General features: G+C 61.2%; 82 protein-coding genes and 1 tRNA gene. 59 read left to right on the forward strand and 24 right to left on the reverse strand.

The genetic code is table 11. The features are described from left to right. Positions 1-168: 168 nt before the first annotated feature. From ACM6I7_RS06425 to ACM6I7_RS06445, 5 genes are all read right to left on the reverse strand, one after another. Complete coding sequence (locus ACM6I7_RS06425) at positions 169-636, reverse strand: SRPBCC family protein (RefSeq protein ID WP_333991847.1); 468 nt, start codon at positions 634-636, stop codon at positions 169-171. Between the two features lie 24 nt (positions 637-660). Then, positions 661-4,053, reverse strand: coding sequence for an amino acid adenylation domain-containing protein (locus ACM6I7_RS06430; protein ID WP_414888184.1), 3,393 nt, complete (start codon positions 4,051-4,053; stop codon positions 661-663). Between the two features lie 13 nt (positions 4,054-4,066). Next, positions 4,067-4,996: a diiron oxygenase gene (locus ACM6I7_RS06435; protein WP_414888185.1), complete on the reverse strand. Its 930-nt coding sequence runs from the start codon at positions 4,994-4,996 to the stop codon at positions 4,067-4,069. Continuing rightward, entirely contained in the window at positions 4,993-5,769 is a 777-nt protein-coding gene (locus ACM6I7_RS06440; RefSeq protein ID WP_346650815.1) for a DUF3050 domain-containing protein, read from the reverse strand. The genes ACM6I7_RS06435 and ACM6I7_RS06440 overlap by 4 nt, the downstream gene beginning before the upstream one ends. 768 nt (positions 5,770-6,537) lie before the next feature. Then, complete coding sequence (locus ACM6I7_RS06445) at positions 6,538-7,248, reverse strand: GntR family transcriptional regulator (RefSeq protein ID WP_027611110.1); 711 nt, start codon at positions 7,246-7,248, stop codon at positions 6,538-6,540. A 196-nt stretch (positions 7,249-7,444) separates the two neighbouring features. Between ACM6I7_RS06445 and lapG the strand changes: the two genes are divergently transcribed. Both lapG and lapD read left to right on the forward strand, forming a co-directional pair. Next, positions 7,445-8,137: a cysteine protease LapG gene (lapG, locus tag ACM6I7_RS06450; protein ID WP_007962016.1), complete on the forward strand. Its 693-nt coding sequence runs from the start codon at positions 7,445-7,447 to the stop codon at positions 8,135-8,137. Between the two features lie 14 nt (positions 8,138-8,151). Further along, a complete protein-coding gene (lapD, locus tag ACM6I7_RS06455; RefSeq protein WP_414888186.1) occupies positions 8,152-10,098 on the forward strand; it encodes a cyclic di-GMP receptor LapD in 1,947 nt (648 codons plus the stop codon). 127 nt (positions 10,099-10,225) lie between these two features. Here the strand turns inward: lapD and ACM6I7_RS06460 are convergent, their stop codons facing one another. Together ACM6I7_RS06460 and ACM6I7_RS06465 are read right to left on the reverse strand one after the other, a co-directional pair. Next, positions 10,226-10,564: a hypothetical protein gene (locus ACM6I7_RS06460; RefSeq protein ID WP_027611112.1), complete on the reverse strand. Its 339-nt coding sequence runs from the start codon at positions 10,562-10,564 to the stop codon at positions 10,226-10,228. 147 nt (positions 10,565-10,711) lie between these two features. Next, positions 10,712-26,947, reverse strand: a complete 16,236-nt coding sequence (locus ACM6I7_RS06465) for a LapA family giant adhesin (RefSeq protein WP_414888187.1) — start codon at positions 26,945-26,947, stop codon at positions 10,712-10,714. Between the two features lie 357 nt (positions 26,948-27,304). Here ACM6I7_RS06465 and ACM6I7_RS06470 point away from each other — a divergent pair, with 357 nt between their 5' ends. The 12 genes from ACM6I7_RS06470 to ACM6I7_RS06525 all read left to right on the forward strand — a co-directional run bounded on the left by ACM6I7_RS06470 (position 27,305) and on the right by ACM6I7_RS06525 (position 43,527). Continuing rightward, complete coding sequence (locus ACM6I7_RS06470) at positions 27,305-28,657, forward strand: TolC family outer membrane protein (RefSeq protein WP_007961502.1); 1,353 nt, start codon at positions 27,305-27,307, stop codon at positions 28,655-28,657. Between the two features lie 42 nt (positions 28,658-28,699). After that, on the forward strand, positions 28,700-30,856 hold the full coding sequence (locus ACM6I7_RS06475) for a type I secretion system permease/ATPase (RefSeq protein ID WP_027611114.1): 2,157 nt from the start codon (positions 28,700-28,702) through the stop codon (positions 30,854-30,856). Continuing rightward, complete coding sequence (locus ACM6I7_RS06480; RefSeq protein ID WP_096796933.1) at positions 30,846-32,213, forward strand: HlyD family type I secretion periplasmic adaptor subunit; 1,368 nt, start codon at positions 30,846-30,848, stop codon at positions 32,211-32,213. Before ACM6I7_RS06475 ends, ACM6I7_RS06480 begins: the two co-directional genes overlap by 11 nt. A 373-nt stretch (positions 32,214-32,586) precedes the next feature. After that, positions 32,587-33,483 carry a TauD/TfdA dioxygenase family protein gene (locus ACM6I7_RS06485; RefSeq protein WP_097086774.1) on the forward strand — a complete coding sequence of 299 codons (897 nt, stop codon included), beginning with the start codon at positions 32,587-32,589 and terminating at the stop codon, positions 33,481-33,483. 18 nt (positions 33,484-33,501) lie between these two features. Next, the gene (locus ACM6I7_RS06490; protein ID WP_103367796.1) at positions 33,502-34,527 is read left to right on the forward strand and encodes an ABC transporter substrate-binding protein; all 1,026 of its coding nucleotides are present in this window, start codon (positions 33,502-33,504) and stop codon (positions 34,525-34,527) included. A gap of 5 nt (positions 34,528-34,532) precedes the next feature. Continuing rightward, positions 34,533-35,393, forward strand: a complete 861-nt coding sequence (locus tag ACM6I7_RS06495; RefSeq protein WP_047601068.1) for an ABC transporter ATP-binding protein — start codon at positions 34,533-34,535, stop codon at positions 35,391-35,393. A gap of 21 nt (positions 35,394-35,414) precedes the next feature. Further along, a complete protein-coding gene (locus ACM6I7_RS06500; RefSeq protein ID WP_095137828.1) occupies positions 35,415-36,281 on the forward strand; it encodes an ABC transporter permease in 867 nt (288 codons plus the stop codon). A 176-nt stretch (positions 36,282-36,457) separates the two neighbouring features. Continuing rightward, on the forward strand, positions 36,458-37,375 hold the full coding sequence (locus ACM6I7_RS06505) for a LysR family transcriptional regulator (RefSeq protein WP_027611120.1): 918 nt from the start codon (positions 36,458-36,460) through the stop codon (positions 37,373-37,375). 218 nt (positions 37,376-37,593) lie between these two features. Then, entirely contained in the window at positions 37,594-39,132 is a 1,539-nt protein-coding gene (locus tag ACM6I7_RS06510; protein ID WP_183784465.1) for an MFS transporter, read from the forward strand. Between the two features lie 26 nt (positions 39,133-39,158). Beyond that, positions 39,159-40,226: an HlyD family secretion protein gene (locus ACM6I7_RS06515; protein ID WP_414888188.1), complete on the forward strand. Its 1,068-nt coding sequence runs from the start codon at positions 39,159-39,161 to the stop codon at positions 40,224-40,226. Next, complete coding sequence (locus ACM6I7_RS06520; protein WP_414888189.1) at positions 40,223-41,770, forward strand: efflux transporter outer membrane subunit; 1,548 nt, start codon at positions 40,223-40,225, stop codon at positions 41,768-41,770. The genes ACM6I7_RS06515 and ACM6I7_RS06520 overlap by 4 nt, the downstream gene beginning before the upstream one ends. Before the next feature lie 161 nt (positions 41,771-41,931). Beyond that, a complete protein-coding gene (locus ACM6I7_RS06525) occupies positions 41,932-43,527 on the forward strand; it encodes a glycosyltransferase family 39 protein (protein WP_414888190.1) in 1,596 nt (531 codons plus the stop codon). 8 nt (positions 43,528-43,535) lie between these two features. Here ACM6I7_RS06525 and ACM6I7_RS06530 read toward each other — a convergent pair whose 3' ends face one another. Then, a complete protein-coding gene (locus ACM6I7_RS06530; RefSeq protein ID WP_003220464.1) occupies positions 43,536-44,294 on the reverse strand; it encodes a slipin family protein in 759 nt (252 codons plus the stop codon). A gap of 2 nt (positions 44,295-44,296) precedes the next feature. Beyond that, on the reverse strand, positions 44,297-44,848 hold the full coding sequence (locus tag ACM6I7_RS06535; RefSeq protein ID WP_103367792.1) for an NfeD family protein: 552 nt from the start codon (positions 44,846-44,848) through the stop codon (positions 44,297-44,299). A 153-nt stretch (positions 44,849-45,001) separates the two neighbouring features. On the opposite strand from ACM6I7_RS06535, the gene ACM6I7_RS06540 reads away from it, so the two are divergent. The 14 genes from ACM6I7_RS06540 to pgaD all read left to right on the forward strand — a co-directional run bounded on the left by ACM6I7_RS06540 (position 45,002) and on the right by pgaD (position 60,463). Then, a complete protein-coding gene (locus ACM6I7_RS06540; protein WP_047290739.1) occupies positions 45,002-45,463 on the forward strand; it encodes an aminoacyl-tRNA deacylase in 462 nt (153 codons plus the stop codon). A 127-nt stretch (positions 45,464-45,590) separates the two neighbouring features. Then, on the forward strand, positions 45,591-45,836 hold the full coding sequence (locus tag ACM6I7_RS06545; protein WP_414888191.1) for a DUF2789 domain-containing protein: 246 nt from the start codon (positions 45,591-45,593) through the stop codon (positions 45,834-45,836). Positions 45,837-45,923: 87 nt separating this feature from the next. Beyond that, the gene (locus ACM6I7_RS06550; protein ID WP_041070983.1) at positions 45,924-46,169 is read left to right on the forward strand and encodes a hypothetical protein; all 246 of its coding nucleotides are present in this window, start codon (positions 45,924-45,926) and stop codon (positions 46,167-46,169) included. Between the two features lie 122 nt (positions 46,170-46,291). Further along, entirely contained in the window at positions 46,292-46,720 is a 429-nt protein-coding gene (locus tag ACM6I7_RS06555; protein ID WP_007961473.1) for a MarR family winged helix-turn-helix transcriptional regulator, read from the forward strand. Then, on the forward strand, positions 46,717-48,780 hold the full coding sequence (locus ACM6I7_RS06560) for an FUSC family protein (RefSeq protein WP_414888192.1): 2,064 nt from the start codon (positions 46,717-46,719) through the stop codon (positions 48,778-48,780). The genes ACM6I7_RS06555 and ACM6I7_RS06560 overlap by 4 nt, the downstream gene beginning before the upstream one ends. Next, positions 48,777-48,986 carry a DUF1656 domain-containing protein gene (locus ACM6I7_RS06565; RefSeq protein ID WP_027611129.1) on the forward strand — a complete coding sequence of 70 codons (210 nt, stop codon included), beginning with the start codon at positions 48,777-48,779 and terminating at the stop codon, positions 48,984-48,986. The genes ACM6I7_RS06560 and ACM6I7_RS06565 overlap by 4 nt, the downstream gene beginning before the upstream one ends. Then, positions 48,983-49,870 (forward strand): efflux RND transporter periplasmic adaptor subunit, encoded by an 888-nt coding sequence (locus tag ACM6I7_RS06570; protein ID WP_414888193.1) that lies wholly within the window; start codon positions 48,983-48,985, stop codon positions 49,868-49,870. Before ACM6I7_RS06565 ends, ACM6I7_RS06570 begins: the two co-directional genes overlap by 4 nt. After that, positions 49,867-51,309, forward strand: a complete 1,443-nt coding sequence (locus tag ACM6I7_RS06575) for an efflux transporter outer membrane subunit (protein WP_103367789.1) — start codon at positions 49,867-49,869, stop codon at positions 51,307-51,309. The genes ACM6I7_RS06570 and ACM6I7_RS06575 overlap by 4 nt, the downstream gene beginning before the upstream one ends. A 93-nt stretch (positions 51,310-51,402) precedes the next feature. Further along, the gene (locus ACM6I7_RS06580; protein WP_025113416.1) at positions 51,403-52,038 is read left to right on the forward strand and encodes a hypothetical protein; all 636 of its coding nucleotides are present in this window, start codon (positions 51,403-51,405) and stop codon (positions 52,036-52,038) included. 291 nt (positions 52,039-52,329) lie between these two features. Further along, positions 52,330-53,835, forward strand: coding sequence for a YdgA family protein (locus ACM6I7_RS06585; protein ID WP_414888194.1), 1,506 nt, complete (start codon positions 52,330-52,332; stop codon positions 53,833-53,835). Between the two features lie 247 nt (positions 53,836-54,082). Continuing rightward, complete coding sequence (pgaA, locus tag ACM6I7_RS06590; RefSeq protein WP_414888195.1) at positions 54,083-56,566, forward strand: poly-beta-1,6 N-acetyl-D-glucosamine export porin PgaA; 2,484 nt, start codon at positions 54,083-54,085, stop codon at positions 56,564-56,566. 12 nt (positions 56,567-56,578) lie between these two features. Continuing rightward, the gene (gene pgaB, locus ACM6I7_RS06595; protein ID WP_414888196.1) at positions 56,579-58,576 is read left to right on the forward strand and encodes a poly-beta-1,6-N-acetyl-D-glucosamine N-deacetylase PgaB; all 1,998 of its coding nucleotides are present in this window, start codon (positions 56,579-56,581) and stop codon (positions 58,574-58,576) included. A 1-nt stretch (position 58,577) separates the two neighbouring features. Then, on the forward strand, positions 58,578-59,933 hold the full coding sequence (pgaC, locus tag ACM6I7_RS06600) for a poly-beta-1,6-N-acetyl-D-glucosamine synthase (RefSeq protein WP_007961454.1): 1,356 nt from the start codon (positions 58,578-58,580) through the stop codon (positions 59,931-59,933). Continuing rightward, complete coding sequence (gene pgaD, locus ACM6I7_RS06605; RefSeq protein WP_414888197.1) at positions 59,930-60,463, forward strand: poly-beta-1,6-N-acetyl-D-glucosamine biosynthesis protein PgaD; 534 nt, start codon at positions 59,930-59,932, stop codon at positions 60,461-60,463. Before pgaC ends, pgaD begins: the two co-directional genes overlap by 4 nt. Positions 60,464-60,483: 20 nt before the next feature. Here pgaD and ACM6I7_RS06610 read toward each other — a convergent pair whose 3' ends face one another. Beyond that, complete coding sequence (locus tag ACM6I7_RS06610) at positions 60,484-62,007, reverse strand: FAD-dependent oxidoreductase (RefSeq protein WP_027611136.1); 1,524 nt, start codon at positions 62,005-62,007, stop codon at positions 60,484-60,486. 139 nt (positions 62,008-62,146) lie between these two features. On the opposite strand from ACM6I7_RS06610, the gene ACM6I7_RS06615 reads away from it, so the two are divergent. The 5 genes from ACM6I7_RS06615 to ACM6I7_RS06635 all read left to right on the forward strand — a co-directional run bounded on the left by ACM6I7_RS06615 (position 62,147) and on the right by ACM6I7_RS06635 (position 65,946). Further along, positions 62,147-62,707, forward strand: coding sequence for a YbhB/YbcL family Raf kinase inhibitor-like protein (locus tag ACM6I7_RS06615; protein WP_115988485.1), 561 nt, complete (start codon positions 62,147-62,149; stop codon positions 62,705-62,707). 88 nt (positions 62,708-62,795) lie between these two features. Then, positions 62,796-64,481: a vWA domain-containing protein gene (locus ACM6I7_RS06620; protein ID WP_414888198.1), complete on the forward strand. Its 1,686-nt coding sequence runs from the start codon at positions 62,796-62,798 to the stop codon at positions 64,479-64,481. A gap of 29 nt (positions 64,482-64,510) precedes the next feature. Further along, positions 64,511-65,092: an RNA polymerase sigma factor gene (locus tag ACM6I7_RS06625; RefSeq protein WP_223849608.1), complete on the forward strand. Its 582-nt coding sequence runs from the start codon at positions 64,511-64,513 to the stop codon at positions 65,090-65,092. Further along, complete coding sequence (locus ACM6I7_RS06630) at positions 65,089-65,658, forward strand: hypothetical protein (protein ID WP_150369363.1); 570 nt, start codon at positions 65,089-65,091, stop codon at positions 65,656-65,658. Before ACM6I7_RS06625 ends, ACM6I7_RS06630 begins: the two co-directional genes overlap by 4 nt. Before the next feature lie 57 nt (positions 65,659-65,715). After that, the gene (locus ACM6I7_RS06635) at positions 65,716-65,946 is read left to right on the forward strand and encodes a hypothetical protein (protein ID WP_414888209.1); all 231 of its coding nucleotides are present in this window, start codon (positions 65,716-65,718) and stop codon (positions 65,944-65,946) included. A 246-nt stretch (positions 65,947-66,192) separates the two neighbouring features. Here the strand turns inward: ACM6I7_RS06635 and ACM6I7_RS06640 are convergent, their stop codons facing one another. After that, positions 66,193-67,194, reverse strand: coding sequence for a restriction endonuclease (locus ACM6I7_RS06640; protein WP_150369365.1), 1,002 nt, complete (start codon positions 67,192-67,194; stop codon positions 66,193-66,195). Positions 67,195-67,466: 272 nt separating this feature from the next. After that, positions 67,467-67,543: transfer RNA gene (locus ACM6I7_RS06645), tRNA-Arg, on the reverse strand. A 443-nt stretch (positions 67,544-67,986) separates the two neighbouring features. On the opposite strand from ACM6I7_RS06645, the gene gabD reads away from it, so the two are divergent. The 3 genes from gabD (at position 67,987) to ACM6I7_RS06660 (ending at position 72,245) form a co-directional block, all read left to right on the forward strand. Further along, complete coding sequence (gabD, locus tag ACM6I7_RS06650) at positions 67,987-69,429, forward strand: NADP-dependent succinate-semialdehyde dehydrogenase (protein WP_007963502.1); 1,443 nt, start codon at positions 67,987-67,989, stop codon at positions 69,427-69,429. 186 nt (positions 69,430-69,615) lie between these two features. Continuing rightward, positions 69,616-70,893: a 4-aminobutyrate--2-oxoglutarate transaminase gene (gabT, locus tag ACM6I7_RS06655; RefSeq protein WP_003220503.1), complete on the forward strand. Its 1,278-nt coding sequence runs from the start codon at positions 69,616-69,618 to the stop codon at positions 70,891-70,893. A gap of 140 nt (positions 70,894-71,033) precedes the next feature. Next, complete coding sequence (locus ACM6I7_RS06660) at positions 71,034-72,245, forward strand: HDOD domain-containing protein (protein ID WP_414888199.1); 1,212 nt, start codon at positions 71,034-71,036, stop codon at positions 72,243-72,245. A gap of 139 nt (positions 72,246-72,384) precedes the next feature. On the opposite strand, the gene ACM6I7_RS06665 is transcribed toward ACM6I7_RS06660, so the two are convergent. Beyond that, positions 72,385-73,374, reverse strand: a complete 990-nt coding sequence (locus ACM6I7_RS06665; RefSeq protein WP_346650798.1) for a sensor domain-containing diguanylate cyclase — start codon at positions 73,372-73,374, stop codon at positions 72,385-72,387. 247 nt (positions 73,375-73,621) lie between these two features. Further along, a complete protein-coding gene (gene desA / locus ACM6I7_RS06670) occupies positions 73,622-74,806 on the reverse strand; it encodes a delta-9 fatty acid desaturase DesA (protein WP_027611144.1) in 1,185 nt (394 codons plus the stop codon). Positions 74,807-74,953: 147 nt separating this feature from the next. Here desA and dibA point away from each other — a divergent pair, with 147 nt between their 5' ends. The 6 genes from dibA to ACM6I7_RS06700 all read left to right on the forward strand — a co-directional run bounded on the left by dibA (position 74,954) and on the right by ACM6I7_RS06700 (position 81,368). Next, positions 74,954-76,873 (forward strand): phosphodiesterase DibA, encoded by a 1,920-nt coding sequence (dibA, locus tag ACM6I7_RS06675; protein WP_285373184.1) that lies wholly within the window; start codon positions 74,954-74,956, stop codon positions 76,871-76,873. 308 nt (positions 76,874-77,181) lie between these two features. Further along, positions 77,182-77,364, forward strand: coding sequence for a sulfur starvation response protein OscA (gene oscA / locus ACM6I7_RS06680; RefSeq protein ID WP_003220508.1), 183 nt, complete (start codon positions 77,182-77,184; stop codon positions 77,362-77,364). Positions 77,365-77,501: 137 nt separating this feature from the next. Further along, the gene (locus ACM6I7_RS06685) at positions 77,502-78,515 is read left to right on the forward strand and encodes a sulfate ABC transporter substrate-binding protein (RefSeq protein ID WP_027611146.1); all 1,014 of its coding nucleotides are present in this window, start codon (positions 77,502-77,504) and stop codon (positions 78,513-78,515) included. Positions 78,516-78,670: 155 nt separating this feature from the next. Then, positions 78,671-79,489, forward strand: a complete 819-nt coding sequence (gene cysT, locus ACM6I7_RS06690) for a sulfate ABC transporter permease subunit CysT (protein WP_027611147.1) — start codon at positions 78,671-78,673, stop codon at positions 79,487-79,489. A 13-nt stretch (positions 79,490-79,502) separates the two neighbouring features. Then, the gene (gene cysW, locus ACM6I7_RS06695; protein WP_003220512.1) at positions 79,503-80,375 is read left to right on the forward strand and encodes a sulfate ABC transporter permease subunit CysW; all 873 of its coding nucleotides are present in this window, start codon (positions 79,503-79,505) and stop codon (positions 80,373-80,375) included. A gap of 3 nt (positions 80,376-80,378) precedes the next feature. Continuing rightward, positions 80,379-81,368: a sulfate/molybdate ABC transporter ATP-binding protein gene (locus ACM6I7_RS06700; RefSeq protein WP_115988479.1), complete on the forward strand. Its 990-nt coding sequence runs from the start codon at positions 80,379-80,381 to the stop codon at positions 81,366-81,368. 80 nt (positions 81,369-81,448) lie between these two features. Here the strand turns inward: ACM6I7_RS06700 and ACM6I7_RS06705 are convergent, their stop codons facing one another. Then, complete coding sequence (locus tag ACM6I7_RS06705) at positions 81,449-81,973, reverse strand: DUF962 domain-containing protein (RefSeq protein WP_098966608.1); 525 nt, start codon at positions 81,971-81,973, stop codon at positions 81,449-81,451. Positions 81,974-82,055: 82 nt separating this feature from the next. On the opposite strand from ACM6I7_RS06705, the gene ACM6I7_RS06710 reads away from it, so the two are divergent. Beyond that, positions 82,056-82,733: a Crp/Fnr family transcriptional regulator gene (locus ACM6I7_RS06710; RefSeq protein ID WP_003220518.1), complete on the forward strand. Its 678-nt coding sequence runs from the start codon at positions 82,056-82,058 to the stop codon at positions 82,731-82,733. A gap of 32 nt (positions 82,734-82,765) precedes the next feature. Here ACM6I7_RS06710 and uraH read toward each other — a convergent pair whose 3' ends face one another. Both uraH and ACM6I7_RS06720 read right to left on the reverse strand, forming a co-directional pair. Further along, positions 82,766-83,176, reverse strand: a complete 411-nt coding sequence (gene uraH / locus ACM6I7_RS06715; protein WP_095137858.1) for a hydroxyisourate hydrolase — start codon at positions 83,174-83,176, stop codon at positions 82,766-82,768. An 11-nt stretch (positions 83,177-83,187) separates the two neighbouring features. Then, entirely contained in the window at positions 83,188-83,673 is a 486-nt protein-coding gene (locus tag ACM6I7_RS06720) for a GlcG/HbpS family heme-binding protein (protein ID WP_095137859.1), read from the reverse strand. A gap of 136 nt (positions 83,674-83,809) precedes the next feature. On the opposite strand from ACM6I7_RS06720, the gene ACM6I7_RS06725 reads away from it, so the two are divergent. Both ACM6I7_RS06725 and ACM6I7_RS06730 read left to right on the forward strand, forming a co-directional pair. After that, entirely contained in the window at positions 83,810-84,490 is a 681-nt protein-coding gene (locus tag ACM6I7_RS06725) for a heavy metal response regulator transcription factor (RefSeq protein WP_414888200.1), read from the forward strand. Then, positions 84,480-85,865, forward strand: coding sequence for a heavy metal sensor histidine kinase (locus tag ACM6I7_RS06730; RefSeq protein ID WP_414888201.1), 1,386 nt, complete (start codon positions 84,480-84,482; stop codon positions 85,863-85,865). Before ACM6I7_RS06725 ends, ACM6I7_RS06730 begins: the two co-directional genes overlap by 11 nt. A 108-nt stretch (positions 85,866-85,973) precedes the next feature. On the opposite strand, the gene ACM6I7_RS06735 is transcribed toward ACM6I7_RS06730, so the two are convergent. Further along, entirely contained in the window at positions 85,974-86,978 is a 1,005-nt protein-coding gene (locus ACM6I7_RS06735; RefSeq protein WP_027611155.1) for an AraC family transcriptional regulator, read from the reverse strand. A gap of 100 nt (positions 86,979-87,078) precedes the next feature. Here ACM6I7_RS06735 and ACM6I7_RS06740 point away from each other — a divergent pair, with 100 nt between their 5' ends. Next, the gene (locus tag ACM6I7_RS06740; RefSeq protein ID WP_097086830.1) at positions 87,079-88,152 is read left to right on the forward strand and encodes a fatty acid desaturase; all 1,074 of its coding nucleotides are present in this window, start codon (positions 87,079-87,081) and stop codon (positions 88,150-88,152) included. 104 nt (positions 88,153-88,256) lie between these two features. Here the strand turns inward: ACM6I7_RS06740 and ACM6I7_RS06745 are convergent, their stop codons facing one another. Genes ACM6I7_RS06745 through ACM6I7_RS06755 form a run of 3 tightly spaced genes read right to left on the reverse strand, consistent with a single transcriptional unit; the run spans position 88,257 to position 92,291 of the window. Further along, positions 88,257-89,867, reverse strand: coding sequence for an arylsulfatase (locus ACM6I7_RS06745; RefSeq protein ID WP_115988473.1), 1,611 nt, complete (start codon positions 89,865-89,867; stop codon positions 88,257-88,259). A 13-nt stretch (positions 89,868-89,880) separates the two neighbouring features. Continuing rightward, entirely contained in the window at positions 89,881-90,696 is an 816-nt protein-coding gene (locus ACM6I7_RS06750) for an ABC transporter ATP-binding protein (protein ID WP_115988472.1), read from the reverse strand. Beyond that, a complete protein-coding gene (locus tag ACM6I7_RS06755) occupies positions 90,693-92,291 on the reverse strand; it encodes an ABC transporter permease (protein ID WP_330206702.1) in 1,599 nt (532 codons plus the stop codon). Before ACM6I7_RS06755 ends, ACM6I7_RS06750 begins: the two co-directional genes overlap by 4 nt. 408 nt (positions 92,292-92,699) lie before the next feature. Here ACM6I7_RS06755 and ACM6I7_RS06760 point away from each other — a divergent pair, with 408 nt between their 5' ends. After that, positions 92,700-93,713, forward strand: coding sequence for an ABC transporter substrate-binding protein (locus tag ACM6I7_RS06760; RefSeq protein ID WP_414888202.1), 1,014 nt, complete (start codon positions 92,700-92,702; stop codon positions 93,711-93,713). 122 nt (positions 93,714-93,835) lie between these two features. Here ACM6I7_RS06760 and ACM6I7_RS06765 read toward each other — a convergent pair whose 3' ends face one another. Next, positions 93,836-94,756, reverse strand: coding sequence for a LysR family transcriptional regulator (locus ACM6I7_RS06765; RefSeq protein ID WP_096797773.1), 921 nt, complete (start codon positions 94,754-94,756; stop codon positions 93,836-93,838). A 181-nt stretch (positions 94,757-94,937) separates the two neighbouring features. Between ACM6I7_RS06765 and ACM6I7_RS06770 the strand changes: the two genes are divergently transcribed. Next, a complete protein-coding gene (locus tag ACM6I7_RS06770) occupies positions 94,938-95,858 on the forward strand; it encodes a TauD/TfdA dioxygenase family protein (protein ID WP_027611162.1) in 921 nt (306 codons plus the stop codon). 110 nt (positions 95,859-95,968) lie between these two features. Here the strand turns inward: ACM6I7_RS06770 and ACM6I7_RS06775 are convergent, their stop codons facing one another. Beyond that, positions 95,969-97,585, reverse strand: a complete 1,617-nt coding sequence (locus ACM6I7_RS06775; protein WP_414888203.1) for an alkaline phosphatase family protein — start codon at positions 97,583-97,585, stop codon at positions 95,969-95,971. A gap of 215 nt (positions 97,586-97,800) precedes the next feature. Then, positions 97,801-98,745, reverse strand: a complete 945-nt coding sequence (locus ACM6I7_RS06780; RefSeq protein WP_414888204.1) for a LysR family transcriptional regulator — start codon at positions 98,743-98,745, stop codon at positions 97,801-97,803. A 165-nt stretch (positions 98,746-98,910) separates the two neighbouring features. On the opposite strand from ACM6I7_RS06780, the gene ACM6I7_RS06785 reads away from it, so the two are divergent. The 11 genes from ACM6I7_RS06785 to ACM6I7_RS06835 all read left to right on the forward strand — a co-directional run bounded on the left by ACM6I7_RS06785 (position 98,911) and on the right by ACM6I7_RS06835 (position 109,120). After that, the gene (locus ACM6I7_RS06785) at positions 98,911-101,271 is read left to right on the forward strand and encodes a TonB-dependent receptor (protein WP_336838003.1); all 2,361 of its coding nucleotides are present in this window, start codon (positions 98,911-98,913) and stop codon (positions 101,269-101,271) included. A 23-nt stretch (positions 101,272-101,294) separates the two neighbouring features. After that, complete coding sequence (locus tag ACM6I7_RS06790; protein WP_414888205.1) at positions 101,295-102,638, forward strand: aryl-sulfate sulfotransferase; 1,344 nt, start codon at positions 101,295-101,297, stop codon at positions 102,636-102,638. Between the two features lie 189 nt (positions 102,639-102,827). Continuing rightward, positions 102,828-103,154, forward strand: coding sequence for a hypothetical protein (locus tag ACM6I7_RS06795; protein ID WP_414888206.1), 327 nt, complete (start codon positions 102,828-102,830; stop codon positions 103,152-103,154). A 162-nt stretch (positions 103,155-103,316) separates the two neighbouring features. Further along, complete coding sequence (locus ACM6I7_RS06800) at positions 103,317-103,640, forward strand: hypothetical protein (protein ID WP_007963450.1); 324 nt, start codon at positions 103,317-103,319, stop codon at positions 103,638-103,640. A gap of 55 nt (positions 103,641-103,695) precedes the next feature. After that, positions 103,696-104,031 (forward strand): hypothetical protein, encoded by a 336-nt coding sequence (locus ACM6I7_RS06805; RefSeq protein WP_414888207.1) that lies wholly within the window; start codon positions 103,696-103,698, stop codon positions 104,029-104,031. 274 nt (positions 104,032-104,305) lie between these two features. Further along, positions 104,306-105,121, forward strand: a complete 816-nt coding sequence (locus tag ACM6I7_RS06810) for an energy transducer TonB (RefSeq protein ID WP_096797441.1) — start codon at positions 104,306-104,308, stop codon at positions 105,119-105,121. Positions 105,122-105,165: 44 nt separating this feature from the next. Continuing rightward, complete coding sequence (locus tag ACM6I7_RS06815; protein ID WP_414888208.1) at positions 105,166-105,891, forward strand: MotA/TolQ/ExbB proton channel family protein; 726 nt, start codon at positions 105,166-105,168, stop codon at positions 105,889-105,891. Between the two features lies 1 nt (position 105,892). Continuing rightward, positions 105,893-106,294, forward strand: a complete 402-nt coding sequence (locus ACM6I7_RS06820) for an ExbD/TolR family protein (protein ID WP_003220570.1) — start codon at positions 105,893-105,895, stop codon at positions 106,292-106,294. Between the two features lie 290 nt (positions 106,295-106,584). Beyond that, positions 106,585-107,166, forward strand: a complete 582-nt coding sequence (locus tag ACM6I7_RS06825; protein WP_003220572.1) for an alpha/beta hydrolase — start codon at positions 106,585-106,587, stop codon at positions 107,164-107,166. Between the two features lie 56 nt (positions 107,167-107,222). Further along, positions 107,223-108,155 (forward strand): sigma 54-interacting transcriptional regulator, encoded by a 933-nt coding sequence (locus ACM6I7_RS06830; RefSeq protein WP_096797445.1) that lies wholly within the window; start codon positions 107,223-107,225, stop codon positions 108,153-108,155. A 167-nt stretch (positions 108,156-108,322) separates the two neighbouring features. Beyond that, positions 108,323-109,120, forward strand: coding sequence for a MetQ/NlpA family ABC transporter substrate-binding protein (locus ACM6I7_RS06835; protein WP_027611172.1), 798 nt, complete (start codon positions 108,323-108,325; stop codon positions 109,118-109,120). The last annotated feature ends 246 nt before the right edge of the window (positions 109,121-109,366 follow it).

Genomic DNA, 109,366 nt, shown 5'->3' on the forward strand with positions numbered 1-109,366 from the left:
GGGGCCAGAGTAGAAAGGTGGATGGCAGCTTTGCTCCCACTCGTGCTTCAAGCACCGCGGACTCACAGCTTGCCATCCACCCCTCTCACCCCAGAGTTTATCCCCTTACTCAGACACAAGCGGGCTTGCTCGCGAAGGCGGTAGTTCAGTCACCGCCAAACTGAAGCCTTAGACAAACAGCTTCAACACATTCCCCATCGCATCATCGGCAAACCCCTGCACGAAATCCTTGAACCCCGGCAGCGCTTCCTCCCCACCTGAAGCCGGCTCGGCAATGATCGTCCAGGTCGCCCGCGACTTCCCCGCTCCCAATGATTCCACGTTCATCGCTGCCCACAAATTCGCCACACCCAAGGTGTTGTAGATCGTGGTCCAGGTCATGGCCCGTGCCTGCTCATCGCGTGAGTTGAGTTGCTCGACCACCACGTTGCCGTCCTTGAAGAACTTCTTGCGCAGCGACGACACGCCGTCGCCGGTCATGTCGATGTGCGACAGCGCCGGGATGAAGCGGTCGAAGCCAGCGAAATTGCCGACCACCGCCCAGACCTGCGCCGCGTCCGCCGGCACTTCCACCGACGACACAACGTGGCAGCCGTGCGGGTTTTTGATCAGGGTGTCGGGTTGCAGATTGCTCATGGTGTTGCTCCTTTTTTGGATGAATCAGATGAAGTTAATTTCTTTCAGGTAATCGCAGCCGCGACGCAGCAGCGCCGGGGATTTTTCCGGGTAGTGCGCGCCCATCTGTTGCACGCCGGCTTCAGCGTTGGCGTGGCCGATCAGGGAGATGTCGCCGATGTCCTCCTCGAAGCCGTTGAGGTAGAAACCGAGCACGCCGAACAGCGCGTTGTCGGCGTCGACCCGGCCCAGTTGCTGCTGCCAGTCGGCGACGCTGACCAGCGAGAACTCGCTGCCGGTTTCGCGGAACGAAGCGACGTAGGCATCCCAACTCAGCGGTTCGGGGTTGTGCAGGTTGAACACCGCACGCTCGGTCAAATAACGGCTGGCGTGGAAGGCGATGAAGCGGGCGAGAAAGTCCACCGGCATCAGGTCGAAATTCAGCGCGAAGGCCGGTACCTGACCGAGCTGGATCGAGCCCTTGAGCATCAGCATCAAACGGTTTTTGTGCGGCTGGCAGACGCCGCTCAGGCTGTTGAAACTGATGTTGCCGGGGCGATACAGGTTGACCCACACCCCACGCTCGCGCGCCCGTTCAAGGATGCGTTCGCCGACCCACTTCGACAGGTTGTAGCCGTTGCGGATGTAGATTGGCGGGGTCGGTGCGGCGGGCAATTCGAGCACTCGGCCTTCGCCGTCGACGGTGCTGGAAGCGGACAGCGTCGAGACAAAGTTGAAGACCTTTTTGCTGCGCCCTTCACACAGGCGCAGCAGCTCGAAAATCGGCTCGACGTTATCCGCGGCCAGCGACTCGTAATCGAGCACGTGATTGACGTTGGCGGCGTTGTGCACCAGCGCGCCGAACTCGCGATCCAGGCGCTGATAATCGTCGTCGGCCAGGCCAAGTTGCGGGCGGGTGAGGTCCGCGGAGTAGATCCGCACCCGGCTCAAATCGAGATGCTCGAGACGGTTCTCACGCAGCGCCTGAGCAAAACGCTGCGCCGCCGTTTGCCCGCCACCGTCGCGCACCAGACACGCCACTTCGCTGGCGCCCCAACCGAGCAGCGCTTCGACGATGTGCACGCCGACAAAGCTGTTGGCGCCGGTGACGATCACCTTGTGCACATCGCCCAGGCGACTGATCGGCAGCGGTTCGATGTTCAGCGGGCGCTCGGCGTCGGCCATGGCCTGGGCGCTGAGCACTGCGCTGTCATCGGTACCGCGCACCAGCGTTGCAAGTTTGATGATGGTCGGCAATTCGATGAAGCGGTTGATCGAGATGCTGCGCCCGAACTCCTCACGCAAGCGCAGTAACATCCGCGACAGCAGAATCGAATGCCCACCGAGATTGAAGAAGCTTTCGTCGGTGGAAATATCGCTGCTCGGCAGCTCCAGCAGTTCCGCCCAGATCTCCAGCAGCAACGCTTCGTCAGCGTTGGCCGGCAGGCATTTCGGACCGCTGTCCTGCACGCTCACCGGCAGCTCCAGCAATGCCTTGCGATCGACCTTGCCGTTGCTGGCGAACGGCATCCGTGCCAGTTCAGTCCATGCCACCGGTTGCATGTAGTCCGGCAGAAACTGCTGGGCATGCGCCTTCAACAGATCGCGGGCAGCGTCCGACTGCGGCTGCGCAAGGAACGCCAGAATCCGCCGCTGACTGTCGATCACCACCGCCACCTGGCGGTACAACTGGCTCTCGCGCAGGCAGCGTTCGATCTCTTCCGGCTCGACCCGGAAACCGCGAATCTTCACCTGATTGTCGCGCCGTCCGCACAGCTCGATACCGTGTTCGCCCCACTTGGCCATGTCGCCACTGCGATAGGCCCGCAAGGTTTCGCCGTGCGGCAGTTGCAGGGTCAGATAGCGCTCGGCGGTCTGCTGCGGATTGTTCAAGTAACCGAGGCAAACGCCGGGGCCGACGATGAACAATTCGCCGACGGTGTTCTCCGGCACCGGTTGCAACTCGTCATCGAGAATCAGCACCTGACTGTTGGCAATCGGTGCGCCAAGAGTGCGGTTGCTGTCACCCGGTTTGAGCTGGCGAGCGGTAATCAGCACCGTGGCCTCGGTGGGGCCGTAGAGGTTGTGCAGCTTGCCCTGGCGGGTCAATTGCTCGATGACGAATGGCTCGCAGACGTCGCCGCCGGTCATCACTTCCACGCCTTGCAGTTGCTCCAGCGGCAGGATGCTCAGCAGCGCTGGCGGCAGAAACGCGTGGGTCAGTTGCCGGCGGCGGATCAGCGCCACCAGTTGCAGTGGATCGCGGCGCTGGGTGTCGTCGGGCACCACCAGTTCGGCGCCCTGCAGCAGTGTCGGAAAGATATCGATCAGCGACGAGTCGAAGCTCAGCGAAGAGAACTGCAGAACTCGGCTTTCGGCGCGCAACTGCACGTAATCGGCGTACCACGCGGTGAAGTGCGCGAGGTTCGCCTGGCTCAGCAGCACGCCCTTTGGATGGCCGGTGGTGCCGGAGGTGTAGAGCGCCATGCACGGTGCTTCAAGCGTCGGCCGTTGACGCATCAACGGCAGGTCGAGATCGGCGTCGGCACTGTCGATATGACTGACATCCAATCCGGGCATCGACTCACCGAGCGGATGCTCGCCGTCGTGCAGCAACAACACCGCGCCGGCGTTTTGCAGGATGTATTGCTGGCGCTGCAACGGATGGCTCGGCTCAAGCGGCAGATACACTGCGCCACTGCCGAGCACCGCCAGAATCGAGGCGAACAGCGCCGGGCTTTTCGGCTGGCAGATACCCACGATCCACGGCTGCGGATGCTGCTCTAGCAGTGGCTGCAGACGTTGCTGGATCGCACGGCTGTGCGCGTGCAACTGGCGGTAGCTGAGCGAGTGCTCGGCCAGGTGCAGCGCCGGTCGCTCGGCGTGTTCGATCAGGCTGCGTTGCAGGCGTTCGATCAACGGCGTCTGCGCCTGTTGCAACAATGCCGGATGCGTCGTGGCGTTGAGGCGATGGACGTAAGCCAGACTGTCGAGAAACGACAGGTCCTCCACCTGTTCGAAGTACGGCGCGGTAACTGGCAATGCCTGCTGAAAATACTCGGCATCGCGGGAGAAACGGCTGACCAGCAGCGCGACTTCGTCGACCACCTGCGTCAGCACTCGCTGGCGCAGTGCTTGACCATTGCCGGACGGCTCATCGCCAATCGGCACACGGCTGATCATTGACGAGCCGAGGAAGCACAGCAGGTCGAGCGTCGGTAAACCGCCAAGGCGCTGCGCAGCGATACCGAGGCGCAGATGCAAGTGCGGGATGGCGCAGAAATCACCGGCGCCGATGAAGCCATCGTCGATGATCAGGTCTACCGGCGATTGCGCCGCGCCGCTGCGCCGCAAGGAGTGACCGTGTTGTTCGAGTTCCTGCGCCAGGTCGGTCATGGCCTGGCTGGCGCCAATCAATAAAATGTCGAGACGTCTCATGTCGGCCTCCTCATCAAACCAGATAGTCACGCAGGGCGTGCTGCACGCACGGCGTGTCGAGCAGCGAGCTGTTGTGGAAAAAGCGCACGATGTTGCCCACCAGCGGATGGTGGCGATTGATCGGGAAGGCCAGCCCGGCCATTTCGTCCTTGAGCGAGTGGCGGATCGCATCACTGACCGGCAAGGCGTCGATCAGGCGCAGATCGAAGGACTTCTGGATGTCGTTGGTCAGGTAATGGCCGATGAACACCGGCAGGATCTGCGCGATGGTTTCCCGGTCCGCGTCATTGGCGGTGTGCCAATAGATGCGCACCATGCGCGCCCAGAAACTGGAGTGCCGGCCCTCGTCGAGCAGGTGATCGGCCATCAGCCCTTTGATCGACGGCTTGACCGTGTCGTCCCGGGCGAATGCGGCGACGTCACCAGTCACGGTGTTCTCGGCGATGGCCACGCAGATCAGTTCCACCGCGCTGCGCAGGTGCTCGGGCGCCAGTGCCACAGCGGCAGGAATTGCCCGGCTCAGTTCGATTTCAGCGGGCAGTTCGATCGGTTCGATGCCGGTCATGGCCACGGTCTGCTGCATGAAGTCCATCGCCACCAGTGCGTGGTAATCCTCGTCCACCACCACCGTCATGGCGTCGTAGCGACAGGCGAACGGGAAGGGTACGGCGAAGTGATTCTTGGCGATGGCGCGGGCGGTCTGGTCGACGATTTCGGTTTCGAAAATCACCACGTCGTTGATGAATTTGTACAGCGTCTGCACCAGGGCGAAATCACGCTGCTGCGGGCATTCGCGCAGGAAGGTTTCGCTGAGCACCAGGGGCTGGCGGCTCAGCGGATAGATCAGGCGCTCATCGTCTTCCAGAACACGCCGTGGCCGGGTGCGGATAGTGGCGCGGGTTTCCCAGGCGTCGGCGAAGGATTGGTAGTCGGCGGCGTTCATCGGGCCACCTCCGCCAAGGGCTCGCGCATGCTCAGACGCAGGCCGTCCCACAGGGCGATGCGGCTATCCACCGCCGCGATGGCGCTGGCGTAGACTTCGGCCTCACGCTGCGGATCACCGTCGACCAGGCGCTCCAGCAGTTGCTCTGCCGCCGGGCCGTGATCTTCGGAGTCGACCTCGATGTGGCGCTCCAGGTAATAGCGAAAGGTGGGTGCCTGTTCGATGCCGATCCCCCAGTCATCGAGGATGCGCTGGAACATCGTCGGGATCACGCTCTCACGGCCATGCAGGAACGCGGCAGCGACGCTGTGGCCTGGCGCATGCAGCGCTGTGTTCAGCGTCTCGCGCACAAATTTCGCCGCTGCCGGATCAACCTCAACGCTTTGCAGGGCGACGTCGTAACTCACGCCTTCCTGTTGCAGCGCGACAAACCGTTCGACCGCCGTGGTGCTCGCACCGACTTCGCGCATCGCGTCCAGGTACAGTTCGAAATGGCTGTAATGGCCGTGGGCGGGACGATCATCCGACTCTTCGCCAAGCACGATCTCGTTGATCAGCCGCGCAGCATGCGGATCGCGTGGCGGTAACCATGGCAGCCGTGTACAGGTCAGTTCCTGTTGCAGGCGCTTGGTCAACGACATGAAATCCCACACGGCGAAGACGTGGGATTCCATGAACCGGCGCAGTACCGATAACGAATCGATCTCGGTAAAGATCGGGTGAACGCTCAATTGCGCTTTTTTCAGGGCGAGTTGTTCTTTAGTTGGCATCATGGCGAACCTCGGTGTTATTGGAATAGAGGGATTGCTCGTTCAGTGCATCAACACGGACTTGATAAGTTTGAAATGTTTTCTATTCGCGAACGCGGGCCTCATTCGGATTAATGAAAGTTTGCAAAGTGCATGAAAGGCTCTCGGCCAGGCGTTGGTGAATATTTACCAAGGCTATTGGCTGACTGCAGAGCTGCGCCGTGTTTGCGGGGGTAACCCTGCTCGGCGAGGAAAAGCTAATACATCGTCAAATAACTTAACAAGTTTATTTTGAATTATTTTTAGTTGTATGTTTTTCAAGTATGAGTCGGCCCGGTAAAACTTTTTGTTTAAGTTTTACTTGGGCGTAGTTGCTCCTTTCGGCAAATAATGGCCAAAATTGAAGACAAGAGTGAATGCCTCACTCAAAGCAACTTCAAGAAGCGGAAATTGAATGTGATGTATAGGAATGAAAGTGGGCCGGAAACGGCGCCGTAACTTCCCTTTTTCCCGTGGCAAGGCTCCTTCCGTAGGTTCCTGGTGCGGGGACTGCGCCGGCGGTGCGGCGCGTCGCCCGTTCTTCATGGGGTGGCCGTTAAAGAGTGCGGGTAAATTGGCGGGACGGCTATGACCGATTCGTCCGCGCCGAGCCGCAATGGCGGGCTTGCGAGCGCTGGGAGGTTAGAGCGAACACGCGGATCCGCCACCAGGTTTGCGGAGGATCGGGGAGAGGATTTGTAAGCGGGTTATTCGCCGGTCAGGCGCGAAGGCCTGAGACCGGCGTGAAGGGTGTCAGCGCACGGCCTTGCGGTTTTGTCCGGCGGGACTGGCGAGGAACCGGGTGATCACGTCGACGCCACGGTTGAGGTGATGTGTGAGCAACTTCACCGACAGCTCGACATCGCGCTCGATCACGGCCTGGAGCATGGCGCGGTGATCTTCCTGGGAGAGTTTGCCCAGGCCCATGGCTTCGAGATTGAAACGCAGGAAGCGCTCCTCCTCGTTGAGGCCGTCTTCGACCAGCCGCAGCAGACGCTTATTCGGTGCCTTGCTGTACAGGGCCATGTGGAACAGACGGTTGAGCCGACCGATTTCGCTGTAGTCGTGCTGGGTTTCGAGTTCTTCGATATAGCCGGCGGCAAGCGCGTGATCGGCGCTGGTCAGCAACGGGATCGACTGGCGCATGGCTTCGGATTCGAGAAGGATCCGCAACTCGTAGGTTTCGGTGGCGTCGCCCTGGATCAGCGGCGCTACAACGGCGCCCTTGTGGGTGGTGACGCTCAGCAGTTCCTGCGCTTCGAGCTGGCGCAGAGCCTCGCGCACCGGCATGCGGCTGACCCCGAACAGGTCGGCCAGATCCTGCTGGCGCAGGGCGGTGCCGCACGGCAAGCGACCGTCAAGGATCGCCGAGCGCAGGGTTTCTTCGATGATCGAGCGGGCAAGGTGTGCGGGAATCGGCCCATCGACTTTGATGCTGTGCAGCGGTTTGGGCTTCTGTGTCACAACTACTCACCCTGAATGACGACGGAATTTGGATCCAAAGACACTAGTGATTGCTCTACAGGTTGTCAAACCATGTAAAGGATTGCTGTCCTCTGTGAAGTTTAGCGCGATGGCGATGATCTCATGGTGCCATTGTTTTTTGCCGGGCTAAGCTTCACCATCAAACGCTTTCCTTCCTGCCCCCTGGAAACCTGCTGTGGCGGTACGTTTCGCGATCCCCCGGACTCTGCGCTGGCTAGGCTGCGCACTGTTGCTGGCCGGCGTCATGCTGGGCGGCCTGCATGCCGATTGGGATTTTTCCGCGATCAGCCGCAAGGCTACGGCGCTCTACGGCCCGTTGGGTGCCGGGCAGCAGCGGATCGATGCCTGGCAAAACCTGCTGGCCACGCAGAAACAGGTCAGCGAGATGGAAAAGCTGAAAGTGGTGAACCTGTTTTTCAACAAACAGGTGCGTTATGTAGAAGATATCGATCTGTGGGGGCAGGTCGATTATTGGGAGACGCCCATCGAAGCGTTGTGGAAAGGCGCCGGCGATTGCGAAGACTACGCGATCGCCAAGTATTTCAGCCTGCGCCATCTCGGGGTCTCCAGTGACAAGCTGCGCATCACCTACGTCAAGGCACTGCGCCAGAATCGCGCACACATGGTGCTGACTTACTACGCCACCCCCGATGCCATGCCGCTGGTGCTCGACAGCCTGATCGATCCGATTCAGCCTGCGTCCCAGCGAACCGATTTGCTGCCGGTCTACTCTTTCAATGCTGAAGGTCTGTACCTGCCGGGAGCCAAGGGCAACAAGAAGGTCGGTGACACCAAACGCCTGTCGCGCTGGCAGGATGTGCTGAAGAAAATGCAGGCCGAAGGTTTCCCGGTCGAAACGACTAACTAGGAGCACGCGCTCAGATGTCTTTGTTCAAACAGCTGTTGATCGCTATCTGTCTGTTCCTGGTGGTCGCCTTCACCGGCAGCTTCATGGTCAGTCTGGAGAGCTCGCGCACCCAGTACGTCAACCAGCTGCGCTCACATGCCCAGGACGCCGCCACGGCGCTGGCGTTGTCGCTGACGCCGAATATCGACGACCCGGCGATGGTCGAGCTGCTGGTCAGCTCGATTTTCGACAGCGGCTATTACGCGAGCATCCGCGTGGTCGATCTCAAGACCGACCAGACCATTGTCGAGCGCAGCGGGATTCCGGCAGTCAGCAATGTGCCTGACTGGTTCGTCAAACTGATCGGCCTGGAGCCGGCCGGTGGCGACGCGCTGGTCAGCCGTGGCTGGGAGCAGGCGGCGCGGGTCGAGGTGGTCAGCCACCCGATGTTTGCCGTGGCCAAACTGTGGCAGAGCGCGTTGGGCAGCCTCGGCTGGCTGCTGCTGTGTGGCGCGGTCAGTGCAGTGCTCGGCGCGCTGCTGCTGCGCCGGCAATTGCGCCCGCTGGATTACATGGTCAAACAGTCCCACGCCATCGCCCGCCGCGAATTCCTCAGCCTGCCGGAGTTGCCGCGTACCCCTGAACTGCGGCGCGTGGTGCAGGCGATGAACCAGATGGTGGAGAAGCTCAAGGCGTTGTTCCAGGAGCAGGCCGAGCGCAGCGAAAAACTGCGTGCCGAGTCTTATCAGGACAACCTCACGGGGCTGGCCAACCGGCGCTATTTCGAGATGCAGCTGCACAATCGGGTGAGCAACCCCGAGCAGGCCAGTTCCGGTTACCTGCTGTTGTTGCGGGTCAAGGATCTGGCCGGGCTCAATCAGCGTCTGGGCGGTCAGCGCACCGATGAATTGTTGAAAGCCGTCGGCGAGCAACTGTCCCGCGAATGCGCCAAATACCCGGAAACCCAAAACCTCGTCACCCGGATTCGCGGCGGTGAATTCGCCGTGCTGGCACCGGGACTGGTGCGCGAAGAAGCGCTGCAACTGGCGCAGAATCTCGACAGCGCATTGAGCAGCCTGCATGCCACTGGCGCAACCGATGTGCCGGCCGTGGCCTCCATCGGCCTCGCTCCGTTTGCTCACGGCGATTCACCGCAAGCGGTACTGACCCTGGGCGATCAGGCGCTGGCGCAGGCCGAGGGACAGGGCGAGCAGAACTGGGCGTGCATCGATCAGAGCCTGGTGGCGGACGTCGGTGACGATCACCATGCCTGGCATCGCTTGCTCAATCAGGCACTGAATCAGCAGCGTTTCGAGCTGTACTTCCAACCGGTGGTGGCCGCTCAGGACACGCAATTGGTGCTGCATTACAAAGTGCTTTCGCGCTTGCTGGATGAACAGGGCCAGACCATCCCGGCCGGGCGTTTCCTGCCGTGGCTCGAGCGTTTTGGCTGGACCGCGCGACTGGACCGTCTGATGCTCGAACGCGTGCTGGAGCAGATGAAAGGGCACGAAGATTCGCTGGCGCTGAACCTGTCTTCGGCAACCCTGGCCGATCCACAAGCGCTGAACAAAGTGTTCGAGATTCTGCGCGCACACTCCGACCTCGGCGAGCGCCTGACGCTGGAGATCGGCGAGGAGCAATTGCCGGAGCAAGCGGTGCTGGAGCAGTTGACCCGGCGCCTGCGTGAACTCGGTTTCTCTCTGAGTCTGCAGCGCTTTGGTGGACGCTTCAGCATGATCGGCAACCTGGCGCGGCTGGGGCTGGCGTACCTGAAGATCGATGGCAGTTACATTCGCGCGATCGATCAGGAGAGCGACAAGCGCCTGTTCATCGAGGCGATCCAGCGTGCGGCGCACAGCATCGACCTGCCATTGATTGCCGAGCGGGTGGAGACCGAGGGTGAGTTGTCGGTGATTCGCGAGATGGGCTTGTATGGGGTGCAGGGACAGTTGTTTGGTGAGCCCAAACCCTGGAGCTAAACTTTTAGTGCAGCGGTGTCAGTGATGCTGTCTTCGCGAGCAGGCTCGCTCCCACATTGGAATGCATTTCAAATGTGGGAGCGAGCCTGCTCGCGAAGGGGCCAGATCATTCAACGAATATGCGGGATCAGATAAGCCCACCTTCATCATCATCGATCAACTGGCTCAACCCGCCCAACGCCTCACGCGCCTGGGTGCGGTCCATCAACTTGGCCTGCGCCGCCGGCGGCAGGTCGGTGACGCGGATCACGCCTTTCTGGGTCAACACCTGAATCAGGTCGTCGAGTACCCGAATCATTTCCAGGTCGCTCTGCTTGAGCTGTTTCAGGCTGGTTTCCACCACTTCATTGGCGAACCAGGCCTGGATTTCATGGCTGTCGGCCGGCAGCGTTTCCGTGGCCTCGGCGTAGGCCGCGGCTTCCACGCGAATCAACAGACCTTGCGCATCGCGTTGCACGTAAAACATTGAGCATCCCTCAGAAAGATCCAGCGTCATGCTGTCAGCAGCATAGGCCAACTGCGCGCGAGTATGCGGGGTGGCGACGAAATCGTCACCGCCGAGTTAGCCGCAAACGTGACGGCCGCCCCAAGGGGCGGCCGTTTTGTTCACGCATCAGCTGTTGTTGTGGTCGACCTTGATGGTCGGATCGCTGCCGGCAATCAGGTTGTGAATGTTGGCGCTCGACCAGTTGTTACCTTCCAGTTTGATCGTCACGTCCGGCGTGGCGGCTGCCGCGTCGCCGGAGTTGAACTTGCCCGCCGAGCTGACTTGCAGCGACGACGTGCCATCAACCGTGGTGATCTTCAGGAAGTTGTCGATGGTGCTGCCGGTTTCACCCTGCAACAGATCGCGCAGGTCGATGCGGTCACCTTCGTTGGCGTTGAAGTCCTTGATCACGTCATTGCCGGTGTCGCCTGCTTTCCAGACGAAGGTGTCGGCACCGGAACCACCGATCAGGATATCGTTGCCCTGGCCACCGATCAGCGTGTCGTTGCCGGTGCCGCCGAGCAGGATGTCATTGCCCTTGCCGCCGTCGAGCAGGTCGTTGCCGCCCGAGCCGAACAGGATGTCATTGCCTGCGCCACCCAGCAGCGTGTCGTTGCCGTCATGTGCGCCGGACACATCGAACGCCTGATAGTGCTCGGTGATGTACTGGTGCACGTTGCTGGTGGTGACCTTGCTGACGTCGACCCCGGTCTGCTGCGCCACGAACGCCTGCATCGCCTGATAACCCTCGCCGGCAATGCCGTTGAAGCTCACCAGGTCGCCGAACAGGATGTCGTTGCCGTCGCCACCGCTGACGGTGTCGTTGCCCGGCATCGTCGCTTCGGTGTGGCCGATGATCGAGTTGGCCAGATCCTTCGGATCGATGTTGGTCTGCGGCGAGTGATCCGAGTCATACGGTTTCAGGTCGTTGAGGCTGACACCGCTGTTGATACCGATGGCTTCGACATTCGAAAGGCCGCTGAGCAAGGCGAAGCTGCTGGTCGAGTTGTCTGTGGTGGCCGAGCTGGTGCTGCTGCCGCTGCCCGCCAGGCTCGACAGCTCATAGGTACCATCACCCTGAGCGTGAACCGTGCCCAGGTTGGTGGTGGTCCAGCCACGGCCAGTGTAGGTCTGCAACTGGGCATAACCGCTGGCGGTGATGCTCAGGTAATGCGTGTTGTCGATGTACGTGCTGAAGGTATCGCCCAGCTTGTAGTTGCTGGTTGTCACCACACTGTCGAACTTCACGTTGCCGTACAGCGTCGGGTTGGTCTGCTCGCCGCTCTGGTAGTAGGTCGGCTGGCCGTCGGTGATGAAGTAGGTGAGGTTCTTCGCCCCGGTGTTGGCCAGCGCTTCCGTGCTCTGGAAGAAGTTGGCCGTGGTCTTGAACACGTCCTCGTAGTTGGTGCCGCCGCCGGACGCCATCGAGTCGAGCACGGCTTTGAGCTTGGTCAGCGCGTTCGGGTCGTTGAGGTTCACCGACACCGACTTGTTGACCTGGGTATCGAAGTCCGCCAGGAAGATGTTCACCGTGCCCGAGTTGCTGCCGCCCAGGCTCTGCTTGAGGGTGTTGAACACCGATGTCAGCGAGTCCTTGGCCGCGTTGATCGACGAGGTGCTCATGCTGCCCGAGCTGTCGACCATGAACGCGATGTTGTAGTTGGTGCCCGGCACCACGGTCAGACCACCGATGTCGGCGACCATGATGTCGTTGCCATCGGTACCGTTGAAGGTGTCGTCGCCAGAGGTACCAACCACCGCGTTGTACACCGCGGGCACCACGGTGACCGGAATCGTAGCGGTGCTGCTGGCCGAACCGCCGACCATTTCAGTGGAGGTCGAGGTCACGGTCAGGTTGAACTGGCCGTTGTAGTAGGTCGGCGGGGTTACGGTCAGGCTGCCCAGGTTCCAGCCGGTGACGTTGGCTTCGCCGTTGCTCGCGGTGACTGTGAAGGTGTGACCGTTGCCGTCGGAGAGAACCGAGCCGACCGGCGCGCCGCTGATCTTCACGCTCAGGGTTTCCGAGCCGTCGGTGTCGGTCAGCGCGGTGTTGATCGCCGACAGTTTCACCGTGGTGCCTTCGGCGCCGGTGTTGAGCTTGTAGCCGTCGTAATAGCCTTCGCCGTTTGTGCCGTGCAGATCGGAGACAGTCACACCGGAATTCACCAGATCCTGCACCCCGGTGTAGATCGGCACGCCGGCGCTGCTCAGGTCGATTGGCGTGCTGCCGTTGACCGACAGGTTCACGTCATAGCTGCCCGGGCCGCTCTGGTTGTGGTGGTAGATGTCCAGGGTGTAGTAGCCGCTGGTGGTCGGGGTGAACGAACCGCTGATCGCACCGCCCGCGCCCCAGGTACCCGACGCCACGCTCTTGCCGCCAATGGTGATCAGCAGGCTGTCGTCAGCCACGCCGCTGAAGCTGTAGGTCTTGCCGGCTTCCAGATAGATCAGGCCCGAGGTCTTCGACGCGGTACCGGCGGTTACGCTGCCGTCGGACTGCACGTTATTCACGTTGGTGCTGGAGTTCGGGGTGCCGGCGCCGTCGATCACGTTTTTCAACGTGGTCGAGTCAGCGCCGTTGCCGCTGGTGCCCAGGCCCGACAGGCCGGTCCAGACTTCCTTGACCAGCCCGGTGGACTTCACGCTGTTGTCGGCCACGCTCACGGTCGGCGCATCCGCCACTGGCGTGATGTCGATCTTCACGGTGCCGGTGTTGCCCAGCAGTTGGCCGTCGGTTGGCTGGAACTTGATCTGTGCGTAGTCGGCCTGGTTGTTGCCCATACCGGTGCCGCCGTAACCGTTGACCCCCGACTCGTTGGCATCCGGCATGAAGCGCAATTTGCCAGCGTCGATGTCAGCCTTGCTGAAGGTCTGGTTGTTGGCGACGTCTTTCCAGGTCGAACCGTCCAGATACTGCAGTTTGCCTTCGCCCGGCAGCTGGGTGATTTTGATGCCCAGGCTGCTGGCCGGACTGTCGACGTCGGTCACGCCGAAGGTCGACCAGCCGAGGATCAGCGGGGTGTCTTCGGTGCCGGTGACGTTGACCGGAGCCGCAACTGGCGCATCGTTGACCGCCACCACGTTGACCGTGGTGGTCGCGGTGTTGGAGTAGTTGCCGCCATCGGTCACGGTCACGGTGATGATCCGCGGCACGGTGCTCGGGTCTTCACTGCTGTTGGTGAAGGTGATGTTTTTGATGGCCTGCATGTAGTCGGCGAGCGTCGCGTTACCCGACAAGGTCAGGGTCACGGTGCCATTGGTGCTGTTGGCATTGATCGTGATGCCGTTGACGCTGTTGCCGAGGTTCAGCGCGTCGCCGTCCTGACGGTTGGTCAGCACGATGGTCGCGCCGGTCAGCATCGTGCTGTCCGGGTCGGTGATCGTCAGGTCAGTGTCGGCAATCGACACGCCGGCGCCCGGGGTGTTTTCGGTGAACGTCACCTTGTAGTCGGCACCGGTGGCGCCGCTGGAGTTGTTGGCATCCAGGTCGATGACCGGTGGCGCATCGTTATCGATGATCGAGGTGCTGACGCTGCCGTTGGTGCTGCTGACGGCCAGGTTCTCGAAGTTGCCGCCGGTGGCCGAGTCGATCTTGACCACGAAGTTCTCGGTGCCTTCGGTGATCTTGTCATCGATGGTCGCGACGTTGAACTGCGCGCTGCTGGCGCCCGCCGGGATCTTCACGGTGTACACGCCAGTGAAGTCCGAACCGTCGGCAGCGGTGCCGCTGTAGACGATCTTCAGGGTCACGTCGGTTTGCGCCGGGTGCGTCAGGCTGACGGTGTAGCTGGCGGTCTGGCCTTCGGTCACCGAGGTGCTGCCGGTGATGCTGACGGTGGTGGTGTCGATGGTATCGGCGACGTTGGTCACGGCCGGTGTCGTGCTCGGTACCAGGTTCTCGAAGTTGCCACCGCTGGCGTTGGTGATGGTCGCCTGCACGCTGCCGGCGTCTTTGTAGACGTCGTCAGCCGGAGCCGGAACGGTCACGGTGCCAGTGGTTTTGCCGGCGTCGATGGTGATCACCGAGCCGTTGCTCAGGGTCACGGTTACCGGGGAACCGGCAGCGTTGCTCAGGGTTGCGGTGTAGGTGATCTGGCCGCCCTCGTTCACCGCCGGGGTCGCGCTCAGCGACAGGCTGGTGGTGTCGACAGTGTCGGTCACGGTGGTGCTGACCGGGGTTTTGTCGGCTACGAGGTTTTCGTAGTTGCCGCCGCTGACGTTGGTGATCGCATTGGTCAACGGTGCGTGGCCGGTCAACACGTCGTTCGGCGCAGTGGTGGTCACGGTGCCGGTGGTTTTGCCGATGTCGATGGTGATGGTCTGGCCGTTGGACAGGCTTACGGTCACTGGCGAACCGGTGACCGGAGCGCCGACAGTGGCGGTGTAGGTGACAGTGCCACCCTCGGCCACGGTGCCAGTGGCGGTAAGTTTCACGCCAGTGGTGTCGATGGTGTCGGTGACGCTGGTTACGGCTGGCGTGGTGCTTGGCACCAGGTTTTCGAAGCTGCCACCTGTCGCCGACTTGATGGTCGCCTGCACGGTGCCGGCGTCTTTGTAGACGTCGTCGGCTGGGGCAGGAACGGTCACGGTGCCGGTGGTTTTGCCGGCGTCGATGGTGATCACGGCGCCGTTGCTCAACGTTACGGTCACTGGGGAACCCGCGGCGTTGGTCAGGGTCGCGGTGTAAACGATCGAGCCACCTTCGGCCACGGTGCCGGTCGCGGACAACGACAGATTGGTGGTGTCGACGGTGTCGGTCACGGTGGTGCTGACCGGGGTTTTGTCGGCCACCAGGTTTTCGTAGTTGCCGCCGCTCACGTTGGTGATTGCGTTGGTCAACGGCGCGTGACCGGTCAGCGCATCGTTCGGTGCGGTGGTGGTTACGGTGCCGGTGGTTTTGCCGATGTCGATGGTGATGGTCTGGCCATTGGACAGAGTCACCACGACTGGCGAACCAGTGACTGGCGCGCCGACGGTGGCGGTGTAGACGACGTTGCCGCCTTCAGCCGCTGTACCGGTGGCAGACAACTTCACGGTAGTGGTGTCGATGGTATCGGTGACGCTGGTCACCGCCGGTACGGTGCTTGGTACCAGGTTTTCGAAGTTGCCGCCGCTGGCATTGGTGATGGTTGCCTGCACGGTGCCGGCGTCTTTGTAGACGTCATCAGCCGGGGCAGGAACGGTCACGGTGCCAGTGGTTTTACCGGCGTCGATGGTGATCACTGCGCCGTTGCTCAGGGTCACGGTCACTGGCGAACCCGCGGCGTTGGTCAGGGTGGCGGTGTAAATGATCGAACCGCCCTCGGCGACCGTATTAGTGGCGCTCAGGGACAGGTTGGTGGTGTCGACAGTGTCGGTCACGGTGGTGCTGACCGGGGTCTTGTCGGCCACAAGGTTTTCGTAGTTGCCGCCGTTCACGTTAGTGATCGAGTTGGTCAACGGCGCGTGGCCGGTCAGCGCATCGTTCGGTGCGATGCTGGTCACGGTGCCGGTGGTTTTGCCGATGTCGATGGTGATGGTCTGACCGTTGGCCAGGGTCACGATGACAGGCGAGCCGGTAACTGGCGCACCAACGGTAGCGGTGTAAGTGACTGTGCCACCTTCGGCCACGGTGCCCGTGGCGGTGAGTTTCACGCCAGTGGTATCGATGGTGTCGGTGACGTTGGTCACTGCTGGCGTGGTGCTTGGTACCAGGTTCTCGAAGCTGCCACCGGTCGCGGTTTTGATCGTTGCCTGAACAGTGCCGGCGTCTTTGTAGACGTCGTCGGCCGGGGCAGGGACGGTGACGGTACCGGTGGTTTTACCGGCGTCGATGGTGATGACTGCACCGTTGCTCAGCGTCACGGTCACTGGCGAACCAGCGGCGTTGGTCAGCGTTGCGGTGTAAACAATCGAGCCACCCTCGGCCACGGTGCCGGTCGCGCTCAGGGACAGGTTGGTGGTGTCGATGGTGTCGGTCACGGTGGTGCTGACCGGAGTCTTGTCGGCGACGAGGTTCTCGTAGTTGCCGCCGCTGACGTTGGTGATGGCGTTGGTCAGTGGCGCATGACCGGTCAACACGTCGTTCGGTGCGGTGGTGGTCACGGTGCCGGTGGTTTTGCCGACTTCGATGGTGATGTTCTGGCCGTTGGCCAGAGTCACGGTCACTGGCGAACCGGTTACCGGTGCACCAACGGTCGCGGTGTAGGTGACGGTACCACCTTCAGCAGCAGACTCGGTCGCGGTCAGTTTGACCGTGGTGGTGTCGATGGTGTCGGTGACGCTGGTCACGGCCGGGGTGTTGCTGGTCACCAGGTTTTCGAAATTGCCGCCAGTCGCGGTCTTGATCGTGGCCTCAACGGTGCCGGCGTCTTTGTAGACGTCATCCGCTGGAGCCGGAACGGTCACGGTGCCGGTGGTTTTGCCCGCGTCGATGGTGATCACGGCGCCGTTGCTCAACGTCACGGTAACCGGCGAACCGGCAGCGTTGGTCAGCGTCGCGGTGTAAACGATCGAGCCGCCTTCGGCCACGGTACCGGTCGCGGACAGCGACAGGTTGGTGGTGTCGACGGTATCGGTAACCGTGGTATTGACCGGGGTCTTGTCGGCAACGAGGTTTTCGTAGTTGCCACCGCTGACGTTGGTGATCGCGTTGGTCAGCGGCGCGTGGCCGGTCAGCGCATCGTTCGGTGCGGTGGTAGTGACGGTGCCGGTGGTTTTACCCACTTCGATAGTGATGTTCTGACCGTTGGCCAGAGTGACGGTCACCGGCGAACCAGTTACCGGTGCACCGACGGTTGCGGTGTAGGTGACGGTGCCACCCTCAGCCGCAGACTCGGTCGCGGTCAGTTTGACCGTGGTGGTGTCGATGGTGTCGGCGACCTGAGTCACAGCCGGCATGGTGCTCGGTACCAGGTTTTCGAAGTTGCCACCGGTAGCGTTGGTGATCGTTGCCTGAACGGTGCCGGCGTCTTTGTACACGTCATCGGCAGGTGCCGGAACGGTCACGGTGCCAGTGGTTTTACCGGCTTCGATGGTGATCACGGCGCCGTTCGACAGAGTCACGGTGACTGGCGAGCCAGCCGCATTGGTCAGGGTCGCGGTGTAGATGATCGAACCACCCTCGGCGACCGAGTTGGTTGCGCTCAGCGACAGGTTGGTGGTGTCGACAGTGTCGGTAACGGTTGTGCTGACCGGCGCTTTGTCGGCGACCAGGTTTTCGTAGTTACCGCCGCTCACATTGGTGATCGCGTTGGTCAAAGGCGCATGACCGGTCAGCGCATCGTTCGGTGCGATGGTGGTTACGGTGCCGGTGGTTTTACCCACTTCGATAGTGATGCTCTGACCGTTGGCCAGTGTCACAACGACCGGCGAACCGGTCACAGGCGCACCGACAGTGGCGGTGTAAGTGACGGTGCCACCTTCCGCAGCAGTATCGGTCGCGGTCAGCTTGACCGTGGTGGTATCGATGGTGTCGGTGACCTGAGTCACAGCCGGCACGGTGCTCGGTACCAGGTTCTCGAAGTTGCCACCGGTAGCGCTGGAAATGGTTGCTTCGACTTTACCCGTGTCCTTGTACACGTCGTCAGCCGGAGCTGGAACGGTCACGGTGCCGGTGGTTTTGCCAGCCTCGATGGTGATCACGGCGCCGTTGCTCAACGTCACGGTGACTGGCGAGCCAGCGGCGTTGGTCAGGGTCGCGGTGTAAACGATCGAGCCACCTTCGGCCACGGTACCGGTCGCGGACAGCGACAGGTTGGTGGTGTCGACGGTGTCGGTGACGTTAGTGCTGACCGGGGTTTTGTCAGCCACGAGGTTTTCGTAATTGCCACCGGTGACGTCGGTGATCGCGTTGGTCAGAGGAGCATGACCGGTCAATGCATCATTAGGCGCAGTGGTAGTCACGGTGCCAGTGGTTTTACCCACCTCAATGGTGATGTTTTGACCGTTTGCCAAGGTCACGACCACAGGCGAACCGGTCACTGGCGCGCCGACGGTTGCGGTATAGGTGACGGTGCCGCCTTCGGCCACTGAGGTATCGGCAGTCAGTTTGACGGTCGAGGTGTCGATCGTGTCGGTGACTTCGGTGACAGCCGGCACGGTACTTGGCACCAGGTTTTCGAAGTTGCCACCGGTGGCGGTGGAAATGGTTGCTTCGACTTTGCCCGCGTCTTTGTAGACGTCGTCCGCCGGAGCTGGAACAGTCACGGTGCCGGTGGTTTTGCCGGCCTCGATGGTGATGACAGCGCCGTTGCTCAGCGTCACGGTAACTGGCGAGCCAGCGGCGTTGGTCAGGGTTGCTGTGTAAACGATCGAACCGCCCTCGGCGACCGAATTGGTAGCGCTGAGCGACAGGTTGGTGGTGTCGACGGTGTCAGTCACGGTGGTGCTGACTGGCGTTTTGTCGGCCACCAGATTCTCGTAGTTACCGCCAGTCACGCCGGTGATCGCGTTGGTCAGAGGAGCATGACCGGTTAACGCATCGTTCGGTGCGGTGGTGGTGACCGTACCGGTGGTCTTGCCGACTTCGATGGTGATGTTCTGACCGTTGGCCAAGGTTACGACCACAGGCGAGCCGGTTACCGGAGCACCGACGGTGGCGGTGTAGGTGACGGTGCCACCTTCCGCAGCGGATTCAGTCGCCGTCAGTTTGACCGTGGTGGTGTCGATGGTGTCGGTAACGTTGGTGACGGCCGGCACAGTGCTCGGTACCAGATTTTCAAAGTTGCCACCGGTAGCGCTGGAGATGGTCGCTTCGACTTTGCCGGCATCTTTGTACACGTCATCGGCTGGCGCCGGAACGGTCACGGTGCCAGAGGTTTTACCGGCCTCGATGGTGATCACCGCGCCGTTGGACAGGGTCACGGTGACTGGCGAACCAGCGGCGTTGGTCAGGGTTGCGGTGTAGACGATCGAGCCACCCTCGGCCACGGTGCCGGTCGCACTGAGCGACAGATTGGTGGTGTCGACGGTGTCGGTGACATTGGTCGACACCGGCGTTTTATCCGCCACGAGGTTTTCGTAGTTACCGCCGCTCACGTCGGTGATGGCGTTGGTCAGCGGCGCGTGGCCGGTCAACGCATCGTTCGGCGCAGTGGTAGTCACGGTGCCAGTGGTTTTACCCACTTCGATGGTGATGTTCTGACCGTTGGCCAAGGTCACCACGACCGGCGAGCCAGTCACTGGCGCACCGACAGTCGCGGTGTAAGTGACGGTGCCACCTTCCGCAGCCGATTCGGTCGCGGTCAGTTTGACCGTGGTGGTATCGATGGTGTCGGTCACGTTGGTGACGGCCGGAACGGTGCTAGGCACCAGGTTCTCGAAGTTGCCACCGGTAGCGCTGGAAATGGTTGCTTCGACTTTACCCGCGTCTTTGTACACGTCGTCAGCCGGAGCTGGAACGGTTACGGTGCCCGACGTTTTACCGGCTTCGATGGTGATCACCGCGCCGTTGGACAGGGTCACGGTCACCGGCGTCCCGGCCGGATTGGTCAGGGTCGCGGTGTAAACAATCGAACCACCCTCGGCCACCGAGTCGCTGGCGGTCAGGTTCAGGTTGGTGGTGTCGACGGTGTCCGACACCGAGGTGTTCGCCGGTGTCTTGTCGGCCACCAGGTTCTCATAGTTGCCGCCGGCAACCTTGTCGATGGCGACGCTCAGCGAGCTGCCGCCCGCCAATGGGCTGTTCGGCGCAACGAAATTCACGCTGCCGGTGGTCTCACCGACGGCGATGGTGATGGTCTGGCCGTTGGACAGAGTGACCACAACTGGCGAGCCGGTTACCGGTGCGGTCACGCTCGCGGTGTAGACCACGGTCTCGCCTTCGGCGACGTTGGCGGTGGCGGTCAACGACACGGTGGAGGTGTCGATGGTGTCGTTGACGGTGGTCACCGCCGGAGTGTTGCTGGTCACCAGGTTTTCGAAGTCGCCACCGGTCGCGCCCTTGATGGTCGCTTCAACGGTGCCGGCGTCCTTGTAGACGTCATCCTTCGGCGCATCGACGGTCACGGTGCCGGTAGTTTTGCCGGCGTCGATGGTGATCACCGCGCCATTGCTCAAGGTCACGGTCACCGGAGTGCCGGCGGCGTTGGTCAGGGTGGCGGTGTAGGTGATCTGCCCGCCTTCGTTCACCGCCGGGGTCGCGCTCAGCGACAGGTTGGTGGTGTCGACGGTGTCGGTCACGGTGGTGCTGACCGGCGTTTTGTCGGCGACGAGGTTTTCGTAGTTGCCGCCGCTGACATTGGTGATCGAGTTGTTCAGCGGCTCATGACCGTTCAGCGCATCGTTCGGAGCGGTGGTCGTCACGGTGCCGGTGGTCTTGCCGATGTCGATGGTGATGGTCTGACCGTTGGCCAGGGTCACAACAACAGGTGCGCCAGTCACTGGAGCGCCAACAGTCGCGGTGTAAGTGACAGTGCCGCCTTCAGCCACCGAAGTATCGGCGGTCAGCTTCACGGTCGAGGTATCGATGGTGTCGGTGACTTCGGTAACGGCTGGAACGGTGCTCGGCACCAGGTTCTCGAAGTTGCCGCCCGCAGCATCCTTGATCGTGACTTCGACCTTGCCGGCGTCTTTGTAGACGTCATCGGCAGGTGCTGGAACGGTCACGGTGCCGGTGGTTTTACCCGCGTCGATGGTGATCACGGCGCCGTTGCTCAGGGTCACGGTGACCGGCGAGCCGGCAGCATTGGTCAACGTCGCGGTGTAAACGATCGAACCGCCCTCAGCCACGGTACCGGTCGCGCTCAGCGACAGGTTGGTGGTGTCGACGGTATCGGTCACGGTGGTGCTGACCGGGGTTTTGTCGGCAACCAGATTCTCGTAGTTGCCGCCGCTCACGTCGGTGATGGCGTTAGTCAGCGGCGCATGACCGTTCAACGCATCGTTCGGTGCGGTGGTGGTCACGGTGCCGGTGGTCTTGCCGACTTCGATGGTGATGTTCTGACCGTTGGCCAGGGTCACGACCACAGGCGAGCCGGTTACCGGAGCACCGACAGTGGCGGTGTAGGTGACGGTGCCACCTTCAGCAGCGGACTCGGTTGCGGTCAGTTTCACCGACGTGGTGTCGATGGTGTCAGTGACTTCAGTCACTGCCGGAACAGTGCTCGGAACGAGGTTCTCGAAGTTGCCGCCGGTTGCACCGTTGATGGTGACTTCGACTTTGCCGGCATCTTTGTAGACGTCATCGGCAGGCGCTGGAACGGTCACGGTGCCGGTAGTTTTACCGGCTTCGATAGTGATCACCGAGCCGTTGCTCAGGGTCACGGTGACTGGCGAGCCGGCAGCGTTGGTCAGGGTCGCGGTGTAGGTGATCGAACCACCCTCGGCGACCGAGTTGGTGGCGCTGAGCGACAGATTCGTCGTGTCCACGGTATCAGTGACGGTGGTGCTGACCGGGGTTTTGTCAGCGACCAGATTTTCGTAGTTGCCACCGGTGACGCCGGTAATCGAGTTGGTCAGCGGTTCGTGACCGTTCAGCGCATCGTTTGGCGCAGTGGTGGTCACGGTGCCGGTGGTTTTGCCGACTTCGATGGTGATGTTCTGACCGTTGGCCAGGGTCACGACCACAGGCGAGCCGGTGACTGGTGCGCCAACGGTAGCGGTGTAGGTGACGGTGCCACCTTCAGCGACCGAAGTATCGGCCGTGAGTTTCACGGTCGAGGTGTCAATGGTGTCGGTGACTTCGGTGACGGCTGGAACCGTGCTCGGCACCAGGTTCTCGAAATTGCCGCCTGCGGCGTCTTTGATCGTGACTTCAACCTTGCCAGCGTCCTTGTAGACGTCATCGGCTGGCGCTGGAACGGTCACGGTGCCGGTAGTTTTACCCGCTTCAATGGTGATCACCGAGCCGTTCGACAGGGTCACGGTCACCGGCGTACCGGCCGGATTGGTCAAGGTCGCGGTGTAAACGATCGAACCACCTTCGGCAACGGAGCCAGTGGCGCTCAACGTCAGGTCGGTGGTGTCGACGGTGTCGGTAACGGTGGTCGAAACCGGAGTTTTGTCAGCGACCAGATTTTCGTAGTTGCCACCGGTGACGCCGGTAATCGAGTTGGTCAGCGGTTCGTGACCGTTCAGCGCATCGTTTGGCGCGGTGGTGGTCACGGTGCCGGTGGTTTTGCCCACTTCGATGGTGATGTTCTGACCATTGGCCAAGGTCACCACGACTGGCGAACCGGTGACCGGTGCGCCGACGGTGGCGGTGTAAGTGACAGTCCCGCCTTCAGCGACCGAAGTGTCGGCGGTGAGTTTGACCGTCGACGTATCGATGGTATCGGTAACTTCGGTAACAGCCGGAACGGTGCTCGGCACCAGGTTCTCGAAATTGCCGCCTGCGGCGTCTTTGATCGTGACTTCAACCTTGCCAGCGTCTTTGTAAACGTCATCGGCTGGTGCTGGAACGGTCACGGTGCCGGTAGTTTTACCGGCTTCGATAGTGATGACGGAGCCATTGCTCAGGGTCACGGTGACTGGTGTGCCCGCTGGATTGGTCAAGGTCGCGGTGTAGACGATCGAACCGCCTTCAGCGACGGAACCGGTGGCGCTCAACGTCAGGTTGGTGGTGTCGACGGTGTCGGTGATGGTGGTGCTGACAGGGGTTTTGTCGGCCACGAGGTTTTCGTAGTTGCCGCCCGTTACGGCGGTAATCGAGTTGCTCAGCGGCTCATGACCATTCAACGCATCATTTGGCGCGGTGGTGGTTACGGTGCCAGTGGTTTTGCCGACTTCGATGGTGATGTTCTGACCATTGGCCAGGGTCACCACGACTGGCGAACCGGTCACTGGTGCGCCAACGGTCGCGGTATAGGTGACGGTGCCACCTTCAGCCACCGAGGTATCGGCGGTCAGCTTGACGGTCGAGGTGTCGATGGTGTCAGTCACTTCAGTGACCGCAGGGACGGTGCTCGGCACCAGGTTCTCGAAATTGCCGCCGGTTGTTCCGGTGATGCTGACCTCAACCTTGCCGGCATCTTTGTAGACGTCATCGGCTGGCGCCGGAACGGTCACGGTGCCGGTGGTTTTACCTGCTTCGATGGTGATCACCGAGCCATTGCTCAGGGTCACGGTTACCGGAGTACCGGCCGGATTGGTCAGGGTTGCGGTGTAGACGATCGAACCGCCTTCCGCCACGGTGCCGGTCGCAGTCAGCGACAGGTTGGTGGTGTCGACGGTGTCGGTGACGCTGGTCGAAACCGGGGTTTTATCCGCTACAAGATTCTCGTAGTTGCCGCCGCTCACGTCAGTGATCGCGTTGGTCAGTGGCTCGTGACCGTTCAATGCATCGTTTGGCGCAGTGGTGGTGACGGTGCCGGTGGTTTTACCCACTTCGATGGTGATGGTCTGGCCGTTTGCCAACGTGACGGTCACTGGCGAACCGGTTACCGGGGCCCCGACAGTCGCGGTGTAGGTGACGGTGCCGCCCTCGACCACCGAGGTATCAGCGGTCAGTTTGACGGTCGAAGTATCGATGGTGTCAGTGACTTCGGTGACAGCTGGAACGGTGCTCGGCACCAGGTTCTCGAAATTGCCACCCGTGGTGCCGGTGATGCTGACTTCCACTTTGCCGGCGTCTTTATAGACGTCATCGGCTGGGGCCGGAACGGTCACGGTACCGGTGGTCTTACCGGCCTCGATGGTGATGACGGAGCCATTGCTCAGGGTCACGGTCACCGGGGTGCCGGCCGGGTTGGTCAGGGTCGCGGTGTAGACAATCGAACCGCCTTCAGCGACGGAGCCAGTGGCACTCAGCGAGAGGTTGGTAGTGTCGACGGTATCAGTCACGGTGGTGCTGACCGGCGTCTTGTCGGCGACCAGATTCTCGTAGTTGCCACCGCTCACGCCAGTGATCGAGTTGCTCAGCGGCGCCTGGCCGTTGAGCACGTCGTTCGGTGCGGTGGTGGTCACGGTGCCAGTGGTTTTACCCACTTCGATGGTGATGGACTGACCGTTGGCCAGAGTCACGACAACCGGCGAGCCAGTCACAGGCGCACCAACGGTCGCGGTGTAAGTGACGGTGCCACCCTCGGCGACCGAGGTGTCAGCGGACAGTTTGACCGTCGAGGTGTCGATGGTATCGGTCACTTCGGTGACCGCAGGGACAGTGCTTGGCACCAGATTTTCGAAGTTGCCGCCGGTCGCACCGTTGATGGTGACTTCGACTTTGCCAGCGTCTTTGTATACGTCATCCGCAGGCGCCGGAACCGTCACGGTGCCGGTGGTTTTACCGGCTTCGATGGTGATCACGGCGCCGTTGCTCAGGGTCACGGTGACCGGCGAGCCGGCAGCATTGGTCAACGTCGCGGTGTAAACGATCGAACCGCCCTCAGCCACGCTGCCGGTCGCGCTCAGCGACAGGTTGGTGGTGTCGACGGTGTCGGTAACGGTGGTCGAAACCGGAGTTTTATCGGCGACGAGGTTCTCGTAGTTACCGCCACTGACATTGGTGATGGCGTTGGTCAGCGGTGGGTTGCCGGTCAACGCATCGTTCGGCGCGGTGGTGGTCACGGTGCCGGTGGTTTTGCCCACTTCGATGGTGATGGTCTGACCGTTGGCCAGGGTCACGACAACTGGCGAACCGGTCACAGGTGCACCGACGGTGGCGGTGTAAGTGACGGTGCCGCCTTCAGCGACCGACGTGTCGGCGGTCAGTTTGACGGTCGAGGTATCGATGGTGTCAGTGACTTCGGTAACAGCCGGAACGGTGCTCGGCACCAGGTTCTCGAAATTGCCGCCGGTGGTGCCGGTGATGCTGACTTCGACCTTGCCGGCGTCTTTGTAGACGTCATCCGCAGGCGCGGGAACGGTCACAGTGCCGGTGGTTTTGCCGGCGTCGATGGTGATGACGGAGCCGTTGCTCAACATCACGGTCACCGGGGTACCGGCCGGGTTGGTCAGGGTGGCGGTGTAAACGATCGAGCCGCCTTCAGCGACGGTGCCGGTCGCGCTCAGCGACAGGTTGGTGGTGTCGATGGAGTCGGTGACGGTGGTGGTCGCCGGCGTGGTGTTCGGCACCAGATTCTCGAAGTTGCCGCCGGTCGCACCGGTAATCGTGGTGCTGACGGTGCCGCCGTTGTTGTAGACGTCGTTCGGCGCGGTCGGCACGTTGACCGTGCCAGTGGTCTGGCCGGCTTCGATGGTGATGGTCGAACCGTTGGACAGGGTGACGGTGACCGGGGTCTGTGCCGGGTTGGTCAGGGTCGCGGTGTAGGTGATCTGGCCACCTTCGACCACGGTACCGGTGGCGGTGAGGGTCAGGCCGGTGGTATCGCGCGAATCGACGATGTTCGTTACGGCTGGCGTCGTGTTTGGTACCAGATTCTCGAAGTTGCCACCAGTGGCACCGGTGATAGTGGTGCTGACGGTGCTGCCGTTGTTGTAGACGTCATTCGGCGCGGTTGGCACGTTGACGGTGCCTGTAGTCTGGCCGGCTTCGATGGTGATGGTCGAACCGTTGGACAGGGTGACGGTGACCGGCGTCTGTGCCGGGTTGGTCAGGGTCGCGGTGTAGGTGATCTGACCGCCTTCGGTGACGCTGTTGCCAGCAGTCAGGGTGACGGTGGTGGTGTCGATGGTGTCGGTGACCTGAGTCGTCGCCGGGGTGGTCGGCGGGGTCACGGTAATGCCGTTGCCGCCGGTGGTGCCGGTGACGGTCACGTTGATCTGGGTCGGGTCGTTATAAACGGTGTCGTTCGGTGCCAGCGGGACGTTGACGGTGCCGGTGGTGGAGCCGGCCGGAATTACGATCACCGAGCCGTTGGACAGGGTGATGGTCAGGTCGGTCAGCGGCGCCTGGGTCAGGGTCGCGGTGTACACCAGCACGCCGCCGGCTTCGGTGATGGTCGGCGTGGCGCTGAGGCTCAGAGTCGATTCACGCAGGGCGTTGGTGGTGGTGTCCGTTGTCTGGCCACCGGTGATGTTCTGCGCCGCTTGTGCGCCGGAGTTGATGCCCGCGGTCGGGAAACCGATGGTCGGGTCGACGCGGCCAGCGGTGGCGTCGAGCATCACGAAGCTATGGCCGCCGCCCGCTGCGCCGCCAGTCCCTGCGGCGGTGGCGCCGGCAGCGGTGGCTTCAAGGGCGGTGGTCGGGTCGGCACCGGCGGCGATGGCCTGCTGCAACTCGGCTACAGAAGGCGCGGCCTGCGCGGTGGCCTCGGCCAGGTCAGTGCTGGAGTCGGGCGCGTTGGCGCTCCACTGGGTTTCACGGCCCAGGTCCAGGGTGCGGCCATCCGCCAGTTCCAGCGACACGGCGCCGGAGAGGCCGGTATCGATCTGGTCGCCGACGAACAGGCGATCGCCTTCAACGAGCACGCGGCGTACACCCTCGGGGGAGACCACGAATACCTGACCGACAATGCTTTTGACGATGGCAACAACACTGCTCATTGAAGACTCTCCGGGTGTCACGTTCAGTTGACTTCCATAGCCTGATGGCTTTGGCGCCGATTCAGTCTGGACGTACTTTAAAAATTTGCGAATCAAGATTGACGCTGTTCTGCGTCAATAATTTGGCTAGATTCTTTCGCTATTAACTTTATGCCAAACTATTGACCTTCTGGGTGCCATCCTAAACAATCGCCCCACTAATGTCACATTGATATTTCCGCGGCGACCTGTCCCTCAGCGTGTGATCCAGTTCCTATTTTGAACTTTCCGACATACGGTCATTCCGGTTGCCAATCATCCGACGCAGCAGCACGTTTTGCTGTGATTCAAGACAAGAAGTCCTGGGAAATCTTTACCATGCGTTTGCACTTGTTCAAGGCTCTACCGTTCGCCCTCGCCGCCTCTTTCGTCCAAGCACAATCCTTACCAGAAGCCATGCAACAGGCACTGGATGTCCATCCGGAAATCCAGGCGGGGGTCAACAGTCGTTTGGCCGCGGATTATCAGTTAAAGGCAGCCAAAGGTGGATACCTGCCCAAGGTCGATCTGCTGGGCGGTTATGGCCGTGAGGGCACTGACAGCGTGACCACGCGCGCCAACGGTGGCGGCAACCACTGGGAAACTTTGAACCGCAGCGAGTCAAGTTTACGTCTCTCGCAAATGGTTTTTGACGGTTTTGCCACATCCAGCGAAGTCGGGCGTCAACAAGCCACCGTCAACTCCCGCGCCTACTCGCTGCTCGGCACTTCCGAGCGCACCGCGCTGACCGTCGCCCAGGTTTACCTGGACGTGCTGACCCGCCGCGAATTCGTGCGTCTGGCCGAAGAGAACCTCAAGAGCCACCAACGCATTTACGATCAGATCCAGCTACGCACCCAGCGCGGCGTCGGCAGCGGCGCTGACCTCGATCAGGCTGAAGCGCGGATGGCTCAGGCCCGCAACAACCTGATCACCGAACAGACCAACCTCGCCGACTCCGAGACCAACTTCCTCAGTGCCGTCGGCCAGATGCCTGACCAGTTGGAGCGCCCGGCACCGTTCATGGCGATGATGCCGGCCAACCTCAATGAAGCCCGTACGCAGATGCTGGAAAACAGCCCGATCCTGCGCTCGGCCGAGTCCGATATCGCTGCGGCTGAGAAGCAGTACGAAACCGCCAAGTCGACGTTCTACCCACGTTTCGACGCCGAGCTGGGTCGCACCGCCGACAACGATCTCGACGGTCAGAACGGCCACAACAACGAGTGGCAGGCGATGCTGCGCATGCGCTTCAACCTGTACTCCGGCGGCAGCAACAAGGCCGATCTGGAATCCAAGTCGTACCTGTCGAACCAGGCACTGGACATCCGCAACAACGCCCTGCGTCAGTTGAACGAAGAACTGGGCCTGGCCTGGAACGCCCTGAACAACGCCAATGCGCAGGTGCCGATCGCGCAGCAGTACGTTGATCACAGCACCGCCGTGCGTACCGCCTACCAGCGTCAGTTCAGCCTCGGCGAGCGCACCCTGCTCGATTTGCTCGACAGCGAAAACGAGTTGTTCACCGCTTCGCGCCGTCTGGCCGAGATCAAGAACATTCAGTTATTTACTCAGTATCGAATCAAGGCGACCATGGGCGAGTTGCTCAAGAGCCAGGGAGTGGTCGCACCATTGGCATCCGTCGTGCAGAACGATGTGAAGCCGAAGGTCCAACTGCCCGGTATGAATTGAGCAGAACCTTCATTGTTCAATTGTTAGCCAAGAGTGCCGAGCGTGGAATCAGAAGTCAGTCGAGTTCAACTCATTCATGATCCGCGCGCGATGCACGACGATCCGTTACTGGATGGCTTGCTCGCTCTATGCATGTTGCACCAGAAGCCGGCCAGTGCGGCGATGCTGACCACTGGCCTGCCGCTGCCCAAACAACGCCTGAGTGTCGAGTTGCTGCCCCGCGCAGCGGCTCGCGCCGGGCTGCAGGGTCGGGTGCTGCAACGCAAGCTGGAAGAGATTCCGGCGATTGCCATGCCGGCGCTGTTGCTACTCAAGGATGGCCGCAGCGCCGTCCTGCTCGGCTGGCAAGGTGACAACGAAGCCCGGGTGCTGCTCAGCGAAAGCGACGGCGGCGAATCGGTGGTCAGCCGCGAACTGCTGGCTGACGACTACACCGGCAAAGTGTTCTTCGCCCAGCCGCAGCACAAATTCGACGTCAACCACGGCACGCTGATCCCGCGTGCACGCTCGTGGTTTCGCGACACCCTCAAGCGTTCACGCTGGCTGTATGCCGATGCGATCGCCGCGAGTTTCCTGATCAACATCATCGCCATGGCCGCACCGCTGTTCGTGATGAACGTCTACGACCGCGTGGTGCCGAACCAGGCCGAAGCGACCCTGTGGGTGCTGGCGCTGGGCATCACCGGTGCCTACATTTTCGATCTGATTCTCAAGAGCCTGCGCAGCCTGTGCCTGGATCTGGCCGGCAAGAAAACCGACCTGATCATCTCCGCGACGCTGTTCGAGCGGATCGTCGGCATGGCCATGAAGTACCGCCCGGCGCGGGTCGGCAGCTTCGCGCAGAACATCCATGAGTTTCAGAGCCTGCGCGACTTCCTCGCCTCGCTGACCCTGACCAGCCTGATCGACCTGCCGTTCACCATCCTGATCTTCATCGTCATCGCGATTCTCGGCGGGCATCTGGTGTGGATTCCGGTGCTGGCGTTCCCGATTGCGCTGTTGATCGGCTATGCGTTGCAAAAGCCGCTGGTAGCGACCATGGAACGCACCATGGCGCTCGGCGCCGAGCGTCAGTCGAGCCTGATCGAAACCCTCGCCGGCCTCGATGCAGTCAAGGTCAACAACGCCGAAAGCGAACGCCAGTACCAGTGGGAACAGACCATCGGCACCCTCAGCCGCCTCGAACTGCGGGTGAAAATGCTCTCCGGTCTGGCGATGAATATCACCCTGCTGATCCAGCAACTGGCCGGGGTGATCATGATCGTCTTCGGCGTGTACCAGATCATCGCCGGCAACCTGAGCATGGGCGGTCTGATTGCCTGCTACATGCTCAGTGGCCGTGCGCTCAGCCCGCTGGCGTCGCTGTCCGGTCTGTTGACCCGCTACCAGCAGGCACGGGTAACCATGACTTCCGTCGACCAGATGATGGAGCTGCCGCAGGAGCGCAATTTCGAAGAACGTCCGCTGAGCCGCAAGGTGTTGCAGGGTGCGATCGAGTGCCGTCAGTTGAACTTCACCTACCCGGAGCAACAGAACCCGGCGCTGAAGAACATCAACCTGGTGATTCGTCCCGGCGAGAAGATCGGCATCATCGGTCGCAGCGGTTCGGGCAAGAGTTCGTTGGCGAAACTGCTGGTGGGCCTGTATCAGCCGGACGACGGCGCATTGCTGGTGGACGGCGTGGACATCCGCCAGATCGACGTCAGCGAGCTGCGCTACAACATCGGCTACGTGCCGCAAGACATCCAGCTGCTGGCCGGCACCCTGCGTGACAACCTGGTCTCCGGCGCGCGCTATGTAGAAGACGAGCTGGTACTGCAAGCCGCCGAACTGGCCGGCGTGCACGAATTCGCCCGTCTGCACCCGCAGGGTTACGAGCTGCAAGTCGGCGAGCGCGGGCAGAACCTGTCCGGTGGCCAACGGCAGAACGTCGCACTGGCGCGGGCGCTGCTGCTCAACCCGCCGATCCTGCTGCTCGACGAACCGACCAGCGCCATGGACAACACCGGCGAAGAACGCCTCAAGCAGCGCTTGGCTGCCGTGGTTGAAAACAAGACCGTGGTGCTGGTGACGCACCGGGCCTCGCTGCTGTCGCTGGTCGACCGCCTGCTGGTGGTCGACCGTGGACAGATTCTCGCCGATGGCCCGAAAGCCGCCGTGATGGAAGCGTTGAAGAAGGGGCAGATCAGTGTTGCTTAAGTCGGGTGTCAAAGAGTCGATCCGTCGCTACTTCAAGGGTTCTGCCTCGCTGCAGGGCCAGCCGCTGCCGGAGGTCAACAAGGCGCTGATCGAGGACGCCCCGCGCGTCGTGCGCCTGACCATCTGGGCAATCATCGGCTTCTTCCTGTTCCTGCTGCTGTGGGCCAACTTCGCCGTGATCGACGAAGTGACCAAGGGCGACGGCAAGGCGATTCCGTCGTCGAAGATCCAGAAAATCCAGAACCTTGAGGGCGGGATTGTCTCGGAAATGTTCGTCAAGGAAGGTCAGATCGTCGAGGCCGGCGCACCGCTGATTCGTCTGGACGACACGCGATTTGCTTCCAACGTCGGCGAAACCGAGGCTGATCGGCTGTCTATGCTGCTGCGCGTCGAGCGTCTGAGCGCCGAGGTCGATGACCGTCCGCTGAATTTCCCGGAAGACGTGCTCAAAGCCGTGCCGGGTCAGGCGAAAAGCGAAGAATCGTTGTACATCAGCCGGCGTCAGCAACTGCACGACGAGATCGGTGGTTTGCAGGAGCAGTTGATCCAGCGTCAGCAAGAGCTGCGCGAGTTCAGCTCCAAACAGGCGCAATACCGCCAGCAACTGGGCCTGCAACGTCAGGAAATCAACATGTCCGAGCCGCTGGTGGCGCAGGGCGCGGTGTCACCTGTTGAAGTGCTGCGGCTCAAGCGTGCCGAAGTCGAAACCCGTGGTCAGCTCGACGCCACCACGTTGGCGATCCCGCGCGCCGAATCGGCAATCAAGGAAGTCCAGCGCAAGATCGACGAGACTCGCGGCAAATTTCGCAGCGATGCGCTGACCCAGCTCAACGAAGCCCGCACCGACCTGAACAAGGCCCAGGCCACCGGCAAGGCCCTGGAAGACCGGGTCAGCCGGACGCTGGTCACCTCGCCGGTACGCGGGATCGTCAACAAGTTGCTGGTCAACACCATCGGCGGTGTTATTCAGCCGGGCAGCGACATGGTGGAAATCGTGCCGCTGGATGACACCTTGCTGGTCGAAGCCAAGATCCGTCCGCAGGACATTGCGTTCCTGCATCCGGGGCAGGAAGCGATCGTCAAATTCACCGCGTACGACTACACCATTTATGGCGGGCTGAAAGCCAAACTGGAGCAGATCGGTGCCGACACCATCACCGACGAAGACAAGAAAACCACCTACTACATCATCAAGGTGCGCACCGAGCGCAGCCACCTGGGCACTGATGAAAAGCCGCTGCTGATCATTCCGGGGATGGTGGCGTCGGTGGATATCATCACCGGCAAGAAATCGGTGTTGAGCTATCTGCTCAAGCCGATCATCCGGGCGCGGGCCGAGGCGTTGCACGAGCGTTAGATTTGCAGCGCGGCTGATGGCCTCTTTGCGAGCAGGCTCGCTCCCACATTGGATCTTTGTTAAGCACTCATTTTGTGTTCACCAACGAACCCCTGTGGGAGCGAGCCTGCTCGCGAAGGCGTCAGCGGGAATAACACACTCCTGTCAGTAAGTGACACAAACCGTCACTCACCATCCAGTCCATTCCTCACCATCCGCCATATCGTTATTCATTAACGGTATTTAATTTCCAGTTCTTATAGCTTTAAAGTCATCCACCTGCGTACCTGCCGACCAATCGGCGCGCCGCACGACCTGAACCAACACGCAATCCAGCGTGAGTGTCTGATCGACGTGCGCGCCTGTGAGCGCGCCGTGCGTGGGAGATTGAAAGATGTCCGCAGCTACTGCCACCCCAAGCGCCGCGACTGCCGCGCCGCAAACCTTTGAAATTCGTCCGTTCAGCGGTGCCGTCGGTGCCGAGATCATCGGCCTGGACCTGACCCGGCCGGTCAACGATCAGGACTTCGCGCGCATTCATCGTGCGCACCTGGATCACCACGTGGTGGTGTTCCGCGACCAGCGCATCACCCCGCAACAGCAGATCGATTTCAGCCGCCGCTTCGGCGTGTTGCAGATTCACGTACTCAAGCAGTTCCTGCTGGCCAATCACCCGGAAATCCTCATCGTTTCCAACATCGTCGAGAACGGCCAGAACATCGGTCTGGGCGACGCCGGCAAGTTCTGGCACTCCGACCTTTCCTATAAAGAGCTGCCGAGTCTCGGCTCGATGCTGCATGCCCAGGAGTTGCCGTCCGAGGGCGGCGACACGCTGTTCGCCGACATGCACAAAGCCTGGGACAACCTGCCCGAGGCGCTGCGCAAAGCCGTGGAAGGCCGCTCTGCCGCGCATTCCTACACCGCGCGCTACAGCGAAACCAAATTCGAAGGCAACTGGCGTCCGACCCTGACCCCGGAACAACTGGCGCAGGTCGCCGAAGTGGTGCACCCGATCGTCCGTACCCATCCGGAAAACGGCCGCAAGGCGTTGTTCGTCAGCGAAGGCTTCACCACCCGCATCGTCGGCCTGCCGGAAGACGAGAGCAAACAACTGCTCGCCGAGCTCTACGCCCACAGCGTGCTGCCGCAAAACATCTACCGCCATCAGTGGCAGCCCCACGACATGGTGTTCTGGGACAACCGTTCGCTGATCCACCTCGCCGCCGGCTGCCCCGCGCACCTGCGCCGCAAGCTGTATCGCACGACCATCCAGGGCGACGCGCCTTTCTGATTTGCCGGAGATTCGATCATGTCCAAACGTCTTCCATTTGCACCGCTGGCGGCGGCCATCGGCCTGGGTTTCAGCCTGCTTGCCGGCAGCCTGGTGGCGCCAACCGTGGCCCACGCCGAAGGTGAAATCCGCATCGCCGAACAGTTCGGGATTGTCTATTTATTGCTCAACGTGGTGCGCGATCAGGGCCTGATCGAGAAGTACGGCAAGCAGCAAGGCATCGACATCAAGGTCGACTGGACGCAGCTCTCGGGCGGCGCGGCGGTCAACGATGCGCTGCTGTCCGGTTCCATCGACATTGCCGGCGCCGGGGTCGGCCCGCTGCTGACCATCTGGGATCGCACCCACGGCAAACAGAACGTCAAAGCTGTGGCCTCGCTCGGCAACTTCCCGTACTACCTGGTGAGCAACAATCCCAAGGTCAAAACCATTGCCGATTTCACCGAGAAGGACCGCATTGCGGTGCCGGCGGTGGGCGTGTCGGTGCAGTCGCGCTTCCTCCAATACGCGACGGCCAAACAGTGGGGTGACAAGGAATTCAATCGCCTCGACAAGTACACCATCGCCGTGCCGCACCCGGATGCGACCGCTGCGCTGATCGCCGGCGGCACCGAACTGACCGGGCATTTCTCCAACCCGCCGTTCCAGGATCAGGCGCTGCAGAACCCGAACGTGCACGTGGTGCTCAACTCCTACGACATTCTCGGCCCGAACTCGCCGACGGTGCTGTTTGCCACCGAGAAATTCCGCAACGACAACCCGAAAACCTACAAAGCCTTCGTCGAAGCGCTGACCGAAGCCGCGCAATTTGCGCAGAACGATAAGGGCGCGGCGGCGGACACCTACATCCGCGTGACCAAAGCCAAGATCGACCGCGCCGAGCTGCTGAAGATCATCGACAACCCGCAATTCGAATTCAGCGTCACGCCGAAAAATACTTACCCACTGGCCGAATTCCTCTACCGCGTCGGTGCGATCAAAAACAAACCGGAGTCGTGGAAGGACTACTTCTTCCAGGACGCCAAACCGCTGCAAGGGAGCTGATCGAGATGAATGCCCCTTTGCAAGGCCACGCGGCCAGCAACCCGATCGCCAGTACGCAAGCGCTGCTGGCGGTGGATAACGTCAGCCTCGAATACCGCACCCCGCAACGGGTGGTGCGCGCCACGCATCAGGTCAGTTTCGAAATCGATCCGGCGGATCGCTTCGTGCTGCTTGGCCCGTCCGGCTGCGGCAAGTCGACGTTGCTCAAGGCAGCCGCCGGGTTCATTGCACCGAGTGAAGGCGAGATTCGCCTGCAAGGTCAGCGGGTTGATGGACCCGGTCCGGACCGGATCGTGGTGTTCCAGGAGTTCGATCAACTGCCGCCGTGGAAAACCGTGAAACAGAACGTGATGTTTCCGCTGCTGGCCTCGCGAACCCTGAACAAAAAAGACGCCGAAGAACGCGCGCTGCACTATCTGGAAAAGGTCGGTCTGGCAGCGTTCGCCGACGCCTATCCGCACACCTTGTCCGGCGGCATGAAGGCGCGGGTGGCGATTGCCCGCGCGCTGGCGATGCAGCCGAAAATCCTTCTGATGGATGAGCCGTTCGCCGCGCTGGACGCGCTGACCCGGCGCAAGATGCAGGAAGAATTGCTGCTGCTCTGGGAGGAGGTGCGCTTCACCTTGCTGTTCGTTACGCACTCGATTGAAGAGGCGCTGGTGGTCGGCAATCGCATCCTGCTGCTGTCGCCACATCCGGGGCGGGTACGCGCTGAGGTGCACAGCCATCAATACGATCTGCAAAGCCTCGGCGGCGTAGCGTTTCAGGAATCGGCGCGGCGCATTCACCGTTTGCTGTTCGATGAAGGCCAGTCGCCGGAAACCGAGCGTGACCATGACTTCAACGACATTCGTATCGCTTATTGAGCGTTCTGGAGGGATTGCCCGATGAGCCAACCATCGTCTGTACGACAAGAGTTTGAAACGGTCCTTGAACCACTGACCAGCGTGCCGCTCGAGCGCGAATTGCCGCTGGGCCAACGCCTGTGGCAACAGGGCTGGCTGCGCAAAAGCCTGATCCTGATTCTGCTGGCGATCCTTTGGGAGGTGATCGCCCGGGTGCAGAACAACGACCTGCTGCTGCCAGGTTTTCTGCAGACCAGTCATGCGCTGTACGACGGCCTGCTCAGTGGTGAGTTGCTGGGCAAGGTGTGGATATCGCTGGTGGTGCTGATCAAGGGTTACCTGATCGGCATCGTGCTGGCATTCGCCCTGACCACGCTGGCGGTGTCGACGCAGTTTGGTCGCGATCTGCTGAGTACCCTGACCTCGATGTTCAACCCGCTGCCAGCGATTGCCTTGCTGCCACTGGCGTTGCTCTGGTTCGGGCTGGGGCAGAACAGCCTGATTTTCGTGCTGGTGCATTCAGTGCTGTGGGCGCTGGCGTTGAACACCTACGCCGGTTTTCTCGGTGTCTCGGAAACCCTGCGTATGGCTGGGCGTAATTACGGGCTGAAGGGCATGCGTTTTGTGCTGTTCATCCTGATCCCGGCAGCGCTGCCGTCGATCCTCGCCGGGCTGAAAATTGGCTGGGCGTTTGCCTGGCGCACGCTGATCGCCGCCGAACTGGTGTTCGGTGCGACCAGTGGTAAGGGCGGGTTGGGCTGGTACATCTTCCAGAATCGCAACGAGCTGTACACCGACAAGGTGTTTGCCGGGTTGGCGGTGGTGATCCTGATCGGGTTGTTGGTGGAGAATCTGGTGTTCGATACGCTGGAGCGAGTGACGGTGAAGCGTTGGGGCATGCAGCGCTGAGATTTGTGTTGGCAGGACCGGCGCCTTAGCGAGCAAGCCCGCTCCCACATTTTGGAATGCGTTCCCCTGTGGGAGCGGGCTTGCTCGCGAAGGCGTCCTTTCAGCCGCCGCCAAATTTGAAGGATGTTTGCTAGCATTGCACCCAGATCAATCCAGATCAGCCACGAGTGCTCAGCATGCAACTCCCGGATATGAATCTTCTGGTCGCCCTCGACGCTCTGCTCGACGAGGGCAGTGTGGTCGGCGCCGCGCGGCGGATGAACCTCAGCCCCGCCGCCATGAGCCGCACTCTGACGCGGATCCGCGAGGCGATCGGCGATCCGATCCTGGTGCGCGCCGGTCGTGGCTTGGTACCCACCCCAAAAGCCCTCGAATTGCGCGAGCAGGTGCGCGATGTCGTCGAGCAGGCGGCGCTGCTGTTTCGCTCCGCCGACAGCGTGGATCTGGGCACCCTGCGCCGGCGCTTCAGCATCCGCGCCAACGACTTTTTCATTGGCGTATATGGCGGCAAGCTGTTCGATACCCTCGACCAGCAGGCGCCACACTGCGAGTTGCGCTTCGTCCCCGAGGGCGATGGCGACGACGAAGCGCTGCGTGAAGGACGGATTGATCTGAGTGTCAGCAACACCCGTCCGGTAACCCCGGAAGTCAAAGTGCAGAACCTGTTCTCCACGCATTTCGTCGGTCTGGTGCGTGAGGATCATCCACTGCTCGACGGCGAGATCACCGCCGAGCGCTACGCCGGCTACTCGCATATCAGCATGTCGCGCCGTGGCATTGCTCGCGGCCCCATTGACACCGCGCTGAATGCACTGGGCCTGGAGCGGCGGGTGGCGGTGATCGCGCCGAGTTTCCACGCGGCGATGTTTGCCTTGCCCGATTCCGACCTGATCTTGCCGGTGCCCAAGGAAGCGTTGCTCAGCGTGCGCCGACTGGGCCTGAAGCTACGTTCGTTCAATCTGCCGATTCCGTTGCCGACGCTGATGCTGACTCAGGCCTGGCACCCGCGCTTCGACAAGGACCCGGCGCACCGCTGGCTGCGCGAAACGCTCAAGGCGTGTTGTGACGAGACGTGGCTGGCCACGCAACCCTGATACAAGCAGAGTCCGTGTGGGAGGGGGCTTGCTCCCGAAGGCGTCGTGTCAGGCACCGCACAGGTTGAATGATCCACCGCTTTCGCGAGCAAGCCCGCTCCCACACTGGATATTCATTGCTGCACTGAGCGCACTTATAACCTGCCAATAAGTCAATTTTCGTCAGCAGTAAGCCTTACTAAAATGCTCCGGTATTTTTCCTTCCGGAGTGTGTATCCATGACATCCCTGTCGGTTCCGGCGCCCATTGCTGCGGCCAGTCCGGCGACGGCGGCTGCGCCACCGGTGTTCGGGGCGCGGATCATCACCGGCCTGGTTGGTGTGCTGCTGGCGGTGCTGGTCTCGGGCCTCAACGAAATGGTGACCAAAGTCGCACTGGCCGACATTCGGGGCGCGCTGAACATCGGTTATGACGAAGGCACCTGGCTGGTGTCCTGCTACGCCGCGACCTCGGTGGCGGCGATGGCGTTCGCGCCGTGGTGCTCGGTGACCTTTTCGCTGCGCCGTTTCACCCTCTGCGCGATCAGCCTGTTCACGCTGCTCGGCGTGCTGTGCCCGTTCGCCCCCAACTACGAAAGCCTGCTGCTGATGCGCACCCTGCAAGGGCTGGCCGGCGGCGCGTTGCCGCCAATGCTGATGACCGTCGCCCTGCGTTTTCTACCGGCCAATTTCAAACTCTATGGTCTGGCCGGTTATGCGCTGACCGCGACTTTCGGCCCCGGTCTCGGCACGCCGCTGGCCGGGTTGTGGAGCGAGTACGTCGGCTGGCAATGGACGTTCTGGCAAATCATCGTGCCGTGCCTGATTGCCATGGCAATGGTCGCTTGGGGGATTCCGCAGGATCCGCTGCGCCTGGAGCGCCTCAAGACCTTCAACTGGAAGGGCCTGCTGCTGGGCTTCCCGGCGATCTGCATGCTGGTGATCGGCTTGCTCCAGGGCAATCGGCTGGACTGGTTCGAGTCGAGCCTGATCTGCGGTTTGCTCGGCGCCGGTTCGCTGTTGCTGGTGGCGTTTCTGATCAATGAATGGTCGCAGCCGATTCCGTTTTTCAAGTTGCAGATGCTCGGCATCCGCAACCTGGCGTTCGCCCTGATGACCCTGGCCGGGGTGCTGGTGGTGTTGCAGGCGGTGGTGCTGATCCCGTCGAGCTATCTGGCGCAGGTCCAGGGTTATCGCCCGGTGCAGACCGCGCCGATCATGCTGATCGCCGCGTTGCCGCAACTGATCGCGCTGCCGCTGGTGGCGTCGCTGTGCAACTTGCGCTGGGTCGATTGCCGCTGGGTGCTCGGCATCGGTTTGAGCATGTTGACCCTGTCCTGCATGGGGGGCTCGCTGCTGACTTCGGAGTGGATCCGCGACAATTTCTACGTCCTGCAATGGCTGCAGATTTTCGGTCAGCCAATGTCGGTGCTGCCGCTGTTGATGCTCTCGACCGGCAGCATCCAGCCGCAGGACGGGCCGTTCGCCTCCGCGTGGTTCAACACGGTGAAAGGCCTGGCGGCGGTGATCGCCACCGGAGTCATTGAGGCGCTGACCACCGCGCGCCTGCATTTCCACTCGACCATGTTGATCGACAACCTCGGCAACTCACCGCTGGCCGATCGCAGCGACCCGGGCCTCGCCCATCGCCTGCACGAACAGGCCGTGGTGCTGACTTCCTCTGATCTCTATGTGTGCATGGCTGGCGTCGCGGTGGCGCTGATCCTGCTGATTTTCTGGCTGCCGACGCGGATCTTTCCGCCCCGCGCGCCGACCTGATTGCTTCACTGATACCGAAGGTTTTTATGACGACTCAAGCAAAGCAAAAACTCGCGGTGGCCGTGGCGGCCGCACTGGCGGTCGGCGTGTTGCTGTACCTGGCGGTGCCGGGACTGTTCGGCAAGCGCACCCAGCAAAACACCAACGATGCGTTTGTTTCCGCCGACTTCACCCTGGTGGTGCCGCGCGTGGCCGGATTCATCAAGGAAGTGCTGGTGGAAGACAACCAGCAGGTCAAGGCCGGGCAGTTGCTGGCGCTGATCGATGATCGCGATTTGCGCGCCGCCGCTGAAGCGGCCGATGCGCAAACCCTGGTCGCCCGCGCTCAGTTGCAAAACGCCAAGGCCACGCTGGAGCGGCAGACCTCGGTGATTGCTCAGGCGCAGGCCTCGGTGGTCTCGGCCAAGGCAGAAATGGCCTTCGCCCAGCAGGAACTCAATCGCTACAACCACCTCGCCGGTGTAGGTGCCGGCACGGTGCAGAACGCGCAACAAGCCCGTACGCGCATCGATCAGGCGAGCGCTCGGCTCGACACTGCCAGCGCGAAACTGGCGGCCGAGCGCAAGCAGGTAGAGATTCTCACCGCGCAGCGCGATGCTGCCGAAGGCAATCTGAAGCATGCGCAAGCGGCGCTGGAAATCGCCAGTTTCGAGCTGTCGTATACGCGCATCACCGCGCCGCAGGACGGCATGATCGGCGAGCGCGCGGTGCGTGTCGGTGCTTATGTCACGCCGGGCAGCAAGCTGCTGGCGGTGGTGCCTTTGAAGCAGGCGTATGTGCTGGCCAACTTCCAGGAAACCCAACTCACTGACGTGCAGCCGGGGCAGCGCGTTCAGGTGCGCGTCGACAGTCTCGGCGGTGAGGCCTTGAACGGTCGCGTCGAAAGTATCGCCCCGGCCACCGGCGTGACCTTCGCCGCGGTAAAACCGGATAACGCCACGGGTAACTTCACCAAGGTCGTGCAGCGGATTCCGGTGAAGATCGTGCTTGAGTCGGGTCAGCCATTGGCCGAGCGGTTGCGTGTGGGCATGTCGGTGGAGGCGAGTATTGACACTCGCAGCTCGGCGGCGGAGCGCGAGGTGACTCAGCGATGAACAGCGTTGATAGAACTGACGCCTTCGCGAGCAAGCCCGCTCCCACCGGGGGAACGCATTACCCAATGTGGGAGCGGGCTTGCTCGCGAAGAGGCCAGTGGCAGCAACTCACCCTCGGTGCATTGCTCGCTATTGGCCTCAGCGCCTGCACCGTCGGCCCGGACTTCCGCAAGCCCGAAGCCACACAGATCGCCGACTGGGCCAAACCCGCCAAATCCGCCCCCAGCCAGGCTGTCAGCGAACCGCTGAACGAACGCTGGTGGGAGGTTTTTCACGACCCGCAACTCTCAGCTCTGACCCAGCGGGCGATGAACAGCAACCTCGATCTGCAACTGGCCAGCAGCCGCTTGCAACAAAGCCGTGCCGCGCGCCAGGTGATCACCGCGGATCGCTACCCGAACACCGCCGCTACCGGCAGCTACGCGCGTAAACGCAACAGTGGCGAAGGCCTGAATGACCCGTCCGGGCACAATGGCGATTCCGCCTTCAACCTGTGGGACGCCGGTTTCTCCGCCTCCTGGGAACTGGATTTCTGGGGCCGCGTGCGCCGTGAAACCGAAGCCGCCGATGCCAACCTCGAAGTCGCCGAAAACGACCGTCGCGGTGTGCTTCTGGCGGTGCTCGCCGACACCGCGCAGAACTACCTCCAGCTGCGCGGCGTGCAAAACACCCGCGCGGTCACCGAGCAGAACCTCGACGTCGCCCGGCACAGCCTCAAGCTTTCGCAACTGCGCCTGAGCGATGGTGTGGCAACCGATCTCGACGTCGCCGAAGCCGCCGCGCAGGTCGCGGCCATCGAATCGCGCCTGCCGGCCCTCGAGCAGCGTCAGTCGCAATTGATCAACGCGATCAGCCTGCTGATGGGCGAACCGCCCCAGGCCCTGGCCAAGGAGTTATCCACAGACGGCGCGGTGCCGCAGTCACCGCTGCAAGTCGCCATCGGCCTGCCGTCGCAGCTGGCCGAACGCCGGCCGGACATCCGGCAGGCCGAGGCGCGCCTGCATGCCGCCACCGCCAACATCGGCGTGGCCAAGGGCGATTTTTATCCGCGCATCACCCTGTCCGGCAACCTCGGCTCGCAAGCGATGCAACTGAGCGATTTCGGCTCCTGGGGCTCGCGCGCGTTCGGCATCGGCCCGCAATTGAGCCTGCCGCTGTTCGAAGGCGGACGCCTGCGCGGCATGCTGCAACTGCGCGAAGCCCAGCAACAGGAAGCGGCCATCGCCTATCAGCAAACCGTGCTGAGCGCCTGGCATGAAATCGACGACCAACTGACGGCTTACAACGCCAGCCAACGCCGCCGCGACAGCCTCGCCGAAGCCGTGCGGCAGAACCAGATCGCCCTGCGCACCGCACAACAGCAATACGTCGAAGGCGTGGTTGATTTCGTCAACGTGCTCACCGTTCAAGGCGCGTTGCTGGCGACTCAGGAGCAGTGGGTGGAAAGCTCGACCGGCGTTTCGCTGGCGATGGTCGGGTTGTACCGAGCGTTGGGCGGGGGCTGGGAGTCGGTGTATCCGGCGGGGGAGATGGCGCAACGCTGATGGTCTGAACTGGAAATGCCGAGGGCTGTTTGGGATTGGCCGGGGTGCCGGATGTCGTGAAAGCGCACACCGCCATCGACGGCCCTCCCGTGGCTGACCTAAAGTGACGGGCAGGTTCGGCTCCATCCGTTCGCGATATTCCGGCACAGCAAGAGGATGCAATGGCGGCACACAGAGAAACGCCGGTTGGCGACACGCAGGATCCGCGCGCGGTCCCGGGTGCATGGCTGGTGGCCTTGCGTCTGCTTCGCTGGGCCAGAGAGCACTGGTTGTTACCGATCATGCTGCTCGCGGCGGCGGTGCGTTTTTTCGACCTGACGGCGGCGGCGATCTGGTTCGACGAAGGCTCCAGCGTCCTGCTGAGCCAGTTTCCACTGGCCGAGATCTGGGGGCTAGCGGGCCACGATGTGCACCCACCGCTGTATTTCCTGCTGCTGCACGGCTGGATCGGGCTGTTCGGTGACGGCATCCTGTCCATTCGCTTGATGAGTGCGCTGCCGGGGATCATTACCGTCGGTCTCGGTGTGTGGCTGGTGGATCTGCTTGCCACCCGTCGCGCTGCGTTGCTGGCCGGGCTGTTGCTGGCGTTGTTGCCCACGGCCGTGCGCTACAGCCAGGAAGTGCGCATGTATTCGCTGCTCGGCATGTGGCTGATCGGCGCGACGATCGCGCTGGTCTACTGGGTGCGCCAGCCGCGTCGGCATCGCTATCTGGTGGCCTATGCGCTGCTGATGACGGCAGCGTTCTACACCCACTACTTCACCGTTCTGTGCGTGATCAGCCACTGGCTGTATCTGACAGCGGTGTGCGTGCAGCCGGGGTATCGGCTGCGGCATATTCAGCGTCCGGCCTGGTGGCTGGCCAACGTGAGCATCGCGTTGCTGTACATGCCGTGGGTGTCCAACCTGCTTGATCTGCTGCAGCACATCCCGGAACTCAAGGCCAGCAATGACATAGGCTGGGAAGATCCGGTGACCCTCAGCTCATTGCCTTCGATGGTCTGGTCGTTGCTGATCCAGGACGACGGCATGACCTTGCCGGGGTGGCTGTTTTTGCTTTTGCCATTGGCGCTGGTAGCCGTGATTGCCGTTGCCCTGCATCGTGATCGCAGCGTATTTCGCGGCAGCTTGTTGTTGCTGTGCTACAGCGTGATGCCGATTCTGCTGGTGTTTGGCGTGTCGTTCATCTCGCCGGTGTTCATCGAGCGGTATTTGACGGCCTATGCGTTGGGGTTGCCGATGCTGGTGGCGCTGGCGGTCGATCGGCTGTACGCAGGCTCTCGCGTTCTGGCGCTGGCGATTCTGGTGCTGTTCGTCGGGGTCGAACTGGTGGGTGTGAAGAACAACGCCACGGTCGACAGCAATGATCAGTTCAGCGTGCTGGTCGACTACGTCAATCGACACTTCACCGAGGGTGACCGGATCGTCACCAGCGACATGATGTGGTACCTCAGCTACATCTACTACAACCGCACTGACGCGCAGATCCGTCTGTATACGCCACCAGCGGCGGATGGGCGTTCCACGCGTCCCAATGCCTACGGATTTGGCACTTTGGTCGGCGAGGAGGTTTTCCTCGATCAGCTTGGCGACGTGTCCAAGGGCAGCACGCGGATGTGGTTGATCGGCACGCTGGATGAACCCGATGAGTTTGCCGCGTTGCCTGAAGACTGGCAGCGGCAGAGCGATGTCCATGCAGGCGGCGCATTTGCACGTTTGTACGTGAGGGAGCCGAGCGCCGATAAACCGGGCGGGTGATCGCAGGCTCAGGATTTGCCCGACAAATCCGCCATCCCCTTGAGCAATTCGATCGGCAACGGAAAGACAATCGTCGAGCTCTTGTCACCGGCAATCGAACTCAGGGTCTGCATGTAACGCAATTGCATGGCACCGGGCTGGCGGCCGAGCATTTCGGCGGCTTGCATGAGTTTTTCCGAGGCCTGCAGTTCGCCTTCTGCGTGAATCACCTTGGCCCGGCGTTCGCGTTCGGCTTCGGCCTGTTTGGCAATCGCACGCACCATCGATTCATTGAGATCAACGTGCTTGATCTCGACGTTGGCGACCTTGATGCCCCAGGCGTCGGTCTGGGCGTCGAGCACCTGCTGGATGTCGATGTTCAACTGCTCGCGTTCGGCCAGCAGTTCATCCAGCTCATGTTTGCCGAGCACCGCGCGCAGGGTGGTCTGCGCCAGTTGGCTGGTGGCCGAGAGAAAGTCTTCGACCTGAATGATCGCCTTCTGCGGGTCGAGCACGCGGAAGTACAGCACCGCATTGACCTTCACCGAGACGTTGTCGCGGGTGATCACATCCTGTGGCGGCACGTCGAGGACCACGGTGCGCAGGTCGACCCGGACCATTTGCTGTACCACCGGAATCAGCAGGATCAGCCCCGGGCCCTTGACCTGCCAGAAGCGTCCGAGCTGGAACACCACGCCGCGCTCGTACTCACGCAGGATGCGGAAGGTCGACCCGGCGAGGGCAATGACCAACAGCAGCAGTGCAACGAAACCGATTTGCAGACCCATGATCACTCTCCGTGTCGCACCGCGTCAGTCGCGGCGACTTTCAGCAATAAGCCATTTCGCCCGACCACGCGCACCGATTGCCCGGCGTGCAGCGGTGTCGTGCTCTGCACTTGCCAGTGTTCACCCTGCAATTGCACCCAGCCGTTGTGGGCGTTTTGCGCTTGTACGGTGGTCACCGCCGTCACGCTGCCGACCAGCCCGGCATCGCCGCTGACGGCGTGGCGCGGGCGGGTTTTCAAGGCGCGGACGATCAATGCGATCAGCAGCAGGGCGCTGACCAGGCCGAGGCCGATGATCATCGGCACTGGCAACTCGGCGTTGCCCAGAATCAGCGCGCCGATGACGAACATGATGATCCCGCCGAGGCCGATCACCCCGTAGTTGGGCAGCGCGGCTTCGGCGATCAGAAAGGCAATGCCGAGGGTGATCAGCCACAGGCCGAGCGGATTGACCGCCGTCGGCAGGACATCAGCCGCGAGGGCCGAGCCGCTGGCCAGCAGTATCAGGAAAAACGTGCAACATCGGCTGTTCACGTGACCCTCCGGGAGAGTCATGGGGTGTTTCCTCAAGTCTAGTTGAGACTGGCGCCGGCTGAATTTTGATCAATAAGCGGATGTGTCCAATGAGCGGATTTCCCTTCATCAGCAACTGGCCGAACTAGACTCAGCAGAACAGGCACAACGTTCAGCGGGACACCGAGGTGCAGCATGCGTATGGCAAAAAAAGTGCAGAGCAGCCTGAACCGGGCGCATTGCGAATATGACATCGTGGCCCACCGCCACTCGGCCAGCAGCCTGGAAACCGCGCGGGTTTCCGGGGTGCCCGCCGAACGCGTGGCCAAGTCAGTCATTCTCGACGACCACCACGGGCATTACCTGATGGCCGTGCTGCCGGCCAGTCGGCATCTGGACTTGAGTAAAGTGCGTAGTCGCGGCGAATGGCAGATCACCCGGGAGAGCAACCTGGCGCATATCTTCGATGACTGCGAACGCGGCGCGGTGCCGCCGCTCGGTGATTCCTACGGCCTGGACATGGTCATCGACCCGCTGTTGACCCGGCAGAAAGACATCTACCTGGAAGCCGGCAACCACAACTACCTGCTGCACATGAGCATGCCCGAGTTTCTGAAAATGGTGCCGCATGCCGAGGTGCGGGAGTTGAGTCATTAAGTTTTGTAGCGCTTTCGCGGACGCCTTCGCGAGCAAGCCCGCTCCCACAGGTTGATTGCGTACCCCTGTGGGAGCGAGCCTGCTCGCGAATAATCTCCCACCCACCGCATTTTTGAAGGAGTCTTCCATGGAGCAGCCAACCCACAGCCTGCCATCCCTGTTCAAACAACTGGGACTGGACAACGACCCGACCAGCATCGACCAATTCATCGCCACCCATTCACCACTCAAACCCGAGTTGCACCTCGCAGACGCGTTTTTCTGGAGCAGGAGCCAGGCGGATTTTTTGCGGGATGAGATTCTTGATGATGCGGATTGGGCGGAGGTGGTGGATCAGTTGAATGTGTTGTTGCGCAAGGGGCGGGTTTTGTAGGACTGAAGTAAAACCTTATTACAGAATGTCCGCAGGATCCCTATCGATGTTGGAGTAGCTTGCCAATTCAACAATCCGGAGCCGTCGATGCAATCATTTTTGCCAGTCAGAACAATTGATGTTGACGCGCTTGGGGACTGTATTGAGGCAGTGATCGAAAGCATCTCCAACGGGCCTGTCGAGTTTCGGAAGCACGACACAACAGTGGCTGTGCTGATTTCGCCAGAAATTTATGAAGCGATCCTGAATAAGCTGGATGATTTCGATTTGGTGTCAATCACATATTCGCGCAGGAACGAAGTAGGGGTAGCCATCGAGCTGGATGAACTATAGAAATTCTCTGCCGAGAAGATTTGTTTCAAAACTTGACTGAAATTCCCCGCCAATGCGATATTGATAGTTAGCAAACTAACAGTGTGCATTTTCCCGTGCCGAATTCCCTCGACGCTCTCCAGATGAACATCAGTAGTGCCATGGTGGTGGCCGCCAGGCATTGGCGGAAGATCTGCCAGACCACGCTGGTCAACTATGGAATCTCCGAAGCCTGCGCCGTGCCGTTGTTGATGATCGGGCGGTTGGGCGAGGGTGTGCGTCAGGTGCAGGTGGCGCAGGCGGCCGGGATGGAGAGTCCGTCGCTGGTGCGTCTGCTCGATCAGTTGTGCCACGCCGGCTACGTCTGCCGCACCGAAGATGCGCAGGATCGTCGGGCCAAGTGCCTGAGCCTGACCGACACCGGCCGTGAACTGGTGCAAGCGGTGGAGATCGAACTGGTGCGTCTGCGTCATGAAGTGCTCGAAGGCATCGACCAGAGTGATCTGGAGGCTACGCTTCGGGTACTGCGAGCTTTTGAGGCGGCCAATCCGCCTGTGGTGATCAATTCTTGAACGGTTTTTTCTCTGGCATCCCGCCTGCCCGGGACTGGTTCTACGGGGTCCGTACCTTTGCAGCGTCGATGATCGCGCTGTACATCGCCCTGCTCATGCAAATGCCGCGTCCGTACTGGGCGATGGCCACGGTGTACATCGTTTCCAGCCCGTTTCTCGGCCCGACCAGTTCCAAGGCGCTGTACCGCGCCATCGGCACCTTTCTCGGCGCGGCGGCGGCAGTGCTGTTCGTGCCGATGTTCGTGCAGAGTCCGTATGTGCTGGTGGTGGTGATTGCCTTGTGGACGGGGACTTTGCTGTTCCTGTCGCTGCACCTGCGTACCGCCAATAGTTACGCACTGATGCTGGCCGGCTACACCTTGCCGCTGATTGCCTTGCCGACTGTGGATAATCCGCTGGCGGTGTGGGACGTGGCGGAGGCGCGCACCGAAGAGATTTTTCTCGGCATCGCCGTGGCGGCGGTGGTCGGCGCGATGTTCTGGCCGCGACGTTTGGCGCCGGTGTTCAATGACGCGGTGGGCAAGTGGTTCGCCGACGCCACCACCTACAGCCTGAAGTTTCTCAGCCGCGACGTGCAGCCGGAACAGATCGCCGCGCTGCGCATGGCCATGGTCGCCAACTTCAACAGCCTCGAATTGATGATCGGCCAGTTGCCCCACGAAGGCGCCCGCCCGCAAACCGTGCGCAACACCAAGGAATTGCGTGGACGGATGATCCACCTGTTGCCGGTGATCGACGCTCTGGAAGACTCGCTCTACGCCCTCGAACGGCGTACCCCGGAACTGGTGGAAAAGTTTGCCCCGCTGCTGACCGCGACCCAGCAATGGCTCGGCCATAACGACGCCGATCTTGATCGGTGGCAGGCGCTCAAGGGTCAACTCCAGGCCCTGCAGCCAAGCTGCGAGGCGCTGGACGATCGCAAGCAATTGCTGTTCTCCAACGCGATTTATCGCCTCGGCGAATTCATCGATCTGTGGCAGGACTGCCGCAGTTTGCAGGACGCGATTCTCTGCGAGCGCCAGGACAGCTGGCGCGCGGTTTACCGGCACTGGCGCCTCGGGCGGCTGACGCCATTTCTCGACCGCGGGATGATGCTGTATTCGGTGGCCTCGACCGTTCTGGCAATCATCGTCGCTTCGGTGCTGTGGATTCTGCTCGGCTGGCCGGACGGTGGCAGTGCGGTGATTCTGGCGGCGGTAGCGTGCAGTTTCTTCGCCTCGATGGACGACCCGGCGCCACAGATATATCGGTTCTTTTTCTGGACCGGGATGTCGGTGCTGTTCGCCAGCCTTTATCTGTTTCTGATTCTGCCGAACCTGCACGATTTCCCGATGCTGGTACTGGCGTTTGCGGTTCCGTTCATCTGTGTCGGCACCCTGACGGTGCAGCCACGGTTCTTCCTCGGCATGCTCCTGACGCTGGTCAACACCTCGTCGTTCATCAGCATTCAGGGCGCCTACGACGCGGACTTCTTCGCCTTCGTGAACTCCAACCTGGCCGGCCCTCTGGGCCTGCTGTTCGCGTTCATCTGGACCCTGATCGCCCGCCCGTTCGGCGTCGAACTGGCCGCCAAACGTCTGACCCGCTTCAGCTGGAAAGACATCGTGCGCATGACCGAGCCGGCCAATCTGGCCGAACATCGACATCTGGGCGTGCAGTTGCTCGACCGTTTGATGCAGCACTTGCCGCGTCTGGCCATGACCGGCCAGGACACCGGGATTGCCATGCGTGAAGTGCGCGTCGGCTTGAACCTGCTCGATCTGCTGGCTTACACGCCACGGGTCACCGGCGCGCCGAAGGCCCTGCTGCAGCAAGTGGTGGCTGAGGTCGGCGAGTATTTTCGCGCGTGTCTGAAGGCCGGCGAACGCTTGCCGGCGCCGAGTCCGTTGCTGATGACGATGGACCGCGCGCGCCGCGCGCTCAAAGGCCACGGCGACGAAGAAACCCGGCTAAACCTGTTGCATGCCTTGAGCGGTTTGCGCCTGGCGCTGCTGCCCGGCGTGGAATTCGTCAGCACCAGCGATGCCGAAGAGCCGCTGCCCGATGGAGCGCCCCTATGATCGGTGATCTGGATATCAGCGGGATTTTCCTGCCCACCCTGCTGGTGCTGATGGGCATCACCTATGTGTTGTTTTTGCTGGTGCATGGCGTGCTCACGCGCCTGCACTTTTACCGTCTGGTCTGGCACCGGGCATTGTTCAACGTGGCGCTCTACGCCGTGCTGCTGTACGGCGTGGACTCACTCAGTCGATACCTGATGACATGAAAAAACCGTTTCTGACTATCGGTCGCGTGGTCCTGACCCTGCTGATCGTGATTTTTGCCGTCGTCCTCGTCTGGCGCATGGTGATGTATTACATGTTTGCGCCGTGGACCCGCGACGGCCACATTCGCGCCGACATCATCCAGATCGCTCCGGACGTGTCCGGGCTGATCCAGCAGGTCGAGGTCAAGGACAACCAGTTGATCAAGCGCGGTCAGGTGCTGTTCAGCATCGATCAGGACCGCTTCAAACTGGCCCTGCGTCAGGCTAAAGCGGCGGTTGCCGATCGCGAGGAAACCCTGGCTCAAGCCCAGCGCGAAGCCAAGCGTAACCGTGGCCTGGGCAATCTGGTGCCGGCCGAACAACTGGAAGAAAGCCAGTCGAAAGTTGCCCGCGCGCAATCGGCGCTGGCCGAAGCGCTGGTGACGGTGGACAGCGCGCAGCTCAACCTGGATCGCTCGGTGATCCGCAGCCCGGTGGACGGCTACGTCAACGACCGTGCGCCCCGGGTGCAGGAATTCGTCACCGCCGGGCGTCCGGTGTTGTCGGTGGTCGACAGCAACTCGTTCCACATCGACGGCTATTTCGAAGAAACCAAACTCGACGGCATTCATGTCGGGCAGTCGGTGGATATCCGCGTGATCGGCGACAAGGCCAGGCTGCGTGGGCATGTCGAAAGCATCGTCGCCGGTATCGAAGACCGTGACCGCACCAGCGGCAACAACCTGCTGCCGAACGTCAACCCGGCGTTCAGCTGGGTGCGCCTGGCACAACGGATTCCGGTGCGCATCGCCTTTGACGAGGTGCCGGAAGACTTCCGCATGATCGCCGGGCGTACCGCGACCGTGTCGATCATCGACGACAAAACGCAGGAGCCCGCGCAATGAACAAGGCCCTGATGATCGCCGGGTTGGGCGTGATGCTCTCGGCCTGTCAGATGGTCGGGCCGGACTATCAGCTGCCCGCTGACGCGGCGGTGCAGCGCAAGGACTTTCAGGGCGAACTGGCGGTGGAGGGCAAACCGGTGGTGTCAGCGCCGGTACCGGCTGACTGGTGGCGACTGTATAAGGACCCGCGTCTGGATCAACTGGTGCAGCAGGCCATGGCGTCCAACACTGATTTGCGCGTGGCGGCGGCGAACCTTCAACGGGCTCGCGCGCAAGTCGATGAGGCTGAAGCGGCGGGTGGCTGGAGCGCAGGCGTGAAGATGGGCGCGCAGCGTTTGCAGGAATCCGGGCAGGCGTTCTTGCTGCCGGAAAAAGTCCCGGTCGACAACGTCGGCGATATTGGCATCAGTGCGTCTTATCAGTTCGATCTATGGGGCACCCTGCAACGCGGTATCGAAGGCGCGAAGGCTAACGCCGATGCGACTCAAGCAGCGGCTGACACCGCACGCATCACTTTGGTGGCCGATGTGGTTCGCGCGTACACCCAAGTGTGCGCGGCCAACGAAGAGCGGGAAATTGCCCAGCACTCCCTCGACCTGCAATCGCAGAGCACCACGCTGATCCAGCGTCTGCGCGATGCCGGGCGTGGTGATGAGACCCAGGTCACCCGTTCGCAAACCCAATTCAAGTCGTTGCGCGCCGACCTGCCGCGCTATGAGGCGGCGCGTCAGGCCGGGTTGTTCCGCCTGTCGATGCTGCTGGCCAAACCGGTCGAGCAATTGCCGGCCGGCACCGCAACCTGTGCCGAGTTGCCGAAAATCGCCCAATTGGTGCCGGTGGGTGATGGCGCTGCGCTGCTCAAGCGTCGTCCCGATATCCGTCAGGCGGAACGTCGCTTGGCGGCCTCGACAGCGGGCATCGGCGTCGCCACGGGCGAGCTGTATCCGGACATCAGCATCGGCGCGACCATCGGCACCGTCGGTCTTATTGACGACTTGGGCGATCCGTCGACCAACCGTTGGGGCTTCGGCCCGTCGCTGAGCTGGAAGGTGCCGACCAACGGCGCCCGTGCGCGGATCCGTGAAGCCGAGGCCAACACCCAGGCCGCACTGGCGCATTTCGACGGCGTGGTGCTCAACGCCATCCGCGAAACCCAGACCGGTCTGGCCCAGTACAGCGCGCTGCTGCAACGCCGCGACGCCCTGGCCGATGCCGAGCAATCGGCAAAACTGGCGGCGGACCAGACCCACCGCTTCTTCCAGGCCGGGCGCGAGTCGTTCCTCGCCGACCTGCAGGCGACCCGCACCTACACCGACGTCACCGCGCAACTGGCCGCCGCCAACACCCAGGTCGCCATGAGCCAGATCGATTTATTCCTCGCCCTCGGTGGCGGTTGGGAAAGCGGACGAACGCAAGCCTCAAGCGCCAGCAAACCCTGAAGCCGTTGCTATGCTTTGAAGTGTTGAAGGGGTGCCACGTGCAACGCACCCTTTCAGCGCACATTGCTAGCGCTGGTCTAGGGGAAACCAATAATGAAAAACCCTTACGCTCTCGGCTTCTGGTGCGCCCTGGTAGCGCTGGTGCTGCTATCGGCCACCTATTTCTACGGCATCATGCTGGCCCATCAGATCGACAAGGCCATGGTCTTCCTCGACAGTGCCACGGCGTTGATCGCGGTGATGGCAATTGTCGTGGTGGCCTGGGCGTCGATCCAGGTGCAGCGAGTCAAGAAAAGACAACTTGAACAAGGCAAGACCCTGGTGCTGATCTGGGACACCAAAGTCGCCCTGCGTCGGGTCGAAACCGTATTCGACCGCTACTTCTGGGGCAGCTACTGGCAACCGGGACGCACCTTCGCCGAAGTCATGGGCGAACTCACCGGCACGCCGCTGGAAAAAAGCCTCGAAGCCCTGAAAAAGCAGTGTCTGGAGCTCGACAAGCAGATTGCCGATGAAGGCTGGCACTGGCTCAACAATGCCCGCGAACTGTCGGATGTCGCCACGGCCATGGCCCGCGAGCGCTATCAGCTGGATTTCTGTGACCCGCGCGCTGACGGGCCGGGCGGGGCGGTGATCGATCGCGACTTTGAAGTGCTGGTGTATACCTGGACGGCGCGGTTGAAGAGCTTCGATCATCAACTCGATGAGATCGAGGTTCAGTATTCCTGATCTGCATTCATTTCACTGGCCTCTTCGCGAGCAGGCTCGCTCCCACAAGGGTAACACTGCACCTGTGGGAGCGAGCCTGCTCGCGAAGACGACCTGAAAAACGCCGAAACTCTCCCCGCCTGTCAGCTGTCCACACTCCCCATAGACACTCTTTAACCTTTAAACATTGGGCCGCCTCGCGCTGCCAGTGCTAATCTCCACCGCTAATTTCAGCGGAGTCGAGCCGCGACCCGGTCACGGGTTCAGGGAAGACGACGACACTTACAGCCACGGACATTGATCAGGTCATTCATGAATAAATCAGCAGGCGTGCTTCTCGGGATTGTTGTTGCCATCGGTGCGATCAGCGCCGGCGGGGCCTGGTACACCGGGACCAAGATTGAAGGCGTACTGAACAACGCCGTCAGCAACGCCAACAAAGAGCTGCAGACCGCGATGGCCGGCTCCAATGGCACCGCGTCGCTGGAGCTGGTGTCGCTGGAGCGGCACACCTTCACCAGCACCGCGCACTACCGCCTCAAGGGCGAGGGCGAGATGTTCGGCGACCAGCCGGTCGAGCTGCTGTTTGTCGACCACATCGAGCACGGCCCGCTGCCGTTCTCGCGCCTGGTGTCGCTGAAGTGGCTGCCGGTCATGGCCACCAGCAATTACGAGTTGGAAAAGAGCCCGGCCACCGAAAAATGGTTTGCCGCCACCAAGGGCGCCGCGCCGCTCAAGGGCGTGACCAACATCGGCTACGACGAATCCACCACCAGCAGCCTCGAGTTGCTGCCGTTGGAAACCGCGCTGGACGAGCAGTCGAGCCTGAAATTCTCCGGCCTGACCATGAACATCTCCGCCAGTGCCCAGGCGCAGAAGGTCAAGGCTGACGGCTACATGGACAACCTGAAACTGGTCACCGTGTCGCAGGATCAAGCACCGGTGCAGGTCGAACTCAACGGTCTGACCCTGGCCAGCAACCTTACCAAGAGCAGCTACGGCTACTACACCGGGGAAAACACCCTGGAGCTGACCAACAGCAAAACCACCTTCGGTCCCAAGCAGTCGGTGCTCGGCGTGAAGAACTTCGAAATGAAGAACCTCACTGAAGAGAGCGGCAGCAATGCCTCGGGCCGCGCTGACTACAAGGTGGGTGAAGTCACCCTCAACGACAAGAAAATCGGTTCGGCCAACATGGCCATGAGTCTGAAGAACCTCGACATCCCGTCGACGATGTCGCTGATGCAGATCTACCAGACCAAATTGCAGCCGTACGAGAAGGAAGCGGCGGCCGCTGCCGAAGCCGGCCTGCCGGCACCTGAACTGAACCTGACCGAGGCCGAGTCGGCACAGGTCAAGGCTGACCTGCAGAAACTGCTGGCCGCCAGTCCACAGATCGCGCTGGAAAACCTGTCGCTGAAAACCGCCAACGGTGAAAGCCGCGCCAGCCTGGTGATTGATCTGACCAAGCCACAGTCGATGGATCTGCCGCCGGATCAACTGGGTGAACAGTTGGTCGCGCTGCTGGACCTGAACATTCAGGTGTCCAAGCCGATGCTGATCGATCTGCTCAGCGTGCAGGCGCAGCTTGACGGTCAGACTGACGCCAAAGCCATCGTCGACCAGGCCAGCGCCGGTGCCGACATGTTCTCCGGCATGGCCGTCGGTTCGCAGTTGGCGACCGTCGATGGCACCAACGTCGTGACCAAGCTGCATTACGCTGCCAATCAGGTGGAGTTCAACGGCCAGAAGATGACCGTTGAGCAGTTCGTCGGCTTCCTGATGAGCAAGTTCGCTGGCGTCACGCAAGTGCAGTAATCCTGCGCTCTTAATAGCAACGCCCGGCCTCTGATCACCAGACGCCGGGCGTTTTGCTGTCTGGTGTTCGGGTTTTCGTCTCAGCCGGCGCCACGATTCTGAACAATTATTGCGTTCTGGATATTCGACTACGCTTGCATGCAAGACTGCCTGACTAAGCTTGGCTGGGTCTCTTTTGACTCGGTCTCCGTTACGAATGGGCAAGGGGGGCATTGCGACCCGGCTGGCCATGTAAGGATGCTGACGAATGCCGCGTATTGATGTTCCTGTTTTACATCGTGGTTTACGCCCGTTGTTTCGCGTTGCGCTGTGCAGCCAGTTGCTCTGGCCGGCACTGGCGTTTGCCGATACGCCCTATGATCAGATGGTGCGCGATGCCCGTGCCGGGCAGACCACGCCTGCGCTGAACGTGTTGCGCCAGGTGCCACCGGGGCAATCGACCACCGGGCAGATCAGCGATCACCTGCAGATCGCCAGTTGGGCCGGCCTCGACGCCGAGGTGGTGCAGGTCTATGAAACTCAGGGCCGTGACCGGGTGCTGCCGGTGCAGGCACTGACCGCCACCGCACGCGCCTATCGCAACCTCAAGCGTTGGGAGCAGGCGACCCAGGTCTACAGCAAGGCCCTGGCGCTGGAGCCGGACAACGCTGACCTGCAACTGGGGCTGGCGCTGACTCAGGCTGACGCGGGCAAACCCGACGAAGCCGTGACCCGCGCCAAGGCTCTGGTTGCCGCCAAACCGGATGACCCTTCGCGCCGCCTCGCACTGGGCTACGCGTTGACCCGCGCCGGCAAGCAGTACGACGCACTGTTTGAATACGATCAGGCGTTCATGCGTGCCGGCAGCAAGCCGGAAGTCGCCCGTGAATACGTGGTCGCCCTGCAAAAGGCGCGGCTGCCGGAACCGGCGCTGCGCCTGGCCAATCAACGTCCGGGGCTGATCGACCCGGTCACCCTGCGCCGCCTCGAAGGTGATCTGGCTGCCGAACGCGTGCGTCTGGCCGAACTCGCCACCCGCAGCGAAAAAGAACGCTATGTGATCGCCGACCGCGCCTTGGCCGATTACGACAAATTGCTCGCCACCTGGACCCCGGACGCCAGCGCCCACGATGACGTGATTCGCTGGCGCATCGACCGCATGGGCGCACTCAAAGCGCGGGCGCGCACCGCCGACGTGATCAATGAATATCAGAAGCTGCAAAGCGAAGGCGTGAAGATTCCGACCTACGCCTTGCGCTGGGTGGCGGCGTCGTATCTGGATCAGCGCCAGCCGGAAGTCTCCACTGACCTGTATCGCCAGGTGCTGTCGGCCCCCGACGCTGATGTCGGTGATCGTCTCGAAGACACCACCGCGTTGTACTACTCGCTGCTGGAAAGTGACCGCGCCGATGAAGCGCGCAAAGTCGCCGAGGATCTGGCCAAGACCCAGAAGCCGCGCGTCGAACTCAAGGGCTTGCCGATCGGCAACCCCAACGACGAATGGATGGACGCCCAGCAGCTCGCGGCGCAGGCCGGTACCTACGGTTCCGATCTGCCACACGGGGAGGAACGTCTGCAAACCCTGGTCGATCAGGCCCCGGGCAACCTCGGTTTGCGTCTGGCCCAGGCCGATCTGTATCTGGCCCGACAATGGCCACGCCGCGCCGAAAACCAGCTCAAGGAAACCGAGAGCATGGCCCCCCGCGACATGGGCCTGGAACTGGCTCAGGCGCGCACCGCGATGAGCCTGCAGGAATGGCGTCAGATGGATGCGCTGACCGATGACGTGGTCGCGCGTTTTCCCGACAACCGCCAGGTGCAACGCGCGGCCCGCGAGCGCGAAGTGCACGACATGTCCGAATTGCGCGTCGAAGCCTACGGTGGCAAGGCCAACGGAGGCGGCGGCAGCGGTGGTGCGGGCGCGGTCAGTGGCAGCCGCGATTTCGGCATCCAGAGCACCCTGTACAGCCCGCCGATCGATGAGGACTGGCGGGTGTTCGTCGGCGCCGGTTATGCCACCGGCGATTTCGCCGAAGGCACCGGCACCGACCGCTTCCAGCGCGTTGGCCTGGAACGGCGCACCCGTGACATGAGCCTGGAAGCCGAAGTTTCCAATCACGATTACGGTTACGGCGCCAAACAGGGCGCACGCATCGCGATTGCCCGCGACATCAACGACAACTGGCAGTACGGCGGCAGCTTCGCCTACCTGTCGGCCGAGACGCCGTTGCGTGCGCTCAACAGCGACATCAAGGCCAACGGCGGCAACGCGTTCATCCGCTGGCGCGCCAATGAGAGCCGCGAGTGGCGGCTGTCGGTCAGCCCGTCGCACTTCAGTGATGGCAACAACCGCGTCGAGGCCTTGCTCACCGGGCGCGAGGGTGTCTACAGCGCGCCGAACGTCCAGGTCGATGCCGGTCTGGAAGTCGGCACCAGCCACAACTCGAAATCCGATGACGTGCCGTACTTCAACCCGAAGTCGGACTTCAGCGTGATGCCGACGGTCAACGTCAACCATGTGCTCTACCACCGCTACGAAACCTCCTGGAGCCAGCAATTCCAGGCCGGTGCGGGCACCTACAGCCAGCGTGACCACGGCACCGGCGGCATGGCGATGCTCGGCTACGGCCAGCGTTATGCCTGGAACGACGTGTTCGAGGTGGGCGGCTTGTTCAGTGTGATCAACCGGCCCTACGACGGTGATCGGGAGACCGATCTGCGTCTGCTCGTCGACCTCACTTTCCGCTTCTAGAAGAGTTTGAAGATGCCTTTGATGACGCGTTTCATCCTTCTGCTGGGAGTGCTGCTGATCAGCGCCTGCGCCCAGCAAGCCCCGGCCTTCGCGCCGCCGTCGCAACGTCCGGTGGCGGCCAGTGAAAAACCGTGGCCGAAAAACCACGTGCTGGGCATCGCCTATCACGACGTCGAAGATCGCGACCCCGATCAGGCCGTGGTGGCGGTGCGCACCGAGCGCATGATCGAACAGTTGGCCTGGCTGCGCGAGAACGGCTACCAGCCGGTCACCGTCGATCAGATCATGGCCGCGCGCAAGGGCGGCCCGGAACTGCCAGCCAAAGCGATCCTGCTCAGCTTCGACGACGGTTACTCAAGCTTCTATACCCGCGTGTTGCCGGTGCTGCGTGCCTACAACTGGCACGCCTTGCTGGCCCCGGTCGGCACCTGGATCGACACCCCGCTCAATCAGCCAGTGGATTTTGCCGGTGCACCCCGCGCACGCTCCGACTTCCTGACCTGGGATCAGGTGCGCGAGATTTCGCGATCGGGGCTGGTGGAAATCGCCGCACACACCGACGCCAACCACAAAGGTGTTCTTGCCAACCCGCAGGGCAACCTGCAGCCGGCGGCGGCGACGCGTCGCTACGATCCGCTCACCAAACGCTACGAATCCGAAGAGGAGTTCCGTGCCCGGATACGCAATGACGTCGCGGCCATCTCGGAAAAAATCCGCAAGGTCACCGGCAAAAAACCGCGAGTCTGGGTCTGGCCCTACGGCACGGCGGACGGTACTTCGCTGACCGTGGTCGGCGAGCAGGGCTACGAAATGGCCCTGACCCTGGATGACGGTCTGGACGCCCTCGACAACCTGATGAGCAGCCCGCGCTTTCTGGTCGCCTCCGATCCTGATGGCGAGCATTTCGCCAACAGCATCGTCGCGGCGCAGTCGGATTTCACCATGCGTGTGGTCCATGTCGATCTGGACAACGTTTACGACCCGGACCCGGCGCAGCAGGAAATCAACCTTGGCAAGCTGATCCAGCGCATGGCCGACATGGGCGCCAACACCGTGTTCCTGCAGGCCTTCGCCGATCCGAAGGGCGACGGACTGGTGCACTCGCTGTACTTCCCTAACCGTCACCTGCCGGTGCGCGCCGACATCTTTGACCGTGTCGCCTGGCAACTGCGCACTCGGGCGCACGTGAAAGTGTTCGCCTGGATGCCGGTCCTGAGTTTCGGCCTCGATTCGAAGCTGCCGCGTGTCACGCGCTGGGATCCGCAGACCGGCACCACTTCGGTCGATCCGGGCCAGTATCAGCGCCTGTCGCCATTCGATCCGCAAGTACGGCAGATCATCGGTGAAATCTACGAAGATGTGGCGCGCCTGACCTCGGTCGACGGCATTCTTTATCACGACGACGCGGTGCTCTCGGACTTCGAAGACGCCAGCCCCGAGGCCCTGAAGGCTTATGCCGCGCATGGCTTGCCGGGGTCCATTGCGGCGCTTCGGGATGATCCGGCAGCCATGCAGCGCTGGACGCGGTTCAAGAGCCAATACCTGATCGAATTCACCAATGAGCTGACCGCCAAGGTACGTGCGATCCGTGGCCCGCAAGTGCTGACCGCACGCAACATCTTCGCCGAGCCAGTGCTTAATCCTGAGAGCGAAGCCTGGTTTGCGCAGAACCTCGACGATTTCCTCGTGACCTACGACTGGACGGCGCCGATGGCCATGCCACTGATGGAAAAACAGACCCAGGCGCAATCCGGCCCGTGGCTTGAAGAACTGGTGGCGAAGATCAAACAGCGCCCCGGTGCACTGGATCGCACAGTCTTCGAACTGCAGGCTCGCGACTGGACGAAAAAGGATCAGGCCGACATCGACGGCGCCCAATTGGCCGACTGGATGGGCCGGCTCAAGCGTCAGGGTGCGACCAGTTTCGGTTACTACCCGGACAACTTCCTCGACAACCTGCCGGACCTGAAAACCGTAAGGCCTGCGCTCTCCAACAAATGGAACCCATGACATGCTGGATAGACTGTTAGCCCTGCTTGTTCTGGCGCTCGTCCTCGGCGTGCCGCTGGGGTTGATCTTCCTGGTCACCGGGCAATTCCTGATGGACTTCGTGTTCTTCTACCCGTTGTTCATGTCCGGTCTGTGGATTGCCGGCGGCCTGTATTTCTGGCTGCACTGGGAACGCCACTGGCCATGGAAGGACGACACTTTGCCGCCGCCACTGGAAGGCGAGCCGCTGATCTCGATCCTGATCCCTTGCTACAACGAAGGCGAAAACGCTGCCGACACCATTCACGCGGCGCTGGCCCAGCACTATCCGAACATCGAAGTCATCGCGATCAACGACGGCTCGAAGGACAACACCGCCGAAGTGCTCGACCGGCTCGCCCAGGAGGACCCGCGCCTGCGCGTGCTGCACCTGGCGGAAAACCAGGGCAAGGCCGTTGCCCTGCGCATGGGCGCCATTGCTGCGCGCAGCGAATATCTGGTGTGCATCGACGGTGACGCGCTGCTGGCGCCTAACACGGCGGCCTATCTGGTGGCGCCGATGCTCGACAACGCGCGGCTTGGCGCAGTGACCGGCAACCCGCGCATCCGCACACGTTCGACCTTGGTCGGGCGGGTGCAGGTCGGCGAGTTCTCGTCGATCATCGGTCTGATCAAGCGTACGCAACGGGTGTTCGGGCGGATCTTCACCGTGTCCGGGGTGATCGTCGCGTTTCGTCGTACCGCGTTGAACCGGGTCGGCTACTGGAGCCCGGACATGATCACCGAAGACATCGACATCAGCTGGAAGCTGCAACTCGATCACTGGAGCATCTTCTACGAGCCGCGCGCGCTGTGCTGGATCCTCATGCCGGAAACCCTGCGCGGTCTGTGGAAGCAGCGCCTGCGCTGGGCGCAGGGTGGCGCCGAGGTGCTGTTCAAGAACATTCGCGGCATCTGGCAGTACCGCCATCGTTACCTGTGGCCGCTGCTGTTCGAATATTGCCTGTCAACCGGTTGGGCCTTCACCTTCCTGCTGTCGGTGATTTTCTGGGGCGTCGGCAAGTTCGTGGTCATGCCGGAATCGATTGCCGTGCATCACCTGATGCCCCCGGCGTTCACCGGCCTGTTGCTGGCGTTTGTCTGCCTGGTGCAATTCGCGGTCAGCATCATCATCGATCGGCGCTATGAACCGGGTCTGGGCCGAACCATGTTCTGGGTGGTCTGGTATCCGATCGCGTTCTGGCTGGTCAGCCTGCTCACCACCTTGGTCAGTTTCCCCAAGGTTCTGTTTGGCCAACACCAGAAGCGTGCGCGTTGGGTCAGCCCTGACCGCGGTATCAAGCCGGTCGGCGACGACGAAGAGGAGGTCATCAAATGAAAATCATCCGGACCCGCCAGCGGCCGTTTCTGGTCGTGATCGACGTGATCCTCACGGTGGTGGCCTGGGTCGGCCTGCTGTTTCTGCTGATTCGCGGGTTGTGGCCGCTGATCGAGACTCACGCCGGTGGACCACGCATCGACAGCTCGGCGTTCGACGCCCTCGGCACCTTGCAAATCTACCTGTGGGTAGCGCTGGTCAACGCAGTGATCCTGATTGGTTGGGCGCGTTATCAGCAGCGCAAAAGCAGAAGCTTCGCCCAGCGTCGCTTGCCGGCGCCGGTGGTCGATGACGAAGGGCTGAGCAAGAGTTTCCGCCTGTGCGATGACCGCCTGGAGAAGCTGCGTACCCCAGGAGTGATGACCATCCACAACGACCAGGAAGGTGATATCAGCCATGTGGTGCTGAACTTTCGTCCACTGGCACCGACGGAATTGCCGCCACCGCTGGCGCCGCTGGAACATCCCCGGGTGATCTTTCTGCACGCCGAGGATGACGCAAACCGTGATCCGATAAATCGGCCCACCTGAGTTTCCACATCGTCGAGCGTTCAGCTGCGAATCAGCCGCCAAGCCTCCTCCATGGTGAGCGGCTGCTTTATCCGTTCGGCCAGCATCGCCATGGCCCGCTCCTCCTCGCAAGCCACAGCGGCAACCACCACGCCGTTGTGGCCGAACAGGCCAATAAAGGGCGGATGCTCGGGCTCGCCTTTGAACTCGATTTCATCCCACTGACTGGCGTGGCCCAGGTAGTCGTAGTTCCTGCCGAAGTGCCAGGTCCAGAAAAACGGCACATCCAGATAATGCTCATCGGCGCCCAACATGTTGGCGGCAGCGATGCGTGCGTGCTGCTGGGCCAGGCGCCAATGTTCGATGCGTTGCGGCTGGCCGCTCAGGGTGAACGTGGCGATATCGCCAATCGCCCATAGACCTTCGCAGACCCGCAGACCGGCATCGACGCGCAGTGACTGGTCTTTCTCCCTTGGCAGCGAAGCGAACGCTTCTGTGGCCGGATGCACACCAACCCCCGCCAGCACCAGATCCGCCGAAACGCGCAAACCGTTGTCCAGCAGCACCGCCTCGACTTTGCCATCACCGGTGATTTCCCGGGCTTCGTGATCGGTGATGAATTTCACCCCGTGTTGTTCGTGGAGCGCGCGGATCGCCTTGCCCACCGCTTCGCCGAACTGCGCGGTAAACGGGATGGCGTGGCGGGCGATGACCGTGACGTCGAGGCCGAACTGACGCAGGGCCGAGGCGCATTCGAGGGCGATAAAGCTGTCGCCGATGATCAGCGCCCGCTGTTCGGGTTTGGCGGTGCGCATGATCTGTTCGGCCTGGGCTTTCGAGCGCAGGACGAACACCTGCGGCAGGTCGGCGCCGGGCAGTTGCAGCGGATTAGGCTCGCCGCCGGTGGCGAGCACCGCGGCGTCGTAACCAAGGGTCTGGCCATCCTTCAAATGCAGGGTTTTCGTTGTTGTGTCGAGGGCCGAAATTTCGCCTTGTCGGCGTTCGATGCGCTGCTCCTTATAAAAGCTTTCATCGCGCAGCGGCGGGGTTTCCTGCGCCGACATCTCGCCGGCGAGGACGAATTTGCTCAGCACCGTGCGGTCGTAACCGGCGTCCGCTTCGCGGTCGATCATGACGATCCGGCCGCCGAAACCTTTTTCCCGCAGAGCTGCCGCACATGCCGTGCCCGCTGCACCTGCGCCGACAATCACAAAGGTGCGTGAATCATCGGCCGGAGGCGTGTGAGCATCCGGCAGCGGTTGATCATCGACCCAGACTTCCTCGCCGCGTAGTTCCATCGGATAACGCTTGAGACTGTCGAGGGCCGGTGGTTCGCACAACGCGCCGTCTTCGGCGCGAAACGCGGCTTTGTGCCACGGGCAGACCAGGCGTCCGTTGCACAACGCGCCGTCAGCCAATGGCGCGCCAGCGTGTGGACATTCGCCCTGAAATGCACGCAGTTGGCCATTGGCGTGGAGCAGGACAATCTTGCGCTCGCCGATTTCGACTTGCAGGCCACGGTCTTCGGGGACATCGGCGACACGGGCGACACGGTGCAGGCTCATGTTCGTGCTCCTGACAGGCATTTCTCTTACGAGTTTGCGCCGCCGTGCGAGGTTCAGCCAATTGCCACTGCCAAGGTACGAACGGTACAGCTATAGTTTGCAGGCCGACGAAGGCCCAACTGCACAAGGTACTCCCGGAATGACCCGATTGACCTCTCTCAACCCTTGGCTGGCGGCCGTCGCCGTCGCCCTTTGCGTGCAGTTTCCGGCGCAGGCGGCCGAGCGCTTTACCCTCGACATCCCCGGTGTCTCGGACAACCGTCTGTTCACCTCGGCCGCCGCGAGCGATGCGACCGGTTGCGGTGGCAAGAACCAGTCCCCGGCACTGGCCTGGAACGCCGGGCCTGCCGGCACTCTGAGCTACGCGATCGTCATGCACGACCCGGACGGCCAGAAAGGCGCTGGCGTCGATCACTGGATTCACTACGGCATCAAGGCCACCACCCGGCAGATCCCGGCCGGCGTCGGCGCCAAATCCAGTCTTGAAGGCGTGGGCGGCACCAACAGTAAAGGCACCACCCATTACATCGGGCCATGCCCGCCGGTTGGCGACAGTGCGCACCACTACATCATTCAGATCTATGCCCTGGATCTTGCCCCGGACGCCTTGCCCGCCGGCCTGACCCGCGCCGAGCTGATGGACAAAATCAAAGGTCACGTGCTGCGTAACAGCAGCGTGGTACGGCGTTATCACCGCTGAAAAAATTTTCAGCGGCGTTTAACCCGATCTGAAAGGGCTGCCCGTCTCAGTGGATGAATGGATCACTTTCATCCCGAGGTCAGCCCCCATGTCCCGCTCCCTGCCTTTTCTGCGACCCGTTGCCGTCGGTGTGTTGTTGACCGTCGCCGGTTGCGGCGTGTCTTCCAATCCCGAATCGGCTGCCGTTCCGGCGCCGGCCCAGCCACAGGCGTCGATTCAGCATGAGGCGCTCGTTACCGACAGTGCGCTGGCCAAGCGCAGTGCGCGTCCGGCGCCGATTGCCAGTTTCGCGGCGATGCCCGCCCAGGAAAGTTATCCACAAGGCTATCGCGACGAGCAGCGCGAGCAGTATCAGGCGCTGGCCGACAACCCGATCCACAGCGTGGACGAGGCTCCGGTCTCGACCTTCAGCGCTGACGTCGATACGGGCGCCTACGCCAATGTCCGGCGTTTGCTCAATCAAGGGCGTTTACCACCTGAAGGCGCGGTGCGACTGGAAGAGATGGTCAATTACTTTCCCTATGACTACGCGCTGCCCAGCGATGGTTCGCCCTTCGGCGTAACCACCGAACTGGCCGCCACGCCATGGAATCCGCACACCCGCCTGCTGCGCATCGGCATCAAGGCCTCTGACCGGGCTGTGGCGGAGCTGGCCCCGGCGAATCTGGTGTTTCTGGTGGATGTGTCCGGCTCGATGGATCGCCGCGAAGGGCTGCCACTGGTGAAAAGCACATTGAAACTGCTGGTCGATCAGTTGCGCGAACAGGATCGGGTGTCGCTGGTGGTGTATGCCGGCGAATCCCGTGTGGTGCTGGAGCCAACGTCCGGACGCGAGAAAGCCAAAATTCGCACAGCCATCGAGCAATTGACCGCAGGCGGTTCAACCGCTGGTGCGTCGGGCATCGAACTGGCCTATCAAATGGCGCTGCAGGCGTTCATCCCCAAAGGCATCAACCGCATCCTGTTGGCCACCGACGGTGACTTCAACGTCGGCGTGAGCGACTTCGACAGCCTCAAACAAATGGCTGTGGATAAACGCAAAACCGGGATTTCCCTGACCACCCTGGGTTTCGGTGTGGATAACTACAATGAACACTTGATGGAGCAGCTGGCCGACGCCGGTGACGGCAACTACGCCTACATCGACAACCTGCGCGAGGCGCGCAAAGTGCTGGTGGATCAACTCGGTTCGACCCTGGCGGTGGTGGCGAAAAACGTCAAATTGCAGGTGGAGTTCAACCCGGCGCAGGTCAGTGAATATCGCCTGCTTGGCTACGAAAACCGCACCTTGAAGCGTGAGGATTTCAGCAATGACAAAGTCGATGCCGGTGAAGTCGGCGCAGGACACACGGTGACCGCGCTGTATGAAATTGTTCCGACAGGTGAGAAGGGCTGGCTGGAACCGCTGCGCTACGGTAAATCGGAGAAGGTGGTTGCTGCGAAGGATGGAGAATTGGCGATGCTGCGTGTGCGTTATCAACAGCCCGAAGGTGGGAAAAGTCTGCTGATCGAGCGGCCGATTGCCAATCAGCTCGCACCGGCCAGTGAGGACCTGCGTTTCGCGGCGGCGGTGGCGGCGTTTTCCCAGCAGCTCAAGGACGCCCGCTACACCGGCGACTTCAGGCTCAAGGACACCGAAACCCTGGCCCGTGGCGCTAGGGGCGAGGACCGCTTCGGCTTGCGCAACGAGTTCGTGCAACTGGTGGAACTGGCGCAAAGCCTGCGCGCCTCAACCGCATCGAATGCGATGCCCACTGAGCGACGGATTGAATAGTGAGCCGGTTGAAAGGCTTCATCAGTCAGCTGTTTGCTACGCCAGACAGCGCGGCCGCCAGCAGCGATGAAACGCTGCTGGCGCGTTATCGCGAGGGCGACGGCGCGGCGTTCGAGATTCTGTACGCGCGCCATCGTCAGGGTTTGTATCGGTTTCTGCTTGGATTGAGCGGCAAACCTGAACTGGCTGACGAAGTGTTTCAGGACACCTGGCTGAGCCTGATCCGCAGCACCAGTCAGCCACAGGGCCGGGCGACGTTTCGTACATGGCTGTTCCAGATTGCGCGCAATCGGCTGATCGATCACTGGCGCAAACACGGCGCACATCAGCCGCTGCACGACAGCTACGACGAACAGCTGCATGCGATTGGCGACGAGACCAATGATCCCGAACAATTACTGAACCTCAGCCGCGACAGCCAGCGCCTGAAAAGCGCTCTGCAAACCTTGCCTGCCGACCAGCGTGAAGTGTTCCTGCTGCGTGCCCACGGCGACCTCGACCTGGCACAAATCGCCAGCCTCACCGAAACACCGCTGGAAACCGTCAAGAGCCGCTTGCGCTACGCCCAGCAAAAACTGCGTCGGCTGCTGGCCGAGGAGGTACTGACATGACTGACGCCCGCCAGACACCCGAAGAATCTGTGATCAAACATGTACGCGAACAGCACAATGTTGAACCGCCGGCGCACCTTGATGCGTTCATCCTCAATGCTGCTCACCGCGAAACACCCGTGCCCAAGCCAGGCCTGTGGCAACGCTGGCTGCGGGCCTGTCAGAAACCGCGTTGGCAGGTCGCATTCGCCAGCGTGGTCGGTGTGGCACTGATGCTGTCGCTGGTGCAACGTGCGCCTGAGCCAAAACCGCAATTCGACTTCGCACCGGCGGCCAAACCGGCTGCGCCACTGGCGCGCAAACAAGCCCCCGAAGCATTGTCCGCCCCCGCGCCGATGGCAGAAATGGCCGCGCCAATGCACAGCGAGGCGTTCAGCGCCGATGAAGCCAAAACCAGCAAACGCGCCGCCGCCCCGGCCAACGGCCTCGACGAACAACTGCGCGAAGTCTTGCGCCTGCGCGAATCCGGCCAATCGAAAGCGGCCGACACCCTGTTCAACAACCTGCACAAACGCTACCCGAACGCCGACCTCGACGCCCGACTGGAAAAAATCCAGAAGAACTGACCGCCCTGTTCGCCCAGCCATTTGGCATTGCCCCGCAAAAACGCGCACTATCGGGCCATAGCTGAATCGCTGGAGAACAACGTGGCAGCAAAAATCGACCGCATCGCCCAACTCCTCAACTGCCCGCAGAAGGGCGAGGAGATGCGGCGCGCGATTACCGAGGCGCGCAAGGAGTTTCTGCTGAACCAGTCGGAAGAAGACGTCGTGGAAGAAGACGAGGTTTTTGAGGAGGTTGGGGAAGAAGAGGAAGACGACGATTACGATGAGTTTGACTGGACGACGGAGTGACGGATAACCATGGAGCTCCCCCCAAAGTACTGAGCGCTGAGGGTGTCGGACAGCGATGCTAGAAAAACAACGATCGATTTTCTTGGGGCTACCCAAGAAACTGCCCAAGAAACCACCTCAGAAACTACCCAAGAAAGCTACCTGACCCGACTCAAGTACGAGGCTCGAACCGTCAAGTTTTACTTGATGGTTGTCCTTTTTGGAAAGTCTGGCCGGATATCGTTCGAGAGTTAGTACATCAGCATGTCAGACAGCAACAGGCAGGTACGTCATTTTTAGCGGTATCAACCGCTTGGTCTCCGAATCGGTCTGGCCGTAATGCTCAATCAATGCGCGTACGAGGTTGTCCAATGTCCAAAGCGTTAGCGGTACATTTGCCCGCTCAGCTTCGTAATAGGCGTCCTTACTGAAACCGCCGGTACTCACATAAAGTCCGCGATCATCCTTGTGCCGCCCACCAAGGAAGCTGCGGATTTGCTGACTGCCCATCTGCTCTTTGCGGTGCTTAACCTCCACGATGATTCGTGGATTCTCAAAGCCGAATCCATCCGGTGAGGCGATGATGTCCTTCCCGCGATCAGGTCCCGCCGGAGAGACCTGCGTCTTGTAGCCCATCGCTCGCAAAATACCGGCGACAAGGTGCTGCATATCGTCCCACGGTAAAGCGCTGATCAAATCTTTGATTCGTTCAAGCGCCAGACTTTCCATACCTGCCAGAGGATCGCTGTCCGGATATTCTTCTTCGACTGGAGGTAGCGCAGGAGGCTTGTTGCCAGCTGCCATCGCTTTCAGTTCTTGGAGTGCAAAATCCGGAACGACGAACACCGTGAGGGTTGAGCCGAGGCTGTTTTTGCTGGCTGAAGTGAGGCTGTCGCGATCAACCTCTTGATCTATCCACTGCACTGGGCGTGTCAGGGACATGCCGAGGTCGGCCAAGTCAGGGTTGTGTTTGAAATCGCCCGTGATCTTGCCGACAAGATAGGTGCGGTTGGCGGGAGAGTAGGTAACGACCCAATCGCCGGGCTGTATTTCGTTGATGAAGCGCCAAACCTGCGATGCGCCTGATATGGCGGTGCCGGGTTTGATGTTGGGCTCAATGTCTTGATAGAGGCGAGTGACTTCCTTGCGCGACATCCCGGGCTTGGCAAGCGGTGCGAGCTGCGACCACCCGATTGCGACCACGCCACGCTCACGGAAGTCATCGTACAGGCGACCAGACTCGCCACGGATCATCCACATTTTGGTCATATCACCTCCTTGGTTTTGAGTTTCGAATGGGATTGCTAGTTTTCCCGACCGACATCTCTTAGCGCATTGCATAAGGTAGAAGCTTCAGTCATGGGCGGCAAATGCCGAAGATTTCGTCGATAACGTTTAGTCCGTCGACCGGGGCAGTTGTCAACTCTAAGTTGACAACTGCCCCGTCTGGCCAAGTCTTGCGTAATCATTTGCCAGAAAAAACCAACGTCCACAAAAAAGCCCCGGACCATCACAGTCCGGGGCTTTCTCGTTTAAATCAGTGGTGCACCAGGCGGGATTCGAACCCACGACCCCTGCCTTCGGAGGGCAGTACTCTATCCAGCTGAGCTACTGGTGCAGCGGGCGACATCATACCTAGGTCGGCTCGGGGCGTCCATGCCGGGTTTTGGCGGGTTTTGTCAGTGCGCGTGTCGGTGTGAAACGCTGCATTCCTTAAAGCTGTAACGTCCTGCAAAACCCTCGCTTGGCGCTTTTTCCTGGCTGATCTATGGTTTGGCTGCGGCCGGGGCTTTTTGCTCGTTGATCTGAAAAAACCAGCAAACGCTGGGATTTTGTTCTTTTTTTCGAACGACCTATTGTCCTTTACCCCCTTTGCTCCTACGATCCGTTTGAGATTTCAAACGCTCTTTGACGGGGTGTGGATGCGCAGATGCTGTGAATAACGCACGATCGCTGCGCCTCACCCGGTAGATGATTTCCCTGACGGCAGCCTTGCGAGGCGCCTTTCTACAATCATAATTTTGCTCCGCGCAGGCCGCGGTGCTGTTAAGGAAAGCCGACATGCAGCTTAAAGATACCCAGTTGTTCCGCCAGCAAGCCTTCATTGATGGCGCTTGGGTCGATGCGGACAACGGTCAGACGATCAAGGTCAACAACCCGGCCACCGGCGAAATTCTCGGCACCGTGCCGAAAATGGGCGCCGCCGAAACCCGCCGTGCCATCGAAGCCGCTGACAAAGCGCTGCCGGCCTGGCGTGCACTGACCGCCAAGGAGCGTGCAGGCAAGCTGCGTCGCTGGTTCGAACTGATGATCGAGAACCAGGACGACCTCGCGCGTCTGATGACCCTCGAGCAGGGCAAGCCGCTGGCCGAAGCCAAGGGCGAAATCGTTTACGCCGCTTCGTTCATCGAGTGGTTCGCCGAAGAAGCCAAGCGCATCTACGGCGACGTGATCCCGGGCCACCAGCCGGACAAGCGCCTGATCGTGATCAAGCAGCCGATCGGTGTGACTGCAGCGATCACCCCGTGGAACTTCCCGGCGGCGATGATCACCCGTAAAGCCGGCCCTGCGCTGGCCGCCGGTTGCACCATGGTGCTCAAGCCTGCGTCGCAAACCCCATTCTCCGCCTTCGCACTGGCTGAACTGGCGCAGCGCGCCGGCATCCCTAAAGGTGTGTTCAGCGTGGTCTCCGGCAGCGCCGGCGACATCGGCAGCGAACTGACCAGCAACCCGATCGTGCGCAAGCTGTCCTTCACCGGCTCGACCGAAATCGGCCGTCAGCTGATGTCCGAATGCGCCAAGGACATCAAGAAAGTCTCGCTGGAACTGGGCGGCAACGCGCCGTTCATCGTGTTCGACGACGCGGACCTGGATAAGGCCGTCGAAGGCGCGATCATTTCCAAATACCGCAACAATGGCCAGACCTGCGTCTGCGCCAACCGTCTGTACATTCAGGATTCGGTCTACGACGCGTTCGCCGAGAAGCTGAAAGTGGCGGTGGCCAAGCTGAAGATCGGCAACGGTCTGGAAGAAGGCACCACCACTGGCCCGCTGATCGACGAAAAAGCCGTGGCCAAGGTGCAAGAGCATATCGCTGACGCCGTGGCCAAAGGCGCCACCGTGCTGGCCGGTGGCAAGCCGATGGAAGGCAACTTCTTCGAGCCAACCATCCTGACCAACGTGCCGAAAGACGCGGCTGTCGCCAAGGAAGAAACCTTCGGCCCGCTGGCGCCGCTGTTCCGCTTCAAAGACGAAGCCGAAGTGATCGCCATGTCCAACGACACCGAGTTCGGTCTGGCGTCCTACTTCTACGCTCGTGACCTCGGTCGTGTGTTCCGTGTAGCGGAAGCCCTGGAATACGGCATGGTCGGCGTCAACACCGGGCTGATCTCCAACGAAGTCGCGCCGTTTGGCGGCATCAAGGCCTCTGGCCTGGGCCGTGAAGGCTCCAAGTACGGCATCGAAGATTACCTGGAAATCAAATACCTCTGCCTGGGCATCTAAGCCTCGGTAGAAGATCGCTGTAAACGCAAAGGGCACGAGAGCGCTGTCCCTTTGCGTCGTTTCAAACCGGAATTTTCTCTGCGGCCGGGAACGCCGTGGCAGTCGATCATCGCATGCTGCCACCGCCGATTCCTCCCGCTTAATCCTTGAACCACGCCGCCCGATGAGCGGTGAATGAGGACTGTAATGAGCAAGACTAACGCTGAACTGATGGCCCGTCGTACCGCAGCTGTTCCACGTGGTGTTGGCCAGATTCACCCGATCTTCGCTGAATCGGCAAAGAACGCTACCGTGACTGACGTTGAAGGTCGTGAATTCATCGACTTCGCCGGCGGTATCGCTGTGCTGAACACCGGCCACGTGCACCCGAAAATCATCGCCGCCGTGACCGAACAGCTGAACAAGCTGACCCACACCTGCTTCCAGGTGCTGGCCTACGAGCCGTACGTTGAGCTGTGCGAAAAGATCAACGCCAAGGTGCCAGGTGATTTCGCCAAGAAAACCCTGCTGGTGACCACCGGTTCCGAGGCCGTGGAAAATGCCGTGAAAATCGCCCGTGCCGCCACTGGCCGTGCCGGCGTGATCGCCTTCACCGGTGCTTACCACGGTCGCACCATGATGACCCTGGGCCTGACCGGCAAGGTCGTGCCTTACTCGGCCGGCATGGGCCTGATGCCAGGCGGCATCTTCCGCGCGCTGTACCCGAACGAACTGCACGGTGTAAGCATCGACGACTCGATCGCTTCCATCGAACGCATCTTCAAGAACGACGCCGAGCCGAAAGACATCGCCGCGATCATCATCGAGCCTGTGCAGGGTGAAGGTGGTTTCTACGTCGCGCCGAAAGAATTCATGAAGCGTCTGCGTGCCCTGTGCGACCAGCACGGCATCCTGCTGATCGCTGACGAAGTGCAGACCGGCGCTGGCCGTACCGGGACCTTCTTCGCCATGGAACAGATGGGCGTTGCTGCCGACCTGACCACTTTCGCCAAATCCATCGCTGGCGGCTTCCCGCTCGCCGGTGTCTGCGGCAAGGCCGAATACATGGACGCCATCGCTCCGGGCGGCCTGGGCGGCACCTACGCCGGTAGCCCGATCGCTTGCGCTGCGGCGCTGGCCGTGATGGAAGTGTTCGAAGAAGAGCAACTGCTGGACCGCTGCAAGGCTGTCGGCGAGCGTCTGGTAACCGGTCTGAAGGCCATCCAGGCCAAGTACCCGGTGATCGGTGAAGTGCGTGCGCTGGGCGCGATGATCGCGGTCGAGCTGTTCGAAAACGGCGACAGCCACAAGCCGAACCCGACCGCCGTTGCGGCTGTCGTGGCCAAGGCGCGCGACAAGGGCCTGATCCTGCTGTCCTGCGGCACCTACGGCAACGTGCTGCGCGTTCTCGTACCGCTGACCTCGCCGGACGAGCAACTGGACAAAGGTCTGGCGATCATCGAAGAGTGCTTCTCGGAGCTGTAAGCCCCGGCGCTGTGTGATCCGTTCGACAAAAAACCCGCTTCGGCGGGTTTTTTTATGCCCCTGATACACATCAAACGCTTTTGCGCTGTATCGATAGGCCAGCATTGGCTAAGGTTCAGGCATTGCAAGGGAGAGCGCGCATGACCGCCGTTGATTTACCCGCCGTACCCCGAGTTCTGATTGCCGAGGCTGACCCATGGTCTCGTGACCTGCTCAAACAAGTGTTGCTCAACGTGCGCTGTGATGCGCGGCTGGACTTGTGTGCCGATGGCCAGCAAGCCATGTCGTTACTCAGCGAAGTGCCTTATGACCTGGCCATTGTCGACTGGGAGTTGCCGGGCATTGATGGTTTGAGCGTGCTGCGCAGCGTGCGCCAGCGCAAACGCAATCCGCCGCTGCCGTTCATTCTGATGAGCAGTCGCAACGACAGCGCCAGCGTGCGCGAAGCCATCCCGTTGGCCCCGACGGCCTATCTGACCAAACCGCTGAACATGGAAAGTCTGACCGAGCGGCTGCAGGGTTTGCTGCTGAATGCGGGTGAAGAGGTGTTCTGCGAAGTGCCGACGCTGGCGCCGGGCATGACCTTGTCGGTGTTCCTTGAGCGGCGTCGCGAGCAGGCCGACGGCGCGCCATTGATGACCGATGTGCAAGTGGCGGTCAAACGCAGCCTCAACCCCAATGGCCTCGACCTGAAGCTGCTCGAAGAAGAGATCCGCACCGATCCGCAGATCACCGCCGTGCTGATCGCCGCCGCCAACAGTGCGGCGCAACATCATGGTGTGGCGGTGCAGACCCTGGGGCAGGCGCTGCACCGCCTCGGCACCGGGCAGAGCATGAACCTGATCCTCGGCCTGGCGCTCAAACGCAGCGCGAGACTCAGTGACCCGTGCCTGGCGGATTACGCCGAGCGCTATTGGGGGCTGTCGCTGCACACCGCCGAATACGCCCGCACCCTGGCGCGCCTGCTCGATCTGGATCAGGAGCGCTGCTACTGCGCGGGCATGCTGCACCGGCTTGGCGATCTGGCGTTGCTGCGTTGTTTGCAGGAGTGGAAGCAGGCTGGTGGTGAGCTGGATGAGTGGGAGGAAATCGGTGACGCGCTGGCGGAGTTTGGTGCGGCCTACGGTTCGGCGTTGCGTACACGCTGGCGCTTGCCGCTGGAGCTGCGAGAGTTGATTGCGTCGGTCTATCAACTCGGTGGCGGGGTTTACTCCCGTGAAGCGTTGGTGATGAACATGGCGGCGCAAATGGCCCGCCTGACCGAGCATGAGGGTGTTGAGGAGCTGGCCAGGAGTCGTACGGCACGGCTGCTGAAGATCGGGCTGCCGGAATTGATGCGGATGCATAAATAATCTGACTTTTCACAAAACCCTGTGGGAGCGGGCTTGCTCGCGAAGGCGGTGTATCAGCCAACAGAAATGCTGAATGACCTACCGCCTTCGCGAGCAAGCCCGCTCCCACACTGGATATTCGGGTGGCCGAAATTCTGGATCAGGCAGAGATGATCCGGTTCTTGCCCTGACGCTTGGCCTCATACATCGCCGCATCCGCCCGGGCGAACAGGCTCTCGAGACTGTCGTCGCCATCCCTGAGGCTGGTCAGGCCCTGGCTGACGGTGATGCCGAACGTCTGACCCTCATGGTTGAAACTCAGTCGCTGAATCTCCTGCTGCAGCCGCTCGGCCACTTGCAGCGCCATGTCCGGTGCGCAACCGGGGAACACCGCAGCGAACTCCTCACCGCCAATGCGTCCGAACAGATCGCCCCGGCGTAACGACCCACGTCCGCATTCGGCGATCCGTTGCAGCACGTTGTCACCTTCCGGGTGGCCGTAGCTGTCGTTGATCTGCTTGAAGTCATCGATGTCCAGCAGCAGGAAGGCCAGTGGTGCACCTTGCAGGCGTGCCTCTTCGAACTCGCGGTTGGCGCATTCGAAGAAATGGCGGCGGTTGCTGCTCTGGGTCAGTACGTCGGTGGTCGCCAGGCGATGCAGTTCGGTTTCCATGTGCTTCTTGTCGGTGATGTCTTCGGCGATGCCGACGATGATCACCGGTTGCCCGGGTTCGTCCTGACGGTTGATGAAGCACTTGTCGCTGAGCCAGCGCACCTGACCGTCGGCGGCGATGATCCGGTATTCGCGGTCTTCCACAGCACCTTTGTGCAGCACTTCGGCAAGGCTGCGTTCGGCGTAATCCAGGTCGTCGGGGTAGATGCTGTCGCGCCATTGGTTGTAGTCGGCCAGCAACAGGCCTGCGGAGCGGCCGAAAATCCGTTCGTAGGCAGGGCTGACATACAGCACCTGACGAGTTTCCCAATTGAACGCCCAGAGCACCGCGTTGACGCTCACCAGCAATGAACTGAACAGTTGTTCGCGCTCGCTCAGCCGGGCGACTTCGCCTTGAGCGTGCATCAGCGCCATCAGGGTTTGCGCGGCCTCGGGCCACTGCGCAAGGGATGAGTCTTTTTGATTGTTGTTGACCATCGGCACATTTCTCAAAAGGTGTGCCGCAATTTCGACAACGGCCACAGTACAGCCCGCCGGGGTGGCGAAGTGTCTTTGAGATAGGGCTTTCGGTGCTAAGTTCCGCGCTTTTGTAGAGAGGGAGCCTGCTCCCGCCGGGCGGTAGAGATGACGCGTTTCAGCAATGAGAACGCGTCGACAAATTTGCGGTAGCTGCGCTACCTATCGGGGATGAATCCCCTCGCCACAGGGGATTCGTTCATGGCGGTCAGGCTGCGGCGGGGCGCAGCGAGTAGGTTTTCAGCTGGTCGGCGAATTCACGCAGGGACTGGATGCCGCTGGCTTCGGCCTCGTGCACCCATTCCTTGATGGCGGCGAGCATGTCGTGGCCATTGGCGCTGGTCTTGACCCAGATCTGCTGCAGGGCCAGGCGTTTTTCGTAAATGACCTTCAGCGCCTGGCTGTGCTCGAGCATGTTCTGGATGCGCAAGTGATGACGGTCTTCCAGCAGGCTGGTTTCCCGCGACAGCAGGCGCTTGGCCCGATGGAATTGATGGCGTACCGAATGATCGACCTTGTCCAGCTCCTGCTTGACCAGCGGGCCGATCACCAATTTGCGGTACTGGGCCATGATCTGGAAGCGGTTGTTGAGGATCGCCATGGCGGTATCCATGTCCAGATGGCCCTTGCCTTCGACGCGGTGGGCAATCGGTGCCACACGCTGCACCTTGGCCAGACCGAAGAAGCTGAAGACCTTGATCCACGCCCAGCCGAGGTCGAACTCCCACTTCTTCACCGACAGCTTGGCCGAGTTGGGGTAGGTGTGATGGTTGTTGTGCAGTTCTTCGCCGCCGATCAGGATGCCCCACGGCACCAGATTGGTCGCCGCGTCGCGGCATTCGAAGTTGCGGTAGCCGATGGCGTGACCCAGACCGTTGACCACGCCGGCCGCCCAGACCGGGATCCACATCATCTGGATCGCCCAGATGGTGATGCCGATGGTGCCGAACAGCAGCAGGTCGATGACGCCCATGATCGCCACGCCCAGCAACGGGTAGCGGCTGTAGAGGTTGCGCTCGATCCAGTCTTCGGGGCAGTTCTTGCCGTAGATGCGCAGGGTCTCCGGGTTCTCGGCTTCGGCGCGATACAGCTCGGCGCCTTTGCGCAGCACGGTGGACAGACCCTTGATGACCGGGCTGTGCGGGTCATCTTCGGTTTCGCATTTGGCGTGGTGTTTGCGGTGGATGGCAGTCCACTCGCGGGTGTTCTGCGCCGTGGTCAGCCACAGCCAGAAACGGAAAAAGTGTTTCAGGCCGGCATTCAGCTCGAGCGAGCGATGGGCCGAGTAACGGTGCAGATAGACCGTGACGGCGACAATTGTCACGTGGGTCATCAGCAGGGTGACCGCGACCAGAGACCAGGCCGACAAGCCAAGAAAACCTTCGTACCACATAGGCTATAGGGCCCTCGATAAAGATAAAAACAGCCGTTGCATTATCACCAAGCACACAGATAAAACCAGTCGCCCTTTCAGATAAGAGTCGCTGGATGTTTCTTGACCTATAATTCCAACCTTTTTTGTAGGGACATGGACAGCCGAATGCCTGCCACTTACCGCGATGCCTTGCGTGCAGCGCTGCTTTACCTGTTGCTTGCTGTGGTCTGGCTGCAGGGAACTGGTTACTTATTGAACAGTTTCTTTGATGAGTCTGTCGATCTGCAGCGATGGCAACTGATCAACGGTTACGTCTGGGCTGCCGTCAGCGCTGGCCTGATTTTCCTGGCACGGGCCAGATTGTGCGAATTTCTCGGCATTGGTGCGCGGCTACGCGAGCGTCAGTCTGACCGTGAACGCTTGCGTCAGGCGGCAGCCGTGTTCGATTGCACCCGCGAAGGGGTGCTGGTCACCAACCGTCAGGGCCTGATCGTGCACGTCAACCGTGCGTTCATGGAAATCACCGGCTACCAGTACGACGAAGTTCTCGGCCATCAGCCAAGCCTGTTCAAGTCCGGCCACCATCCGCCGGGCTTTTACCAGGCGATGTTCGCCACGCTGGAGAGCGAGGGCGAATGGAGCGGTGAGATCTGGAACCGGCGCAAGAGCGGCGAGATTTATCCACAGTGGCAGACCATCCGCGTGATTCACGATGATCAGGGCCGGCTCAGTCACTACGTGGCGGTGTTTTCCGACATCAGTGCGATCAAGGACTCCGAACACGAACTCAAGCACCTTGCCCACCACGATCCGCTGACCGACCTGCCCAATCGCCTGTTGTTCAGCGACCGCGCCGAGCAGGCACTGGCCTCGGCGCAGATCCACAAGCGCGGCTGCGCCCTGCTGATGATCGATCTGGATCACTTCAAGATGATCAACGACAGCCTCGGGCACAACGTCGGCGATCGCCTGCTCAAAGCGGTGGCGGCGCGCCTGCAGGACCTGTTCGGCCCCGGGATTACCCTGGCACGGCTCGGCGGTGACGAATTCGCGGTGCTGGCGGAAAGTTGTCCACAACTGGTTCAGGCAGCGGCGCTGGCCCAGCGCATTCTCGATGCGCTGAAGGAGCCGTTCAGCATCGAGCGGCATCAGCTGTTCATCAACGCCAGTATCGGTATCAGCCTGTTCCCCAGTGATGCGTTGAGTGCCGATCAATTGCTGCGCAATGCCGACGCCGCGCTGTTCAAGGCCAAGAGCAGCGGGCGCAACGGCTACGCGCTGTACACCGAAGAGTTGACCGCCCATGCGCAGCAACGGGTCGAGATTGCCTTCGAGCTGCGTCGCGCGCTGGAGCAGCAGGAGCTGCGCGTCTATTACCAACCGGTTCACGATTTGCACAGCAGTCGGCTGATCGGCGTCGAAGCGCTGGTGCGCTGGGAGCATCCGCAGCGCGGTCTGGTGTCACCGGCGGAATTCATCCCGATCGCCGAGCGCACCGGGCTGATCGCCGAAATCGACGCCTGGGTGATGCGTCAGGCGTGTTCGCAGATGTGTCAATGGCAGCAGGCCGGGATTGTGTTGTCGTTTGTCGCGGTGAATGTGTCGTCGCGCCTGTTTGCCCGGCGTGAGCTGTATCAGCAGGTGGCGCAGGTGCTGCACGAGACCGGGCTGGATCCGGCGTATCTGGAGCTGGAAGTCACCGAAAGCGCGGTGATGGATGACCCGGAAGTGGCGCTGGAGCAGATGCATCGCTTGCGTGAATTGGGCATTCGCCTGGCCATCGATGACTTTGGCACCGGGTACTCGTCGTTGTTGCGGCTCAAGCGCTTGCCGGTGCAGAAGCTCAAGATCGATCAGGGTTTTGTCGCCGGTCTGCCGTGGGACGAGGATGACGCAGCCATCGTTCGGGTGATCGTCGCCCTGGCACGCAGCATGGGCATGCAGGTGCATGCCGAAGGCATCGAGCAGGCCGAGCAGGCGGCGTTTCTGCTGGAGCAGGAATGTGATCTGGGGCAGGGGTACTGGTTTGGGCGGCCGGTGCCGGCGGGGGAGATTGATTGGACCAAAGCACCTGTTATCGGTTAGCAGTCCTGTTATGGCTGACACAAAACCTGTGGTGAGGGGATTCATCCCCGATGGGTCGCGCAGCGGTCCTAAAAAACAGGGACTGCTACGCAGTCCATCGGGGATGAAGCCCCTCACCACAAGGTTTCATAAAGGCTTCAAACACGGTGAACACCGCGCAAACCCTTGCCCCGTCAGATAATGTTTTCTAGTTATATAAACATTCTTAAATAGTCTTTTTAAGAATATCTGCGCCTCTCTTATATTGCTCCCACGCCGAACGCAGTGCCGCCCACTGCCAGGCACATCCCATTCAAAGGAGCAGCACCATGAGCGCATCCCTTCGCAGCGTTGACGGTCAGGACGAAACCACCATCTTGCGTGAAATCCAGAGCGCCCTGCGCGATCTGCGGTTTGGCGCGGTGGAGATCACTGTGCACAACGCCCAGGTCGTGCAGATCGAACGCAAAGAGAAATTCCGTTTGCAGCAGCCGGGTAACAAGCCGAGCTGAAAAAGATCGCAGCCTGCGCCAGCTTTTGCAAGGGGCTGTGCGCAAGCGCTGGCGCAGGCGGCGATCTTTGAATGAGCAATCCGATTCCAGCAACACATAAGAAAAAGCCACCACCAAGAATTCCAGGAGCTTTCACCATGTCGTCGATTCGCCGTTACGCTTTGGCCGCGCTGGCCAGCGCTGTGTTTGCCGGTTCCGCGGTTGCCAAGGATTACGAACTGCTCAATGTGTCGTACGACCCGACGCGCGAGCTGTATCAGGACTACAACGCCGAATTCATCAAGTTCTGGCAGAAGGATCATGCCGGCGACACCGTGAAAATCCAGCAATCCCACGGCGGTTCGGGCAAGCAGGGCCGCGCGGTGATCGACGGTCTGCGCGCCGACGTCGTGACCCTGGCACTGGCCGGCGACATCGACGAAATCGCCAAGCTCGGCAAGACCCTGCCGGCCGACTGGCAAAAGCGTCTGCCGGACGCCAGCACCCCGTACACCTCGACCATCGTGTTCCTGGTGCGCAAGGGCAACCCGAAAGGCATCAAGGACTGGGGTGATCTGGTCAAGAACGACGTTTCGGTGATCACCCCGAACCCGAAAACCTCCGGTGGTGCACGCTGGAACTTTCTCGCCGCGTGGGCCTATGGCCTGAAAGCCAACGGCGGCAGCGAAGAAAAAGCCAAAGAATACGTACAGACCCTGTTCAAGCACGTGCCGGTATTGGACACCGGTGCTCGCGGCTCGACCATCACCTTCGTCAACAATGGTCAGGGTGACGTGTTGCTGGCCTGGGAAAACGAAGCGTTCCTGGCACTGAAAGAAGATGGCGGCGCCGACAAGTTCGACATCGTCGTGCCGTCGCTGTCGATCCTTGCCGAACCACCGGTGGCGGTGGTCGACAAGAACGCCGAGAAGAAGGGCAACGAGCAGATCGCCGAAGCCTACTTGAAGCACCTGTACAGCCCGGCCGGTCAGGAAATCGCCGCGAAGAACTTCTACCGTCCACGCGACAAGGACGTGGCGGCGAAGTACGCCCAGCAGTTCCCGAAACTGGAGTTGGTGACCATCGACAAGGACTTCGGCGGCTGGAAATCCGCACAGCCGAAATTCTTCAACGACGGTGGCGTGTTCGACCAGATCTATCAGGCGCAGTAATCTCAACCTTAACCAGCCTGATGTTTGGGCACATGACATGTGGGAGCGAGCCTGCTCGCGAAGGCGGTATTTCAGGCGACAAGGATGTTGACTGATACTCCCTCTTCGCGAGCAGGCTCGCTCCCACATTGATGCGTTTTCAACCAGGGACTTTTATGTCGCGTCGTATCTCCCCCGTCATACCCGGCTTCGGGCTGACGCTGGGCTACACCTTGGTGTACCTCAGCCTGATTGTGCTTATCCCGCTGGCGGCGATGTTCGTCCACGCCGCTCAACTCACCTGGGATCAGTTCTGGACGATCATCACCGCGCCACGCGTGCTGGCAGCGTTGAAGCTGAGCTTTGGCACCGCGCTGTGTGCGGCGATCATCAACGGCATCATCGGTACGCTATTGGCCTGGGTGCTGGTGCGCTACACCTTCCCCGGGCGCAAGGTGATCGACGCGATGATCGACCTGCCGTTCGCCCTGCCGACGGCGGTGGCCGGTATCGCCCTGACCGCGCTGTACACCCCGACCGGTCTGGTCGGCCAGTTTGCCGCCGACCTCGGTTTCAAGATCGCCTACACCCCGCTGGGTATTACCCTCGCGCTGACTTTCGTCACCCTGCCGTTCGTGGTGCGCACGGTGCAGCCGGTACTGGCTGACATCCCGCGTGAAGTCGAAGAAGCCGCCGCCTGCCTTGGCGCGAAACCTTTGCAGGTGTTTCGCCATATCCTCTTGCCAGCGCTGTTGCCCGCCTGGCTGACCGGTTTTGCCCTGGCGTTCGCCCGCGGGGTCGGCGAGTACGGTTCGGTGATTTTCATCGCCGGCAACATGCCGATGAAAACCGAGATCCTGCCGCTGCTGATCATGGTCAAGCTCGATCAATACGATTACACCGGCGCCACTTCCATCGGCGTGCTGATGCTGGTGGTTTCCTTCGTCCTGTTGCTGCTGATCAACTTGCTGCAGCGGCGCATCGAAACCCCATAAGGAGGCGCGAACCATGTCCCAATCGTCTATTGCGGCCGCGTCCTCGGCCAACGCTGCACGCCGTGGCAGTGCTACGTCACGGCGCGTGCTGATCGGTCTCGGCTGGCTGATCTTTTTCCTGTTTCTGGTACTGCCGCTGTTCATCGTGGTGTCGCAAGGTTTGAAGAATGGCCTCGGCGCATTCTTCACGGCGATCTTTGAACCGGACGCCTTGTCGGCGCTGAAACTCACGGTGATCGCCGTGCTGATTTCGGTGCCGCTGAACCTGGTGTTCGGCGTCAGCGCTGCGTGGTGCGTGAGCAAATATTCGTTCCGCGGCAAGAGCATGCTGGTGACGCTGATCGACCTGCCGTTCTCGGTGTCGCCGGTGATCGCCGGTCTGGTCTACGTGCTGATGTTCGGCGCTCAGGGCCTGTTCGGGCCTTGGCTGCAGGATCATGACATCCAGATCGTCTTCGCCCTGCCGGGCATCGTGCTGGCGACGATCTTCGTCACCGTGCCGTTCGTGGCCCGCGAGCTGATTCCGCTGATGCAGGAACAAGGCACGCAGGAAGAGGAAGCCGCGCGCCTGCTCGGCGCTAATGGCTGGCAGATGTTCTGGCATGTCACCGTCCCCAACATCAAGTGGGGTCTGATCTATGGCGTGGTGCTGTGTACCGCGCGGGCCATGGGTGAGTTCGGTGCGGTGTCGGTGGTTTCCGGGCACATTCGCGGGGTGACCAACACCTTGCCGCTGCACGTCGAGATCCTCTACAACGAATACAACCACGTGGCCGCGTTCGCCGTGGCGAGCCTGTTGCTGATCCTGGCGCTCTTCATCCTGCTGCTCAAGCAGTGGAGCGAAAACCGTATCAACCGCCTGCGCGCCAGCGCCGCGGAGGAATAATTCATGTCGATCGAAGTGCGTAACGTCAGCAAGAATTTCAATGCGTTCAAGGCGCTGGACAACATCAGCCTGGACATTCACAGCGGTGAACTGGTGGCGCTGCTCGGCCCGTCCGGCTGCGGCAAGACCACGCTGCTGCGGATCATCGCCGGCCTGGAAACCCCGGATCAGGGCAACATCGTGTTTCACGGCGAAGACGTCTCCGGCCACGACGTGCGTGATCGCAACGTCGGTTTCGTGTTCCAGCACTACGCCTTGTTCCGCCACATGACGGTGTTCGACAACGTCGCGTTCGGCCTGCGCATGAAACCGAAAAACCAGCGCCCGAGCGAAAGCCAGATCGCCACCAAGGTGCATGAGCTGCTGAACATGGTGCAACTGGACTGGTTGTCGGATCGCTACCCGGAGCAACTCTCCGGCGGTCAGCGTCAGCGTATCGCCCTGGCCCGTGCCTTGGCGGTGGAACCGAAAGTGCTGCTGCTCGACGAGCCGTTCGGCGCTCTCGACGCCAAGGTGCGTAAAGAGCTGCGTCGCTGGCTCGCGCGGCTGCACGAAGACATCAACCTGACTTCGGTGTTCGTGACCCACGACCAGGAAGAAGCGATGGAAGTCGCCGACCGCATCGTGGTGATGAACAAGGGCGTGATCGAGCAGATCGGCTCACCGGGCGACGTCTACGAAAACCCGGCCAGCGATTTCGTTTATCACTTCCTCGGCGACTCGAACCGCTTGCTGCTCAGCGATGACAACCACGTGCTGTTCCGTCCGCACGAAGTGTCGTTGTCCAGACATGAGCTGGAAGATCACCATGCCGCTGAAGTGCGTGATATTCGCCCATTGGGCGCGACCACGCGGGTGACGTTGAAGGTGGAGGGGCAGACGGACCTGATCGAGGCCGAAGTGGTGAAGGATCACGACAGCCTGATCGGACTGGCCAAGGGTGAAACCCTGTTCTTCAAGCCGAAGGTCTGGCAGAAAGTCGCCAGTCTTTAAGATCAAAAGCTTCGCGAGCAGGCTCGCTCCCACAGGGAAATACATTCCATTGTGGGAGCGAGCCTGCTCGCGAAAGCGCTCTACACAGCCGCACGATTCGGATTGACCCGCACCACCCCCGCCCGCGCCTCGATCTGCTCTTTCAACTCATGCCGCATGCCGAGCAGGAACGCCACTTCGGCCACGACAAACAGCGGCCCGACAATCAGCCCGCTCACGTCATCGACGAACGCCGGTTTGCGCCCCTCATAGTGGTGCCCGACAAACTGGATCACCCAGCCAATCACAAACATCGCCAGCCCGCTGCTCAGCCAGACCATGGTGCTCTGCTGCGCCAGCGCATGCCCGGCCCAAACCGACAGGCCCATCAACAGGGTCATCAGCACGCCGAGCTTCAGTTCCAGGCGCAGGTAGAACCACGCCGACGCCAGCGCCAGCAGCACCGCCGGAGAGATCCACAAGCCGCCCAGTGACCATTCTGGTCGCGACAGCAACACCGCCACCGCCACCACGATCAGCGGAATGCCGATAAAGTGGCTGGCGATGTTGCGCGGGTCGCGGTGGTAGGCGGCGTATTGACTGAGATGGTCGACGAGGCTTTTCATTGTTGTTCCTCCTGTAGGGTGCGTGCAGCATGCCTCGGGTTCGGCGTTCGCTCTGTCAGGCAGGCGACAATTGGGAGTGATCATGGATAAGCGTTCACGGCTGCTGACCGGGCAATGGTTCAGTCATCTGCCGGCATCCTTTCAGGATAGTCTGCTGGCGGCGGCCCGGGAGCGGCGGCTGACGGCGGGGCAGCGCCTGTTCCAGCGCGGTGATCCGCCCTGCGGCCTGTACGCGGTGCTCGACGGCGCGATCCGAATCGGCGCGGTGAGCGAGCAGGGCAAGGAGGCGTTGCTGAGCCTGGTCGAGGCGCCGCACTGGTTCGGCGAAATCTGCCTGTTCGACGGCCAGCCACGCACTCATGATGCGTATGCGGTCGGGCCGTGCACCCTGCTGAATATCCCGCAGGCCACGCTGCTGAAAATCCTCGACGAACAGCCGGTGTACTGGCGCCATCTGGCGTTGCTGATGAGCCACAAACTGCGCCTGACCTTTATCAATCTCGAACAGTTGAGCCTGCTGCCGGCCCCGGCACGCCTGGCGCATCGCTTGCTGATGATCGCCGAGGGCTACGGTGAAATCGATGCGCCACGTCGGGTGCTGCAACTGCCGCAAGAGCAGTTGGCGTCGATGCTGTCGCTGTCACGGCAGACCACCAACCAGATCCTCAAGGATTTGCAGGGGCAGGGGATTATCGGGTTGGGATATGGCGAGATCGAGATTCTCGATGCCGAGCGGTTGCGGGCCCTCGCCACGCTCTAAAACTTCACTCCTACAGGGTATTTGTGCGGTAGTCAGGAGCCACGATAGGTCGAGAAACCATAAGGGCTGAGCAGCAGCGGGATGTGGTAGTGCTGGTCAGTCTGCTTCACTTGAAAGATCACCGGGATTTCCGGGAAAAACGTCTCGCGCTGGTTCTTCTCGAAATACTCGCCGGTCTTGAACACCACCCGGTATTCGCCTGCTTCGAAAGGCTGTTTGGCCGGGAACAGTTCAGCGATGCGTCCCTGTTCGTTGGTGGTGCCCTGGGCCAGTGGCTGCCAGTTCTGGCCGACGTGTTTTTCCAGGGTCACGTTGACGCCCGGCGAGGGCAGGCCGTTTTCCAGGTTGAGTACGTGCACGCTCAGTGGATTGCCGGCGGCCAGCGCCAGGCTGGAGAAGGCACTCAGGCCGAGTGCAGCGAAGGTCATGCGCAGGGTGGTCATGGTCAGTCTCCTTAGTGGGAACGGGTAATGGTGAGGCCGGCCTTTTCGGCGGCCTTGATGGCACAGTTTTCGTCCTGCTCGCCGCCGCCGGAACCGGCCACGCCCATGGCGCCGACCAGTTCATCAGCGGCGAACAACGGAATCCCGCCGCCGAGCAACAGCAGCTCATCGAGGGTGTTGAGGTTGGCGGTCTCCGGATTACTGCGGGCGCGCTCGGCGAACAGCCGGGTCGGGGTTTTCGTCGACAGCGCGGTGTAGGCCTTGCGCTGGCTGGCGACGGTGTTGTGCGGGCCGATGCCGTCGCCGCGCAGGGTCACCAGCGTGTTGCCGCCCCGGTCGAGCACCGATACCGTGGCGGTGCAATTGCTCAGTGCGGTATCGGCCAGCAGGCGTGCGGTTTTCAGATCGAGGTCAGCGTGGCGCGGCAGTTCAGGGGCGGCGAAAACGCTGGCGCTGAGGCTGAGGGCGAGGCTGGCTGCAAGGTATTTGACGGTCATGAACAGGCTCCGAAAGCGAAGGACATCACCTTAGCCGCCGCTCTTCGTCAGAACCCCGTCAGTCGGATTACAAGTTTGTAATGGGCAACGCCGCCGAAGGCGCCTAGCCTGTGTGCTTGATCAATTGAGGTGTGCCATGCGTTTGCTGGTCGTAGAAGATGAAGCCAAAACCGCGAATTTCCTGGCCAAGGGCCTGAGCGAATCGGGATTTGCCGTGGACGTGGCGCTCAATGGCCTCGACGGGCGCTATTTCGTCGAGCAGCAGGAATACGACCTGATCATCCTCGACGTGATGCTGCCGGGCCTCAATGGCTGGCAACTGCTGCAACTGATCCGCCAGCGCGGCGCCACCCCGGTGCTGTTCCTCACCGCCAAGGACGCCATCGAAGACCGCGTGCGCGGCCTCGAACTGGGCGCCGATGATTACCTGCTCAAACCCTTCGCCTTCGCCGAATTGCTCGCGCGAGTGCGCACCCTGCTGCGCCGCGGGCCGCTGCGCGAGGCCGAGTCCTACAGCATCGCCGATCTGGAAATCGACGTGCTGCGGCGTCGGGTCAGTCGCGGCGGCCAGCGCATTGCCCTGACCAACAAGGAATTTGCCCTGCTGCAATTGCTCGCCAGTCGTCAGGGTGAAGTGTTGTCACGCACGCTGATCGCCTCGCAGGTGTGGAACCTGAATTTCGACAGCGATACCAACATGGTCGAAGTCGCGGTGCGCCGCCTGCGGGCGAAAGTCGATGACCCGTACATGCCGAAACTGATCCACACCGTGCGCGGGGTCGGCTATCAGCTGGAGGCGCCCGACGATGCGGTCTAGGTCGATCGCCTGGCGTCTGGCGCTGGCGTTCGCCGTGGTCTGCGCGTTGGTGCTGAGTGCGATTGGCGTGTTTCTCTACCGCTCGCTCGCCTCTGAGATCGCCTATCGGGATGATCTGGCGTTGCTTGGCCGCCTGGAGCAAGTGCGCGCCTTACTTGCCGACAGCGACAGCCTCGGCGCCTTGCAGGCGCGGCCACGGTTGTACCAGAACATGCTCGGTAACCTCGACAGCCTGTTGCTGGTGCGGCGTGCCGATGGCTCGAACGTGATCGCGATCAACCCGCGCCAGCGCGAGCTGCCGCCATTGAACGCGATCCCCCGCGAGCAGACGCCGCAGCGTCGCGACGTGCTGACCTGGCAGGCGCCGGACGGCGCTGAGCTGGCGCTGTTGTCCGGTGAAGCCCAAGGGCCGAACGGCGAACCGCTGACGGTGATCGCGGGCAAGGTACTGACCGAACGTGAACAGATGCTCGCCAGTTATCGCTTGCGCCTGTACCTGGCCGTCGGGCTTGGCGCGTTGCTGGCGTTCGCGCTGGGCCTGGTTTTGCTGCGCCGTGGTCTGCAACCGTTGCGCCAGTTAAGCGCGGCGGTGCGTGGCATTGATCTGCGCAGCCTAGACCAGCGTCTGCCCGCCAGTGGCACCCCCGCCGAACTGCTCGAACCGGTGCAGGCGCTCAACGGCATGCTCGCGCGGCTGGACGACAGCGTGCAGCGGCTGTCGCAGTTTTCTGCCGATCTGGCCCACGAGATCCGCACCCCGCTGCACACCTTGCTCGCCAGCAACGGCCAGGCGCTGAATCACCCGCGCAGCACGGCGGAGTATCAGGAGCTGCTGGCGTCGAACATGGAAGAGTTCGAACGCCTCAAACGCATGGCTGAGAATCTGATGTTCCTCGCCCGCGCCGAACAGGCGGAGCGCGCGCTCGACTTGCAAACACTGAATCTGCACAGCGTCGGCAGCGAGCTGTGCGATTACTTCGAGGCCCTGGCCGATGACCGCCAGTTGCGACTGGAAAACCGGTTGCACGGCGAACTGCTGGCCGACCAGCAACTGCTGCAACGCGCCCTCGGTAATCTGCTGGCCAACGCGGTGCGTCACGCCGATGAAGGCACGCTGATCAGCCTGCGCCGCCGCGATGAGCCGGGTGTGTGCTGGTTGCAGGTACACAACCACGGCCCGGCGATTGCGCCAGAACATCTGGGCAAACTGTTCGACCGCTTCTATCGCGTCGACCCTTCACGGGCGCAACCTGGGGATTCCGGTGGGCTGGGGCTGGCGATTGTGCAGTCGATCATGCTGTTGCATGGTGGGCGGGTGCGGGTGAGCAGTGATGCGGAGGGCACGGTATTTGGGCTGGGTTTTGTGGTGAATTGAAGGACGCCTTCGCGAGCAGGCTCGCTCCCACATGTGAAACGCATTCCAAATGTGGGAGCGAGCCTGCTCGCGAAGACGTCGGAACTGACCACCCAACCCTGGGGTCAGTCAGCGCAACCCGTCGCGAAACTGCCCCGGCGTCATTCCCGTCCAGCGCTTGAACGCGCGGCTGAAGCTGCTGGTGTCGGCAAACCCCAGCAGGTAACTGACTTCACTCAACGAACACTGCGGATCGCGCAGGTGCAGCAGCGCGAGGTTTTCGCGGCTCTCGTTGAGCAGCGTGTCGAAGCGACAGCCCTCATCCGCCAGATGCCGTTGCAGGCTGCGCAAGCTCAGGTGCAAGGCCTGGGCGATGCGTTCGGCGCTAGGTTCGCCTTCAGGCAGTTGCTCTTCGATAGCGTCGCGCACCTTGCGCTCCCAGGTCAGCGGCTGGAGCTGGGCCAGGGTGCGCTTGAGCACCGCTTCGTTGTGTTCGGCCAGTTCCGGGTTGGCGTCGTCGAGGTGGCTGTCGAAGTCGGCGAGGGCAAACTCCAGGCGATCTTCGGCGCAGGAGAAATGCACCGGAGCGCGGAACACCTTGTGCCATTGATGCGCATCGGACGGTTCCGGTCGGCGCAGGTACACCGCCAGCGGCGCGTAATCGCGACCGAGGCGATTACGACAGGTGCGTACGTAGATCGCGGCAAACGCGTCGATGGCTTCGAAGGCCGGCGCCGGATTGCCTGACGGAATTTTCAGACGAAACAGATAGCGGTCATCGCTGCGGCTCAACTCCAGTTCCAGCGCATCGCTGACCACCGGGTGATAACGCACGATGCGTTCGAACACTTCGCGCAGACTGCCGCTGGCCACCAGCGCATAACCCAGCGCATGGAACGTGGTCGGGCTAACGAAGCGCGACACTCGCAGGCCGATCGCCGGATCCCCGCTGAACTGCACTGCCAGTTGCCACAGGCGCGTGGTGCCGGACAACGGATAACGCGCGTTCGGGTCGTCCATCAACTGCGGATCGAGTCCGGCCTGTTGGCACAGGCCGAGACTGTCCAGCCCCAGCGCATCGAGTTGCTTGCGCAAGGCACGGGTCCAGCTGGCGAGCGAGGTCGGTTCCTTCATGCTGATTGGCGCTTCCGGTCAACAGGTTGGCGTTCACGGCTACCATCAATAAAGCGTTCGCAGGGCAGGATGCGAACATCAATAACCAGAGGATGGAAGCATGGACCGTACTTCTGCAAGTCCCCAGCGACACAATGCTGCTCAGCGATCAGCGCATATTCGCGAAGTGGTGCTGGCCAAGGGCGTCGAGTTGCGTCAGCGCTATCCGATTTTGCAACACCAGGACGCCCTCGGCGCGGGGATTCTGGCCTTCGCCCTGGCCGGGATGATCGGTTCGGCGACGCTGTACATCACGGGTCACATGGCATGGTGGGTGTGCCTGCTGCTGAATGCGTTTTTCGCGTCCTTGACCCACGAGCTGGAGCACGACCTGATCCACAGCATGTATTTTCGCAAGCAGCGTGTGCCGCACAATTTGATGATGGGCCTGGTCTGGCTGGCGCGGCCGAGCACGATCAACCCGTGGATCCGCCGCCATCTGCACCTCAATCACCACAAGGTCTCCGGCACCGAAACCGACATGGAAGAACGCGCGATCACCAACGGCGAACCGTGGGGTTTTGCGCGGTTGCTGATGGTCGGTGACAACGTGATGTCGGCGTTCATCCGCATGCTGCGGGCCAAGACCTGGGCGCACAAATTCAACATCATCAAACGTACCCTGAAGGTTTACGCGCCGCTGGCGCTGGTGCATTGGGGCGCGTGGTATGTGTTTCTCGGTTTTCATGCGGCGAATGGCATCGCCTACCTCATGGGTTCGCCGATTGAATGGTCGGCGACCACGCTGTCGGTGATGCAGGTGATCGATATCGCGGCAGTGGTGATCATCGGTCCGAACGTGCTGCGCACCTTTTGCCTGCACTTCATCAGCTCGAACATGCATTACTACGGCGACATCGAGGCGGGCAACGTGCTGCAGCAATGCCAGGTGTTGAACCCGTGGTGGTTGTGGCCGTTGCAGGCGTTCTGCTTCAACTTCGGCAGCAGCCACGGGATTCATCATTTTGTGGTGAAAGAACCGTTTTACATCCGGCAGATGACCGTGCCGGTGGCGCATAAGGTGATGCGTGAGATGGGCGTGCGGTTCAATGATTTCGGCACGTTTGGGCGGGCGAACCGGTTTGTTCGGCGGGATGAAGTGGTAGCGGAGGAGGCGCGTACGGCTCGGGCTTGACAGGCGAGTTTGCGGGCCTCTTCGCGAGCAAGCCCGCTCCCACAGGGGAACGCATTTCAACTGTGGGAGCGGGCTTGCTCGCGAAGGCGTCGGATCAGGCAACCTCAATCCGGCTGAAACGGCGAAGCACTCAGAATCACCCCGGTCTCCTCCACATATTTCTGCCAATGCCCAATCAAGGTGCTGAGCTTGTCCGGCTGACTCGACGCCAGATCATGAATTTCCCCCGGATCGCTGCTCAGGTCATACAGCTGCCAGGTCGCCGGCCCCACCGGCCCGGGGATCCACACGGCTTTCCACGACCCTTGGCGAATTGCCCGCCGGCCAAACAACTCCCAACCAGTCACGGTGTGTTCGTCATGCACCTGGGCCGTCTCGCCGGACAAAAAGCCCAGCCATGATTTACCGCGCAGCGACGCCACCGGTTTGCCGTGCCATTGCTTGCCCGGATGACGCACGCCGGCCAGATCGAGAATGGTCGGGGTGATGTCCATCACCGTGCCAAAACCATGGCTGATCTGCCCTTTGATTGGCAATTGCGGATAGTGCAGCAGCGCCGGTACGCGAATCCCGCCTTCGGTGGTGAACGCCTTGAACAGCCGTGACGGCGCCGTCGCCACCTGCGCCCAGCTCGGCCCGTACCAGACATAGGAATTGGCACGACCGATGTTGTCGAGGCTGTTGTCGTAATGCTGATTGAGGTAGGTCAGCAGTTCCGGGCCGAACTTGGGAAACGCCTCCAGCAGTGCGCCCTCGGCACCGTTGTCGGACATGAACAGGATGAAGGTGTTATCGAGTTGGCCCTGCTGGCGCAGGTAATCGACCACCCGGCCGATGTTCCAGTCCATGCGCTCGACCATGGCCGCGTAGACCTCCATGGCCCGCGCGGAAATCTGCCGTTGCTCATCACTCAGCGCAGCCCATTGCGCATTCAGTTGAATCAGTGGATGCGGCTCGACATCCGGCTCGATGAGGCCCAGCGCCTTGAGTTTTTCCAGGCGCTCCAGACGCAAGACTTCGGGCCCGGCGTCGTAACGGCCACGGTATTTTTCGACTACCTCGGCCGGTGCCTGCAATGGCCAGTGTGGTGCGGAGAAGGGCAGGTAGGCGAAGAATGGCCGGCTCTGATCGCGCTCCTTGAGGTACTGCAGCAGCTTGTCGCCGAAGGCGTCCGACGAGTAGAAATCCTTGGGTAATTTGTCGACAAAGTTGTCGTCTTCGATGTACAGCGCCGGAGTCGATTTCAGCAGGCCAGGGGTGTGTTCATCGTAGGTCGGCTCGAAACCATAGTGGTTGGCCGCACCCGGCAGCAGCGAGAACGAACGCTCGAAACCGCGGGCCTGCGGCGCCAGTTCAGCGGTCAGGCCGAGGTGCCATTTGCCGCTCATCAAGGTTTGATAACCGGCCTCGCGCAGCAGCTCGGGCAGGGCCACAACGCGGTCGTTGAGGTAGCCTTCGTAACCCGGTTTGCCGATCAGCTCCGGGGTCAGCGCTTCGGCCATGGTGCCGATGCCGGCGATGTGGTGGTCGGTGCCGGTCAGCAGCATCGAACGCGTTGGCGAGCAGGTCGGAGCGGTGTGGAAATCGGTCAGGCGCAGGCCATTGTTGGCCAGAGCGTCGAGGTTCGGCGTGGCGATTTCGCCGCCGAACGCGCCGATGTCGGAAAAGCCGAGATCGTCGGCCAGAATCACCAGAAAGTTGGGGCGTTGCGGCATCGAAAAGCTCCTCTCAGCAGGCAATGAACGACAGCGGCAGATCGCGGATCTGGATCGGCAGGCTCGGTTGGTAATGGTCGTCACTGGTCAGTTCGTGCAGCAGCTCTTCGCGCAACTGATGGAAGTCGAAACTGCTGCGCTGACGCGGGTGCGGCAAGGCGATGTCGACCACTTGCTTGATCCGTCCCGGACGCGGCTCCATCACCACCACGCGATCGGCGAGAAAGATCGCTTCTTCGACGTCGTGGGTGACGAGGATCGTGGTGATTTTCGCCCGGTCGCGGATCGCCAGCAGCTCGTCCTGCATTTGCTGACGGGTCAACGCATCAAGGGCGCCGAACGGTTCGTCGAGCAGCAGAATCCGTGGGCTGGCGACCAGTCCACGGGCAATCGCCACGCGCTGGGCCATGCCGCCGGAGAGCTGGTGCGGATAGGCGCGGGTGAAATCGCGCAGGCCGACCAGATCGATGAAATCGTTGATGCGCTGCTGCTTTTCGGCGGTGCTCAGCGGCTCGTTGACCAGGCCCAGACCGATGTTGTCGGCCACGGTCAGCCACGGGAACAGCCGATGCTCCTGAAACACGATGCCGCGCTCGCCGCCGATGCCGCTGACCGCTTTGCCATCGACGCTGATCTGCCCGCGAAACTGCGTATCCAGACCCACCAGCAAACGCAGCAAGGTGGATTTGCCGCAACCGCTGGAGCCGACGATGGCGACAAATTCGCCCTCGGCGATGTCGAGGTTGAATTCGCGAATCGCCTCCAGTTCGAAACCGTCGACGTCGAAGGATTTGCCTACATGGGTGAAGCTGACAATCGGTGCGTTCATGCGTGTCTCCAGCGAGTAGCGCGAATTTCCAGGCGTTGGCCGATGAGGTTGAGCAGGGCGCCGGTGAGGCCGACCAGTAGCATCCCAGCCATGATCAGGTCCATGCGCAGCAGTTGTTGGGCGCCGATCATCTGGCTGCCGATGCCGCCGTTGGACGGCATGAAGTATTCGGCGCCGATGGTGCCGAGCCAGGCGTAGATCAGGCTCAGGCGCAGCCCGGCGAAAATCCCCGGCGCCGCACCCGGCAGCACCAGACGACGCAGGCGCTGGCCGAGGCTCAGGCGCAGCACCTGCGCGGCTTCGTTGAGTTGTGGCGAGAGGTTGGCGACGCTGCGCTGGGTGGCGATGAACAGCGGGAAAAACGCGGCGAGGGCGACGAACACCCACTTCGCCAATTCACCCAATCCGAACCACGCGGTGAGCAGCGGCACCCAGGCGAAAATCGCGATCTGGCGAATGGCGGCGAGAGTCGGGCCGAGCAGCCGTTCGCTGGTGCGCGACAGACCCAGCAACAGGCCGAGGGCGAAACCGAGTCCGCCGCCCAGCAGCAACCCGCCAAGGGTACGACCGAGGCTCAAGGCCATGCCGCTGATCAGCGTGCCGTCGAGCAGACCGTTCCTGGTCGTTTCCAGTACCGCCAGCGGGCTGACCAGAATATTCACATCGACCCACTGCTGATCGCTCGCCACTTGCCACAAGCCGATCAGGCTCAGCGGCAACAGCCACGGTTGCAGCCGTTGCCAGCCTTGATAACGTGGGCCTCGGCGGATTTCCGCAGTCGCCGGGTGCGGCCAGTGCACCAGTTTGCGGTCGAGAAAACCGATGCCGCGATCCATCGCCACACCGAGTACACCGATGACCACGATGCACACGAACACGATGTCGAGCATGAACAGTTGCCGTGCCCAGACCATCAGGTAGCCGATGCCTTCGCTGGACGCCAACAGCTCCACCGCCAGCAATGAAGTCCAGCCAGCGGCCAGGGCCAGGCGCACGCCGGCCATGAACGCCGGCAGTGCAGCGGGCAGCACCAGGCGCCGGATCAGCAAATACGACGGCAGGCGCAATACGGCGGCGGCTTCGCGCAGTTTCGGTTGCGCATCACGAACGCCGACCAGGGTGTGCAGGGTCACCGGCACCACGATGGCCTTGATCAGCACCACCAGTTTCAGCACTTCGCCGATGCCGAAAAACACCATGAACAGCGGAATCCACGCCAGCGTCGGTACCTGTGCCAGACCGGCGAACGTCGGGAAGACCAGGCGTTCGAGACGCCGGCTGAAGCCCAGCGCGGCACCCAGCAGCGCACCAGCTGAGATCCCTGCCAGCAAGCCCCAGAGCAGACGTTGCAGGCTGATCCACAAATGACTCCACAACTCGCCTTGGGACAGCTCGATGGCGCTGTTCCACACCAGCGATGGCGCCGGCAGGATCTGCTCGCTCATCCATTGATTGCGTGCGGCCAGCCACCACAGAGCGAACAGGCTGATCGGCAACAGCCATGGCAACAGACGTTGGTTGAGGCTCGGCCACGCGCGCCGGCTTTTCAGGGGCGGCGCGGGCAGCGGCAGGCTGAGCAGGGAATCACGGGCCATGGGTGACCTCCGTTGTCGGGTTGCATGGCGAACCGCTGTGCCTGTGTGGGAGTGGGCTTGCTCACGAAGACGGAGTGTCAGGCACCGATGATGGTGAATGACACGGCCTCTGCGCGAGCAAGCCCGCTCCCACAATTGGCTAGCGGTGTATGCAAAATCGATCTATAAAAATTCAAATCAATTCTATTGAGAGATAAGCCAGACCATTTAAGGCTTGCAGCGCGACGCGCATCCAATGCATTCGAAGAATATTTTCGATGCTGTTAATGCATACGCCGCTGCAGCCCGCGTGATTTCCCGCTTAGCGCTAAAGGCTATAAAAATGTGAATTTATAGTATTTAAGCGAAGGTCATGCTTCGGCCTACTTTCGGCTCCTCAACGCCTGTCGTGATCTAGGAGCCGTACCCATGAACTTTCCCTTCAAACGAGTCTTCAGTCTGTTTGCCATTCCGGCACTGGCGGGCCTGTTGGCGATTACCGCGCAGGCCGACGAACTCAAGGAAATCAGGATCGCCGTGCCTGACCTGAGCGCCGGCACCCAGCACAGCGGCGGCGGTGTGGTGGACGTGCTGCGTGATCAGCAGATCTTCGAAAAAGCCTTCGCCGATCAGGGCATCAGGATTCAGTGGAGCTTCTTCAAGGGCGCCGGGCCGGTAATCAACGAGGCGTTTGCCAATGGTCAGGTCGATCTGGCGTATCTGGGCGACCTGGCGGCGATCATCGGCAAGTCCAATGGCCTCGACACGCGTTTGCTCAGCGCCAGTGCGCGTGGGGTGAAACAATATCTGGGCGTGGTGCCGGGGTCGGGGATCAAGACCCTGCAGGATCTGAAAGGCAAGCGCGTGGCGATCTTCCGTGGCACCGCCACGCAGCTGTCGTTTGATGCGGCGCTGGCCAGTCAGGGCTTGAGCGAGAAGGACCTGAAAGTGATCAATCTCGACTTCAGCGGCGCGGTCGCGGCACTGGCGGCGAAACAGATCGACGCGTCGTGGGGCAGCTCAGGGCTGACGGCACTGCAAGCCAAGGGGCTGGCTGAATTGCCGCTCAATACCAAGGATCTGGGTGGCGCCGGCAGTGTGCAGTCAGTGCTGGTCGGCACCGGCAAGTTCGTCGACGGGCACCCGGAGGTCGTGGCAAAACTGCTCAAGGCGCAGCAGCAGGCGGTGGAGTGGCTGACTCAGGACAGCAACAAGGACGCTTACGTGCAATTGGTGTCGGGGCTGGCGAGTTATCCACCAGTGATCCTGACTCAGGATCTGGCGGATCAGAAACTCAGTGAAGTGTTCCCGTCGACGCTGGACCCGGTGTTCCTCGGCAAGTTGCAGGACTCGGTAGACCTGGCGGCGCAGCAGAAGCTGATTCGCAAACCGTTCAAGGTCAGTGATTGGGTGGCGCCTGAACTGGCGGCGGCAAAGCTCTGAATCTCCAGTGTCTGGACGGGCCTCTTCGCGAGCAAGCCCGCTCCCACAGGGATCTTCAGTGAACACAGATTTTGTATTCACAACGATCCCCTGTGGGAGCGGGCTTGCTCGCGAAGGCGTCCTCAAACAGCGACGCTGATTGCCTGTTTATCCACTGCCACCAATGTCTCGATCATCGCTCTCGCTGCCGGCGACAAGCGAAACCCGGTACGGCTGACAATCCCGCAGCGCGCATTCATGCTCTCCAGATTCTGCGGCAGGTTGCGCCAGTGCAGCAGCGCCAGCGAACCCTGGGCAATGTCCTCGTAAAACGCCTCTTCCGTACCGATGCCGATGGCATTCGATTGCAGCACCACTTTCACCAGCGCCGGGAAATGCTCGGTCTCGATGGTCGGGGAAAAATCGATCCGGCCGCTGAGGTTCGCCAGCAGTTTGCGAATCCCTGGCGGGATCAGCGTGGTCGCCAGCGGGTAGTCGAACATGTCGTTGGTCGACAGGCTTTCCTTGGCCAGCAGCGGATGCCCGGGTCGGCAGAAAAACACCCCGCGCTTGGGCGTCAGGGCCTGGGTCTGGAAGTTCGGGTCGGCTTCGAAGTGGCGGATGTCGGCGATGAAGAATTCGATCTCTTCACGGCTCAGCGCACGGCTGAGTTTTTCCCAGTTATCCACCTGAAAACAGGTGCGCACTTTCGGGTGCGCGTTGATGAATTGCGCCACCGCGTCCGGCACCAGTTTCACCGCCGGGGCCGGGCCGCAGCCGAAGTGCAGTTCTCCGGCATCGAGCTTGGTCATCTGCGTCACTTCCGCGCTGAGCAGCGCCGCGCCTTGCACCAGGGTCAGGGCGTGTTGCAGCACCACCTGGCCTTCGGGTGTCGGGCGCAGATCCTTGTTGCCGCGATCCACCAGCACGCAGCCGAACTCCTGCTCCAGCCCTTGAATGCTGCGGCTGAACGCCGGTTGAGTGATGCCCATCGCGTCCGCCGCACGGACAAAACTGCGGTGTTCGTTGAGGGCGATGAAGTAGCGCAACTGGCGAAGATCCATATGCTTTTCCGGCATCCTAAAAATAGCTCGAAGGCATTTGCGACGAGGGTTGCTTGAGGTTTTAAATGCAAGCTCTTATTCCGTCAACGAAGCATGTGAATATCTATTAGATGTAAATGGAATATAGATAGAGCGATGTTTCGCTGCCGCCTAACCGCAAGCAGTCGATGAGGGTCTACCCATGAGCAATGCCGCACTCGCTGTAAAACCTGCTGTCCACGCGCTGGAAATCCATCCGGTGGCCGGCCGTATCGGCGCCGAGATTCGTGGCGTGCACCTGTCCGGTGAACTGGACGCCGCCACGGTCGAAGCCATTCAGCAAGCGCTGATCCAGTACAAGGTGGTGTTCTTCCGCGAGCAGACCCAGCTCGACGATCAGCGCCAGGAAGCCTTCGCCCATCTGCTCGGCGAGCCGGTGGCGCATCCGACCGTACCGGTGCGTGAAGGCACGCGTTATCTGCTGGAGCTGGACGGGGCCGAAGGCCAGCGCGCCAACTCCTGGCACACTGACGTGACCTTCGTCGACGCCTACCCGAAAGCCTCGATCCTGCGCTCGGTGGTGGCGCCGGCCTTCGGTGGCGACACGCTGTGGGCCAACACCGCGACCGCCTACAACGAACTTCCGAGCGAGCTGCGTGAGCTGGCGGACAAACTGGTCGCCGTGCACAGCAATGAATACGACTACGCCGGGGCCAAGCCGGACGTGTCGGCGGAGAAGTTGGAGCGCTATCGCAAGGTCTTCACCTCGACTGTCTACGAGACCGAGCATCCGGTGGTGCGTGTGCATCCGATCAGCGGCGAGAAGAGCTTGTTGCTGGGGCACTTCGTCAAACGCATCAAGGGCTATTCGCAAGCCGATTCGGCGCACCTGTTCGGCCTGTTGCAGAGCCATGTGATTCGTCAGGAAAACACCGTGCGCTGGCGCTGGAAGGCCGGTGATGTGGCGATCTGGGATAACCGTTCGACTCAGCATTATGCGATTGATGATTACGGCACTCAGGATCGTATCGTGCGGCGGGTGACGCTCAAGGGTGAAGTGCCGGTTGGGGCTTCGGGACAGCGTAGTCAAACCATCAAAGGGCTTGATATCGGCGGCGTTTGATCGGGCCCTTTCGCGAGCAGGCTCGCTCCCACAGTGGAAATGTGTTGAACACAGTGGATGTGAACAACATATGGCCCTGTGGGAGCGAGCCTGCTCGTGAAGCTTTTAATTCACCAAACGCCAATCTTCACGACCTTCTCGGTCTCCGGCTCGCCATAGCGAAACCGCTGTCCACGCAAATCAATCTCCTGATGACTGATCGTGGTCCGCCGCTTCAACCCGCGCACCCACTCGAACAGATACCCCGCATGCTCTTCGCGCACCGCCGCGTAGGCCGGATCATCACCCAGATCGCGCAACTCCTGCGGATCATTCAGCAGATCAAACAGTTGCGGCCGGAAGCCGTCGTACGCCAGGTATTTCCAGCGCTCGCTGCGCACCATGGTCATGCGGCAACGGTCGATCGGCTGGCCAAGTCGCTCGCGTGCCGGGGCCTGAAAGGCGTAGTCGTATTCGCTGATGGCGTAGCGGCGCCAGTCGGGATTTTCGCCGTGCAACAGCGGGATCAGCGAGTGTCCTTCCAGCCGATGCTCGGCGCCCGCAAGGCCCAGCGCCTGGAGAAACGTTGGCAAGGCATCAATGGTTTCCGCCAGCCGCTCATCCACCGTGCCCCGAGTGATGTCCGCCGCGGCGCGCGGGTCGCGCACGATCAGGGGCACGCCCACTGCCTGTTCCAGCAAAAACTCCTTCTCGCCCAGCCAGTGGTCGCCGAGGAAGTCGCCGTGATCGCTGGTGAACACGATCAAGGTGTCATGCCAACGTCCGTTGCTCTGCAGAAAATCGAACAGCCGCCCGAGCTGATCATCCACTTGCTTGATCAGGCCCATGTAGGTGGGGATTACATTCAATCGTACTGAGTTACGGGAGAAGTTGAGGCTTTCCTCATGCTGGCGAAACGCCGTGTATACGGGGTGTTTGCTGGCTTCGGAGGGCGTCGCGCGGACCGGTTCGAGAATCGATTTCGTACTGTACAGGGCGTGGTATGGCGCCGGTACGATGTAGGGCCAGTGCGGTTTGATGTAGGAGAGGTGTAAACACCAGGATTTCTCACCTTGCTCGGTGATGAAGTCGATGGCTCGATTTGTAGTGTAGACAGTCTCTGAGAACTGCTCGGGAATTCGCGCTGGCAAATGCGCATGACGCATGTGCCAGCCGCTGAGGATTTCGCCGTTCTCGCCTTCGGCGGCGTTGGCCCAGTCGTGCCAGGGGTTGCGCCCGGCGAAGCCCTGCTCGCGCAGGTAATGGGTGTAGGGCGCGGACTCGCGTTTGTCGTCGAACAGCGGGTCGTCGGGGAAGATTCCGTCGTGGCGGAAGTACGGCTCGAAACCGACCTCGTTGAGCGCTTCGGCCTGCGCGCTGTCCGGGTTGATCGCCAGACGCTGCAGGGCGTCGACATTGGCCGTGGCGTGGGTCTTGCCGACCAGCGCGGTGCGGATGCCGTGGGGGCGCAGGTAATCACCGATCGTCAGTTCTTCCAGCGGCAACGGCACGGCGTTCCACGTGACCTGATGGCTGCTGACGTAGCGCCCGGTGTAGGCCGACATCCGCGACGGGCCGCAGATCGTGCCCTGGGTGTAAGCGCGGCTGAAGCGCACGCCAGCGGCGGCCAGGCGATCGATGTTCGGCGTGTGCAGATGCGGATGACCGTAACAGGACAGGTAATCGCGGCGCAGCTGATCGCACATGATGTACAGCACATTGCGCACAGGGTTTTGCGGATTGGACATGAGATTCACCGGTCAGAAAGACAGGCGAGGGTTGTCGCTTTCGGCGGGGGTGTTCGGCAAGTGCATTTGGGGAATGGGTTTTATGCGGGGATTGCATTGGCGCCTGTAACGGCCTCTTCGCGAGCAGGCTCGCTCCCACAGTGGATTGTGGTGAGCGCAGAATTTGTGATCGACGCTAACTCTGTGGGAGCGAGCCTGCTCGCGAAGGCGGTGGATCAGACTGCAAAATTCTCCAGCGAACACACCTCCTCATCCACCGCATCAATCGCCTTGATCTGCTCAATCATCGCCTCGGCCAGCGGCGACAAGCGATACCCCGCCCGACTGACAATCCCATAGCGGGTGTACAGCTCTTCCAGATCATCCGCCAGGCCGTCGATCCGCAAATACACCAGCTCACCCTTGGCCTGATGCAGCGCATCTGAATACGCCCCGACAATGCCGATCGCATCCGAACGCAGCACCACGCTGAGCAGGCTCGAGCTGTTTTCGCATTCCACATTCGGCGTGAAATCCGGGCGGCCGCTGAGGTCGACGATGACCTTGCGCAAGTTCGGCGGACGAATGCTCACTGCCAGTGGATAGCTCATCAATTGCTCGGCCGAAACCCGTTCAAATGCCGCTAACGGATGCCCGGCACGGCAACAGAAATGCCATTTGCGCGGCCGCAAGCGGTACGTCAGGTAATCCGGATCGGCCTCGAAGTGTCGAGTGTCGGCGACGAAGAACTCGAACTCCTCGCTGAGCAGGCGTTTGCTCAGGCTCTGCCAGTCATCGACCTGAAATTGCACCCGCGCTTTCGGGTAGCGCCCGATGAACGCGCCGATCGCGCGCGGGATCAATCCGGCCGCCGGCGCCGGGCCGCAACCGAAGCGCAACTCGCCCGCCTCCAGACCATTGAACTGACTGATCTCGTTGGCCATCTGCTGCGCGCCGCTGACCAGTCGCCGTGCATGTTCGAGCAGCACCTGACCCTGCTTGGTCGGCGGCAGATCCTTGCGCCCGCGATCGACCAACTGACAGCCGACGCTGTGTTCCAGCGCCTGAATGCTGCGGCTGAACGCCGACTGCGACAGGTTCACCGCCTGCGCGCCGGCGACGAAGCTGCGTTGTTCGGCGAGGGCGATGAAGTGACGAAGTTGGCGCAAGTCGATATGCATTTTTCACATAAAAAATATCCGGGAAATGCATTGGATATGCATTAGGTCGACTCCTTATAAAGGCAATCTCTTATGCAGTAAATATTTGTAAATCCATAAATAAATAACCGAAAAGAATATGCAGCGCTGAAGATGTCTGTGTGTTTTTTGACCAGGAGCCGCGCCATGAGTCCGTTGAACCTTGCGTCACCCTTAACGCCACGACGGCTCAAACGCCTGCCTCTAGCCCTGTTGCTGGCGGGGAGTGCCAGCTGGACTCACAGCTACGCCGCCGACGCCGAGACCCCGCCGCCAGCTCCCGCCGGCAAACCCGCGGCCAACAGCTCGCAGCTGGAAACCGTGACCGTCACCACCCGCCGTCGCGAGGAAAGTTCGCAAGATGTGCCGACGCCGATGAGCGTGGTCAGCGGCCAGACCCTGGAGACGCAGCGCGTCTACCGCATCCAGGATCTTCAGCAACTGGTGCCGAGCGTCAACGTCGCCTACATGCACGCGCGCCAGTCCAGCGTGTCGATTCGTGGCCTGGGCAACAACCCGGCGAGCGACGGCCTGGAAGGCAGCGTCGGTCTGTACATCGATAACGTGTATCTGGGTCGTCCGGGGATGGCGGTGTTCGACCTGATGGACATCGAACAGCTCGAAGTCCTGCGCGGGCCGCAGGGCACGCTGTTCGGCAAGAACACCACCGCCGGGGTGATCAACATCAGCACACGCGCACCGACGTTCACCCCTGAGCGCAGCATCGAAACCTCGTTCGGCGAGGACGGTTATTTCCAGACCAAGGGCACCATTTCCGGGCCGCTCAACGATGAACTGGCCGGACGTTTTTCGGCCTATCGCACCCGTAGCGATGGCGACATCAAGAACGAATACAACGGTCATGAGCTGAACGGTGGCTCGCGCGATGGCTTCCGTGCGCAGTTGCTGTTCAAGCCCAACGAAGACTTCAACCTGCGCTGGATCGGCGATTACAACGAAGAGGATTCCAGCGCCGGCACCCGCGTGCTGTACAACACCGGGCCGACCATCAACGGCGTCAATCTCTACCAATCGCGGGCCAATGCCGCCGGTGCGACGCTGGTCAATGGCTCGCACCGCAAGGTCAATCTGGACAACAACCAGCACGTCACCGTGCATCAGGGCGGTACGTCGGTAGAGGCCAACTGGACGTTGCCGAGCGATTTCACCCTGACCTCGATCAGTTCGTATCGCTTCTGGAATTTCACCCCGGCCAACGACGATGGTCTCAACGTCGCGGCGACTTACAACGCCGGGGTTTCGGTCGAAGACAAACAGTACTCGCAGGAATTCCGCCTGGCCTCGCCCAAGGGCGAGTTCTTCGACTACGTGGTGGGCGCGTACTACTTCGGCTCGGATCTGGACAACAAATCCTTCGCCTATTACGGCCCGCAGGCCGACATCTGGAACGGCACGCCACGCGGTGCGCTGGCCAACGTCGGCAGCGTCGGCAACGGCCACATCAAGACCGACAGTTTCGCCCTGTTCGCCCAAGGCACCTGGCACCTCACTGAGCGCCTGGACTTCACCGCCGGGGTGCGCGGCACCTATGAAGAGAAGAACGCCTGGGTCACTCGCGATGCGCCGGTCGGTGGCGCCACTGTCACCGGCGCAGCGGCCACGGCACGCCGCGGACGCACTGGCGCCTACGATTCCGGCGATCTCAATCAGTACAGTTCCAGCCCCTCTGGGTTGCTCAACCTCAGCTATCGCTTCACCGATGATCTGCTCGGTTACGCCACGCTGTCCCACGGCGAAAAATCCGGTGGGGTGAACCTCGCAGTGGGTTCGGCGCCAACCGCCGGCGCCGACTCGCTGCTGATCGGCACCGAACGCGCGAACAACGCCGAACTCGGTTTCAAAAGCACCTTGTGGGACCGGCGTCTGCAGCTCAACGCCAACGTTTTCTGGACTCAGGTCAACGCCTATCAGACCAACGCCTACGACGACCTCAACCGCGTGCAATACCTGACCAACGCCGGCTCGGTGCGCTCGCGCGGCGTCGAATTTGAAAGCACCGTGATCCCGTTGCGCGGCCTGACCCTGAACTTCAACGGCTCGTACAACGACGTCAGCTACCTCTCGTACAAAGATGCACCGTGCCCGCCGGAAGTCAGCCAGGCACCGGGCGCACCGGCCTCTTGCGACCTCAGCGGCCACCAGGTGGTCGGCGCGTCGAAATGGATCGGCAACGCCAACGGCAAATACGAATGGAATCTGGCCAACGGTCTGCAACCCTACGTCACCGGCAGTTACGCGTTCCGCTCCAAAGCGGTGGGCACGGTCGAGGATTCCGATTACGGGCAGATCCCGAGCTACGCGGTGGTCAACCTGTCCACCGGTCTGCGCGGCGATTTCAATCAGGGCCAGTGGGACGTTTCGCTGTGGCTGAAAAACGCCTTCGACAAGACCTACTACACGACCCTGTGGACCGGCGGCAACGGCGGTTATGAAGGCCTGCTCGGTACGCCGCGCACCCTTGGCGTTACCGGTCGCTACGACTTCTGATCTGTCATTCAAGGAGCTGCATCATGTTGCCAGGCAAAACCGCTTTAGCGCTGTTGTTATCCGGCGCAGCGTTGAGTACCACGGTGTTCGCCGCACCCAGCGTGTACCCGACCGGCGTCACCCGTTACGACCCGGACAAGGCGTTCAATCAGTACGTGATCTTCAGTGGCGCCGACAAGCAAACGCACCTGATCGACATGAACGGCAATGAGGTGAAGACCTGGCCGCAGGCGGGCTTCCCATCAGCGATCATCGACCCGCAACTGGTCGGCGGCGAGCGCGGGCATGTGCTGTTGCAACTGAGTGACAAGGATCCGGGCAAGCTCGGCTCCGCCGGTAACGGCCTGGGCAATCAGAGCGTCGGCGAGCTGGACTGGAACGGCAAAGTGGTTTGGCAGTGGGGCGACAAGGCGCCCGGCGGCGCAGCGCAGCAACACCATGATCAGCGGCGCCTGAGCAACGGCAACACCGTGGTGCTGGCGAACAAGGTGCATAAGGTCAAAGGCTTCAAAGTCCCAGAGGTGATCGACGATGCAATCTATGAAGTCAGCCCCGACGGGCAGGTGAAATGGCAGTGGCTGGCCTCGGAACACCTGAACGAATTCGGCTTCACCCAGGAGCAACTGAAGCTGGTGCGCGCCAGCGACAACCCGGATTACCTGCACATCAACAACCTCAGCGTGGTCGGGCCGAACAAGTGGTTCGATGCCGGGGACAAGCGCTTCAATCCAGACAACCTGTTGCTCGATTCACGCAACGCAAACTTCATCGCAATCATCGACAAACACAGCGGCAAAGTGGTCTGGCGCCTCGGCCCGAACCTGCCGCTGATCAACCCGAAAACCGCACAGAAACTGCCGCGTCCGGTGGATCAATTTGTCGGCCAGCACGACGCGCACATCATCCCTGTCGGGCTGCCCGGTGCGGGCAACCTGCTGGTGTTCGACAACCAGGGTTCGGCGGGGTATCCGAACGTCACCCTCGGGCTGATTTCCGGCTCGCGAGTGCTGGAAATCGACCCGCAGAAAAATGAAATCGTCTGGCAGTACAGCGCGGCGAATTCGAAGCAGCCGGGGTGGGCGTTCTATAGCTCGTTCATCAGCAGCGCGCGACGTTTGCCCAACGGCAATACGCTGATCGACGAAGGCATGAACGGGCGCTTTTTCCAGGTCACGGCCAGCGGCGAAAATGTCTGGGAATACGTCAGTCCTTATCTGGGTAAAGCACCGGGCAGCGACGCGATCAGCAACTGGGTCTATCGGGCGTTGCCCGTGAGTTACGACTGGGTGCCGAAGGGTACGCCGCGCTCCGAGAGCGCCGTGATTGCCCCGACATCGGCAGTGCAGCAGACCAGTGCCAGTCGTTAGTTGAAAAGGAATTAATGCTCGAATGAATGGCGATAAGTTATGTGCGGTTTGAATACTGCTTATTGCAATTTCGTTGAAAAGTCGCGTGGACAATAAGTGAATGGCCAACCATCCTGAGTGTCGTGAGTTTCCAGGAGGGAACTTGCTCTCATCGGAAGACACTTATCCAACGATAAAGGAAATCACGTTATGTCGAGCATTAATGGCAATTATGTAAACGCTAACGCTGGCGCCAAACTGACGATTACCGATGGCAACGATTCCAACGGCACCTTCAGCGGCAAGTTCAGTCAGAACGGCGTGAACTACGACATCGCTTACGGGCATTACCATTTCCAGAACAGCACCGGGCAGCCTACGATCATCACCTTCGCGGCTCTGAATGACGGCACGGGTTATCAATCCTGGGCGCTGTTCTCGCCGGATCACACCTATTCGAAAGTTCGTGCGGCGGGTTCGCGCACCAACTTTGATGGTGATGTTGTTAGTCTGGCTGGAGAGTTTGTTAAACAGTAATTTTGTGTCACAAAAAAGCCGTCATGCTATTGAGCCTGGCGGCTTTTTTCTTACATGAAATAAGTCATTTTCATGTTGGTTGTGTTTCCTGTGGATGACAGCGTTTGCTGGCGTCTGATTCTAAGCTCGAGGTGAACTCAATCATTCGAGCAGGACGCTTACATGCAAAACGCGCTTTATTCCAACACCCTCGATGGGCCCTCTCTGACCATTGTCGATTCCGATGACCGCACCGGGGTCTTCGGCGGCACGTTGCATCACCAAGGCATCAACTACGGCATTGTCAGTGGCCGTTATGCCAGCCTCAACGGCTACCAGCCGCCAACCGTGGTCACGCTGATTGCCAATAACCAGGATCACGGTTATTTCGCCCTGACCCTGTTCTCGCCAAGTCGCGGCACTCATGAACTGCAGGGGCACTGCGTGCGCGTTACCTATGACGGCGTGGTCAGCAGCCTGCCGGGCGACTTCGTTCGCCACGCATGAGGCGCAGCCCGCGCCAGGTTTCTCTCTCTCAAAACACCCAGCAAGGATGCTGCACATGTCCAAGATCAACGGCGTTTATCGTCATGAACCTTCAGATACAACCTTGACCCTGACCGAAGGCGATGACCGCACCGGCAGTTTCACCGGAACCCTGTCGCTGTCCGGCATCGAGTACCCGATCGCATTTGGCAATTTCCATTTCAGACATGGTTTTTCAACAGGCCCGGTTGCTATCTCTTTCAATACGCTGACGGCCGATGGCACGGCGCAAGCCTGGGTGATGTTCTCGCCCGATCAGGCCTACACACGCTTGCGGGCAATGGGCAGCGCGGCGGACATGATGGGCAACATCGGGTTGAATGGCCTGGAATTCATTCGGCAAAACCGCTGAAGAAGCGCGAAATGAGCGGGTTTCGCATGCCTTCGCCGAATATTTTTCATGCTTGAAAAGCATTGTAAATTCAGCCCTCGGCGCCAGGCCTTGCAGGCCGTGGCTTCGCGACAATCTGCGAAAACTGATATTCGTAAAAAATCTAAACACATCGATAAAAGTTACTTTCGGAGATAAGCGATTGCTCCAATGATTCACCCAACGACCGGTCGCCCGGGGGATGTTTGCGGCGACCGGTCGGGTACTTCGCAAAGAGACCGCAGGGAGTGAATCAATGGGCAATGTCCAGACCGCCGCCAGCGCACAGGAATTGCTGTGGCGTCAGACGCCGAGTGGCGAATTGGTCGATCTCGGCCGGCCGCATCGTGTGCCGCTGGGGCAGTTGCGTTTGCAGCGTGCGCCCAAGGGCATTCTGAGCCGCCGTGAAACCATTCTGCTCGGCGTGCTGGCGCTGCTGGTGCACGGTGCGGTGATCTACTGGATCAACCAGCATCCGACGCCGGCGTTGCCGATCGTGCCGCCGGAAATTCCGCCGATGACCATCGAGTTTTCGCGGCCGGCGCCACCCGCGCCACCAGTGGTCGAACCGCCGCCACCGGCACCGGTCGTTGAGCCACCGCCGCCGGTTGAAGACGAGTTGGCGGTGAAGCCTCCGCCACCCAAACCGATTCCCAAACCCAAGCCAAAACCGGTGGCCAAACCGGTTCCGAAACCAGCACCGAAAGCTGTTGAACAACCACCCGCGCCGCCACAACCGGCAGCTCCGGTTGCCGCCCCGGCGCCACCTGCACCACCGGCCCCGGCGCCCGTGACGCCGGCTTCGGCCAACGCCGCGTATTTGAAGAATCCGGCGCCGGAATATCCGTCGCTGGCCCAGCGTCGCGGTTGGGAAGGCACGGTGATGTTAAGGGTGCACGTGTTGGCCAATGGCAAACCGGGCGAGATCCAGATTCAGAAAAGCAGTGGTCGGCAACAGCTCGACGATGCGGCACTCAATGCCGTCAAACAGTGGAGCTTCGTGCCGGCCAAGCAGGGTGATGTCGCCCAGGACGGCTGGGTCAGCGTGCCCATCGATTTCAAGATTCATTAAACCGAAACCTATTCGCGCTAAATGTTTACACGAGGGAATACATCATGACGTTACTGGCCTCTCCACTGGAATCCATCGAAAGCGCGGTGATCTGGCTGCTGGTGGTTTTTTCCGTTGCCACCTGGGGAATGGCGCTGCTCAAGGCTGTGCAGTTCGGTCGTCTGAAGGCGCAAGATCGCAAGTTTCATAAACGCTTCTGGGCGGCCTCGAGTCTGGATTCCGCCGCTGAGTTGAGCGAAACCCAGCCCGGTGCTGCGGCACGAGTCGCTCAGGCCGGGTACGCGGCGATTCAGGTGGGTGAGGCGCCGCAGGCCAATGACCTGAGCCAGGCGATCAACCATCAGGATCGTCTCGAACGTGCCTTGCGCCAGCAGATCGTCCGCGAACGGCGTTCGCTGGAAACCGGTCTGGCGGTGGTCGCGAGTATTGGTAGTACGTCGCCGTTCATTGGTCTGTTCGGCACGGTGTGGGGAATCATGGAGGCGCTCAAAGGCATCAGCGCGGCAGGCTCGGCGAGCCTGGAAACCGTCGCCGGTCCGATCGGCGCGGCACTGGTTGCCACCGGTGTGGGGATTGCCGTCGCGGTGCCGGCGGTGCTGGTTTACAACTACTTTTTGCGGCGTCTGAAACTGACGGCGGCGGACCTGGATGACTTCGCCCACGACTTCTACAGCCTGGCGCAAAAGAGCTCGTTTCGCGTGCTGATCCACCCGACGGCGCACAAGGTCGCGGCACCGGGCAACGCGACAAAAGTGAAGGAGGCGTCCTGACATGGCCTTCTCCACACAAGACAGCGACGAGGTGCTGAGCGAGATCAACGTGACACCGCTGGTGGACGTGATGCTGGTGCTGCTGGTGGTGTTTATCGTCACCGCGCCGCTGCTGACCAACGCGATCCCGATTAACCTGCCGAAGACCGAAGCGGTGGCGCCGGTCGAGCAGAAAGACCCGCTGGTGGTGAGCATCGACGGCGCCGGCAAACTGTTCATCAACAAGGATGAGATCCAGCCGGACTTGCTGGAATTCAACCTCAAATCGGCCAAGGCAAAAGACCCGGAAGTGCGCGTGCAATTGCAGGCCGACGACGGGGTGAACTACGGCGAAGTGGCGCGGGCCATGGCTTCGATCGAGCGGGCAGGGATTACCAAATTGTCGGTGATCACCGCGCGGTAACAGGATTTACGTTTTTCCGGGGCCGTCTCCTTGGCAGGGTGCGGCCCTTTTTTTATTCCGCAAAACCAGCCTCACCACCGACCTATTGTGGGAACGGGCTTGCTCGCGAAAGCATCAGCTGCATCGACATCAATGTTGACTGAGACACCGCATTCGCGAGCAAGCCCGCTCCCACAGATGCATCTCTTATATTCTTTTCGGGTCTTAATAAATAGCTTCTTATTCCTTAACGAATATAAATCCCGTCCCTATACTCGATCAGGAACAGACACGACGCAGGAGAGCTCCCCATGCGCAACGAATCAATCCGCTACCTGATTGTGCCGGGCTGGCAAGGATCGCCAGAAGATCATTGGCAAACCCACTGGCAGAACAGTCTGCCCAACAGCGCACGCGTGGAGCAGGCCGACTGGCTGACGCCGCGCCGTGAAGACTGGGTCGCGGCGCTGGCCGAAGCGATTGCTGCCGACAGCACGCCGGTGATCCTGATTGCTCACAGCCTGGGTTGCATCACCGTTGCGCATTGGGCTGCCACCGCGCCCGTGCAATACCTGCGTCAGGTGCGCGGCGCGTTGCTGGTGGCGCCGGCGGATGTCGAGCGTCCGGCCTGCGCGCCTGCACTGCGCAATTTCGCCCCGATCCCCACCGACTTGCTGCCGTTCCCCAGTCAGGTGGTCAGTTCCGACAACGACGCCGCCGTCAGCGCCCCGCGTGCCCTGGAGCTGGCGCGCAATTGGGGCGCCGAAGCGGGAATTCTTGCCGGGGCGGGGCACATCAACGTCAAGTCTGGGCATCAGCGCTGGGAGCAGGGTTTCGCTTATCTGTATCGCCTGCAAAACCGTATGGAACACCACGCCCGGCGTCGCGCTTGAACCTTTTTCTTTTCTGAACGCCCCCGTCTGCCGGCGGTTCTGGGCGGGAGTCTGCCATGAGTTTCGAAACGTTCGGTCAGCCGTTGCTGACCTTTCCCGATGCGGAAAAAAGTCCCCTGAGCATTCGCGCCAAGGCGCTGGTGTTCGTCGATCCGCGCTCTCGCAAGTTGCGCGAAGAGCTGGAACACCTGGCGCCGCGTGCCATCTCGGTGCTTATTCGCGGCGAGACCGGCACCGGTAAAGAGTTGCTCGCCCGTCACATCCACCGAGCCAGTGATCGCAGCGGCCTGTTCGTCTCGGTCAACTGCGGTGCGATCAGCCCGACCTACGCCGATGCCGAACTGTTCGGCTATGCCGCCGGCAGTTACACCGGTTCGGCAAGCAGTCGCGCCGGCTGGTTCGGTTCGGCCAACGGCGGCACTTTATATCTGGACGAGATTGGCGACTTGCCGCTGCCGATCCAGATCAAACTGCTCGCCGCCCTGGAAAATCACGAAGTCACCCGCGTCGGCGCGCATCAGCCAAGCCCGGTGGATGTGCGGCTGGTGGCGGCAACCAGCATTGATCTGGCGCAAGCGGTGGACGCCGGAAAATTCCACGAACGGCTTTACCACTACCTTAGCGAAGGTCAGCTGGAATTGCCGGCCCTGCGCGAACGAATCGGCGACATCCTGTCGCTGGCGGAATATTTCCTCGGTATCTACAGCCAGCGCCTTGATCTGCCGGTGCCGTTGATCAGCGAAGCGGCGCAGCACCTGCTGGAGCGCCACAGTTGGCCGGGCAACACCCGTGAGCTGGAAAACGTCATTCACTTTGCGCTGCTGGTCAGCACCGGCGATGAAATCCTGCCGGAGCACCTGAACCTGCCCGAAGTGTCTGGGCCGCAGCTTCAGATCGAACGACTGGTGGCACAAATCAACATCGGCGGGAGCGTCGACGAACGTAAGGCTTTGAAAGATCTGCTGATTGGTTTGAGCCAGCAGTTGTAGCCGTTCGGTTCTGTATGAACGAAATGGAATATCAAAGTGAATAAACGTTATTGTGCGGGAATAAAAAATCCCGGTATTGTCCGCTTCACGCCGGGGATAGCACTTCACTGGCACTCGTATTAATAGCCGTCGCCATTCGCGACCGTGATTCTCGATAAGGACACTGCATGAAAAAGGTTCTGTTGTTTACCGCATTGGCGGCTGCTCTGACTGCTTCCCTGGCCCAGGCTGGCGAGAAACTGGTGGTGGCGGCGACTCCGGTGCCGCACGCGGAAATTCTCGAGCTGATCAAACCGACCCTGGCCAAAGAAGGCGTGGATCTGGAAATCAAGGTCTTCACCGACTACGTGCAGCCGAACGTGCAGGTTGGCGAGAAGCGTCTGGATGCCAACTACTTCCAGACCAAGCCTTACCTGGACAGCTTCAACGCCGGCAAATACAAGGACGACAAGTCCAAGTACCTGGTGACCGTGCAAGGCGTCCACGTTGAACCCTTCGGTGGCTACTCGAGCAAGTACAAGAAACTGGCTGATCTGCCAGACGGCGCGACCATCGCCATCCCGAACGAAGGCAGCAACAGCGGCCGTGCGCTGATCCTGCTGCAGAAGGCTGGCCTGATCGAACTGAAAGATCCGAAAAACGCCCTGGCGACCCCGAAAGACATCGCCAAGAACCCGCACAACTTCAAGTTCAAGGAACTGGAATCGGCCCTGCTGCCACGCGTCCTGAAGGAAGTTGATCTGGACATGATCAACACCAACTACGCGCTGGAAGCCAAGTTGAACCCGACCAAGGATGCGCTGGTGATCGAAGGCGCTGATTCGCCTTACGTGAACTTCCTGGTAGCCCGTGAGGACAACAAGAACAGCGACGCCATCAAGAAACTCGCCGCTGCCCTGACCAGCCCGGAAGTCAAAGCGTTCATCGAGAAGAAGTACAACGGCGCGGTATTGCCGGCGTTCTGATCCGACGCGTGAACCACCCCTTCAAGGTATGAAAACGCCGATGGCCAGCGATGGTCATCGGCGTTTTTGTGCGTGCGTTGAAAAGCCCCTCACCCTAGCCCTCTCCCAAAGGCAGAGGGGACTGATTGGGGGATGCTGTAGAAGTACACCGACGTGAAAGTTTTCTGCCGAATCCATAATCGACTCGATCTTTCAGGTCGATGTTAATCGCCAGACACTGCGGTCGGCCCCCTCTCCCTCGGGGAG

The sequence above is a fragment of the Pseudomonas sp. IT-93MI4 genome (genome assembly GCF_949767635.1).
Classification (GTDB): domain Bacteria; phylum Pseudomonadota; class Gammaproteobacteria; order Pseudomonadales; family Pseudomonadaceae; genus Aquipseudomonas; species Aquipseudomonas putida_A.

Excerpts from the sequence above, each read along its gene's own strand:
- ACM6I7_RS06725 (WP_414888200.1), top strand. The coding sequence starts at position 83,810 with ATGCGTTTGCTGGTCGTAGAAGATGAAGCCAAAACCGCGAATTTCCTG.
- pgaD (WP_414888197.1), top strand. The coding sequence starts at position 59,930 with ATGAAAATCATCCGGACCCGCCAGCGGCCGTTTCTGGTCGTGATCGAC.
- ACM6I7_RS06800 (WP_007963450.1), top strand. The coding sequence starts at position 103,317 with ATGCAAAACGCGCTTTATTCCAACACCCTCGATGGGCCCTCTCTGACC.
- ACM6I7_RS06430 (WP_414888184.1), bottom strand. The coding sequence starts at position 4,053 with ATGAGACGTCTCGACATTTTATTGATTGGCGCCAGCCAGGCCATGACC.
- ACM6I7_RS06775 (WP_414888203.1), bottom strand. The coding sequence starts at position 97,585 with ATGTCCAATCCGCAAAACCCTGTGCGCAATGTGCTGTACATCATGTGC.
- pgaC (WP_007961454.1), top strand. The coding sequence starts at position 58,578 with ATGCTGGATAGACTGTTAGCCCTGCTTGTTCTGGCGCTCGTCCTCGGC.
- ACM6I7_RS06465 (WP_414888187.1), bottom strand. The coding sequence starts at position 26,947 with ATGAGCAGTGTTGTTGCCATCGTCAAAAGCATTGTCGGTCAGGTATTC.
- ACM6I7_RS06575 (WP_103367789.1), top strand. The coding sequence starts at position 49,867 with ATGAACAAGGCCCTGATGATCGCCGGGTTGGGCGTGATGCTCTCGGCC.
- ACM6I7_RS06830 (WP_096797445.1), top strand. The coding sequence starts at position 107,223 with ATGAGTTTCGAAACGTTCGGTCAGCCGTTGCTGACCTTTCCCGATGCG.
- ACM6I7_RS06615 (WP_115988485.1), top strand. The coding sequence starts at position 62,147 with ATGACCCGATTGACCTCTCTCAACCCTTGGCTGGCGGCCGTCGCCGTC.
- ACM6I7_RS06485 (WP_097086774.1), top strand. The coding sequence starts at position 32,587 with ATGTCCGCAGCTACTGCCACCCCAAGCGCCGCGACTGCCGCGCCGCAA.
- ACM6I7_RS06545 (WP_414888191.1), top strand. The coding sequence starts at position 45,591 with ATGGAGCAGCCAACCCACAGCCTGCCATCCCTGTTCAAACAACTGGGA.
- ACM6I7_RS06790 (WP_414888205.1), top strand. The coding sequence starts at position 101,295 with ATGTTGCCAGGCAAAACCGCTTTAGCGCTGTTGTTATCCGGCGCAGCG.
- ACM6I7_RS06640 (WP_150369365.1), bottom strand. The coding sequence starts at position 67,194 with ATGACCAAAATGTGGATGATCCGTGGCGAGTCTGGTCGCCTGTACGAT.
- ACM6I7_RS06500 (WP_095137828.1), top strand. The coding sequence starts at position 35,415 with ATGAGCCAACCATCGTCTGTACGACAAGAGTTTGAAACGGTCCTTGAA.
- dibA (WP_285373184.1), top strand. The coding sequence starts at position 74,954 with ATGCCTGCCACTTACCGCGATGCCTTGCGTGCAGCGCTGCTTTACCTG.
- ACM6I7_RS06435 (WP_414888185.1), bottom strand. The coding sequence starts at position 4,996 with ATGAACGCCGCCGACTACCAATCCTTCGCCGACGCCTGGGAAACCCGC.
- ACM6I7_RS06525 (WP_414888190.1), top strand. The coding sequence starts at position 41,932 with ATGGCGGCACACAGAGAAACGCCGGTTGGCGACACGCAGGATCCGCGC.
- ACM6I7_RS06820 (WP_003220570.1), top strand. The coding sequence starts at position 105,893 with ATGGCCTTCTCCACACAAGACAGCGACGAGGTGCTGAGCGAGATCAAC.
- ACM6I7_RS06750 (WP_115988472.1), bottom strand. The coding sequence starts at position 90,696 with ATGAACGCACCGATTGTCAGCTTCACCCATGTAGGCAAATCCTTCGAC.
- ACM6I7_RS06815 (WP_414888208.1), top strand. The coding sequence starts at position 105,166 with ATGACGTTACTGGCCTCTCCACTGGAATCCATCGAAAGCGCGGTGATC.
- ACM6I7_RS06785 (WP_336838003.1), top strand. The coding sequence starts at position 98,911 with ATGAGTCCGTTGAACCTTGCGTCACCCTTAACGCCACGACGGCTCAAA.
- pgaA (WP_414888195.1), top strand. The coding sequence starts at position 54,083 with ATGCCGCGTATTGATGTTCCTGTTTTACATCGTGGTTTACGCCCGTTG.
- ACM6I7_RS06565 (WP_027611129.1), top strand. The coding sequence starts at position 48,777 with ATGATCGGTGATCTGGATATCAGCGGGATTTTCCTGCCCACCCTGCTG.
- ACM6I7_RS06755 (WP_330206702.1), bottom strand. The coding sequence starts at position 92,291 with ATGGCCCGTGATTCCCTGCTCAGCCTGCCGCTGCCCGCGCCGCCCCTG.
- ACM6I7_RS06535 (WP_103367792.1), bottom strand. The coding sequence starts at position 44,848 with ATGACTCTCCCGGAGGGTCACGTGAACAGCCGATGTTGCACGTTTTTC.
- ACM6I7_RS06515 (WP_414888188.1), top strand. The coding sequence starts at position 39,159 with ATGACGACTCAAGCAAAGCAAAAACTCGCGGTGGCCGTGGCGGCCGCA.
- cysT (WP_027611147.1), top strand. The coding sequence starts at position 78,671 with ATGTCGCGTCGTATCTCCCCCGTCATACCCGGCTTCGGGCTGACGCTG.
- ACM6I7_RS06620 (WP_414888198.1), top strand. The coding sequence starts at position 62,796 with ATGTCCCGCTCCCTGCCTTTTCTGCGACCCGTTGCCGTCGGTGTGTTG.
- ACM6I7_RS06495 (WP_047601068.1), top strand. The coding sequence starts at position 34,533 with ATGAATGCCCCTTTGCAAGGCCACGCGGCCAGCAACCCGATCGCCAGT.
- ACM6I7_RS06745 (WP_115988473.1), bottom strand. The coding sequence starts at position 89,867 with ATGCCGCAACGCCCCAACTTTCTGGTGATTCTGGCCGACGATCTCGGC.
- ACM6I7_RS06540 (WP_047290739.1), top strand. The coding sequence starts at position 45,002 with ATGCGTATGGCAAAAAAAGTGCAGAGCAGCCTGAACCGGGCGCATTGC.
- ACM6I7_RS06510 (WP_183784465.1), top strand. The coding sequence starts at position 37,594 with ATGACATCCCTGTCGGTTCCGGCGCCCATTGCTGCGGCCAGTCCGGCG.
- pgaB (WP_414888196.1), top strand. The coding sequence starts at position 56,579 with ATGCCTTTGATGACGCGTTTCATCCTTCTGCTGGGAGTGCTGCTGATC.
- ACM6I7_RS06760 (WP_414888202.1), top strand. The coding sequence starts at position 92,700 with ATGAACTTTCCCTTCAAACGAGTCTTCAGTCTGTTTGCCATTCCGGCA.
- lapD (WP_414888186.1), top strand. The coding sequence starts at position 8,152 with ATGTCTTTGTTCAAACAGCTGTTGATCGCTATCTGTCTGTTCCTGGTG.
- oscA (WP_003220508.1), top strand. The coding sequence starts at position 77,182 with ATGAGCGCATCCCTTCGCAGCGTTGACGGTCAGGACGAAACCACCATC.
- ACM6I7_RS06460 (WP_027611112.1), bottom strand. The coding sequence starts at position 10,564 with ATGTTTTACGTGCAACGCGATGCGCAAGGTCTGTTGATTCGCGTGGAA.
- ACM6I7_RS06700 (WP_115988479.1), top strand. The coding sequence starts at position 80,379 with ATGTCGATCGAAGTGCGTAACGTCAGCAAGAATTTCAATGCGTTCAAG.
- ACM6I7_RS06735 (WP_027611155.1), bottom strand. The coding sequence starts at position 86,978 with ATGAAGGAACCGACCTCGCTCGCCAGCTGGACCCGTGCCTTGCGCAAG.
- ACM6I7_RS06740 (WP_097086830.1), top strand. The coding sequence starts at position 87,079 with ATGGACCGTACTTCTGCAAGTCCCCAGCGACACAATGCTGCTCAGCGA.
- gabD (WP_007963502.1), top strand. The coding sequence starts at position 67,987 with ATGCAGCTTAAAGATACCCAGTTGTTCCGCCAGCAAGCCTTCATTGAT.
- ACM6I7_RS06570 (WP_414888193.1), top strand. The coding sequence starts at position 48,983 with ATGAAAAAACCGTTTCTGACTATCGGTCGCGTGGTCCTGACCCTGCTG.
- ACM6I7_RS06425 (WP_333991847.1), bottom strand. The coding sequence starts at position 636 with ATGAGCAATCTGCAACCCGACACCCTGATCAAAAACCCGCACGGCTGC.
- ACM6I7_RS06665 (WP_346650798.1), bottom strand. The coding sequence starts at position 73,374 with ATGGTCAACAACAATCAAAAAGACTCATCCCTTGCGCAGTGGCCCGAG.
- ACM6I7_RS06660 (WP_414888199.1), top strand. The coding sequence starts at position 71,034 with ATGACCGCCGTTGATTTACCCGCCGTACCCCGAGTTCTGATTGCCGAG.
- ACM6I7_RS06770 (WP_027611162.1), top strand. The coding sequence starts at position 94,938 with ATGAGCAATGCCGCACTCGCTGTAAAACCTGCTGTCCACGCGCTGGAA.
- cysW (WP_003220512.1), top strand. The coding sequence starts at position 79,503 with ATGTCCCAATCGTCTATTGCGGCCGCGTCCTCGGCCAACGCTGCACGC.
- ACM6I7_RS06780 (WP_414888204.1), bottom strand. The coding sequence starts at position 98,745 with ATGCATATCGACTTGCGCCAACTTCGTCACTTCATCGCCCTCGCCGAA.
- ACM6I7_RS06685 (WP_027611146.1), top strand. The coding sequence starts at position 77,502 with ATGTCGTCGATTCGCCGTTACGCTTTGGCCGCGCTGGCCAGCGCTGTG.
- ACM6I7_RS06765 (WP_096797773.1), bottom strand. The coding sequence starts at position 94,756 with ATGGATCTTCGCCAGTTGCGCTACTTCATCGCCCTCAACGAACACCGC.
- ACM6I7_RS06710 (WP_003220518.1), top strand. The coding sequence starts at position 82,056 with ATGGATAAGCGTTCACGGCTGCTGACCGGGCAATGGTTCAGTCATCTG.
- ACM6I7_RS06810 (WP_096797441.1), top strand. The coding sequence starts at position 104,306 with ATGGGCAATGTCCAGACCGCCGCCAGCGCACAGGAATTGCTGTGGCGT.
- ACM6I7_RS06520 (WP_414888189.1), top strand. The coding sequence starts at position 40,223 with ATGAACAGCGTTGATAGAACTGACGCCTTCGCGAGCAAGCCCGCTCCC.
- ACM6I7_RS06555 (WP_007961473.1), top strand. The coding sequence starts at position 46,292 with ATGAACATCAGTAGTGCCATGGTGGTGGCCGCCAGGCATTGGCGGAAG.
- ACM6I7_RS06505 (WP_027611120.1), top strand. The coding sequence starts at position 36,458 with ATGCAACTCCCGGATATGAATCTTCTGGTCGCCCTCGACGCTCTGCTC.
- ACM6I7_RS06530 (WP_003220464.1), bottom strand. The coding sequence starts at position 44,294 with ATGGGTCTGCAAATCGGTTTCGTTGCACTGCTGCTGTTGGTCATTGCC.
- ACM6I7_RS06730 (WP_414888201.1), top strand. The coding sequence starts at position 84,480 with ATGCGGTCTAGGTCGATCGCCTGGCGTCTGGCGCTGGCGTTCGCCGTG.
- ACM6I7_RS06795 (WP_414888206.1), top strand. The coding sequence starts at position 102,828 with ATGTCGAGCATTAATGGCAATTATGTAAACGCTAACGCTGGCGCCAAA.
- ACM6I7_RS06805 (WP_414888207.1), top strand. The coding sequence starts at position 103,696 with ATGTCCAAGATCAACGGCGTTTATCGTCATGAACCTTCAGATACAACC.
- ACM6I7_RS06825 (WP_003220572.1), top strand. The coding sequence starts at position 106,585 with ATGCGCAACGAATCAATCCGCTACCTGATTGTGCCGGGCTGGCAAGGA.
- ACM6I7_RS06585 (WP_414888194.1), top strand. The coding sequence starts at position 52,330 with ATGAATAAATCAGCAGGCGTGCTTCTCGGGATTGTTGTTGCCATCGGT.
- ACM6I7_RS06720 (WP_095137859.1), bottom strand. The coding sequence starts at position 83,673 with ATGACCGTCAAATACCTTGCAGCCAGCCTCGCCCTCAGCCTCAGCGCC.
- ACM6I7_RS06440 (WP_346650815.1), bottom strand. The coding sequence starts at position 5,769 with ATGATGCCAACTAAAGAACAACTCGCCCTGAAAAAAGCGCAATTGAGC.
- ACM6I7_RS06550 (WP_041070983.1), top strand. The coding sequence starts at position 45,924 with ATGCAATCATTTTTGCCAGTCAGAACAATTGATGTTGACGCGCTTGGG.
- gabT (WP_003220503.1), top strand. The coding sequence starts at position 69,616 with ATGAGCAAGACTAACGCTGAACTGATGGCCCGTCGTACCGCAGCTGTT.
- ACM6I7_RS06705 (WP_098966608.1), bottom strand. The coding sequence starts at position 81,973 with ATGAAAAGCCTCGTCGACCATCTCAGTCAATACGCCGCCTACCACCGC.
- desA (WP_027611144.1), bottom strand. The coding sequence starts at position 74,806 with ATGTGGTACGAAGGTTTTCTTGGCTTGTCGGCCTGGTCTCTGGTCGCG.
- ACM6I7_RS06630 (WP_150369363.1), top strand. The coding sequence starts at position 65,089 with ATGACTGACGCCCGCCAGACACCCGAAGAATCTGTGATCAAACATGTA.
- uraH (WP_095137858.1), bottom strand. The coding sequence starts at position 83,176 with ATGACCACCCTGCGCATGACCTTCGCTGCACTCGGCCTGAGTGCCTTC.
- ACM6I7_RS06490 (WP_103367796.1), top strand. The coding sequence starts at position 33,502 with ATGTCCAAACGTCTTCCATTTGCACCGCTGGCGGCGGCCATCGGCCTG.
- ACM6I7_RS06470 (WP_007961502.1), top strand. The coding sequence starts at position 27,305 with ATGCGTTTGCACTTGTTCAAGGCTCTACCGTTCGCCCTCGCCGCCTCT.
- ACM6I7_RS06835 (WP_027611172.1), top strand. The coding sequence starts at position 108,323 with ATGAAAAAGGTTCTGTTGTTTACCGCATTGGCGGCTGCTCTGACTGCT.
- ACM6I7_RS06580 (WP_025113416.1), top strand. The coding sequence starts at position 51,403 with ATGAAAAACCCTTACGCTCTCGGCTTCTGGTGCGCCCTGGTAGCGCTG.
- ACM6I7_RS06610 (WP_027611136.1), bottom strand. The coding sequence starts at position 62,007 with ATGAGCCTGCACCGTGTCGCCCGTGTCGCCGATGTCCCCGAAGACCGT.